General features: G+C 51.6%; 104 protein-coding genes, 2 rRNA genes, 1 pseudogene and 1 riboswitch (1 of these 108 only partly in view). Of the genes and pseudogenes, 54 read left to right on the plus strand and 53 right to left on the minus strand.

Annotated features, from left to right (window positions below; genetic code table 11):
* Nucleotides 1-206: ribosomal RNA gene (locus E2L00_RS19650) — 23S ribosomal RNA — on the plus strand; the annotation flags it as partial.
* A 106-nt stretch (nucleotides 207-312) separates the two neighbouring features.
* Nucleotides 313-428 (plus strand): 5S ribosomal RNA (gene rrf, locus E2L00_RS19655).
* Between the two features lie 89 nt (nucleotides 429-517).
* Here rrf and mobB read toward each other — a convergent pair.
* Together mobB and mobA are read right to left on the minus strand one after the other, a co-directional pair.
* Complete coding sequence (gene mobB, locus E2L00_RS19660) at nucleotides 518-1,024, minus strand: molybdopterin-guanine dinucleotide biosynthesis protein MobB (RefSeq protein ID WP_167614631.1); 507 nt, start codon at nucleotides 1,022-1,024, stop codon at nucleotides 518-520.
* Complete coding sequence (gene mobA, locus E2L00_RS19665) at nucleotides 1,024-1,605, minus strand: molybdenum cofactor guanylyltransferase MobA (RefSeq protein ID WP_167614632.1); 582 nt, start codon at nucleotides 1,603-1,605, stop codon at nucleotides 1,024-1,026. The genes mobB and mobA overlap by 1 nt, the downstream gene beginning before the upstream one ends.
* Nucleotides 1,606-1,677: 72 nt before the next feature.
* Here mobA and E2L00_RS19670 point away from each other — a divergent pair, with 72 nt between their 5' ends.
* The 5 genes from E2L00_RS19670 to spfP all read left to right on the plus strand — a co-directional run bounded on the left by E2L00_RS19670 (nucleotide 1,678) and on the right by spfP (nucleotide 7,408).
* Nucleotides 1,678-1,947, plus strand: a complete 270-nt coding sequence (locus tag E2L00_RS19670) for a YihD family protein (RefSeq protein ID WP_167614633.1) — start codon at nucleotides 1,678-1,680, stop codon at nucleotides 1,945-1,947.
* A 76-nt stretch (nucleotides 1,948-2,023) separates the two neighbouring features.
* A complete protein-coding gene (locus tag E2L00_RS19675) occupies nucleotides 2,024-3,010 on the plus strand; it encodes a serine/threonine protein kinase (RefSeq protein WP_167614634.1) in 987 nt (328 codons plus the stop codon).
* A gap of 27 nt (nucleotides 3,011-3,037) precedes the next feature.
* Entirely contained in the window at nucleotides 3,038-3,661 is a 624-nt protein-coding gene (dsbA, locus tag E2L00_RS19680; protein ID WP_167614635.1) for a thiol:disulfide interchange protein DsbA, read from the plus strand.
* 747 nt (nucleotides 3,662-4,408) lie between these two features.
* Nucleotides 4,409-7,195: a DNA polymerase I gene (gene polA / locus E2L00_RS19685; protein ID WP_167614636.1), complete on the plus strand. Its 2,787-nt coding sequence runs from the start codon at nucleotides 4,409-4,411 to the stop codon at nucleotides 7,193-7,195.
* 165 nt (nucleotides 7,196-7,360) lie between these two features.
* On the plus strand, nucleotides 7,361-7,408 hold the full coding sequence (gene spfP / locus E2L00_RS22075; RefSeq protein WP_071892919.1) for a small protein SpfP: 48 nt from the start codon (nucleotides 7,361-7,363) through the stop codon (nucleotides 7,406-7,408).
* An 86-nt stretch (nucleotides 7,409-7,494) separates the two neighbouring features.
* Here spfP and yihA read toward each other — a convergent pair whose 3' ends face one another.
* Entirely contained in the window at nucleotides 7,495-8,127 is a 633-nt protein-coding gene (gene yihA, locus E2L00_RS19690; protein ID WP_167614637.1) for a ribosome biogenesis GTP-binding protein YihA/YsxC, read from the minus strand.
* A gap of 570 nt (nucleotides 8,128-8,697) precedes the next feature.
* On the opposite strand from yihA, the gene yihI reads away from it, so the two are divergent.
* On the plus strand, nucleotides 8,698-9,213 hold the full coding sequence (gene yihI, locus E2L00_RS19695) for a Der GTPase-activating protein YihI (RefSeq protein WP_167614638.1): 516 nt from the start codon (nucleotides 8,698-8,700) through the stop codon (nucleotides 9,211-9,213).
* 190 nt (nucleotides 9,214-9,403) lie between these two features.
* Nucleotides 9,404-10,777, plus strand: a complete 1,374-nt coding sequence (gene hemN / locus E2L00_RS19700) for an oxygen-independent coproporphyrinogen III oxidase (RefSeq protein WP_167614639.1) — start codon at nucleotides 9,404-9,406, stop codon at nucleotides 10,775-10,777.
* 193 nt (nucleotides 10,778-10,970) lie between these two features.
* Here the strand turns inward: hemN and glnG are convergent, their stop codons facing one another.
* The 3 genes from glnG to glnA all read right to left on the minus strand — a co-directional run bounded on the left by glnG (nucleotide 10,971) and on the right by glnA (nucleotide 15,116).
* The gene (gene glnG, locus E2L00_RS19705; protein ID WP_167614640.1) at nucleotides 10,971-12,383 is read right to left on the minus strand and encodes a nitrogen regulation protein NR(I); all 1,413 of its coding nucleotides are present in this window, start codon (nucleotides 12,381-12,383) and stop codon (nucleotides 10,971-10,973) included.
* Nucleotides 12,384-12,390: 7 nt separating this feature from the next.
* Complete coding sequence (glnL, locus tag E2L00_RS19710; RefSeq protein WP_167614641.1) at nucleotides 12,391-13,440, minus strand: nitrogen regulation protein NR(II); 1,050 nt, start codon at nucleotides 13,438-13,440, stop codon at nucleotides 12,391-12,393.
* 266 nt (nucleotides 13,441-13,706) lie between these two features.
* Nucleotides 13,707-15,116, minus strand: coding sequence for a glutamate--ammonia ligase (glnA, locus tag E2L00_RS19715; RefSeq protein ID WP_167614642.1), 1,410 nt, complete (start codon nucleotides 15,114-15,116; stop codon nucleotides 13,707-13,709).
* Nucleotides 15,117-15,559: 443 nt separating this feature from the next.
* On the opposite strand from glnA, the gene typA reads away from it, so the two are divergent.
* From typA to fabY, 5 genes are all read left to right on the plus strand, one after another.
* Nucleotides 15,560-17,383, plus strand: coding sequence for a ribosome-dependent GTPase TypA (gene typA / locus E2L00_RS19720; protein WP_167614643.1), 1,824 nt, complete (start codon nucleotides 15,560-15,562; stop codon nucleotides 17,381-17,383).
* Between the two features lie 151 nt (nucleotides 17,384-17,534).
* Entirely contained in the window at nucleotides 17,535-18,134 is a 600-nt protein-coding gene (yihX, locus tag E2L00_RS19725) for a glucose-1-phosphatase (protein WP_167614644.1), read from the plus strand.
* Entirely contained in the window at nucleotides 18,128-19,000 is an 873-nt protein-coding gene (locus tag E2L00_RS19730; RefSeq protein ID WP_167614645.1) for a virulence factor BrkB family protein, read from the plus strand. Before yihX ends, E2L00_RS19730 begins: the two co-directional genes overlap by 7 nt.
* Nucleotides 18,997-19,434, plus strand: a complete 438-nt coding sequence (gene dtd, locus E2L00_RS19735) for a D-aminoacyl-tRNA deacylase (RefSeq protein WP_167614646.1) — start codon at nucleotides 18,997-18,999, stop codon at nucleotides 19,432-19,434. The genes E2L00_RS19730 and dtd overlap by 4 nt, the downstream gene beginning before the upstream one ends.
* 47 nt (nucleotides 19,435-19,481) lie before the next feature.
* On the plus strand, nucleotides 19,482-20,423 hold the full coding sequence (fabY, locus tag E2L00_RS19740; protein ID WP_167614647.1) for a fatty acid biosynthesis protein FabY: 942 nt from the start codon (nucleotides 19,482-19,484) through the stop codon (nucleotides 20,421-20,423).
* A 26-nt stretch (nucleotides 20,424-20,449) separates the two neighbouring features.
* On the opposite strand, the gene E2L00_RS19745 is transcribed toward fabY, so the two are convergent.
* The 7 genes from E2L00_RS19745 to gmk form a co-directional block, all read right to left on the minus strand.
* Nucleotides 20,450-22,132 (minus strand): AsmA family protein, encoded by a 1,683-nt coding sequence (locus tag E2L00_RS19745; RefSeq protein WP_167614648.1) that lies wholly within the window; start codon nucleotides 22,130-22,132, stop codon nucleotides 20,450-20,452.
* A gap of 125 nt (nucleotides 22,133-22,257) precedes the next feature.
* Entirely contained in the window at nucleotides 22,258-23,649 is a 1,392-nt protein-coding gene (locus E2L00_RS19750; protein ID WP_167614649.1) for a nucleobase:cation symporter-2 family protein, read from the minus strand.
* Nucleotides 23,650-23,787: 138 nt separating this feature from the next.
* Nucleotides 23,788-25,869: an ATP-dependent DNA helicase RecG gene (recG, locus tag E2L00_RS19755; protein ID WP_167614650.1), complete on the minus strand. Its 2,082-nt coding sequence runs from the start codon at nucleotides 25,867-25,869 to the stop codon at nucleotides 23,788-23,790.
* A 3-nt stretch (nucleotides 25,870-25,872) separates the two neighbouring features.
* Complete coding sequence (gene trmH, locus E2L00_RS19760) at nucleotides 25,873-26,562, minus strand: tRNA (guanosine(18)-2'-O)-methyltransferase TrmH (RefSeq protein WP_167614651.1); 690 nt, start codon at nucleotides 26,560-26,562, stop codon at nucleotides 25,873-25,875.
* A gap of 4 nt (nucleotides 26,563-26,566) precedes the next feature.
* Nucleotides 26,567-28,678 carry a bifunctional GTP diphosphokinase/guanosine-3',5'-bis pyrophosphate 3'-pyrophosphohydrolase gene (gene spoT / locus E2L00_RS19765; RefSeq protein ID WP_167614652.1) on the minus strand — a complete coding sequence of 704 codons (2,112 nt, stop codon included), beginning with the start codon at nucleotides 28,676-28,678 and terminating at the stop codon, nucleotides 26,567-26,569.
* 19 nt (nucleotides 28,679-28,697) lie between these two features.
* Nucleotides 28,698-28,973, minus strand: coding sequence for a DNA-directed RNA polymerase subunit omega (rpoZ, locus tag E2L00_RS19770; RefSeq protein WP_034461476.1), 276 nt, complete (start codon nucleotides 28,971-28,973; stop codon nucleotides 28,698-28,700).
* 53 nt (nucleotides 28,974-29,026) lie between these two features.
* Complete coding sequence (gene gmk / locus E2L00_RS19775) at nucleotides 29,027-29,650, minus strand: guanylate kinase (RefSeq protein WP_167614653.1); 624 nt, start codon at nucleotides 29,648-29,650, stop codon at nucleotides 29,027-29,029.
* Nucleotides 29,651-29,905: 255 nt separating this feature from the next.
* Here gmk and ligB point away from each other — a divergent pair, with 255 nt between their 5' ends.
* A complete protein-coding gene (gene ligB, locus E2L00_RS19780; protein WP_167614654.1) occupies nucleotides 29,906-31,594 on the plus strand; it encodes an NAD-dependent DNA ligase LigB in 1,689 nt (562 codons plus the stop codon).
* Here ligB and E2L00_RS19785 read toward each other — a convergent pair.
* Nucleotides 31,591-32,208: a trimeric intracellular cation channel family protein gene (locus E2L00_RS19785; protein WP_167614655.1), complete on the minus strand. Its 618-nt coding sequence runs from the start codon at nucleotides 32,206-32,208 to the stop codon at nucleotides 31,591-31,593. The genes ligB and E2L00_RS19785 overlap by 4 nt on opposite strands.
* A 195-nt stretch (nucleotides 32,209-32,403) precedes the next feature.
* Between E2L00_RS19785 and E2L00_RS19790 the strand changes: the two genes are divergently transcribed.
* Nucleotides 32,404-32,793, plus strand: a complete 390-nt coding sequence (locus E2L00_RS19790; RefSeq protein WP_167614656.1) for a hypothetical protein — start codon at nucleotides 32,404-32,406, stop codon at nucleotides 32,791-32,793.
* A 36-nt stretch (nucleotides 32,794-32,829) separates the two neighbouring features.
* Here E2L00_RS19790 and E2L00_RS19795 read toward each other — a convergent pair whose 3' ends face one another.
* Entirely contained in the window at nucleotides 32,830-33,693 is an 864-nt protein-coding gene (locus E2L00_RS19795; protein WP_167614657.1) for a YicC/YloC family endoribonuclease, read from the minus strand.
* A 123-nt stretch (nucleotides 33,694-33,816) separates the two neighbouring features.
* Here E2L00_RS19795 and rph point away from each other — a divergent pair, with 123 nt between their 5' ends.
* Nucleotides 33,817-34,533, plus strand: a complete 717-nt coding sequence (gene rph, locus E2L00_RS19800) for a ribonuclease PH (RefSeq protein ID WP_167614658.1) — start codon at nucleotides 33,817-33,819, stop codon at nucleotides 34,531-34,533.
* A 62-nt stretch (nucleotides 34,534-34,595) separates the two neighbouring features.
* A complete protein-coding gene (pyrE, locus tag E2L00_RS19805) occupies nucleotides 34,596-35,237 on the plus strand; it encodes an orotate phosphoribosyltransferase (protein WP_167614659.1) in 642 nt (213 codons plus the stop codon).
* Between the two features lie 30 nt (nucleotides 35,238-35,267).
* On the opposite strand, the gene slmA is transcribed toward pyrE, so the two are convergent.
* The 3 genes from slmA to coaBC form a co-directional block, all read right to left on the minus strand.
* Nucleotides 35,268-35,864, minus strand: a complete 597-nt coding sequence (gene slmA / locus E2L00_RS19810; protein ID WP_167614660.1) for a nucleoid occlusion factor SlmA — start codon at nucleotides 35,862-35,864, stop codon at nucleotides 35,268-35,270.
* A gap of 121 nt (nucleotides 35,865-35,985) precedes the next feature.
* Nucleotides 35,986-36,444: a dUTP diphosphatase gene (dut, locus tag E2L00_RS19815; protein WP_167614661.1), complete on the minus strand. Its 459-nt coding sequence runs from the start codon at nucleotides 36,442-36,444 to the stop codon at nucleotides 35,986-35,988.
* Nucleotides 36,422-37,633 (minus strand): bifunctional phosphopantothenoylcysteine decarboxylase/phosphopantothenate--cysteine ligase CoaBC, encoded by a 1,212-nt coding sequence (gene coaBC / locus E2L00_RS19820; protein ID WP_167614728.1) that lies wholly within the window; start codon nucleotides 37,631-37,633, stop codon nucleotides 36,422-36,424. Before coaBC ends, dut begins: the two co-directional genes overlap by 23 nt.
* Nucleotides 37,634-37,810: 177 nt before the next feature.
* Between coaBC and radC the strand changes: the two genes are divergently transcribed.
* From radC to mutM, 4 genes are all read left to right on the plus strand, one after another.
* Entirely contained in the window at nucleotides 37,811-38,476 is a 666-nt protein-coding gene (gene radC / locus E2L00_RS19825; protein ID WP_167614662.1) for a RadC family protein, read from the plus strand.
* Nucleotides 38,477-38,691: 215 nt separating this feature from the next.
* Nucleotides 38,692-38,928: a 50S ribosomal protein L28 gene (rpmB, locus tag E2L00_RS19830; RefSeq protein WP_034918399.1), complete on the plus strand. Its 237-nt coding sequence runs from the start codon at nucleotides 38,692-38,694 to the stop codon at nucleotides 38,926-38,928.
* A 13-nt stretch (nucleotides 38,929-38,941) separates the two neighbouring features.
* Nucleotides 38,942-39,109 carry a 50S ribosomal protein L33 gene (gene rpmG / locus E2L00_RS19835; protein ID WP_167614663.1) on the plus strand — a complete coding sequence of 56 codons (168 nt, stop codon included), beginning with the start codon at nucleotides 38,942-38,944 and terminating at the stop codon, nucleotides 39,107-39,109.
* 72 nt (nucleotides 39,110-39,181) lie between these two features.
* On the plus strand, nucleotides 39,182-39,991 hold the full coding sequence (mutM, locus tag E2L00_RS19840) for a bifunctional DNA-formamidopyrimidine glycosylase/DNA-(apurinic or apyrimidinic site) lyase (protein WP_167614664.1): 810 nt from the start codon (nucleotides 39,182-39,184) through the stop codon (nucleotides 39,989-39,991).
* Here the strand turns inward: mutM and coaD are convergent.
* Complete coding sequence (gene coaD, locus E2L00_RS19845) at nucleotides 39,988-40,473, minus strand: pantetheine-phosphate adenylyltransferase (protein ID WP_167614665.1); 486 nt, start codon at nucleotides 40,471-40,473, stop codon at nucleotides 39,988-39,990. The two genes, mutM and coaD, sit on opposite strands and share 4 nt — an antisense overlap.
* 8 nt (nucleotides 40,474-40,481) lie before the next feature.
* Entirely contained in the window at nucleotides 40,482-41,759 is a 1,278-nt protein-coding gene (gene waaA, locus E2L00_RS19850; protein ID WP_167614666.1) for a lipid IV(A) 3-deoxy-D-manno-octulosonic acid transferase, read from the minus strand.
* A gap of 453 nt (nucleotides 41,760-42,212) precedes the next feature.
* On the opposite strand from waaA, the gene E2L00_RS19855 reads away from it, so the two are divergent.
* Genes E2L00_RS19855 through E2L00_RS19870 form a run of 4 tightly spaced genes read left to right on the plus strand, consistent with a single transcriptional unit; the run spans nucleotide 42,213 to nucleotide 46,247 of the window.
* A complete protein-coding gene (locus E2L00_RS19855; RefSeq protein ID WP_167614667.1) occupies nucleotides 42,213-43,337 on the plus strand; it encodes a glycosyltransferase family 4 protein in 1,125 nt (374 codons plus the stop codon).
* Nucleotides 43,330-44,127 (plus strand): lipopolysaccharide core heptose(I) kinase RfaP, encoded by a 798-nt coding sequence (gene rfaP, locus E2L00_RS19860; protein ID WP_167614668.1) that lies wholly within the window; start codon nucleotides 43,330-43,332, stop codon nucleotides 44,125-44,127. Before E2L00_RS19855 ends, rfaP begins: the two co-directional genes overlap by 8 nt.
* A 35-nt stretch (nucleotides 44,128-44,162) precedes the next feature.
* Nucleotides 44,163-45,179, plus strand: a complete 1,017-nt coding sequence (locus E2L00_RS19865) for a glycosyltransferase family 8 protein (RefSeq protein WP_167614669.1) — start codon at nucleotides 44,163-44,165, stop codon at nucleotides 45,177-45,179.
* 54 nt (nucleotides 45,180-45,233) lie between these two features.
* Nucleotides 45,234-46,247, plus strand: coding sequence for a glycosyltransferase family 8 protein (locus E2L00_RS19870; protein WP_167614670.1), 1,014 nt, complete (start codon nucleotides 45,234-45,236; stop codon nucleotides 46,245-46,247).
* A 56-nt stretch (nucleotides 46,248-46,303) separates the two neighbouring features.
* Here the strand turns inward: E2L00_RS19870 and E2L00_RS19875 are convergent, their stop codons facing one another.
* Genes E2L00_RS19875 through rfaD form a run of 7 tightly spaced genes read right to left on the minus strand, consistent with a single transcriptional unit; the run spans nucleotide 46,304 to nucleotide 53,596 of the window.
* Entirely contained in the window at nucleotides 46,304-47,254 is a 951-nt protein-coding gene (locus E2L00_RS19875; protein WP_167614671.1) for a glycosyltransferase family 8 protein, read from the minus strand.
* Nucleotides 47,244-48,311 carry a lipopolysaccharide core heptosyltransferase RfaQ gene (gene rfaQ / locus E2L00_RS19880; RefSeq protein WP_167614672.1) on the minus strand — a complete coding sequence of 356 codons (1,068 nt, stop codon included), beginning with the start codon at nucleotides 48,309-48,311 and terminating at the stop codon, nucleotides 47,244-47,246. Before rfaQ ends, E2L00_RS19875 begins: the two co-directional genes overlap by 11 nt.
* A complete protein-coding gene (locus E2L00_RS19885; protein ID WP_167614673.1) occupies nucleotides 48,312-49,325 on the minus strand; it encodes a glycosyltransferase family 2 protein in 1,014 nt (337 codons plus the stop codon).
* Nucleotides 49,318-50,610 carry an O-antigen ligase family protein gene (locus E2L00_RS19890; protein ID WP_201279501.1) on the minus strand — a complete coding sequence of 431 codons (1,293 nt, stop codon included), beginning with the start codon at nucleotides 50,608-50,610 and terminating at the stop codon, nucleotides 49,318-49,320. The genes E2L00_RS19885 and E2L00_RS19890 overlap by 8 nt, the downstream gene beginning before the upstream one ends.
* A 19-nt stretch (nucleotides 50,611-50,629) precedes the next feature.
* Nucleotides 50,630-51,598, minus strand: a complete 969-nt coding sequence (gene rfaC / locus E2L00_RS19895) for a lipopolysaccharide heptosyltransferase RfaC (protein ID WP_167614674.1) — start codon at nucleotides 51,596-51,598, stop codon at nucleotides 50,630-50,632.
* Nucleotides 51,598-52,647: an ADP-heptose--LPS heptosyltransferase RfaF gene (gene rfaF / locus E2L00_RS19900; RefSeq protein WP_167614675.1), complete on the minus strand. Its 1,050-nt coding sequence runs from the start codon at nucleotides 52,645-52,647 to the stop codon at nucleotides 51,598-51,600. Before rfaF ends, rfaC begins: the two co-directional genes overlap by 1 nt.
* Nucleotides 52,648-52,663: 16 nt before the next feature.
* Complete coding sequence (gene rfaD / locus E2L00_RS19905) at nucleotides 52,664-53,596, minus strand: ADP-glyceromanno-heptose 6-epimerase (RefSeq protein ID WP_167614676.1); 933 nt, start codon at nucleotides 53,594-53,596, stop codon at nucleotides 52,664-52,666.
* Nucleotides 53,597-53,813: 217 nt separating this feature from the next.
* On the opposite strand from rfaD, the gene kbl reads away from it, so the two are divergent.
* Nucleotides 53,814-55,010, plus strand: coding sequence for a glycine C-acetyltransferase (gene kbl / locus E2L00_RS19910; RefSeq protein ID WP_167614677.1), 1,197 nt, complete (start codon nucleotides 53,814-53,816; stop codon nucleotides 55,008-55,010).
* A 10-nt stretch (nucleotides 55,011-55,020) separates the two neighbouring features.
* Nucleotides 55,021-56,046 (plus strand): L-threonine 3-dehydrogenase, encoded by a 1,026-nt coding sequence (tdh, locus tag E2L00_RS19915; RefSeq protein ID WP_167614678.1) that lies wholly within the window; start codon nucleotides 55,021-55,023, stop codon nucleotides 56,044-56,046.
* A 70-nt stretch (nucleotides 56,047-56,116) separates the two neighbouring features.
* Here the strand turns inward: tdh and rfaY are convergent, their stop codons facing one another.
* A complete protein-coding gene (rfaY, locus tag E2L00_RS19920; protein ID WP_167614679.1) occupies nucleotides 56,117-56,803 on the minus strand; it encodes a lipopolysaccharide core heptose(II) kinase RfaY in 687 nt (228 codons plus the stop codon).
* A 374-nt stretch (nucleotides 56,804-57,177) separates the two neighbouring features.
* On the opposite strand from rfaY, the gene E2L00_RS19925 reads away from it, so the two are divergent.
* Nucleotides 57,178-58,212 (plus strand): glycosyltransferase, encoded by a 1,035-nt coding sequence (locus E2L00_RS19925; protein WP_167614680.1) that lies wholly within the window; start codon nucleotides 57,178-57,180, stop codon nucleotides 58,210-58,212.
* Here the strand turns inward: E2L00_RS19925 and E2L00_RS19930 are convergent.
* From E2L00_RS19930 to gpmM, 3 genes are read right to left on the minus strand one after another with little or no spacing between them, the layout of a single operon-like run.
* A complete protein-coding gene (locus E2L00_RS19930) occupies nucleotides 58,199-59,176 on the minus strand; it encodes a divergent polysaccharide deacetylase family protein (RefSeq protein WP_167614681.1) in 978 nt (325 codons plus the stop codon). The genes E2L00_RS19925 and E2L00_RS19930 overlap by 14 nt on opposite strands.
* 3 nt (nucleotides 59,177-59,179) lie before the next feature.
* The gene (envC, locus tag E2L00_RS19935) at nucleotides 59,180-60,439 is read right to left on the minus strand and encodes a murein hydrolase activator EnvC (protein WP_338031950.1); all 1,260 of its coding nucleotides are present in this window, start codon (nucleotides 60,437-60,439) and stop codon (nucleotides 59,180-59,182) included.
* A 33-nt stretch (nucleotides 60,440-60,472) separates the two neighbouring features.
* Nucleotides 60,473-62,020, minus strand: coding sequence for a 2,3-bisphosphoglycerate-independent phosphoglycerate mutase (gpmM, locus tag E2L00_RS19940; protein WP_167614683.1), 1,548 nt, complete (start codon nucleotides 62,018-62,020; stop codon nucleotides 60,473-60,475).
* Between the two features lie 249 nt (nucleotides 62,021-62,269).
* Between gpmM and E2L00_RS19945 the strand changes: the two genes are divergently transcribed.
* The 5 genes from E2L00_RS19945 (at nucleotide 62,270) to cysE (ending at nucleotide 65,439) form a co-directional block, all read left to right on the plus strand.
* The gene (locus E2L00_RS19945; protein ID WP_167614684.1) at nucleotides 62,270-62,701 is read left to right on the plus strand and encodes a rhodanese-like domain-containing protein; all 432 of its coding nucleotides are present in this window, start codon (nucleotides 62,270-62,272) and stop codon (nucleotides 62,699-62,701) included.
* A 24-nt stretch (nucleotides 62,702-62,725) separates the two neighbouring features.
* Nucleotides 62,726-62,977 (plus strand): glutaredoxin 3, encoded by a 252-nt coding sequence (grxC, locus tag E2L00_RS19950; RefSeq protein ID WP_167614685.1) that lies wholly within the window; start codon nucleotides 62,726-62,728, stop codon nucleotides 62,975-62,977.
* A 64-nt stretch (nucleotides 62,978-63,041) separates the two neighbouring features.
* Nucleotides 63,042-63,509, plus strand: a complete 468-nt coding sequence (gene secB, locus E2L00_RS19955) for a protein-export chaperone SecB (protein ID WP_167614686.1) — start codon at nucleotides 63,042-63,044, stop codon at nucleotides 63,507-63,509.
* Nucleotides 63,509-64,528, plus strand: coding sequence for an NAD(P)H-dependent glycerol-3-phosphate dehydrogenase (gpsA, locus tag E2L00_RS19960; protein WP_167614687.1), 1,020 nt, complete (start codon nucleotides 63,509-63,511; stop codon nucleotides 64,526-64,528). Before secB ends, gpsA begins: the two co-directional genes overlap by 1 nt.
* 89 nt (nucleotides 64,529-64,617) lie before the next feature.
* Nucleotides 64,618-65,439, plus strand: a complete 822-nt coding sequence (cysE, locus tag E2L00_RS19965; RefSeq protein WP_167614688.1) for a serine O-acetyltransferase — start codon at nucleotides 64,618-64,620, stop codon at nucleotides 65,437-65,439.
* On the opposite strand, the gene trmL is transcribed toward cysE, so the two are convergent.
* From trmL to cpxR, 3 genes are all read right to left on the minus strand, one after another.
* Nucleotides 65,436-65,909 carry a tRNA (uridine(34)/cytosine(34)/5-carboxymethylaminomethyluridine(34)-2'-O)-methyltransferase TrmL gene (gene trmL, locus E2L00_RS19970; RefSeq protein WP_167614689.1) on the minus strand — a complete coding sequence of 158 codons (474 nt, stop codon included), beginning with the start codon at nucleotides 65,907-65,909 and terminating at the stop codon, nucleotides 65,436-65,438. The genes cysE and trmL overlap by 4 nt on opposite strands.
* Nucleotides 65,910-66,000: 91 nt before the next feature.
* Nucleotides 66,001-67,374: an envelope stress sensor histidine kinase CpxA gene (cpxA, locus tag E2L00_RS19975; protein ID WP_167614690.1), complete on the minus strand. Its 1,374-nt coding sequence runs from the start codon at nucleotides 67,372-67,374 to the stop codon at nucleotides 66,001-66,003.
* Complete coding sequence (gene cpxR / locus E2L00_RS19980; protein ID WP_167614691.1) at nucleotides 67,371-68,069, minus strand: envelope stress response regulator transcription factor CpxR; 699 nt, start codon at nucleotides 68,067-68,069, stop codon at nucleotides 67,371-67,373. Before cpxR ends, cpxA begins: the two co-directional genes overlap by 4 nt.
* A gap of 147 nt (nucleotides 68,070-68,216) precedes the next feature.
* On the opposite strand from cpxR, the gene cpxP reads away from it, so the two are divergent.
* The 5 genes from cpxP (at nucleotide 68,217) to E2L00_RS20005 (ending at nucleotide 73,453) form a co-directional block, all read left to right on the plus strand.
* On the plus strand, nucleotides 68,217-68,729 hold the full coding sequence (gene cpxP, locus E2L00_RS19985; RefSeq protein WP_167614692.1) for a cell-envelope stress modulator CpxP: 513 nt from the start codon (nucleotides 68,217-68,219) through the stop codon (nucleotides 68,727-68,729).
* A gap of 123 nt (nucleotides 68,730-68,852) precedes the next feature.
* Nucleotides 68,853-69,755 carry a CDF family cation-efflux transporter FieF gene (gene fieF / locus E2L00_RS19990; RefSeq protein WP_167614693.1) on the plus strand — a complete coding sequence of 301 codons (903 nt, stop codon included), beginning with the start codon at nucleotides 68,853-68,855 and terminating at the stop codon, nucleotides 69,753-69,755.
* Between the two features lie 185 nt (nucleotides 69,756-69,940).
* On the plus strand, nucleotides 69,941-70,903 hold the full coding sequence (gene pfkA, locus E2L00_RS19995; RefSeq protein ID WP_167614694.1) for a 6-phosphofructokinase: 963 nt from the start codon (nucleotides 69,941-69,943) through the stop codon (nucleotides 70,901-70,903).
* A 148-nt stretch (nucleotides 70,904-71,051) separates the two neighbouring features.
* The gene (locus E2L00_RS20000) at nucleotides 71,052-72,041 is read left to right on the plus strand and encodes a sulfate ABC transporter substrate-binding protein (protein ID WP_167614695.1); all 990 of its coding nucleotides are present in this window, start codon (nucleotides 71,052-71,054) and stop codon (nucleotides 72,039-72,041) included.
* Nucleotides 72,042-72,148: 107 nt separating this feature from the next.
* Nucleotides 72,149-73,453: an SLC13 family permease gene (locus tag E2L00_RS20005; RefSeq protein WP_167614696.1), complete on the plus strand. Its 1,305-nt coding sequence runs from the start codon at nucleotides 72,149-72,151 to the stop codon at nucleotides 73,451-73,453.
* Between the two features lie 206 nt (nucleotides 73,454-73,659).
* On the opposite strand, the gene tpiA is transcribed toward E2L00_RS20005, so the two are convergent.
* Together tpiA and E2L00_RS20015 are read right to left on the minus strand one after the other, a co-directional pair.
* On the minus strand, nucleotides 73,660-74,427 hold the full coding sequence (tpiA, locus tag E2L00_RS20010; RefSeq protein WP_167614697.1) for a triose-phosphate isomerase: 768 nt from the start codon (nucleotides 74,425-74,427) through the stop codon (nucleotides 73,660-73,662).
* Between the two features lie 108 nt (nucleotides 74,428-74,535).
* Entirely contained in the window at nucleotides 74,536-75,135 is a 600-nt protein-coding gene (locus tag E2L00_RS20015) for a YiiQ family protein (RefSeq protein ID WP_167614698.1), read from the minus strand.
* Nucleotides 75,136-75,246: 111 nt separating this feature from the next.
* Between E2L00_RS20015 and E2L00_RS20020 the strand changes: the two genes are divergently transcribed.
* Nucleotides 75,247-75,666, plus strand: a complete 420-nt coding sequence (locus E2L00_RS20020) for a DUF805 domain-containing protein (protein WP_167614699.1) — start codon at nucleotides 75,247-75,249, stop codon at nucleotides 75,664-75,666.
* A gap of 2 nt (nucleotides 75,667-75,668) precedes the next feature.
* Here E2L00_RS20020 and fpr read toward each other — a convergent pair whose 3' ends face one another.
* The 4 genes from fpr to E2L00_RS20040 all read right to left on the minus strand — a co-directional run bounded on the left by fpr (nucleotide 75,669) and on the right by E2L00_RS20040 (nucleotide 80,035).
* Complete coding sequence (gene fpr, locus E2L00_RS20025; protein WP_167614700.1) at nucleotides 75,669-76,415, minus strand: ferredoxin--NADP(+) reductase; 747 nt, start codon at nucleotides 76,413-76,415, stop codon at nucleotides 75,669-75,671.
* Nucleotides 76,416-76,513: 98 nt separating this feature from the next.
* Complete coding sequence (gene glpX / locus E2L00_RS20030) at nucleotides 76,514-77,524, minus strand: class II fructose-bisphosphatase (RefSeq protein WP_167614701.1); 1,011 nt, start codon at nucleotides 77,522-77,524, stop codon at nucleotides 76,514-76,516.
* 119 nt (nucleotides 77,525-77,643) lie between these two features.
* Nucleotides 77,644-79,158: a glycerol kinase GlpK gene (glpK, locus tag E2L00_RS20035; RefSeq protein ID WP_167614702.1), complete on the minus strand. Its 1,515-nt coding sequence runs from the start codon at nucleotides 79,156-79,158 to the stop codon at nucleotides 77,644-77,646.
* A 25-nt stretch (nucleotides 79,159-79,183) separates the two neighbouring features.
* On the minus strand, nucleotides 79,184-80,035 hold the full coding sequence (locus E2L00_RS20040) for an MIP/aquaporin family protein (RefSeq protein WP_167614703.1): 852 nt from the start codon (nucleotides 80,033-80,035) through the stop codon (nucleotides 79,184-79,186).
* 441 nt (nucleotides 80,036-80,476) lie between these two features.
* Between E2L00_RS20040 and zapB the strand changes: the two genes are divergently transcribed.
* The gene (zapB, locus tag E2L00_RS20045) at nucleotides 80,477-80,716 is read left to right on the plus strand and encodes a septal ring assembly protein ZapB (protein ID WP_167614704.1); all 240 of its coding nucleotides are present in this window, start codon (nucleotides 80,477-80,479) and stop codon (nucleotides 80,714-80,716) included.
* A 59-nt stretch (nucleotides 80,717-80,775) separates the two neighbouring features.
* On the opposite strand, the gene rraA is transcribed toward zapB, so the two are convergent.
* The 7 genes from rraA to priA form a co-directional block, all read right to left on the minus strand.
* Nucleotides 80,776-81,261, minus strand: coding sequence for a ribonuclease E activity regulator RraA (rraA, locus tag E2L00_RS20050; RefSeq protein ID WP_167614705.1), 486 nt, complete (start codon nucleotides 81,259-81,261; stop codon nucleotides 80,776-80,778).
* A gap of 92 nt (nucleotides 81,262-81,353) precedes the next feature.
* Entirely contained in the window at nucleotides 81,354-82,283 is a 930-nt protein-coding gene (gene menA, locus E2L00_RS20055; RefSeq protein WP_167614706.1) for a 1,4-dihydroxy-2-naphthoate polyprenyltransferase, read from the minus strand.
* Nucleotides 82,284-82,359: 76 nt separating this feature from the next.
* Nucleotides 82,360-83,694: an HslU--HslV peptidase ATPase subunit gene (hslU, locus tag E2L00_RS20060; protein ID WP_167614707.1), complete on the minus strand. Its 1,335-nt coding sequence runs from the start codon at nucleotides 83,692-83,694 to the stop codon at nucleotides 82,360-82,362.
* Nucleotides 83,695-83,703: 9 nt separating this feature from the next.
* Nucleotides 83,704-84,234 (minus strand): ATP-dependent protease subunit HslV, encoded by a 531-nt coding sequence (hslV, locus tag E2L00_RS20065; protein WP_167614708.1) that lies wholly within the window; start codon nucleotides 84,232-84,234, stop codon nucleotides 83,704-83,706.
* Nucleotides 84,235-84,324: 90 nt separating this feature from the next.
* Nucleotides 84,325-85,371, minus strand: a complete 1,047-nt coding sequence (gene ftsN, locus E2L00_RS20070) for a cell division protein FtsN (protein ID WP_167614709.1) — start codon at nucleotides 85,369-85,371, stop codon at nucleotides 84,325-84,327.
* Nucleotides 85,372-85,459: 88 nt separating this feature from the next.
* Entirely contained in the window at nucleotides 85,460-86,494 is a 1,035-nt protein-coding gene (gene cytR, locus E2L00_RS20075; protein ID WP_167614710.1) for a DNA-binding transcriptional regulator CytR, read from the minus strand.
* A 164-nt stretch (nucleotides 86,495-86,658) separates the two neighbouring features.
* Nucleotides 86,659-88,854 (minus strand): primosomal protein N', encoded by a 2,196-nt coding sequence (gene priA, locus E2L00_RS20080; protein ID WP_167614711.1) that lies wholly within the window; start codon nucleotides 88,852-88,854, stop codon nucleotides 86,659-86,661.
* Nucleotides 88,855-89,063: 209 nt separating this feature from the next.
* Between priA and rpmE the strand changes: the two genes are divergently transcribed.
* Nucleotides 89,064-89,279, plus strand: a complete 216-nt coding sequence (rpmE, locus tag E2L00_RS20085) for a 50S ribosomal protein L31 (RefSeq protein ID WP_167614712.1) — start codon at nucleotides 89,064-89,066, stop codon at nucleotides 89,277-89,279.
* Between the two features lie 178 nt (nucleotides 89,280-89,457).
* Here rpmE and metJ read toward each other — a convergent pair whose 3' ends face one another.
* On the minus strand, nucleotides 89,458-89,775 hold the full coding sequence (gene metJ / locus E2L00_RS20090; RefSeq protein WP_008457553.1) for a met regulon transcriptional regulator MetJ: 318 nt from the start codon (nucleotides 89,773-89,775) through the stop codon (nucleotides 89,458-89,460).
* A gap of 263 nt (nucleotides 89,776-90,038) precedes the next feature.
* On the opposite strand from metJ, the gene metB reads away from it, so the two are divergent.
* From metB to metF, 3 genes are all read left to right on the plus strand, one after another.
* Nucleotides 90,039-91,199 carry a cystathionine gamma-synthase gene (gene metB, locus E2L00_RS20095; RefSeq protein ID WP_167614713.1) on the plus strand — a complete coding sequence of 387 codons (1,161 nt, stop codon included), beginning with the start codon at nucleotides 90,039-90,041 and terminating at the stop codon, nucleotides 91,197-91,199.
* A 2-nt stretch (nucleotides 91,200-91,201) separates the two neighbouring features.
* Nucleotides 91,202-93,634: a bifunctional aspartate kinase/homoserine dehydrogenase II gene (locus E2L00_RS20100; protein ID WP_167614714.1), complete on the plus strand. Its 2,433-nt coding sequence runs from the start codon at nucleotides 91,202-91,204 to the stop codon at nucleotides 93,632-93,634.
* Nucleotides 93,635-93,912: 278 nt separating this feature from the next.
* Nucleotides 93,913-94,803, plus strand: coding sequence for a methylenetetrahydrofolate reductase (gene metF / locus E2L00_RS20105; protein WP_167614715.1), 891 nt, complete (start codon nucleotides 93,913-93,915; stop codon nucleotides 94,801-94,803).
* Nucleotides 94,804-95,089: 286 nt separating this feature from the next.
* Here metF and E2L00_RS21825 read toward each other — a convergent pair.
* The 3 genes and pseudogenes from E2L00_RS21825 to argE all read right to left on the minus strand — a co-directional run.
* Nucleotides 95,090-95,221 (minus strand): annotated as a pseudogene (locus E2L00_RS21825) (IS110 family RNA-guided transposase); the annotation flags it as partial.
* Between the two features lie 100 nt (nucleotides 95,222-95,321).
* Nucleotides 95,322-97,973, minus strand: a complete 2,652-nt coding sequence (ppc, locus tag E2L00_RS20110; RefSeq protein ID WP_167614716.1) for a phosphoenolpyruvate carboxylase — start codon at nucleotides 97,971-97,973, stop codon at nucleotides 95,322-95,324.
* Nucleotides 97,974-98,389: 416 nt separating this feature from the next.
* The gene (gene argE / locus E2L00_RS20115) at nucleotides 98,390-99,541 is read right to left on the minus strand and encodes an acetylornithine deacetylase (protein WP_167614717.1); all 1,152 of its coding nucleotides are present in this window, start codon (nucleotides 99,539-99,541) and stop codon (nucleotides 98,390-98,392) included.
* 186 nt (nucleotides 99,542-99,727) lie between these two features.
* Between argE and argC the strand changes: the two genes are divergently transcribed.
* From argC to oxyR, 5 genes are all read left to right on the plus strand, one after another.
* Nucleotides 99,728-100,732, plus strand: a complete 1,005-nt coding sequence (gene argC, locus E2L00_RS20120) for an N-acetyl-gamma-glutamyl-phosphate reductase (RefSeq protein WP_167614718.1) — start codon at nucleotides 99,728-99,730, stop codon at nucleotides 100,730-100,732.
* Nucleotides 100,733-100,748: 16 nt separating this feature from the next.
* Nucleotides 100,749-101,525, plus strand: coding sequence for an acetylglutamate kinase (gene argB, locus E2L00_RS20125; protein WP_167614719.1), 777 nt, complete (start codon nucleotides 100,749-100,751; stop codon nucleotides 101,523-101,525).
* 29 nt (nucleotides 101,526-101,554) lie between these two features.
* The gene (locus E2L00_RS20130) at nucleotides 101,555-102,772 is read left to right on the plus strand and encodes an argininosuccinate synthase (protein WP_167614720.1); all 1,218 of its coding nucleotides are present in this window, start codon (nucleotides 101,555-101,557) and stop codon (nucleotides 102,770-102,772) included.
* Nucleotides 102,773-103,020: 248 nt separating this feature from the next.
* On the plus strand, nucleotides 103,021-104,394 hold the full coding sequence (argH, locus tag E2L00_RS20135) for an argininosuccinate lyase (protein ID WP_167614721.1): 1,374 nt from the start codon (nucleotides 103,021-103,023) through the stop codon (nucleotides 104,392-104,394).
* 273 nt (nucleotides 104,395-104,667) lie between these two features.
* The gene (gene oxyR, locus E2L00_RS20140; RefSeq protein WP_167614722.1) at nucleotides 104,668-105,585 is read left to right on the plus strand and encodes a DNA-binding transcriptional regulator OxyR; all 918 of its coding nucleotides are present in this window, start codon (nucleotides 104,668-104,670) and stop codon (nucleotides 105,583-105,585) included.
* Here the strand turns inward: oxyR and sthA are convergent.
* The gene (sthA, locus tag E2L00_RS20145; protein ID WP_167614723.1) at nucleotides 105,568-106,968 is read right to left on the minus strand and encodes a Si-specific NAD(P)(+) transhydrogenase; all 1,401 of its coding nucleotides are present in this window, start codon (nucleotides 106,966-106,968) and stop codon (nucleotides 105,568-105,570) included. The two genes, oxyR and sthA, sit on opposite strands and share 18 nt — an antisense overlap.
* A gap of 197 nt (nucleotides 106,969-107,165) precedes the next feature.
* On the opposite strand from sthA, the gene fabR reads away from it, so the two are divergent.
* Together fabR and E2L00_RS20155 are read left to right on the plus strand one after the other, a co-directional pair.
* On the plus strand, nucleotides 107,166-107,807 hold the full coding sequence (gene fabR, locus E2L00_RS20150) for an HTH-type transcriptional repressor FabR (RefSeq protein ID WP_167614724.1): 642 nt from the start codon (nucleotides 107,166-107,168) through the stop codon (nucleotides 107,805-107,807).
* A 10-nt stretch (nucleotides 107,808-107,817) separates the two neighbouring features.
* A complete protein-coding gene (locus E2L00_RS20155; RefSeq protein WP_167614725.1) occupies nucleotides 107,818-108,162 on the plus strand; it encodes a YijD family membrane protein in 345 nt (114 codons plus the stop codon).
* Between the two features lie 205 nt (nucleotides 108,163-108,367).
* On the opposite strand, the gene trmA is transcribed toward E2L00_RS20155, so the two are convergent.
* Nucleotides 108,368-109,468: a tRNA (uridine(54)-C5)-methyltransferase TrmA gene (gene trmA / locus E2L00_RS20160; RefSeq protein ID WP_167614726.1), complete on the minus strand. Its 1,101-nt coding sequence runs from the start codon at nucleotides 109,466-109,468 to the stop codon at nucleotides 108,368-108,370.
* Between the two features lie 119 nt (nucleotides 109,469-109,587).
* Nucleotides 109,588-109,770: riboswitch (cobalamin riboswitch) on the plus strand.
* A gap of 70 nt (nucleotides 109,771-109,840) precedes the next feature.
* Here trmA and btuB point away from each other — a divergent pair.
* Together btuB and murI are read left to right on the plus strand one after the other, a co-directional pair.
* On the plus strand, nucleotides 109,841-111,712 hold the full coding sequence (gene btuB / locus E2L00_RS20165; protein WP_167614730.1) for a TonB-dependent vitamin B12 receptor BtuB: 1,872 nt from the start codon (nucleotides 109,841-109,843) through the stop codon (nucleotides 111,710-111,712).
* On the plus strand, nucleotides 111,657-112,500 hold the 5' portion of the coding sequence (gene murI / locus E2L00_RS20170; protein ID WP_167614727.1) for a glutamate racemase. The gene runs 38 nt beyond the window's last position; 844 of the gene's 882 nt are visible here — the first part of the coding sequence; the start codon lies at nucleotides 111,657-111,659; its stop codon lies off the right edge, out of view. The genes btuB and murI overlap by 56 nt, the downstream gene beginning before the upstream one ends.

Raw genomic sequence — 112,500 nt, forward strand, 5'->3', positions numbered from 1 at the left:
CATGCCAATGGCACTGCCCGGTAGCTAAATGCGGAAAAGATAAGCGCTGAAAGCATCTAAGCGCGAAACTTGCCCCGAGATGAGTTCTCCCTGAGCCTTTAAGGCTCCTGAAGGAACGTTGAAGACGACGACGTTGATAGGCTGGGTGTGTAAGTGCAGCGATGCATTGAGCTAACCAGTACTAATGATCCGTGAGGCTTAACCTTACAACACCGAAGGTGTTTTGGTGAGAGACGATAATTTGATTTTCAGCTGAATTCCGAGATTAAACATTGATGGTCATGAGAATGACGGTTAATAAAACAGAATATGCCTGGCGGCAACAGCGCGGTGGTCCCACCTGACCCCATGCCGAACTCAGAAGTGAAACGCCGTAGCGCCGATGGTAGTGTGGGGTCTCCCCATGCGAGAGTAGGGAACTGCCAGGCTCCAAATCAGTGACAGGCCCTGCACGCAAGTGCAGGGCCTTTTGCTGTCTGCGTTTTAACAAAAAACCTGCTATCAAAGCAGGTCATATCTATTTTTGTAGCCATTCACTAATAAAATCAGCGATCTCGTTGGGTGAATTAATATCCAGAACGGGTACTTTCTGCGCTTTTATGCTTATATCACAAGCAACGGCGATAACGTGCGTGTCGATTTCTAACTCTTCAACGCTGTGCGAAACACCTTCTCTATAGAGCAGGATTTTAGGGACTTCTTCATGCTTAAAACCCTCCACCAGTATCAGGTCCAGTGAAGAAGCGTCCATTCGGCTTGCGAGCCTGTGTAGATCTAATTCGGGTTCTTCCGGGGTTTCGGTCATCAATGCCCAACGTTTTTGGCTGACTACCATAGTCTGCGCCGCGCCCGCTTTACGCAGTTCGTAGCTGTCTTTCCCTGGTTTATCAACATCCATATCGTGGTGGGTATGTTTTATCAGACCAGGGCGAATCCCCCTTTCAATAAGCAAGGGGATAAGCTGTTTTAAAAGCGTTGTTTTTCCCGTGCCGCTCCACGCAGCGAAGGCCAGCAGAGGGACCATTATTGCTTCTCCCACTGGGTGAGATCTTCAGGTGAGTTTACGTTGATGAAGTTTTGCTGCTGATAGGGAAAAATAACAGCATGACCGCCTGCCCCACGCAGAAAAACCATTACGCGCCGTTCGCCTGCCGCCAGGTAACTTTCAAGTGGCAACGCCAGACTCCGGTGAATAAGCACAATGGTGGGATGATCTCGCTCGCCATCATTTACCCAAACGGCAGGATATTGCCCCCGTGCTTTCCAAAGCCGGGCCGCAAGATCCTCCGGAATCATTGGCGTATCACAGGGGCAGAACAGAAACCATTCATTATCCAGCTCCTGCATCGCCGACAACATCCCTGCCAGGGGACCGGGATAATCTGGCAGAACGTCTTTCAGGATCTTTAGCCCGGAAAGCTGATATTTTTCAAGATTCCGGTTTGCGCTAATCGCCAGGTTAGCGACCTGCGGTGCGAGCCTGTTTATAACATGCTCGAACAGCGGTAGCCCATTTAACATTACCAGCCCCTTGTCCTGCCCGCCCATTCTTGTCGCTCGCCCACCGGCCAGAATAACCCCTGCTACTTCTGTTAAATATCTCACTAATATCGCCTCTTTTATTGTGGGTTTGAGCCTGCTAACGTGTGATATCTCGCAATTGAAAGGAGCACTACCATGAAATATAAGCGTCTTAACGAACTGCTCGAGCTGCTTCAGCCAGCATGGCAAAAAGAACCGGATCTCAATCTGCTTCAATTTTTGCAGAAACTCGCTCAAGAGTCAGGCTATACCGGCGAATTGGCCGATCTCACTGACGATGTGCTGATCTATCACCTGAAAATGCGAGATTCAGAAAAAGATGCCGTTATTCCGGGCATTAAGAAAGATTACGAAGAAGATTTTAAAACCGCTCTGTTGCGCGCGCGTGGAGTAATTAAAGAGTAAAAGGTTGTAAGCCTGACCACTTAAGCGGCTACGAAATGTTATCCTGAATTATTCGTATCTACTGCCGGTTGCCTGGATGACAGACAGCGCTTTTAATTTTCAAACTCTACATCCGGATACCATCATGGATGCCCTTTTTGAACAGGGTATACGGGTGGATTCCGGGCTGACTCCTTTAAATAGCTTTGAGAACCGCGTCTACCAGTTTCAGGATGAGGATCGCAAACGTTATGTGGTGAAGTTTTATCGTCCTCACCGTTGGTCCGCTGAGCAGATTGAAGAAGAACATCAGTACGCTATCGAGCTACTGGCTGATGAGGTTCCGGTCGCCGCTCCCCTTTCTTATTCCGGTAAGACCTTACTGCGACAGCAGGGGTTTATGTTTGCGGTTTTCCCAAGCCTGGGCGGGCGACAGTACGAAACCGATAATATCGATCAGATGGAGTGGGTTGGCCGTTATCTTGGTCGCATCCATCAGACCGGACGCCGTAAGCGCTTTGAGAAGCGGCCGGCTATCGGACTTGCTGAATATCTGCATGAACCGCGCGTCTTGTTTGAGCAAACGTCCCTGGTCCCGGCCGCATTAAAGCCCGCTTTCCTTAAAGCGACGGACGCTTTAATTGCGGAGGTAGAACTTCGCTGGCACGATAGATTCGATTCTTTGCGCTTACACGGTGACTGCCATCCCGGCAATATACTCTGGCGAGACGGGCCCCTGTTCGTCGATCTTGATGATGCCCGTAATGGCCCAGCTATTCAGGATATCTGGATGCTGCTTAATGGTGATAAAGCCGAACAGCGTATGCAGCTTGAAACAGTAATCGAAGCTTATGAAGAGTTCACTCCTTTCGAATCAGACGAAATTGCCCTCATCGAACCTTTACGGGCAATGCGTATGGTTTATTATCTCGCGTGGATTATGAGACGCTGGGATGATCCCGCTTTTCCCAGAAATTTTCCCTGGATTCATGAGGAAGATTACTGGCGGAGACAGACTGCAACTTTCACAGAGCAGGTCCGGGTTCTACGCGAACCCCCATTAAAATTAACGCCAATGTATTAGTCAGTATTATTCAGGAGAAAGTGGATTATGAAAAAGATTTGGCTGGCACTAGCGGGTATGATTCTGGCATTCAGTGCCTCGGCAGCCCAGTTCACCGATGGTAAAGAGTACGTTACCCTCGATAAACCCGTCGCAGGCGAACCACAAGTGCTGGAGTTTTTCTCTTTCTATTGCCCGCACTGCTACCAGTTCGAAGAAGTGCTTCATGTCTCTGATACCGTAAAGAAAAAGCTGCCGGAAGGCACAAAAATGACTAAGTATCATGTTGAGTTCCTGGGCCCGCTGGGCAAGGATCTGACTCAGGCATGGGCCGTTGCAATGGCGCTTGGCGTGGAAGATAAAATTACCGCTCCTATGTTTGAAGCCGTGCAAAAAACGCAAACTGTACAGAATGTTGCGGATATCCGTAAAGTGTTCGTCGATGCGGGAGTAAAAGCGGAAGAGTACGACGCAGCCTGGAACAGCTTTGTAGTGAAATCTATGGTTGCCCAGCAAGAGAAAGCTGCCGCCGATCTGCAGCTGCAGGGTGTACCGGCCATCTTTGTTAATGGCAAGTACCAGCTGAATCCGCAGGGTATGGATACCAGCAGTATGGATGCAATGGTTAAGCAATATGCTGATGTAACCAAATTCCTGCTAGAGAAAAAATAAAGAAAAAGCCGGTCACTGACCGGCTTTCTTTTTTGTAGCATGCTGCTCAGTAGAACATTTTTCTTATGCCAGAGCGCATCGATTCATGTCTGAAAGCGATGTTCGAAGCTTTCGTTATCGATCTACTCGTCGAGTAAATCTTTCTCAATCTTTACCAGCGATACGCGCGCCGCAATCCTCGTCATTTTCCCGGCTAACAGGCCATAAAACGGAGAAGCTATGTTTCCCGGATAGCAAAGCGTAACATTCAAGGGCTTATCAATAGGTTTGCGAAACAGCACGCATATAATCAAGATATAAGAATAACTTTCAGGCGGTTATGCAAACGAAATGAGGAATCAAGGTAATGAGCGGAGAATTTTATCAGCGTTTAACGCCAGAGCTTACGCAAAAAGCCGCAGCCTTCTCTAACCTCGATATATTTTTCCAGCAAATATCCGCAGCTTATAGCATAAATCGTTTTTATATCCACATTACACGATAACGGAATCCTTTATGCTACTGCGGATAAATATTTAGGTAACTTGTTGATGTAAAAAAGAATATATCGTGGTGATTAAAGTAATTACTTCTGGATATTAGTTAGTTATAAAAATATACACAAAGTTATCCACAATCTCCGTCTTGCGTAAGATCTCGCGATTCCATAAAACTTTTTGCCTAATCTGTCCCAAAAGCTCATGTTTTTGGCCAGGCTATGGCATCCTTTAGCTATAAATTTAAATCCCAGGTATGGAACGGAACACTATGGTTCAGATTGCGCAAAATCCGCTTATTCTTGTCGATGGCTCATCTTATCTTTATCGGGCCTGGCACGCCTTTCCTCCTCTGACTAACAGTCGGGGCGAACCAACAGGTGCGATGTACGGCGTGCTCAATATGTTGCGCAGTCTGTTGATGCAGTATCAGCCGACGCATGCCGCCGTGGTTTTTGATGCGAAGGGTAAAACTTTTCGTGATGAATTATTTGAACACTATAAATCCCATCGCCCACCGATGCCGGACGATCTACGTGCTCAAATCGAGCCTCTTCATGCCATGGTTAAAGCTATGGGTCTGCCGTTACTGGCAGTTTCAGGCGTAGAGGCAGACGACGTGATAGGCACTCTGGCTCTGGAAGCCGGAAAAGCAGGGCGGCCAGTGCTTATTAGCACCGGCGATAAAGACATGGCTCAGCTAGTGACGCCGGGCGTTACCCTCATTAACACCATGACTAACACTATCCTGGGTCCTGAGGAAGTTTGTACCAAATACGGCGTGCCGCCAGAGCTTATTATCGACTTCCTTGCCCTGATGGGTGATTCTTCAGATAACATTCCCGGCGTTCCTGGCGTCGGTGAGAAAACGGCCCAGGCTCTTTTGCAGGGGCTGGGCGGGCTGGATGCTCTCTATGCCAACCCGGAAAAAATCGCCGATCTCAGCTTCCGCGGTGCAAAAACCATGGCAGCGAAGCTTGAGCAAAACAAAGAGGTGGCGTACCTCTCGTATCAACTTGCGACGATCAAAACGGATGTTGAACTGGAACTGTCCAGTGAACAACTCGAAGTCCAGCAGCCCGCGGCAGAAGAGTTAATCGACCTGTTTAAGCACTACGAGTTCAAACGCTGGACAACAGACGTCGAAGCCGGTACATGGCTACAGGCGAAGGGTGCTAAAGCCGCCGCGAAGCCGCAAAAAACGATTGAGATTGCAGTCGAACCTGAAGAAGAAGCCAGCGCGCTTTCTTATGAAAACTACGTCACTATTCTTGATGAGAAAGTTCTCCAGGAGTGGATCGCCCGCCTGAAGAAAGCGCCATATTTTGCATTCGATACTGAAACAGACAGCCTGGACAATGTCAGCGCCAATCTGGTTGGCCTCTCTTTTGCCACAGAGCCGGGCGTTGCTTGCTATATCCCGGTTGCGCATGACTATATCGACGCGCCGGACCAGCTTTCTCTTGAGCGCGTGCTTGAGCTACTCAGGCCGCTGCTGGAAGACGAAAAGGCCCTGAAAGTTGGCCAGAACCTGAAGTTTGACCGCGGGATCGTCGGCAACTATGGCATTGAGCTGCGCGGTATCGCGTTTGATACCATGCTGGAATCTTACATTCTGGACAGCGTGGCGGGTCGTCATGATATGGACAGTCTTTCCAGCCGCTGGCTTAAGCACAAGACCATTACTTTTGAAGAAATCGCCGGAAAAGGTAAAAAACAGCTGACCTTCAACCAGATCGATCTGGAGCAGGCCGGGCGCTATGCTGCGGAAGACGCGGACGTCACGCTGCAATTGCACCTGAAAATGTGGCCGGAACTCGAAAAAAGCGAAGGCCCGCTTAATATCTTTAAGAATGTTGAAATGCCGCTGGTGCCGGTGCTGTCGCGTATCGAACGTAACGGCGTGAAGATCGATCCGGCTGTTTTACATACGCATTCTGAACAGCTTACCAAACGCCTTGCCGAGTTGGAGATTAAAGCGCATGAGATTGCTGGCGAGGCGTTTAATCTTTCTTCTCCGAAACAGCTACAAACTATTCTTTTTGAAAAACAGGGCATTAAGCCGCTGAAGAAAACACCAGGCGGGGCGCCATCCACCTCTGAGGAAGTGCTTGGGGAACTGGCGCTTGATTATCCGCTGCCGAAAGTAATCCTCGAGCACCGGGGGCTTGCGAAGCTGAAATCGACCTATACCGATAAACTGCCGCTGATGATTAACCCGAAAACCGGACGTGTGCATACTTCTTATCATCAGGCCGTCGCGGCGACGGGGCGTTTGTCATCAACCGATCCGAACCTGCAAAACATTCCGGTGCGTAACGAAGAAGGGCGCCGTATTCGCCAGGCGTTTATTGCACCAGAAGATTGTGTGATTGTTTCCGCTGACTACTCGCAGATTGAACTGCGTATTATGGCGCACCTTTCCCGCGATAAAGGCCTGTTGACCGCTTTTGCCCAAGGCAAAGATATTCACCGCGCAACGGCGGCAGAGGTCTTCGGTCTGCCGTTAGAAAGCGTTTCAGGTGAACAGCGTCGCAGCGCGAAAGCGATTAACTTCGGCCTGATTTATGGCATGAGCGCTTTCGGTCTGTCGCGCCAGCTCAATATTCCGCGTAAAGAGTCCCAGAAGTATATGGATCTCTACTTTGAGCGTTACCCGGGCGTGCTGGGTTACATGGAGCGCACGCGAGCTCAGGCCAAAGAGAAAGGCTACGTTGAAACCCTTGATGGCCGTCGTTTGTACCTGCCGGATATCAATTCCAGCAATGCTGCACGCCGTGCAGGCGCCGAACGCGCAGCGATTAACGCCCCGATGCAGGGAACTGCGGCAGACATCATCAAACGGGCTATGATCGCCGTGGATGCATGGCTGGAAAAAGATAAGCCGCGCGTGAAAATGATCATGCAGGTTCACGATGAACTGGTGTTTGAGGTGCATAAAGATGACGTTGAAGCCGTGTCCGGAAAGATTCGCGAACTCATGGAAGGCAGCATGAAGCTGGACGTTCCGTTGCTGGTTGAGGTGGGCTGCGGTGCAAACTGGGATGAAGCGCATTAATACATCAGGATCGGCATCATTTTTTTGTAACTAAGCAACATAAGACATAGCTTTTTGTGATGATGGTTCAAGAACGGTATGCAAATAGTGAAAAAAAACTACAAAAAATGCTTTTTCACGCGGATAAAAAGGAGTAGAGTTATTTGCGTAGGGTACAGAGGTAAGATGTTCTATCTTTCAGACCTTTTACTTCACGTAATCGGATTTGGCTGAATATTTTAGCCGCCCCAGTCAGTAATGACTGGGGCGTTTTTTATTGGGCGCGATCCAATAAAAAAGACGGGCTAACCCGTCTTTTTTTACTCTTCGGCGGCCTCTTCAACCGCAGGTACAATATCGTTAAACCAGCTATCCAGCTTCTGACGCAGTTTATCGACGCCAGTTTTCTTCAGTGACGAAAAAGCTTCAACTTCGATATCCCCACCGAAAGACACAGCGGCTGTACGTACCATGTTGAGCTGTGCTTTACGCGCGCCCGTTGCCAGCTTATCTGCTTTAGTTAACAGCAGCATCACCTGAATATTGCTCGCCACGGCCCACTGAATCATCTGCTGATCGAGATCCTTAAGCGGATGGCGAATATCCATCAGCACCACAAGGCCCTTCAGGCTATTGCGCTTTTGCAGGTATTCGCCCAGCGCGCGCTGCCATTTAATTTTTACTTCTTCCGGCACTTCTGCATAGCCATAGCCTGGTAAATCCACCAGACGTTTACCCTCAGCAACCTCAAACAGGTTGATAAGCTGCGTACGTCCAGGCGTTTTACTGGTACGTGCCAGGGCTTTCTGGTTCGTCAGCGTATTTAATGCGCTCGATTTCCCCGCGTTAGAGCGGCCTGCGAAAGCAACCTCAACGCCGGTATCAGAAGGTAAATGGCGAATATCCGGTGCGCTAAGCACGAAGTGAGTCAGTTGATAGTTCCAGTTTGTCAAAAGGTTGTCTCCGTCAGGATGAGCATTAAGGGGATTATACCTGAACGTGCAGAAAAGACCGTGTTTCTCCACGGGTGCAGATATTCCCCAACCAAACGTAGGACATCAGCCATCGCTGGTGGCAGATATTGCAGTGTCTTTCAAAAGCATCTTTTACAAATGCCATTAAATAACAAGAGATTGAATATCAGCTCCTGGTAAATAAAGAACTTAAGTAAAACTATAGCCTTGTTGTTTTTGTGGTTAAGCGTAAAGTGGCTAATACAGGAAAGGGAGCCAGAAAGGACAACAACTCAGAATGAGGATTCAGGAACGTCAGGATGACGAAGAACCAGGAAAAGCCAGGAGGCGACGTCTGGAGAGGCGGTAAAAGGATAAAGGACACGACATGGAAAGTTGCTTGCGAAGGAGAGACAGGGCGTCGAGCGCAGACAAGGATTGTGTGACCCGGAAGGGTTGTGAAACAAGAAAAAAGGCGACAGGTTAATCTGCCGCCTTTTTTCTTTGCTTGCTTTCTGCTAGATTCCGCCGCAATTCTATACTGAATAAAATGGCTTAAGACAACTCACCATGAAGCAACAGAACTCAGCATCACAAGGCAGCAAACCGGCGAAAGTTCGTCGTAAATCGCGCGAAGAGATAGATCAGGAAGCCCGCGACCGTAAACGCCAGAAAAAACACCGGGGCCATTCTGCCGGTAGCCGTGCTAACGGCGCCAGTCAGGCGCAGAGCGGCAAAGGCGCCGGGCAGCCGAAGGATCCGCGTATTGGCAGCAAAAAACCTGTCGCTCTGGGCGTTACTGAAGCCCCAGCCGCGAAGCCAAAACAGCACAAACCGAAGAGCGAGAAACCTATGCTAACACCACAGGACGAGCTGGATATGCTGGAGAACGATGAGCGCCTGGACGCGCTGCTGGAACGCCTTGAAGAAGGTGAGACGTTAACCGCCGAGGAGCAATCCTGGGTTAACGAAAAGCTCGACCGTATTGATGCGCTGATGGAACAACTCGGCATTGCTTATGATGACGATGAAGAAGAAGAAGATAAAGGCGACGACTTAATGCGCCTGTTGAAAGGTGGCAACTAGCGATTACTCCCATGGGATTACCTGTTTTGATTATGGTTATTCCGCTGGTGTGTTATCTGCTGTGGTTATTCGTTAAACTACGGCAGTTGTCGCGATTGCAGAATTCGTTGCGCCGCAGGCTCTTCGCCCAAAGGAAGGGCGTGCCGCACCGGCTTCGTCAACGCAGGCGGCATCACCGGAAGGAGTGAGTATGTCTGAGCAGTTAATCGACTGGGATCTGGCCCTGATCCAGAAATATAATTATTCAGGGCCGCGTTATACCTCTTACCCCACCGCGCTGGAGTTCTCTGAAGGCTTTGGTGAAGCGGCTTTTTTACAGGCGGTTGCTCGCTACTCTGAGCGCCCGCTTTCGCTGTACGTGCACATCCCGTTCTGCCACAAACTGTGCTACTTCTGCGGCTGCAATAAAATTGTTACCCGTCAGACGCATAAAGCGGATCGGTATCTGGACGCGCTCGAGCAGGAAATTGCGCACCGCGCCCCGTTATTTAAAGGCCGTCACGTCAGCCACATGCACTGGGGCGGCGGTACGCCTACTTATCTCAGCAAAGCGCAAATCAGCCGTCTGGTTGGCCTGTTACGCACGCATTTCGACTTTAACGGCAACGCCGAGCTGTCTATTGAAGTCGACCCGCGAGAAATCGAGCTCGACGTGCTGGACCACCTGCGCCAGGAAGGCTTTACCCGTCTGAGCATGGGCGTGCAGGACTTCAATAAAGAAGTGCAGCGTCTGGTTAATCGCGAGCAGGACGAAGCGTTTATTTTTGCCCTGATTAAGCGCGCCCGCGAGCTGGGATTCACCTCGACCAATATCGATTTGATCTACGGGCTGCCGAAGCAAACGCCGGAGAGCTTCGCTTTCACCTTAAAGCGTGTTACTGAGCTTAGCCCGGACCGCCTGAGCGTCTTCAACTACGCGCATCTGCCGACGCTGTTTGCGGCGCAGCGCAAGATTAAAGATGCCGATTTACCGAGCGCGCAGCAGAAGCTCGATATCCTGCAGGAAACCATCGATTCACTGACCGAAGCGGGTTATCAGTTCATCGGCATGGACCACTTTGCGCGGCCTGACGACGAGCTGGCTATCGCCCAGCGCGAAGGCAAGCTTCATCGCAACTTTCAGGGTTATACCACGCAGGGTGATACCGATCTGCTTGGCATGGGCGTTTCTGCCATCAGCATGATTGGCGACTGTTATGCGCAGAACCAGAAAGAGCTCAAAGCCTACTATCAGCAAATTGATGACCGGGGAGATGCACTGTGGCGCGGCCTTGCGTTAACGCGCGATGACTGTATCCGTCGCGATGTTATCAAATGGCTGATTTGCAATTTCCAGTTGAAGTTTGCTGAGATCGAACGCCTGTGGGATATAGATTTCGCGCAGTATTTCGCAGAAGATCTTAACCTTCTGGCGCCGCTGGCAAAAGATGGGCTGGTGGAAGTCGACGAACACCGCATTCAGGTAACCCCGAAAGGTCGCTTGCTTATCCGCAATATCTGCATGTGTTTCGATGTCTATCTGCGACAGAAAGCGCGTCTGCAGCAGTTTTCGCGCGTGATATAAAGCAAAGGCGGGATTTCTCCCGCCTTTCAGTCTGATAACAATCTCTCAACCAGCACAGATTGAACGTATATCACCAAGTAAAAATAACGAAAATCAACGACTTGATTTTCGGCTGATAGCCACAAAAAAGGAAAAACCACGTTTTTTCCTTCTTTGTCAGCAATCTAACGGCGGGATTTCTCCCGCCTTTTTACTACTCCATACCCAGCTCTTTCAGCTTGCGGGTCAAAGTGTTTCGCCCCCATCCCAATAGCCGGGCTGCTTCCTGTTTATGACCCTGTGTATGGCGCAAGGCGGTTGTCAGCAGCGTGCGCTCCATTTCAGGCTGCGCTTCTGAGAGCAGGTTTTGATGACCGGAACGCAGCGCGCGATCGGCCCACTGCGCCAGCAGTGTCGCCCAGTTGTCGGGCAGCGTCTGCGAAGTACCGGTTTCCGGCATCGTTGTTTCAAACAGCTCGCCCGGCAGATCCTGAATCAGCACTTCCTGCCCTGCGGCCATTACGGTCAGCCAGCGGCAGGTATTCTCTAACTGGCGCACGTTACCCGGCCAGGCAAGACGGGTTAAGGCATTTTCGGTTTCAGGATGAAGCAGCTTCGCTTCCACGCCCAGCTCACGGGCCGCAACCTGTAAGAAGTGACGAGCCAGACGAGGAATATCCTCGCGGCGTTCGCGCAGCGGGGGTAGCGGCACGCGGATAACGTTCAGGCGGTGGAATAAATCCTCACGGAATTTGCCTTCCTGCACGCGCAGCTCAAGATTCTGGTGAGTTGCGGCGATGATCCGCACGTCTACTTTCACCGGAGCATAACCGCCGACGCGGTAAAACTGTCCATCCGCCAGCACGCGCAGCAGGCGCGTTTGTACATCCAGCGGCATATCACCGATTTCATCCAGGAATAGCGTGCCGCCGTCGGCCTGCTCAAAACGTCCCTGACGAATCTGGTTAGCGCCGGTAAACGCGCCTTTTTCATGACCAAACAGTTCAGACTCGATCAAATCCTTCGGAATCGCCGCCATATTTAACGCAATAAATGGTGATTTGACGCGAGGGCTGTGGCGATGCAGCGCGTGAGCTACAAGCTCTTTACCCGTACCGGATTCGCCATTGATCAGCACGCTGATAGAGGAACGAGACAAACGACCAATAATGCGGAAGACGTCCTGCATTGCAGGCGCTTCGCCGATGATATCGGTGGTTGGGCCGAAGACCGGCGTATGGCGCGGCTGCTGTTGCTCCTGATAATGACTGATCGCGCGTTCAACCAGCGCAACAGCTTCGTCAATATCAAAAGGTTTAGGGAGATAATCAAAGGCGCCTTGCTGGTAAGCGCTGACGGCCGCGTCCAGATCCGAATGCGCGGTCATTATGATGACCGGGAGCATCGGGTGCCGCTGTTTTATCTGTTTTAACAGCGCCAGCCCGTCCATACCCGGCATACGAATGTCGGATAGCAGAACGTCCGGCGTTTTGGTTGTCAGGGCGTCCAGCACCTCATTGCCGCTTTCAAACGCGGTGCAGCTTAAACTAGCCCCGGTCAGCGCGCGCTCCAGCACCCAACGGATGGAACTATCGTCATCAACGATCCAAACTATCCCTCGTTGCATACAAACCTCACTGGCGAATAGGCAGGTAAACGGAAAACTCGGTATGACCCGGCCAACTGTTGAATTCGATTTTTCCCGAATGCTGATCGATAAGATTGCGCGCAATAGACAGGCCCAGGCCAGTGCCTCCTTCGCGCCCGCTTACCATCGGGTAGAACAGCGTGTCCTGAAGCGTTGATGGAATACCCGGACCGTTATCTTCAACGTCAATTCGGGCAGCCAGACGGTAGCGCATACCGTGCAGCGTTAGCTGAAAAGCGGTGCGGGTGCGCAGGACAATTTCGCCGCCATCGCTTCCCAGCGCCTGTAACGCATTACGCACGATATTTAATAAAACCTGCTCAATTTGATCGGGATCGTGAGCAAACTCCGGCAGGCTTGGATCGTAATCCCGCACCAGCGTGACGTTTTCTGGCAGCTCCATCGACACCAGCTGCATTACGCGCTCGGTAACTTTGTGAATGCTTTCTGTCACGTGCATACCCGGCTGCTGCGGTCCTAACAGCCTGTCAACCAGGTTACGCAGACGGTCAGCCTGCTCAATAATCACTTTGGTATATTCGGTCAGCGAAGGGTCCGGCAACGCTTTCGCCAGCAGCTGCGCCGCTCCCCGTAATCCACCAAGAGGATTTTTGATCTCATGTGCCAGGCCGCGAACTAAATCTCGTGCGGCGAGCTGCTGGGCGTGCTGTAGCTGTTCCTGACTCAAACGACGCTGATTATCCATTGGCGCCATTTCCATCAGGATTAACCCATCCGGCAAACGCTGCGCCGTAAGAGAAAGAATATGGGAGCGGCCATCTATCACCAGCGTTACCTCGTTATCGGTAAACCCCTGGCCTGCGATCAGGCTTTCCTGCATTAAGCCGGTATTAAGTGAGAAGTAACTCAACAGCTCCGGCAACGGTGTACCGTAAAGTTTTCGTGAACTCTGCGCCAGCAGTTGCTGAGCTGCCGGGTTCGCGTAATGGACCGCCAGCTCGTCATCCACGAGCAGGATGCTGTTGATTAAAGAATTCAGAATCTGTCCAGCATCGGGCAGCATGCCAGTTGCCATACAGCAGTCTCCGGTTTATGCACTATATTGGTGCATTATAGGCGTCAGCTAATAAAAAGCCCTGTGATAACAGGTTATTTGCGGAGAAAAAAGCCCATCCGAAGATGGGCTGAAAGTTTCCACGGCAACAAAAACTCCTGAAGCCCTTCGCGCCGCCTCTGCGTTGGCTGCCTTCACTCACCCCGGTTACATAGTTACCTATGCTGCCGGGGATTTATTCAGTTGCCGCCTTGCTGCAACGCGAAATTCGTTGGATTTTTAAATAATTAAACGCTGTAGTACAGTTCAAACTCTACCGGGTGTGGCGTCATGCGCACACGGTCGTTTTCTTCGATACGCAGAGCGATGTAGGCATCGATCGCGTCATCGGTGAACACGCCGCCTGCGGTCAGGAACTCACGGTCCTGATCCAGCGCGTCGAGTGCTTCTTCCAGAGAGCCTGCAACCTGTGGGATTTCCTTCGCTTCTTCTGGCGGCAGGTCGTACAGGTTTTTGTCCATCGCTTCGCCCGGATGGATTTTGTTCTTAATGCCGTCAAGACCAGCCATCAGCAGCGCTGCGAAGCACAGGTACGGGTTAGCCGCTGGATCCGGGAAGCGCACTTCGATACGACGCGCTTTCGGAGAAGCAACAACCGGGATACGGATAGAAGCAGAACGGTTACGGGCAGAGTAAGCCAGCATAACTGGCGCTTCGTAACCCGGGACCAGACGCTTATAGGAGTTAGTGGTCGGGTTAGACAGGGCGTTGATTGCTTTAGCATGTTTGATAACGCCGCCAATGTAGTACAGCGCTTGCTCGGACAGGCCTGCGTATTTGTCGCCCGCGAACAGGTTAACGCCGTTCTTGGACAGGGACATATGGCAGTGCATGCCGGAACCGTTATCGCCAAACATTGGTTTTGGCATAAAGGTCGCAGTTTTGCCGTAAGCGTGAGCTACGTTGTGTACGACATATTTGTAGATCTGAATTTCGTCCGCTTTTTTGGTCATGGTGTTGAAGCGGGTGGCCACTTCGTTCTGACCAGCAGTAGCCACTTCGTGGTGGTGCGCTTCAACAACCAGGCCCATTTGTTCCATGGTCAGACACATGGCAGAACGCAGGTCCTGGGCAGAGTCAACCGGGGGAACCGGGAAGTAGCCGCCTTTTACAGCAGGACGGTGGCCTTTGTTGCCTTCTTCATATTTGGTGCCGGTGTTCCATGCGCCTTCGATATCATCGATAGCGACGTGGGAGCCGGAAATGGAGCTGCCGAAACGGATGTCATCGAACAGGAAGAACTCTGGCTCTGGCCCGAACAGGACGGTATCAGCGAAACCGGTAGAACGCAGGTAGTCTTCTGCACGTTTGGCGATGGAGCGTGGGTCACGGTCATAACCCTGCATAGTGCCGGGCTCAAGAATGTCGCAACGAATGATAAGAGTAGAATCCGCGAAGAACGGGTCGATGACGGCGGTAGATGCGTCTGGCATCAGCACCATGTCGGATTCGTTGATGCCTTTCCAGCCGCCAATTGAGGAGCCATCAAACATTTTGCCTTCTTCGAAGAAGTCAGCATTTACCTGATGAGCAGGGATCGTGATGTGCTGTTCTTTACCTTTGGTGTCAGTGAAGCGCAAATCAACAAATTTCACTTCATGCTCATTCAGCATCGTCAAAACGTGTTCAGCGGACATACTTAACTCTCCGGATTATCATTGTCGTCGTGGTAACGAGGTCTTACCCGTCATCCTTCAGGTTGCAGGGGACTCGCTCTCTTGCCGCCTGGCTGCAACCCGAATTATTCAGGGTTTAAAATTATTAAATGCGGCTTTTGCCCTGAAATGTTTAAAGCGAAATCTGTGCCAACTTTTAAATCACCCTAAAAAGGCGTTATCATGCGCGCTGTAGTGCAAAAGGGCTGCACCACGACGGATAATTTGCACCAATATAGTGCTCCAGTGTGAAAAATGGGCACCATATTGGTGCAATTTACGTTATGGCTTCCTTTTTAGCTCCGTGAAAGCGATCACAAACCCTTACTTTTAATATTGTTTGTAAAGGTTCTTTGTGATCCTGTTCTGTCCTTCGATTAATACGTGTACAATAACGCGCTATTTCTAATGCCTGAGGCAAAGTTGTGATCGAAAATCTGCGTAACATCGCCATCATCGCGCACGTTGACCATGGTAAAACTACCCTGGTCGATAAGCTGCTGCAGCAATCCGGTACTTTTAGTGAGCGTGCTGAAACTACCGAACGCGTGATGGACTCCAACGATTTGGAGAAAGAGCGTGGGATTACCATCCTCGCTAAAAACACCGCTATCAAATGGAATGACTACCGTATCAACATCGTTGATACCCCTGGGCACGCCGACTTCGGTGGTGAAGTTGAACGTGTAATGTCCATGGTAGACTCCGTGCTGCTGGTCGTTGACGCAATGGATGGCCCAATGCCGCAGACGCGCTTCGTAACCAAAAAGGCGTTTGCCCATGGTTTGAAGCCGATCGTGGTTATCAACAAAGTTGACCGCCCTGGCGCGCGTCCTGACTGGGTTGTGGATCAGGTCTTCGATCTGTTCGTTAACCTTGACGCAAGCGACGAGCAGCTCGACTTCCCAATCATCTATGCATCCGCACTGATGGGCATCGCGGGTAACGATCATGCGGATATGGCGGAAGACATGACCCCGCTGTATCAGGCGATCGTTGACCACGTTAAAGCGCCAAGCGTCGATCTTGATGGTCCGTTCCAGATGCAAATCTCCCAGCTTGATTACAACAACTACGTTGGCGTAATCGGCATTGGGCGCATCAAGCGCGGTAAAGTGAAGCCTAACCAGCAGATCACTATCATCGACAGCGAAGGTAAAACGCGTAACGGTAAAGTCGGTAAAGTTCTGACCCACCTTGGTCTGGAGCGTATTGAATCCACCGAAGCCGAAGCGGGCGACATCATCGCGATCACCGGTCTGGGCGAGCTGAACATCTCCGACACCCTTTGCGATACGCAAAATGTTGAAGCGCTGCCGGCCCTGTCCGTCGACGAACCAACCGTTTCCATGTTCTTCAACGTCAACACCTCTCCGTTCTGTGGCAAAGAAGGTAAATTCGTTACCTCCCGTCAGATCCTTGACCGCCTGAACAAAGAGCTGGTGCACAACGTTGCGCTGCGCGTTGAAGAAACCGAAGATGCGGATGCGTTCCGTGTATCCGGTCGTGGTGAGCTGCACCTGTCCGTACTTATCGAAAACATGCGTCGTGAAGGTTTCGAGCTGGCGGTTTCCCGTCCGAAAGTCATCTTCCGCGAAATCGACGGCCGTAAGCAGGAGCCGTTCGAGAACGTAACGCTGGATATCGAAGAGCAGCATCAGGGCTCCGTGATGCAGGCGCTGGGCGAGCGTAAAGGCGACCTGAAAAACATGAATCCAGACGGTAAAGGCCGCGTACGTCTTGACTACGTGATCCCAAGCCGCGGTCTTATCGGTTTCCGTAACGAATTCATGACCATGACTTCTGGTACCGGTCTGCTGTACTCCACCTTCAGCCATTACGACGATATTCGTCAGGGCGATGTGGGCCAGCGTCAGAACGGCGTGCTGATCTCTAACGGCCAGGGTAAAGCAGTTGCGTTTGCCCTGTACGGTCTGCAGGATCGCGGTAAGCTGTTCCTGGGTCACGGTGCCGAAGTTTATGAAGGCCAGATCATCGGTATTCACAGCCGTTCTAACGACCTGACCGTTAACTGCCTGACCGGTAAGAAACTGACCAACATGCGTGCGTCCGGTACTGACGAAGCGACTACGCTGGTTCCCGCTCAGAAGATGTCTCTGGAGCAGGCGCTGGAGTTTATCGATGATGACGAACTGGTAGAAGTGACTCCGCTTTCCGTTCGTATTCGTAAACGTCACCTGACTGAAAACGACCGCAAACGCGCGGGTCGTGGCAGCAAAGAAGCTTAAGTTTCTTTTCCGCTGTAAACCGAAGCCCTGTCTGCAAAGACGGGCTTTTTTTGCATTATTGCTCGCAGAATTGAAGCGCGTATAAACCCGCGATAGTCAAAGTATCCCTTTACCGCTACAGTTATTTGTCCACGGCGCAAAGGAGAGGCTTATGCTGTATATCTTTGATTTAGGTAACGTCATTGTCGATATCGACTTTAATCGCGTGCTGGGTGTCTGGAGCGATTACAGCCGGATACCGCTGGCCAATCTGCAAAAAAGCTTTGTGATGGGCGATACTTTCCACCGCCATGAGCGTGGGCAGATTTCCGATGAAGAATTTGCCGCGGCCGTATGCGAGGAAATGGATATGGCGCTGAGTTTCGAACAGTTCGCTACGGGCTGGCAGGCCGTGTTCGTTGCCCTGCGTTCTGAAGTCATCGCCCTGATGAGTAAGCTACGTGAACGAGGGCATCGTGTAGTTGTGCTCTCTAATACCAATCGCTTACACACTAATTTCTGGCCCGGCGAGTACCCACAAATCGCGGAAGCAGCGGATAAAATCTATCTGTCCCAGGATATGGGGATGCGTAAGCCCGACGCCGAAATTTATCAGAAGCTCTTAGAGGCAGAAGGTTTTTCTGCGGATCGGGCCATCTTTTTTGACGACAATGTCGATAATATTAAAGGGGCCCAGCAGGCGGGCATCACCAGCATTCTGGTGACCGGGAAAGAAACGCTGCCTGACTACTTCGCAAAAAATCCATGCTAAAAAACGTAAAGATTACCGTTCGTGAACGCCTCAGACCCTGTATCGCCTGGGGTAAGTTGCTCTGGCAGCGCATTGACCAGGACAATATGACGACGCTCGCAGGAAACCTTGCGTACGTCTCGCTGCTGTCGCTGGTGCCTTTTATCGCCGTAGTGTTTGCACTGTTTGCTGCTTTTCCCATGTTTTCTGACGTCAGCGTTCAGCTACGCCACTTTATCTTCTCGAATTTTATGCCCGCTACCGGCGATATCATTCAGCGTTATATCGAGCAGTTTGTTGCGAACTCCAGCAAAATGACGGTAGTTGGCGCGTGCGGGCTTATCGTCACCGCTCTTTTGCTCATGTATGCCGTGGACAGCGCGCTAAACGCTATCTGGCGTAGCACACGCACCCGGCCAAAAATTTACTCTTTTGCGGTGTACTGGATGATTCTTACGCTCGGGCCGTTACTGGCCGGGGCAAGCCTGGTTATCAGCTCCTATTTGCTGTCGTTACGCTGGGCAACGGGCTTTAACAGCATGATTGATGAGGTGCTGCGCATTTTCCCGCTGCTGCTCTCCTGGCTCTCATTCTGGCTGCTTTACAGTATTGTCCCCACCACGCGCGTACCGGTACGTGACGCTTTGATTGGCTCGCTGGTCGCAGCGCTTCTCTTTGAGTTGGGTAAGAAAGGTTTCGCGCTCTATATCACCATGTTCCCCTCTTATCAGCTTATTTATGGCGTGCTGGCGGTGATCCCCATTTTATTTGTCTGGGTCTACTGGACATGGTGTATCGTGTTGCTCGGGGCAGAAATTACTGTCACCCTCGGCGATTACCGTAAGCTTCGCTCAGAGCTACAGCAGGAAGAATTGGACAAACCATGATTGCATTGATTCAGCGCGTCACCCAGGCTCGCGTCACCGTGGAGGGTGAAGTGACGGGTGAAATTGGCCCAGGACTTTTAGTGTTATTGGGTGTCGAAAAAGAAGACAACGAGCAGAAGGCGAACCGCCTGTGCGAACGGGTATTAGGCTACCGTATCTTCGGTGATGAAGATGACAAAATGAATCTGAACGTTCAGCAAGCCGGTGGCAGCGTGCTGGTGGTGTCGCAGTTTACCCTTGCGGCAGATACGGAGCGCGGCATGCGCCCGGGCTTCTCAGGCGGCGCGGCACCCGCGCTCGCGGAAGAGCTGTACGAATACTTCGTCAAACGCTGCCGACAACAGGGCATCATTGCCCAAACGGGGCGCTTCGCTGCCAATATGCAGGTATCGCTTATCAACGACGGCCCGGTAACATTCTGGTTGCAGGTCTGAATCCCGCACGGTTCATCGGCCTTGCGAAATCTTAAGAGAGTACAGCTATGTATCACCTTCGCGTACCGCAAACCGAAGAAGAACTTGAAAGCTATTATCAGTTCCGCTGGGAGATGTTGCGTAAACCGCTGCATCAACCCAAAGGCTCCGAACGCGACGCATGGGACGCCATGGCTCATCACCAGATGGTAGTGGATGAAGAGGGCAACCCGGTCGCTATAGGCCGTTTATACATTAACGCCGATAACGAGGCGGCAATCCGCTTTATGGCCGTGCATCCTTCCGTACAGGACAAAGGCCTGGGCACGCTGATGGCAATGACGCTGGAATCCGTCGCCCGTCAGGAAGGAGTGAAACGCGTAGTTTGCAGCGCGCGTGAAGACGCGGTGGAGTTTTTCGCCAAGCTAGGATTTATCAATCAGGGCGAGATCACCACTCCGCAGACGACACCCGTGCGGCATTTTCTGATGATTAAACCCGTAGCTTCGCTGGACGATATCCTGCATCGTGCCGACTGGTGTGGGCAGCTCCAACAGGCCTGGTACGAGCATATTCCCCTTAGCGAGAAAATGGGCGTGCGCATTTTGCAGTACACCGGGCAAAAATTCATTACCACCATGCCGGAAACGGGCAATCAAAATCCGCACCAGACGCTGTTTGCGGGTAGCCTGTTTTCTCTTGCAACGCTGACGGGCTGGGGGCTTATCTGGCTGATGCTGCGAGAGCGTCATCTGGGCGGTACGATTATTCTGGCTGATGCCCACATTCGTTACAGCAACCCCATCACCGGGCGTCCGGGGGCGATAGCGGATTTAGGTTCGCTTAGCGGCGATCTCGATCGTCTGGCCCGGGGCCGTAAAGCACGTGTTGCGCTGCAGGTTGAACTCTTTGGCGACGAAAAACAGGGCGCGGTGTTTGAAGGCGTGTACCTGGTGCTGCCGGCTAAACCCTTCGGGCCGCTGGAAGAGGGCGGTAACGAAGAGGAGTAGCCGCGCAGGGTGCTATTTTTGGGAAGTCATGCGCCGGGTATTTCACCTTTTTGCATGGTTTGCTGTAGCTGTTTTCCGTCCGTACTGGTGGCCTGAAGCGTGCCGTTTACCGTGGGTTTCAGCGGCGTCTGCGCAGCAAGACTACCGGTAACGGAAAGCTGCAGGTTACCTTCCCCCTCCAGCGGTAAATTTGGCCATCCCCATTGATGCAAAGTGTTAATCGGTACTGAGCGACCACGAAGTTTTATCGCCGTATTACGCTGCGGGGATTGTGAGACAGCGCCTGTCGCTTCAAGCATCCCTTTTCCGGCGAAGGCGCTTAGCTCCGTGACGGAAATCTGATTCGCGTTCGCCGTCAGGGCAATAGAAGGACGTCGAATGTCCACGCGGTTAAAGGTTGCAGCCGCAGCATTCAGGCTGATATTGCCATCCCACAGACCCCACTGTCGGTCCCGCACCACCTCAAGATTATTTCCCACGCCGTCCAGCGCGGTGAGCTGGAACGGGAAAGTTGGATCGATATCGATAATCAGGTTCCGGTTAGCCGAAAGCTTTTTGATGGTCACTTTGTTTAGCCATTCCGGAACGGGCGCCAGCCAGCGTTTTTTCCAGTCTGCCGGCAGCGTATATTCCAGCCCGGCCAGCACGACTTCATCAAGCGTCAGTTGGTTATCATTGCGCAGCCACTGACCCGAGGCGCGAACCATGCCTCTTTCCCAGCGGGAGGTAAACTGACGCAGCACGGCGGCTTGCTGAGTAAAATCTATGTTTACGATTGGATCGTTAAGATGCAACGTACCGTTGATGAACTCGCTGGCGTTTAGCGACAACCTGCCGTCATCGCTTTGCCATCCGCCGTTGGCGAGCGTCAGATTGCGCAGGCTCAGATCTAAATCCGTTACCGCCCAGCCCTTGCCCTCCAGGCGCGCGTCGGTGATCTCCAGGCTATCCACTTCCAGCGACGGGACGGTAGTGAGAGGAGAAAGGAAATCGCTTATGGATTTATCCGTTTGCAAACGAATATCGTTGAGGCGCAGGCTGCCAATATGCCACGAGCCATCCGCATTCCGATTTGCAGTACCGGTGAGCGAGCCGCGAGCTATATCCGCGCCGATGGTGGAGAGCGTTACCTGCCCCTGATTAATGGCGCCCTGTAACAGCACGTTGCTTGCGGGCACACCGTTAAGCGACATTGAACCCGCGCTGAATTGAATATCTGCCGTGCTGCCCAGTACCTTTCCTCTTTCAGGTTGCCATGGCGTGACGCCTCCGTTCACGCGCTGAGCACGCAAATTCCATCCGGCGTCAGGGCTATTAAGCGCCATATCGCTAAGTTGCAGCATGTCGGCCTGGAAGGGAAGCGGGGCGGAGTCCGGGCTGAGATTCAGGGTGCCTTTTTTCAGCAAAATGGTATCAACGTGCAGCGGCTCTGAAAACTGGCGGGAGCTCAGACCTATATCGACGCCCTGGGCAACCAGAGTAGCTGGCTGACCTTTTCGCCCAAACGTCACGTTGCTGAAGGTAAGGTGCATGGGAGAAGCCCAGCGGTGTTCCATCACATCAAACGAAAAATCGTAGTCGCTTTGCTCGTTAATCCAGCCGCTGACCTGGCCTGCTCCCCAGCGGGTCTGCAGCAAAATATAAGCAGCAATCAGTACGACCAGAACGATCGCTACGAGTGTCGCAATAAGCTTTCCGAGAAATTTCATTGCCTTCCATCCCATGAAGTTTCGGTAAGGGTGTTATGCCCCATTTACCGTTATAGCTCAAGGATGAGTTTGTCAGAGAGGGTTTCACGCGCCGCTGGCAACAAATCACCGGCGCGTGAGGAACATCAATCTTTTTCAGGCGGGAAAATCAGGTTCAGGACAATCGCCGTGATACCACCGGCAGCAATACCGGAGGAGAGCAGCGTTTTCAGCCAGTCAGGAGCAAACTGCAGAATCAGCGGCTGCTGAGACACGCCCATACCCACCGCCAGCGACAGGGCAATAATCATAATCGCACGACGATTCAACGGTTCGCGTGAAACGATGCGCACGCCGGATGCGGCGATAGTACCGAACATCACAATCGTTGCGCCACCGAGTACCGGCTCAGGAATGTGCTGAACAAAACCGCTCACCGCAGGGAACAGGCCAAGCACAATCAGCATCAGCGCCACCACAAAACCAACGTAACGGCTGGCGACGCCGGTGAGCTGAATCACCCCGTTGTTTTGTCCAAAGCAGGAGTTCGGGAAAGTGTTGAAGATAGCGGATACGCAGGAGTTCAGGCCGTTAGCCAGCACGCCGCCTTTCAGGCGTTTCATATACAGAGGACCCGAAACGGGCTGCTCGGAAACGTCAGAGGTAGCGGTAATATCCCCGATGGTTTCCAGCGAGGTTACCATAAACACCAGCATCAACGGGATCAGCAGGTTCCAGTCAATGCCCAGCCCGTAATAAAGCGGTGTCGGGACCATGATTAAATCGGTATTCGTAGACGCGGTGGTTTCCGGCAGCATATCCAGAGCCCATGCCAGTGCATAACCCACAGCCATAGCGATGACCAGAGACGCGACGCGCAGATACGGGTTGCGCTGGCGGTTCAGCAGAATAATTACCAGCAGTACGGCGCCGGCCAGCAGCAGATTTTTCGGCGCGCCAAAGGTGTGATCGTTCATCGCGGCGTATCCGCCACCGATAGAGTTAAGGCCTACCTGAATCAGCGACAGGCCGATAATCATCACCACGACGCCGGAAACCAGCGGAGTAATAATACGGCGCGCCAGGTGCAATACGCGGGAAAGTGCCATCTCCGTGCAGCTTGCGAGCATCAACGTACCGAAGAGCGCCGCCATCATTGTCGGCACGTCCGCACCGCCGTTTTTTAGCGCCATACCGCCCATAATCAGCGGCGAGACGAAGTTAAAGCTGGTGCCCTGAATCGACAGCAGTCCCGAACCCACGGGGCCCCAGGCTTTAATTTGAATAATAGAGGCTACGCCGGAGGCGAACAGCGACATGCTGATAATGTGCTGCGTGTCCGATGCCGGTAATCCCAGAGCCTGGCAAATCAGTAATGCCGGCGTGATAACCGCGACAAACATCGCCAGCAGGTGCTGACAGGCGGCGAAAAGCGTTTGTGGAAGAGGAGGTCTGTCTTCAAGGCGATATATCAATTCACTGGAGCGAGTCGATGCAACCGGTTGCGCATTTTCTGATTCAACGGCATTTACAGACATCAGAGGAGGTCCCGTGGTGGAAAAGCGAAGATTTTAACGGACTGAATGGTAAAAGCAAACGATTGCATGGCGACATTATTAATATTTAAAACTTATACGGCGTTTAAGCTGTATCTGGCGCTGTCGACGTTTGCGTCATCAGGCATTCGAGTAGCGTTCCGTTTCCGGCATCCAGCGTTCAATCAGCGCGGCTGCCTGCTCCGGGAAACGTTCATGAATATGACGAGCAAGCCGCTGCACTTCCGGGATCATCGCCTGGTCGCGCAGTAAGTCCGCTACTTTAAACTCGGCGCTTCCCGTCTGGCGAGCACCGAGTAGCTCTCCCGGCCCACGAATTTCCAGGTCTTTTTGCGCAATCACAAAGCCATCGTTGCTGTCCCGTAAAACCTGCAAACGCAGCTGAGCCGTTTTGGACAGCGGCGTTTTATAAAGCAGCACGCAATGGGAGGCGACGGCGCCACGGCCAACGCGGCCACGCAGCTGGTGGAGTTGCGCAAGCCCCAGACGTTCCGGGTTTTCAATAATCATCAGGCTGGCGTTTGGTACATCCACGCCGACCTCAATAACCGTCGTGGCGATCAGCAGATGGATATCGCCCTCTTTAAACGCCTGCATCACCGCCTGTTTCTCCTGCGGCTTCATGCGCCCGTGTACTAACCCGACGTTGAGATCGGGCAGAGCGGTTTTAAGCTCCTCCCAGGTGACTTCCGCCGCCTGCGCCTCCAGCAGCTCCGACTCTTCAATCAGCGTGCAAACCCAGTAAGCCTGACGTTTTTCCGTAGCGCAGGCGCTGCGGACCCGTTCGATAATATCGTTACGGCGGGTATCCGCGATGGCAACGGTAGTAACGGGCGTACGGCCCGGCGGCAGTTCATCGATAACTGACGTATCCAGATCGGCATAAGCTGTCATGGCGAGCGTGCGGGGGATTGGCGTGGCCGTCATGATTAGCTGATGCGGATGGAAGCCCTGAATCTGTCCCTTTTCCCACAGCGCCAGCCGCTGATGAACGCCAAAGCGATGCTGTTCATCGATAATTACCAGCGCCAGTTCGGCAAACTGCACCTGTTCCTGGAAGATAGCGTGAGTGCCGACAACCATCGATACCTGGCCGCTGGCAATGGCTTCCTGCTGTGCAATGCGTGCTTTGCCTTTTTGCTTTCCGGCAAGCCAGCCAACCTCAATTCCCAGAGGCGCATACCACTGGCGGAAGTTACTGGCGTGCTGTTCGGCGAGCAGTTCCGTAGGAGCCATCAGGCCAACCTGTTTGCCGTGCGCAATAGCCCGCAGGGCTGCAAGAGCGGCAACCAGCGTTTTTCCTGAACCTACATCGCCCTGTACCAGGCGCATCATCGGCACGTCCAGCGCCATATCATGTTCGATTTCCGCAACGACCCGCTCTTGTGCGCCGGTTGGTTTAAACGGCAGAGCGGCCAGAAGACGGTTTTTCAGTTCGTCGTGATTAACTAGCGGCAAAGCGTGATAGCGCTGAGCACCCGCGCGCAGCGCCAGCATGCTCAGGTTATGCGCCAGTAATTCCTCAAGGATTAAGCGCTGCTGGGCCGGGTGCTTACCTGTCTCCAGATCCGCAAGTTGCGTATCCGGCGGCGGACGATGCAGCGTGTGTAAGGCTTTCGGCAGGCTCATCATTCCCTGACTCAGTTCCGGCGGGAGCAATTCTGCAATGGCGCAGGTATCCAGCAGTTCGAGTGCCTGGTCGGTCAGCTTGCGCAGCGTTGCCTGGCGAATGCCTTCGGTTGTGGGATAAACCGGCGTTAGCGTCTCCTGCAGCTCCTGCGTGCTGAGCTCGCCCTGTACACGGTATTCCGGATGGATCATCTCCGCGCCGTGTGTACCGCGCTTTGTCTCGCCATAGGCAAGTACACGCTTGCCCGGCGCCAGGCTGTTTTTCATCGCCGCGTTGAAATTGAAAAAGCGCATTGTCAGGATGCCGGTGCCGTCAGTAATTTGACAGGTCATCATCCGGCGGCGGCCAAAGCTGATATTGCTGTTCAGCACTTCCCCTTCCACCGTGGCGTAAACGCCAGGCAAAAGTTCATTAATGGGATAAAGATGGGTGCGGTCTTCGTAGCGCAACGGAAGGTGCAGCAATAAATCCTGGATGGTATGCAGGCCAATTTTGGCCAGCTTGCCGCTCTGGCTGGCACCTACTCCGGCAAGCGTGCTTAACGGTATGGCATCCAGCAAACGGCCTTTCATGATTTACTCCGCAGACTGCATTGTGGCCCACCAGGCGGCATCAGCTTCGATCTCGCCTTGCTGATTCACATGGGGATAAGGCAGGCCTTTACGGCGGGAGACGCGTGCCAGCACCGGATAGCCGCCTTCAAACAGCAGGCGCTGTTGTTCAGCGTCCGGCAGAGTGCTGTTTTCGCGCTGGTACATACCGGCATTCTGACGCTGGCGCTGTGCCTCATAAAGGATAAGCGCGGAGGCGACAGAAACGTTGAGCGACTGCACCATGCCGATCATCGGAATGATAATGTCCTGGTCTGCCAGCGCCAGCGCTTCCTGAGTAATGCCGGTTTTCTCCTGGCCCATCAGAATGCAGGTCGGACGCGTGTAATCAATTTCACGAAAATCGACGGCTTTATCAGAAAGGTTAGTGGCAAGTATTTGCATGCCGCTGCTTTTTAGTTGAGAAACGGCATCGCTAATGGTGCGATGGGTTTTAACTTCGACCCAGGAATTACTGCCCGCAGCGGATGAGGCCATGGTGCGCATACGATTTCCCGGCCAGACGGCGTGAACCTCGTGCACGCCCACCGCGTCTGCGGTGCGGATAATCGCCGAGACGTTATGAGGTTTATGGACCTGCTCCATGCAGACCGTCAGATCGGGCTGACGGCGGGCTAACATTTCGCAGATGCGGGCATAACGTTGTGGATTCATAACGTTAGTTTCTGTTACGGGTGACTTTAATCACGTCCGGCATCACGCGGATTTTACGCATGATATTCGCCAGATGGATACGATCGCGGGCCGTCAGGCGAATGAAGGCGCTATAAACGCGGCCGTCTTTCTCTTCGGTATTCAGGCTTTGAATATTCGAACCCGCGTTGTTCAGCGCCGCGGTGAGGTTTGCCAGCGCACCCTGGTGGTTAAACATATCCACCTTGATCTCGGTGATAAACTCCTGCTCCGCCTCTTTGTCCCATTCCACAGCCATAAACTTCTCCGGCTCTTTCTGGTAGCCGCGGATGTTTCGACAGGATTCATGGTGGATAACCAGGCCCTTACCGGGGCTGACATGGGCAACAATCGGGTCACCAGGAATTGGGCGACAGCATTTTGCAAAGGTAATCAGCACGCCGTCTGCGCCTTTGATTGGCAGATGGCTATGCGGCAAGGCATTTGCCTGTAGTGAGGCTTGCGATTCGCCCTGCAGGTTTTTCGCAACTACCACGCTCATGGCGTTGCCAAGGCCGATTTCCGCCAGCAGATCATCAAGCGAGGCGAGCTTCATGCGCTCAAGCTCACGTTGGATATTTTCTGGTGGGACTTCGGCCAGCTTGCGGCTACCGCCTAAAGCATGATTTAACAGGCGGCGTCCCAGGTTGACTGAATCGTCTCGCTTGAGGTTTTTCAGCATCTGGCGAATTTTGGCGCGTGCTTTGGAACTGACCACAAAGTTCAGCCAGGCGGCATTTGGTCTTGCACCTGGCGCGGTGATAATTTCGATAGTCTGGCCGCTGGTAAGCGACTGCGAGAGCGGATAGGGCTGGCGGTCGACCCTGGCGCCGACGCAGGCGTGACCGATGTCGGTATGTACCGCATAGGCGAAGTCCACGGGCGTTGCTCCTGCCGGGAGTTCGACAATTCGCCCTTCCGGGGTGAAAACGTAAATCTCATCCGGGAAGAGATCGGATTTAACGCTCTCGATAAATTCAAAGGAGCTACCGGCGCTCTGCTGCAGTTCCAGCAGGCTTTGCATCCAGCGCTGGGCGCGGATTTGCGCGGTAGTGCTGCTCTCACCCTGCTCTTTATAAGCCCAGTGGGCGGCAACCCCCATCTCAGCCATCTGGTCCATATCTTCGGTACGGATTTGCACTTCTACCGGTACGCCGTGCGGACCAATCATCGAAGTATGCAGGGACTGATAGCCGTTCGCTTTTGGAATGGCGATATAGTCCTTCACCCGCCCCGGACGTGGCTTGTAGAGGCTATGCATTTGCCCAAGGACGCGGTAGCAGGTATCCATATCATGAACGATTACGCGGAAGGCATAGATATCCATGATTGAGTGGAAACGCTGCTCTTTGAGCGTCATTTTGCAGTAGATGGAGTAAAGGTGTTTTTCGCGGCCGCTGACGCGACACGGAATACCCGCCTCCTGTAAGCGCCCGTCGATCTCAGAGAGGATTTTTTGAATCATCTCTTTGCGGTTACCACGCGCCGCTTTAACCACTTCTTTAATGACGCGGTAGCGGTTCGGGTAGAGCGCTTCAAAGCCCAGCTCTTCCAGCTCGGTTTTCAGGTGGTGAATACCAAGACGGTGGGCCAGCGGACTGTAGATTTCGAGGGTTTCGCGGGCGATGCGGCGGCGCTTGTCCGGACGCAGCGACCCCAGAGTACGCATATTGTGCGTTCGGTCGGCGAGTTTGATCAGAATGACGCGGATATCCTGCACCATCGCCATGATCATTTTGCGGAAGTTTTCGGCCTGGGCCTCTTTCTTGTCGCGGAACTTCAGTTTGTCCAGCTTAGAAACCCCTTCCACCAGCTCGGCAACGCTTTTGCCAAACAGTTGTTCCATATCCTGATAGGTGGCGGGGGTGTCTTCAATCACGTCATGCAGCAGCGCGGCCATTAGCGTTTCATAGTCGAGTTTCATCTCGGCCAGAATGCAGGCAACGGCTACAGGATGGGTGATATAGGGTTCACCGCTTGAACGTGCTTGTCCCTCGTGAGCATCACGCGCGACAAGATAGGCTTGCCGGAGGCGCTTTATCTGCTCCTCAGGCAAGTATTGTTGAATCAGCTGATTCAGGCTTTCAAACAGATACAAGGGCTACCCGCAGGGCTAATTAACGACGACCTTCAGCAATAGCGGTAACGGCCTGCAGTTCTGCGGCTTCCTGCTCTTGCTGCTCCTGGCGATCACGAACATCGAGAATCTGGTTGGTGATCAACCCTTCTTCGATTTCGCGCAGTGCGATAACGGTCGTTTTATCGTTTTCTTCAGGTACCAGAGGATCTTTACCACCGGTTTGCATCTGACGAGCGCGACGTGCGGCGACCAGTACCAGGTCAAAACGGTTACCAATTTTCTCTACAGCGTCCTGAACGGTTACGCGTGCCATATTTTAAAGCTCCACAGATGAAGAAATGACTGGGCATGATACTGAAACTGGGCTCAGTCTGCCAATAGTTTGCTGATTAAAGCGTCATGTCGCGCTTTTTGGCGACCCATTCGCAGACGCTCGGCACGAATAATAATCTTTAAATCTGACAGCGCGGTGTCGAAATCATCATTAACGATAAGGTAATCATATTCCGCGTAATGGCTCATTTCTGCAACAGCCTGTTCCATACGCTTCGCGATGACTTCTTCGCTGTCCTGGCCACGGCCACGCAGGCGGCGGTCTAATTCGTCTTTCGACGGCGGCAGGATAAAGATGCTGCGCGCATGCGGCATTTTATTGCGGATTTGCTGCGCGCCCTGCCAGTCGATATCAAGAAATACATCCACACCGGTTGCCAGTATTTGCTCAATCGCATGGCGCGAGGTGCCGTAATAATTACCAAAGACTTCCGCGTGTTCGAGGAAAGCGTCTTCGGCAATCATCTGCCTGAATTCGTCCTTACTGACGAAGAAATAGTGTTCACCATGGTTCTCACCGGGACGAACGCCACGAGTGGTATGGGAAACAGAAACCTGTGTGTCATACAGCGGTTGTGTTTTTAACAGAGCCTGAATGAGGCTGGATTTCCCCGCGCCACTTGGGGCGGAAACAATATAAAGCGTGCCTTGAGCCATGGGTTCTAACTTATTCGGTAAGGATAAAAGAAGAGCGTCTACTGGCCTATTATACACGTCGACACGGTAGCACGGAGAATTTGTCGTGTTCCCGGCACGCTTTTCGATGATTTTGCGTAATGCTTTCCCGTATTCAGCGTCCGTTGCTGCAACGTCAGCGCTTTATCTGAAAATGCCTCGCATCGCTTTAAATTCATTCTCGCAGCTGACGCCTGCCCGCGCTATACCTCATGGCGAACTGACAGGGAGAGCGTTATGGAAGGGTTAATCAAGCTGATTGTGATTTTGAGCGTCCTGACACGAGTCGCTTTGGCTTCGTGCCCGGTTTGGTCACCGTTGCAGGCAAGTCAGGAAATGGAGAAATTACAAACCCAGCTTAATCAGTGGGACGAGGTCTATTACCGTGACGGGGAGAGTCGTATCAGCGATGCGGTATACGATCGGCTCCGTTCACGTTTAAACATGTGGCAGCGTTGTTACCAGCCTGCGGCAGCACCTCTGCAACCCACGCTTTCGACTAACGGCAAGACACAGCATCCCATCGCCCATACAGGGGTTAAAAAACTGGCGGATAGCCCGGCAGTGGCGCGATGGCTTGAGGGTAAAACCGATTTATGGGTACAGCCGAAAATTGATGGCGTGGCGATCACGCTTGTGTACCGGCACGGCAAGCTCGCGCAGCTTCTCAGCCGTGGAAACGGGCTGAAAGGCGAGGACTGGACCGCTAAAGCGGCCATGATAGATGCGATACCTAAAAAGCTCACCGGCGCGCTGGCCGATAGTATTTTGCAGGGAGAGTTGTTCTTAAAACGTGCCCAGCACGTGCAGAAGATAGTGGGAGGAATGAATGCAAGGAGTAAAGTTGCAGGCGCTATGATGCGGCAGGCAAATGCCGCCTTTCTTAACGATTTTGACGTGTTTATCTGGGCGTGGCCAGACGGCCCGGCAGACTTCAGGCATAAACTGGAAGTGCTGGACAGCGCAGGATTTTCGCTCGTAAAGGCATGGTCAAAACCAGTTTCCTCTCTGCATGAAATCTCCTCTTTGCGCAATCTGTGGTTCGCCTCCCCTTTACCTTTTGTGACCGACGGCGTTGTAATTCGTCAGGGCACAGAGCCTGCCGGGAAATTTTGGCAGCCAGGACAGGCATCGTGGCTTGCGGCCTGGAAGTATCCACCGGTCCAGCAAATCGCCGACGTAAAGGACATTCGCTTTACCGTTGGGCGTACCGGGAAAGTTGCCGTGGTATTGGATCTGGAACCATTACAACTCGACGATAAACAAATTAAACGCGTTAACGTTGGTTCGGTTAAACGCTGGCAAGATCTGGATATTGCGCCGGGCGATCAGGTAATGGTGAGCCTTGCGGGCCAGGGCATTCCGAGAATCGACAAGGTCGTCTGGCGTGTAAACCTGCGAGACAAGCCACAGCCGCCGGCCAAATTAAACAACACGCCTTTAAGCTGCCTTTCTGTAACTGTGGCATGTCGTGAACAGTTTTTTGCCCGTCTCGCCTGGGCAAGCTCGCTGGCTGTACTGGATATTAAGGGCGTGAGCAAAAGTACCTGGCAACAGCTACATCAGGCTTTTCATTTCGAAAATATTTTTTCCTGGCTGCTGTTGGGCGCTGAGGATTTACTCCGGGTTAAAGGAATATCACCCGCCCGTGGTACGCAGCTCTGGCATCAGTTCTCAATGGCTCGTCAGCGGCCTTTTCATCGCTGGCTAATGGCCTTTGGCCTTCCCCTGCCGAAACCTGCAATAAATGTACTTTCAGATACTCACTGGCGACAGTTGATCTCTCGCGATGAGTTGAGCTGGCAAGAACTACCGGGCGTGGGGGCGGAGCGGGCGAAAAAACTGGTGGAGTTTATGAATTATCCGCAGATCAACGCCCTGGCTGTTTTTCTGGCGCAGCAGGGCATAAAAGGATTTGTTGATTAATGGTCGGCATGTTTGTAGTGGAAAACGGGTAAACCCAGGCGCAGGCGCAGCGCTAATAAACGCGTTGAGAAACCGAAAATAAGTGTCGCAATCACTACCACATCGTGACTGGATACATAGTGCTGTAACACGATATACAGCACTGCGGAGGCAAAGGAGATGCCAGCGTATAGCTCTTTCTGGAAAACTAACGGAATGCGTTTGCAGAACATATCGCGCAATACGCCGCCGAATACGCCCGTCACTACTGCTGCGATAATTGCGATGACCGGACCTTCGCCCATATCCAGCGCAATCTGTGCGCCAATGATGGAAAACACCACCAGGCCAAGGGCGTCCAGAACGAGAAAAAGTCGTCGCAGGTGGGGCATGACCGGGGCAACGATGGTGGTCACTACCGCCGCTACGGCGACAATTACTACATATTCAGGGTGCTTTACCCAGCCTAACGGGTAGTGCCCGAGCAGGATGTCACGCACCGAGCCTCCGCCGAGTGCGGTAGCCGTAGCAATAATAATGACACCGAAAGTGTCCATGCGGCGCCGACCAGCCGCCAGCGCGCCGGTCATTGCTTCGGCGGTAATACCAATAAGGTAAAGAATATGTAGCAGCATAAACACTCCCGGAGAAATTGTGCAAATGGTAGCGTTTTGTGGGAGGTATCACGATTGAGATTTTCTAAACTTATTTTTTATCGATTAGATTTATTTATGTGAAATTGTTGGCTTCTTTAGCCCACGGTTATCAGGTTAAAATATGCGACCGTAAAAAGGATTAGTATAACTATTGAACCGGAGGGGACGGTAACGATGAATATCACAGCGATGCTAAGGGCATTAGCAAATGGAATCAATCCTGAAACGGGAGAAATATTGTCCTCCGGTTCGGTAGCCAATAAACCTGAAGCCATACGGATGTTGTTTACACTGGCCGAAGAGCTAGCCGCAGAGCCGGAAAAACAGAAAAAATCGAAGCTGACTCCGGAGGAGCGGCAGCAAAAGAATATTGCCGAAGGACGACCAGCGAAATCGCATTTTCCCTGGACTGAAGAAGAGAGGCATCTGCTTGAGGAAAGCTATAACCAGAATAATGCTATCGAAGCGCTGAGCGCGCAGTTTGAACGTTCCGCACGTGCAGTAGCCATTCAGTTAGAAAAGATGGGATTGATAACGGCAGAAGAACTTATGGTGTATACATAAAAATAGAAAAAGCCCGATGAAACGGGCTTCTTTAGTCTACTCAATGTTCTGAATCTGCTCGCGCATCTGCTCAATCAGCACTTTAAGCTCAATGGCTGAGTTGGTAACATCAGAATTGATGGATTTAGAGGCCAGCGTGTTCGACTCGCGGTTGAACTCCTGCATCATAAAGTCGAGGCGACGACCAACGGCTTCTTTTTTCTTCAGGATGTTGTACGTTTCTTTAACGTGCGCTTCCAGGCGATCCAGTTCTTCGGCAACGTCAATACGCTGCACCATAAGAACCAGCTCTTGCTCAAGCCGGGTGTTTTCAAGCTGAACCTGGGCTTCTTCGAGTTTGCTGACTAAACGTTCACGCTGCCATTTAACGACTTCAGGCATCTGCGCGCGCACTTTAGCAACTTCAGCGCTGACGCCTTCAAGGCGCTGTTCGATAAGAGCTTTCAGCGCCTTGCCTTCGGTTTCGCGAGCAAGGATGAAATCATCCAGGGCACCGTCCAGCGCGGCAAGAATTTCAGCGGCGATGGCATCCAGATCCTGTTCCTGGGCGGACATCACGCCCGGCCAGCGTAAAATATCAACCGGATTGATTTCGCCTTCATCACTTTGCATCTTTACCCAGTTCGCTGCTTCAACGAGCTGTTTAGCCAGCTTTTCGTTAAGCAGGAGCGAGCTTTGCGCACGTGCGTCAGGTTCAAAGCGAAGATTACATTCGATTTTTCCGCGGGTTAAGCGAGTACGAATGCGTTCGCGGGCCACGGGTTCGAGGCTACGGAACTGTTCCGGCATGCGGATATAAGTTTCAAGGTAACGTTGGTTTACCGAACGTAACTCCCAGGAGGCGCTGCCCCATTCGCCTTTTACTTCACGTCGGGCATAGGCGGTCATACTGCGGATCATAAATCGTTACCGTATTGAGCAATGGATGGAGGGATTATAACCATGCCTGGCCGGGCAGGATAGGAATAAGCGTCCGAAGCCCGTATAATGCGCGCCACATTCGTTTTAGCCGGAGATAAGCCCATGCGTCCATCAGGTCGTAGCGCCGAACAAGTGCGCCCAGTCACACTGACCCGTAATTACACCAAACACGCTGAAGGTTCTGTGCTGGTCGAATTTGGCGATACCAAAGTCTTGTGCACCGCCACCGTTGAAGAAGGCGTACCACGCTTTCTGAAAGGACAGGGGCAAGGTTGGATCACCGCAGAATACGGTATGCTGCCGCGTTCTACCCATAGCCGTAATGCTCGCGAAGCGGCGAAGGGTAAACAGGGTGGCCGCACCCTGGAAATCCAGCGTCTGATTGCCCGTTCTTTGCGTGCAGCGGTGGATTTGAAAATCCTCGGTGAATATACCATTACCCTGGATTGCGATGTGTTGCAGGCCGACGGCGGTACCCGTACCGCATCGATCACCGGCGCCTGTGTTGCGCTGGCTGACGCGCTGAACAAACTGGTTGCTATCGGCAAGCTAAAAACCAACCCGATGAAGGGGATGATTGCTGCGGTTTCCGTTGGCATCGTTAATGGCGAAGCGGTTTGCGATCTGGAATATATCGAAGATTCCGCAGCAGAAACCGACATGAATGTCGTGATGATGGAAGATGGTCGTATGATTGAGATTCAGGGCACCGCCGAAGGCGAGCCGTTCTCCCATGAAGAGTTGCTGACGCTGCTGGCGCTGGCGCGAGGGGGAATTGAATCAATCGTCACTTCGCAGAAGGCGGCGTTAGAAAATTGATTTTTAAGGCGACTGAAGCAGTCGCCTTTTTTATATCTGAAGAAACCCAGAGGAGCGAATCCATGAAACCGTATCAGCGCCAGTTTATTGAATTTGCGCTTAACAAGCAGGTACTGAAGTTTGGCGAGTTCACGCTGAAATCCGGGCGTACCAGCCCTTATTTCTTCAACGCCGGGCTGTTTAATACCGGGCGAGATCTGGCACTGCTGGGTCGTTTTTACGCTGCCGCGCTAATGGATTCCGGTATTGATTTTGATTTGCTGTTTGGGCCTGCCTACAAAGGCATCCCTATCGCAACGACTACCGCAGTTGCGCTGGCAGAACACCATGAACGCGATGTGCCTTATTGCTTCAACCGGAAAGAAACCAAAGATCATGGTGAAGGCGGTAACCTGGTGGGTAGCGCGCTCCAGGGCCGCGTAATGCTGGTGGACGACGTTATTACCGCCGGTACCGCGATTCGTGAATCTATGGAAATCATCGCCGCTAACTCCGCAACGCTTGCGGGCGTACTGATTTCTCTGGACCGTCAGGAGCGTGGGCGCGGTGAAATCTCTGCCATTCAGGAAGTCGAGCGTGATTATCACTGTAAGGTGATTTCTATTATTACGCTGAGGGATTTGATTGCGTATCTGGAAGAGAAACCGGAAATGGCCGCAAGTCTGGCTGCGGTGCAGGAATACCGGGATCGGTACGGCGTGTAAGAAAAAGGGCCGCTAAAGGCCCTTTTCAGTTTAACGAAGCTGCACGGCAACTAATGGCCAGCGGGTATCGAAATCATCTGTCGGCAAATAGCGAAAATCGCTGCGTACGAAACGAGAAAGCATCCCTTCGCAGAAGGCCAGCAGTTGGCCTGCCAGCAGCGCTTCATCGGTAAAATAACCTTCTCCTTCACGCATTTTTTTCTCGCGCATAACCTGCCGTAGCTGCACTTCGATGCGCTCAAAAAGCTGGTTGATGCGGCCCTGTAAGCGATCCTGTTCGAACATCAGCGCGTGGCCGGTCAGAATACGGGTCAGACCAGGATTTTTTTCACCGAAACCAAGCACCAGCAGGACGATAAGACGCAGGCGGGTCAGCGTATCTTTTTCATCTTTCAGGATGAGATTGATGCGGGTGATAAGGCTGTCTTCAATAAACTCGATAAGGCTGTCGAACATTTTCGTTTTGCTGGGAAAATGACGATACAGCGCCGCTTCAGAAACGCCCACCGTGGCTGCAAGTTTAGCGGTGGTGATGCGTTGGCTACCGTCGCTGGATTCAAGCATCCGGGCCAGAGACTGAAGTATTTCCTCGCGACGATTCCTTTTCGCAGTCTGTTTTTCTGCCATGTTTTAAAATACCCCTGAAATAAAGCATCTGCCAGGCAAGCAGCCACACAGCGCCCGCAAGCATGCCGCTTGCGGTTTGTTTTAACGTTATGAATGTGTGTGGTTACGTTTATAAAACGAGTTACTGACGGCCGGAATGGCCAAAACCGCCTTCGCCACGGTCGCTGGTATCAAAATCTTCGACCAGGTTGAATTCGGCTTGTACAACGGGCACGAACACCATCTGCGCAATGCGTTCGCCCGGCTCAATGGTGAAGCTATCTTGCCCGCGATTCCAGACAGATACCATTAACTGTCCCTGATAATCGGAATCTATCAGCCCTACCAGGTTGCCAAGGACTATGCCGTGTTTATGGCCAAGCCCGGAGCGTGGCAGGATAACGGCCGCCAGAGACGGATCGCCAATATGGATTGCAAGTCCAGTTGGCACCAGCGTGGTTACGCCTGGCGCCAGTTCTACTGCCTCGTCCAGGCATGCACGCAGATCGAGTCCGGCAGAGCCGGAAGTAGCATAAGTCGGCAGCGGGAACTGCTGTCCCACACGCGGGTCCAGAATCTTAACGTCGATTTTTTTCATCATAACGGGTAACAATCTCGTTCAATAAAAGATGGCCAAGGAGTGACTTATCGCTTAGCGGTAAGACTTTATCTCCCTCCTGCCAGAAAAGGTGTAACGCGTTGCTGTCGCTATTAAAGCCCTGACCTGTTTGTGAAACATCATTGGCACAAATCAGGTCGAGATTTTTTTGGATACGCTTTTGCCGGGCATATTCTTCCACATTAGTTGTTTCGGCGGCAAACCCAACAACATACGGACGGCTGACAGAAAGCGCAGCAACGCCTGCAACAATATCCGGATTTTTAACCATTTTTAGCGTGATTTCAGCGCCTTGCTTTTTGATTTTTTCATTCGCAACGCTCGCCGCGCGATAATCTGCTACGGCTGCACAGCCGATAAAAATATGCTGGCCCGAGACATTTTGTTGAACGGCAGCTTCCATTTCCAGAGCGGAATTGACGTCAATGCGTTTCACCCATGCCGGAGTAGATAAGGCAACCGGGCCGGAAACCAGCGTCACATTCGCACCCCGCGTCGCCGCCGCTGCCGCAATTGCGTATCCCATTTTGCCCGAGCTGTCGTTGGTGATATAGCGTACCGGGTCAAGACGCTCACGCGTCGGGCCGGCGGTAATCATGACGTTAAGATGTTGCAGATCTTTGACGACGCTAAAATGACCAATGGCCAGTTCTACTATGTCTAACGGGTCGAGCATGCGGCCGGGACCCACGTCGCCACACGCCTGGCTGCCGCTGTCTGGCCCCCACAGCAGTAAATCACGGGAAGCCAGGACCTCAAGGTTGTGCTGGGTTGCTGCTGCACGATACATTTGTTGGTTCATGGCGGGAACAACCGCGACAGGCGCGGGGGTTGTAAGGCAAATGGTGCTAACCAAATCGTTCGCCATACCTGCCGCTACGCGGGCAATCAGATCGGCTGTGGCAGGGGCGAGAATAACCAAATCTGCCCATTTTCCCAGTTCAATATGACCCATTGCTGCTTCCGCTGCTGGGTCAAGCAAACTGTCTGATACCGGATATCCGGATACGGCCTGCAGGCTCAATGGCGTAATAAAGGCTTTGGCCGCCTCGGTCATTGCCACACGTACATCTGCTCCGCGATCGCGCAGACGGCGCACCAGCTCAGGCGTTTTATAGGCTGCGATACCGCCGCTGACACACAGAACAATTTTTTTGCCGGAAAGCCCCATCATGATTTTTCCCACCGCAAGTCTTAATCGTGGACCTATTTTATCACACTCCTCAGGCCACAACTTTTTGCAGTTTGCGAGGTATCCCGCACGCTGAAACTCTCTATATCGCGAGTAGCCGGACAGTCGTGCACAATGGCTATACAAAGGGATACGGAGGTTCTGATGGAGATAAAAATGGGCTGGGATAAAAGTGGCTTACCGCGCGAGAAGCTTCTCAAGTTTGGCGTCGGCTCATTAACCGACGTAGAACTATTGGCGCTCTTTTTACGCACGGGTTTAAGGGATATGAACGTACTGGCCCTGGCAAATGTTCTGCTGGAAAAATTTGGTTCCCTGAGTCGCTTGCTGTCGGCAGATTATTCGCAGTTTAAGGACATTAAAGGGATTGGCGAGGCCAAATACACCCAGTTAAATGCGATTGCGGAACTGGCGAGGCGCTATTACGTCTCGCGTGGGGTTGAAGAACTCACGTTGAAGAGCCCTGATACCGTTCGGGAGTTTATCCAGAGCCAGCTGACCACGGAAGAGCGTGAGATCTTCATGGTGATATTTCTCGATAACCAGCATCGAATTATTAAACACGCGGCAATGTTTTCTGGAACGCTGAATCATGTCGAAGTGCATCCCCGAGAAATTGTACGCGAAGCGATGAAATCTAATGCAGCGGCGGTCATTCTTGCGCATAATCACCCGTCGGGTAGGGCCGAACCGAGCAAAGCTGACCGTGCCATTACTGAACGTATCGTGAAAGCCTGCCTTTTTATGGAAATTCGCGTGCTTGACCATCTGGTTATTGGTCGCGGAGAGTACGTTTCTTTTGCTGAACGTGGGTGGATTTAAGCTGATTTGCGCGATCCATGGGGATCTTTGTCTGTTCGGGACTTGAGCACATGCGTCAGGCAGCGTATACTACGCCACCTTTGAGAATCTCGGGTTTGGCATTATGCGCCTGGCACTGTGGTTCACATTGAACCGCCAGGGACCAGGCTTGCAGCCTGACGAGGCGCCATAACCCTATACGAAGCTCGAGCTAATTTGATTTTTGGAGAATAGACATGTCCCGAGTCTGCCAAGTTACTGGCAAGCGTCCGGTGACCGGTAATAACCGTTCCCACGCAATGAACGCGACCAAACGCCGTTTCCTGCCGAACCTGCACTCTCACCGTTTCTGGGTTGAGAGCGAGAAGCGTTTTGTCACACTGCGTGTATCTGCTAAAGGTATGCGTGTAATTGATAAGAAGGGTATCGATACGGTTCTGGCCGATCTTCGTACCCGTGGCGAGAAGTACTAAGAGGAACTAAGTCATGGCTAAAGGTGTTCGCGAGAAGATCAAGCTGGTTTCTTCTGCTGGTACTGGTCACTTCTATACCACCACGAAGAACAAACGTACTAAGCCGGAAAAACTGGAACTGAAAAAGTTCGATCCAGTTATCCGTCAACACGTACTGTACAAAGAAGCTAAAATTAAATAATTTTAGTGACTTTGATGAAAAACCTCGCTTCGGCGGGGTTTTTTTGTTTTGTGCTTTATGCCCGGAGGAGAAATGCCAGAGTTACCTGAAGTCGAAACCAGCCGCCGCGGCATTGAACCGCACCTGGTAGGTGAAACTATCCTGCATGCCATCGTGCGCAACGGCCGCCTGCGCTGGCCTGTTTCTGATGAGATTCATGCCCTGAGCGATAAGCCTGTATTAAGCGTTCAGCGCCGGGCTAAATACCTGCTGCTTGAACTGCCGGACGGCTGGATTATCATCCACCTTGGTATGTCCGGCAGCTTGCGCATCCTGCCGCAAGAGCGGCCCGCTGAAAAACACGATCACGTCGACCTGGTGATGAGCAACGGTAAAGTGCTGCGCTACACCGACCCGCGTCGCTTCGGTGCCTGGCTGTGGGTTAAAGAGCTGGAAGGCAGTAATGTGCTGGCACACCTTGGGCCAGAGCCGCTCCACGAAGAATTTAATGCCGAATACCTGCGTGAAAAATCTACGAAGAAAAAAACTGCCATTAAGCCCTGGCTGATGGATAACAAGCTGGTGGTCGGCGTGGGGAATATTTACGCCAGCGAATCGTTGTTTGCCGCCGGGATCCATCCCGATCGCGCCGCGCAGTCGTTATCAAAAACCGAATGCGAATTGCTGGTGAAAGTGATCAAAGCGGTGTTGTTAAGATCGATTGAACAGGGCGGTACAACGTTAAAAGACTTTTTACAGTCTGACGGCAAACCCGGTTATTTCGCCCAGGAGCTTCAGGTTTACGGGCGGGAGGGGAAACCATGCAGAGTTTGCGGTACGCCGATTATTGCCGGTAAGCACGCTCAGCGCAGCACGTTCTATTGCCGAAACTGCCAGCATTAAAGCTGCCTGAGTTTCTCCAGCAAGGCCTGGCAGACAGGCTCCGGCAGAAAATGCGCGACATCGCCGTGGTGGCGCGCAACTTCTTTCACCAGAGAAGAAGAAACAAAAGACCACTCCTTTGAGGGCATCAGGAAGACGCTTTCCAGCTCTGGCATCAGATGACGGTTCATGTGGGCGAGCTGCATTTCGTATTCAAAATCTGCCGCCGTGCGTAAACCACGAACCAGAACGTTGGCCTGTTGCTGCTGCGCAAAATTCGCCATGAGATCGCTAAACCCCACAACCTCGACATTGGGCAGATGCGCTGTCACCTGTCTGGCCAGCGCCACGCGCTCATCGAGAGAGAACATCGTTTTCTTATGCGGGCTATTGGCAATAGCCAGGATAATGGAGTCAAACATCATGGCTCCGCGCGTCACAATATCCAGATGACCATTCGTGATGGGATCGAAAGTACCGGGGTAAATCGCTCGGGTACTCATAGCGGCCCTCAATGCGTTTTGGGTGGCAGATAAGGTTCCAGTAGTTGTAGCAGGCGTTGTAACGCTCCCTGATTCTGATACAACACTTCAACGGCGTGGCGACCATAAAAGTTACGATAATCTTCGTCCGTTAGTAAAGAGGATATCTCTTTTGAGAGCGATCCTGCATCGGTAACGATAATAAGTCCGCTAGCCTGCTCCAGTCGGGAACAAATATCTTTAAAGTTAAAGATATGCGGCCCCATCAATACCGGAATAGCGTGGGCTGCGGGTTCCAGAGGGTTATGGCCGCCACGTTCCACCAGGGAACCGCCAACGAAAGCGAGATCCGCAATACCGTACAGCAGCATCAATTCGCCCATCGAATCACCGACAACGACTTGTGTACTGGCGGAAGGGACTTCACCTGATGAGCGTGTGATATAGCTCAAACCAGCCTGACGCACCAGATTAATCGCGTCCGGAAAACGTTCAGGATGCCGTGGAACCAGAATAAGTAATAAGTCAGGAAACTGCTTCAGAAGAGCCTGATGAGCTTCCAGTACAATGCTCTCTTCACCTTCGTGTGTGCTGGTAGCAATCCAGACCGGACGATGAGGGGCCCATTGACGACGCAGCGTAATGGCTTTGGCGGCGAGTTGTGGGGTGACTGAAATATCGAATTTAAGGCTACCTGTAACGGTAAGCTGGTTACGCTTAGCGCCGAGTGCGATAAATCGTTCGCCGTCTTCTTCATTTTGCGCGGCAATTAATGTAATACGGCGCAATAGCGTATGTATAAATTTCCCCAGTTTTGCGTAGCCTACAGCGGATCTTGCGGAGAGACGGGCATTGGCAATGACCAGAGGAATGTGGCGTCTATGCAGTGCGGTAATCAGATTGGGCCACAGCTCAGTTTCCATGATCAACACAAGCTTGGGGTCGAAAGTATTGAGAAAACGATTCAGTGCGCCGGGCAAATCATAGGGCAGATAGACATGTTGCACGTCGCCACCAAAAGCAGACATAACGCGCTCTGAGCCTGTCGGGGTCATCGTAGTGACGGTAATAGGTAAATCAGGATAGCGATGGCGCAATGCACGAACTAACGGGATTGCCGCCAGCGTTTCACCGACCGAGACGGAATGCATCAGAATGCCGCCGGGTTTTAACGATTTTTTATAGTAACCATAGCGCTCACCCCAGCGTTTCCGGTAAGCCGGTGCTTTACGTCCGCGTACCCACAGTCGCACCCAAATAAGCGGCTGAATAAAATAAAAAAGAAGGGTGTAAAGCAACTGAAGCATAGCCCACAACTGGATAATGAATGTGCTAGGGATTCTATGTATTTAACCAGAGTTTTACCATTACTTTTGCCCTTTTAGGCTAAATTGCTAATGCCTGGCCAGCGCTTAGCCCTGAAGGCAATTTTTTTGTATTTCTATTCGATTTATTGCGTTTAAGGCCCGCAGCTCTTAGCAACAAGTGCGACTACTGAACAGAAATATGAAGTCTTATACTTTATTCCTTTGATTAAAAAGCTATTTTTTTACTTCTGCTCAAAATTTATTCATATCGGATCGTTCTACGAGAAGTGATACACTACTTATCTTAAAATTCATTCCAGAACAGCAAGCGGTTGATCCCGAAGCATGAGGTAATCGATCTTACCTTTAGCGGATGTGCTCAAATAGCGATTATTTGCTGGAGTTTGAGTTATTACTCATTGATTTTTATCTTAGTGACGCGGATATAAGCGCATGATTATTGCTTTTTGCTTGTACAAATATTTTCCTTATGGCGGTCTTCAGCGTGATTTCATGCGAATTGCTCAGACGGTGGCTGCGCGAGGACACCGCGTGTTGGTGCTGACGCAGCAGTGGCAAGGGGAGCGTCCTGAGGATTTCGAAATTATCATCGTTCCCGTCAAAGACAGAACTAATCATGGTAAAAATGCTAGTTATTACCAATGGGTTAATAGATACCTGGAGCAGAATCCTGTTGACAGAGTTGTGGGCTTCAACAAAATGCCTGGGTTGGACGTCTACTACGCGGCTGATGTGTGTTACGCAGAAAAAGTTGACCGGGAAAAAGGATTTTTTTATAAGCTCACCAGTCGCTATCGACACTACGCTACATTTGAAAGAGCCACTTTCCTGAAAGGTTCGGGAACAGAGTTGCTTATGCTCACTGCTAATCAAGTCGCTGATTTTAAGAAACATTATAATACAGAAGATTCGCGGTTTCACATTCTACCCCCTGGCATTTACCCAGACCGAAAGTATAGTTATCAAATTGCTGACAGTAGGCGAGTGTATCGGGAAAGAAACAATATTAGCGAACAACAATTATTACTCCTTCAGGTCGGCTCAGATTTTAAGCGTAAAGGTGTTGAGCGCTCTCTGCGTGCCTTAAGTACTTTACCTGAAGTACTACGCCAGCGAGTATTGTTTTTGGTTGTTGGACAGGACAAGCCAGCTCGCTATGAGAAACTGGCTTGTCAGCTTGGCATCGCAGATCGAGTTCGTTTTTTCTCAGGACGTGACGATATTGCGCAACTTATGGCTGCCGCGGATTTGCTTCTACATCCTGCATATCAGGAAGCGGCAGGAATTGTTTTGTTAGAAGCTATTGTCGCGGGGTTACCCGTCCTGGTCACAGAAGTCTGTGGCTATGCGCACTATGTGAACTCTGCCCGCTGTGGCGAAGTACTTCCCGAGCCCTTCCAGCAGGAAAGTTTGAACAAAATGCTGCGTAAGGCTCTGGAAAGTGAAGCATTGCGAAAAGAATGGGCCAGCAATGCGCGATATTATGCCGATACGGAAGATTTATATAGCCTGGCTGAGAAAGCCGCCGATATTATTTTGGATTGTAAGCATGGTTGAACTTAAAGAACCCATCGCCACTGTATGGCGTAGCAAAGATCCCTTTGTTGAAGTGGAAAAGCTTAATGGTGAAGTTTTTCGTGCATTGGAAACACGCAGAACATTACGCTTTGAAATATCAGGCAAGGGATATTTCCTTAAGCTCCATCATGGAACTACGCTTAAAGAGGTTATAAAAAATCTAATTGCCCTTCGTTTACCTGTTTTAGGCGCTGACCGTGAGTGGATAGCTATTCACCGTCTGGAAGCCCTTGGTATAGACACTATGAAGGGAATAGGATTTGGTCAGAAGGGATTGAATCCATTGCGGCGCACTTCGTTTATTATTACGGAAGATCTCACACCGACTGTCAGCCTGGAAGATTATTGTGCTACTTGGGTTGTCAACCCGCCAGCTGTAGCAGTAAAGAGGCTTATTATTCAGCGTGTCGCAGATATGGTTGGTAAAATGCATCGAGGTGGTGTAAATCATCGTGATTGCTACATTTGCCATTTTTTGCTGCACCAGCCCTTTAACGATGCGGCGGACCCTTTAAAAATATCTGTGATTGATCTCCACCGTGCGCAAATTCGACGACGTGTTCCTCGCCGCTGGCGCGATAAAGACCTAATCGGACTCTATTTTTCCTCGCTAGATATTGGGTTAACAACGCGTGACATCTATCGATTCATGAAAGAATACTTTGCTTTACCGCTGCGCGATATACTCAATCAGGAGTCAGGATTACTAACGCTAGCCGTAGAAAAGGCAGCGAAAATACAAAAAAGAACCGTAAAAAAGTCGTTATAGCGCTTTGATTTTATTATGAGGCTTGAGGTTTTAAAATGAAAATTGATTTCCATAAATTAATAACTAAAAAATATAGCTTTGATCATTCTATAAAAAGCTCAAGGAAGAAACTGAGCATTGCGTATGGTATTGACCGCAATTTTTTGTTTGGTTCAGGAATATCCATGACGTCCGTATTAGTGAATAATCCTGATATTGCATTTACTTTTTATATCGTCACTGATTATGTCGATGACGATTATATTAATTGTGTTGCACGACTTGCCGAGGCTTACAGCACCACGATTGCTGTTTTAGTTTTTAATAATGAATTATTTCGACAATTACCGAGCACAAAATCGTGGACCTATGCGATGTACTATCGTTATTTTGCCTTTGAATATCTCAGCGGGGAACTTAACTCGGTGTTGTATCTTGATGCTGATATTATTTGTAAAGGGTCATTGCGTGATTTCACTGATATAAAGTTTAAGGGTGAATATGCTGCTGTCGTAAATGACATTGACGATGTGCGTTTAAAGTCTGGCGAGAGGCTCGGGATCCCTGCCTTATCAAAAGGCTATTTTAATTCAGGTGTGGTTTTTGCTAATCTTATTGTCTGGAAAGAACAGAATTTATTGGAAAAAGCTTTTTCAATTCTGCTGGATAATAAAAAAAACTTGCTTTATTTCGATCAGGATGTTTTAAATATTTTATTCGTGGATAACGTGATTTTCCTAAGCCGTGACTTTAACTGTATCTATGGTGTTGATCAGGAGTTAGTCAATAAAAGGAAAGACATTTATCAGGATTATATTACTGATAATACAGCCTTGATTCATTATGTTGGTGTGACAAAACCATGGCATAGTTGGGCAAAATATCCGGTGTCAAAATTTTTCCTTGCGGCGTATGAGAAATCATCTTGGGCTGAAAAATCATTGTTAAATGCAAATACTGCAAAATTATTTAAGCGTAAATCCAGGCATGAACGTATACAGAGAAAATATATTAGATCTGTATTTAGCCATATAATGTATATAAAGACAAAATTGAGCAGTAAAATAGTATGAATATTTAGCACAGTATGAGGTAGGCATATAGTGAATTCGAACAATGGGATGCTAATGAAATTCGAAGTTATTAAGGCTATAGATACTGTTTATAGTTATGGCCGCTTAGACAAAGATAACAATGATGAGCTACATATTGCCTATGGTGTTGATAAAAATTTCCAATTTGGTACTGGTGTTTCGATAACTTCGATAATAATAAATAATAGAGAGATTAACTTAACATTTCATATATTTACTGATTACTATGACAAAGAGTTCCTGCACTCCTTAGAGTTTTTAGCATTAAAGGAAAAAGTAACGATAAAGGTTTACATGCTTGATAAATTGTTTTTTAAAGAATTGCCGAGTACACAAGCATGGTCAATTGCAATGTATTATAGGTTCATCGCTTTTGAATATTTATCTTCATCTTTAACGACTTTATTGTATCTGGATGCAGATGTAATGTGCAAAGGTTCGCTGCTAGGACTGAGTCATTTGGAGCTTTCTGAAGAAAGCTATGCTGCTGTAGTCAGAGATGTACCTGAAGTGCGAGAAATAGCAGGCAAGAGATTGGGTATTCCTTGTCTTGATAAGCATTACTTCAATTCTGGTGTCATGTATACATCCTTAAAAAAATGGCGAGAAGATAATATTTTTGAGAAAGCTTTGGAATTGCTATTATCAGATGAAAGAAAACTTCAGTTCTACGATCAGGATGCTTTAAATATATTGTTTGTAAATCATACGACATTTCTTAGTGAAAATTATAATTGTATTTATGGCATAAAGAGAGAGCTGAAATTCAGAAACCAGCAAAGTTATAAGGGAATAATAAAAGAATCAACCGTCCTGATACATTATATTGGTGTAACTAAGCCTTGGAATTCGTGGGCTGATTATCCCTCGGCGCAATTTTTTAAAGTTGCTTATTTATATTCACCTTGGGCTGGTGCTGCGTTAATCGGCCCACGTACACCGAAACAATATAAGAAAAAATCGCGTCATGAAAGATTACAGGGCAAATACTTTGCTTCAGTAAAAAGTTATATTGGATATCTAGTGGCTAAATTGAAAAAGAAATAATGATAATGCATGTGCCCCTTTTAAGGGGCATAAAAATTATCAATTCTTGCGGAATGTTATAAACTAAATTTTTTTGATAGGTATTTCACATACCATTTCAACGCGGTGAGGTATCGGCCTTCCTTGAAATTATTACGCGAATAAACGCGATAGTCTGTAGGTCTCATTCTCGAAGCGTAAGATCGTAAAGGCACATCTTTCCATGGAGTAAAGTGATGATAAAACAGGAAAAGCTGTTGTGAAAGTCCCGAGTGTTCTGAAAACCAAGGCTTCCTTCCACCGGTAAAATGTATTATTTTAGGTAATCTTTTCTTATCATAAAAAAAGCTTTCTTTTTCTTTATCAGTATACCAATTGTAGATAAAGTTCCAGCAGTTATCGATAAACAGTACATTGCCATCCATAACAATATTGAGTGCATCTTGGTCTAGATATGGTAGTAATTTAGTATTCTCAAACAAAATAGTATTAGCTTTGTTTTCGATATCATATTTAATCCAGTTGTTAATATTAATATATAAAAATCCGGCGTTAAAATAGTTATTGCCATTTAAATTTAAACGCTTTGCTTGCTTATCATCGTGAATGTTTAGAGCGTCATGGCTGGCCGCACAGATGACGTTGTCAATTTTTATGTCGGCGATGGCACTAATATCATCAAAACAAAGTGTATCGGCATCTAAATAGATGAATGATTCAAGTTTATCAGCTAGAAGACGGGGGACGGCAAGACGCATATAAGTGGATCGGTTCAGGTGTTTAATCGAAAAATCGTCCTGATATTTATCAATATCTGCCTTATCAATTTCCAGAACTTGGATCAGGTTGCTGGTTGCCTTTAGTTTTTCGATATCGTGATAAGCAACATCATAAACGAAGACATAAAAAGCCAGATGATTATGTGTGTTGTTCATAATAACAGAGGTGATGGAAGTAGCAACGTACTCCAAATAATTAGCATCTGTACAGTAAGCAATATTAATTACTGCGTTTTTTTTACTCTCCATCAATTTCTTTCCCATCGTTATTATGCATACATTCTTGATTAATTAATGACTCAGCAGCCTCTATAACTGCTTGAACAGGGATCCACGATAGATATTTTTTTGTCCTGTCGAGATCCTGCCGTTCAGGCATCGTATGATAATCTCCAGCCCAAATTAGTGAAGCTTTATCTGACCATGGACGCCACTGACGGTAGCTTGTTGCTCCAAAAAGGCATACCTGAGGCGTATCCAAAGCGGCAGCCATATGCATGGGTGCTGAGTCAACGCCAATATATAATATGGCGTGATCGATAAGAGCTGCCAATTGCAAGAAAGATGTTTTACCGGCAAACAGCACATTCGGATTTTCCTGGCAAAGTCGGGCGATATTATTTATTTTCTGAAGTTCGCTTTCTGCTGGGCCGCAGGTCAGAATGACCTGAAGACCACGTTGCATAAGATAATCGATAACTTGTGAAAATTTATCGTCGTCCCAGCATTTAAAAGGCTGTCGTGCAGTGGGTTGTATGACAATATAATTTCCATTATTAAAATTTGGATCGATTACAAACAATGATTGATAATCAGTTTCACGGTAAAAAAGAGATATTTTTTTCAACATTCCATTTCCGCTGATGCCCACGCCTTGCAATATTGAGAGGTTTTGCTCGACAATATGTGTTCCTTCCAGGGGCGTAACTACGGAAAAAAGCCTGTTCCATACTGATTTCTCTCGTTTAAAGGCGATAGACGGACGCCCCAAAGAAAAAATAAGGAAGCCGATTGGCCATTGCTCCGTCAAATTAATTATTAAATCGTATTTGTTTTTTTTCAGAGCGGACCGAACAGAAAGGAAGTTCCTTATTTTTTTAAAGGTATTAACTTTCTTTTCAATAAGATAAAATTTATTTATACGGGGATCGGCAGCTAATATTGCTTTGGTATCCTTATAAAGAAGGATATCAATTTTTGCCTGCGGATACCGTTGTTGCAGACTAGCTATAACGGGAGTCATTAACAGCATGTCGCCATAGAATTTAAGCTTGCAAATTAAAATAGTTTGAATTTTTTCCACCATTTAATTCCCTTTGGCTAATAACAAATTTCTGTAAATTTTTAACAGACGGTAGCGTACAGAGGAAATAAAAGTATCAATAGTTGTGTATTTCATTTTATAAATTATCTTTTTGTCGACGACACTGGTGTCGCAGCAATGAAGCGCATTTTGGATATCGTTAAGCATATCTTTTTCATAAAGATAATATCCTTTCTTTTTACGCAGTATTTTACGCCCTTCAAGGAAACAATTAATAATCATTAAAGTGGCAATGGTGCGTTTTTCATTATTATCTTCAATATAATGACACATTTTACTCATGGCAAAAAATATGTGTCTAACATCACTCTCTTTTAAGTTTTCCGTAATACTGGTGCTGTTTATACGGTAAAAATAAAGAGCATGTCCAATATTTAGAATATTAGTGCATTTAAAATATTGAAATGGGCAGAAGATCATATCTTCGTAACGGCGGTGCTCCTCGAAACGATCCTGGCCTATGATATTACGGTGGAAAATTTTTGTCATTAAATGCCACTGTGCAGCGCGGAAAGTGGGTGCCAATATTGTTAGTTGTTTATCCGATAGAAAAATTTCATTTAATAAGATGGGGGTGTTATTAGCCTTAGCTTTATCGAAAAGCTTGTTGATATCCCGGGTAAGGTTGAATTCTATGATATCGTACTTTTCTTCTCTAAGAACAGGCAGCAGAATATCAAAATAATCAGGGCTTACGATATCGTCACTATCGACAAAGCCAATATATTTACCTGTTGCATTTTCCAGCCCTACGTTACGAGTAATCGCAACTCCACTGTTAGTTTGATAAATATATTTTACGTGGATATCTGGGTTATCCTGATAAAAGGCCTTAATACGCTCTCCTGTACCATCCGTGGAGCCATCATTGACAATAATGAGTTCTACCTCTTCAGTAATGCCTGCCTGCAATGAGGATAAAGTATCAACAATAAACTCAGCATTATTATATGAAGGTATTATAATACTGAGTAAGTAGCCCGACTGTTTAATCATTGGCCGGTTCCCTCATTGAATCAGGCACTAACATTAATGCAACGCATAACGACAGCATGCTGCTTAAGGCTTCACCCTTGGCATACAATACTAAATCACTCAAACCATAAATAATTATAGCGCCTGAGATAACCAAAAATAGCGGGCTTCTGAATATGTAGGCCGTATAAAGCATCGCAGCATAGAACGCTATCAATAGCGCTACGCCAATTACCCCTTTAAGTGAGAATGTGTCCATCACTTCGTTGTGTAGATGAACATTGGCATACAGTAGAGCACCTCTTATCGATGAGTCAGTGTTCGCTAACCTGGTCAGTGAAAGGCTACGTTGTTCAAGGGATTGTCCCCATATAGCCATCTCACCGGTGTAAAGGCCAGCCCGCTGCATCGCAAATCTGGCACCGATAGAGGTATTGCTGTTGTCATTACTGTAAGCATATATATCGCGCTCAAAATCAGCGTAGCGTTTCTCGAGTATAGGTTTTAGTGCGATAAGGGCCATCGTTCCCAAAACAAGGAAAGCAATAAATGAGCTTAAAAGTACCTTGCGGTCATGACGATAATGCAGAAAGAATAATCCAATACACAGCACGGGGTAGACCAGAATCGCTGCTCGGGTCTGTGTTATTACAATAGCCGCGCATGACAATAAAAAGTGTAAAAAATAGAGCAGAATCCGAACCTTACTATGCAGGTTGAGCAGTGCTTGCGATGCCAGCAATGCAATAAAGGTTAACGCATATGCGGTACCTGTAGCATGTTCGAAACCTAATGGTACACGGTATGAGATAAAGTGCATTTCAGCAATGGCGTAGAGTTGATACCCGGCGTAGCCGTATAGACCCAGCCCCGTTGCGATAACCATATAATTAACAGGAATGGAAGCGCGTAAGGTTCGCGTTTGTTGACAGTTCAGCGCAACCATAACAATCGCAGCGAAGATCAGCACTTTCCCGCCATTTTGATATGATCGATACGCGCCGGAAAAGGCGCTACCCGACTCCTTGAACATCTCTACCCAGATGATTTGCAGAAGACCAAAAGCCAACATTAATGCCGGTAATATTAACAGCCGTTTGTTCGCTAAAAGGAAGCGGAAATCCTTATATACAACGGTAACAGCAAGAACTGTACTGACAATGAAAACTTTTAGCGCCTCGTCAGGATTTACCAGCACCATCGCTAACGTAAGAAGACATCCCGCATAAAGTAATATGCTCACTAACTTATAAGGATCTTTTTTTGTGTAGTAAATAAAATGAGAAAAAACATGGCCACAATGCATAAATATACTCTTGGAATAGTTATAAGGTACTAAAATGTGATAGTAAATTGTATACGGCGTTCGCATGCGTCGAAGGCATTTTCCCGTCTTTACTTTCTAATGCCACCTGATTCTTCCCATATCCCCCAATCAACCCCGGATCCGTCGGGCCATACAATGTCACATTGGGACGGTCCAACGCCGCTGTAAGATGGCTTAAACCCGTATCAACAGACACCACAAATTTTGCCCCGGCCAGGGTTCGAGCTACTTCTTCCAGACTCATACGCGGCATGACATCCACATAATCAAATCCTTCGGCCAGTCTTTTTGCTCGCGCTTCCTCGTGAGGTGCGCCCCACGGAAGTTTAATCCGCAACCCGGTATCTTTTAACAGTCTTATCAGTTCACGCCAGTGCGTTTCCGGCCAGTGCTTATTTTCACGCGTTGTTGCATGTAAAAATACGACATATCTGCCGGCATTGTCATTCAGATTGCTCAGGAAATGTTGTGCAATCGCGTAATCACCCTGGGATTGCGGTTTGGTGTATCCCAGGGCTTTGGCAAATAGCTCACGGATGCGTTCAACAGCATGTTGTGCTTTAGCAATATGATGCTTGCGGCTATAAAACAGGCTTGCCAGCGGCTCACGGGCGCTATTCCAGTCCATGCCGTGTTTCACACCATAAGCTTTACGTGTAATCAGCGCGGCGCTTTTGATCAAACCTTGTGCGTCAATAACGGCGTCGTATTGCCGGGCATGCAGAGCCTGATAGAATGCTTTGCGCTCTGCTTTAACCGGCGCGGAAAACCAATTTTTACGCCAGCGGCGAATCGCGACAGGAATGACTTTATCCACACTCGGGTGCCACGTCGGGATCTGTGCAAAGCCTTCCTCAACTACCCAGTCAAATCTTATGCCTGGTATGGCCTTTGCGGCATCGGTCAGCGCGGGCAACGTGTGCAGGACATCGCCCATAGATGATGTTTTGACGATCAGTACCCGCATTAAACTTCCTTCCCGGCTGTTAGCAGAGCGGCCAGCTCATCCATTACGCGCTCGGGTGTAATATCAATCAAGCTCTGGTGATAACCCTCAGCGGCATCGCCTTTACGCACTTTGTGGTAGCCGCTGATGAGGCGAATTACGCGCGCCTGATGGGATAGCGGCGGCGTAAAGTCCGGGCTGCTTGGCCCATACAGGGCAATCAAAGGGCGATTAAGCGCAGCGGCCACATGCATCAGGCCAGAGTCGTTCGTTACCACGGCCTTGCAGGCGGCCAGTAAAATGACGGCTTGTTCCAGCGCGGTATCTCCGGCCAGATTACGACAATGCGCCTGCTGCAGGGTTGTCAACGCGGCGAGGATATCGTTTCCGGTCTCTTTGTCTTTCGCGGAACCCAAAAGCACCACCTGATAGCCTTCGTTGATGAGCCTGCCGGCAAGCGTTGCGTAGTGATAGTGCGGCCAGCGTTTAGCTGGACCAAATTCAGCACCAGGACAAAAACCGATGATTGGGCGTGAGGCGTCAAGGTTAAAAGCCGCACAGGTCTGGGCCTTTTCGCCTTCGTTGACCTGTAACTCCGGCCACAGCAGCGGCTGGGGAAGATCCTTCGCCGACTGCATCACGCCTTTGTCATAGGCCAGCGCAACGTAGCGCTCAACCATCAATGGCCAGGCTTGTTTATCCAGCACGCGTGCGTCGTTGAGTAAACCGTAACGCATCTCGCCACGCCAGCCCGTGCGCTGCGGCACGTTGGCAAAGAAGGGAATTAATGCTGATTTAAAAGAGTTCGGCAGGACGTATGCCCGATCGTAGCGCTTTTCTCGCAGGCTATGCCCCAGACGACGGCGCTCGCCGATTTCCAGCGCGCCGTGGCCAAGCGGCATCGCCAGCGCTTCATTGACCTCAGGCATGCGCGAAAGCAATGGACGGCACCATGCCGGCGCCATCACGTCGATTATTGCCTGGGGATAGCGCGCCTTGAGCGTGCGATAGAGACTTTGCGACATCATCATGTCGCCCACCCATGACGGGCCAATCACCAGAATTTTCATGCTTCAGGCTACCTGCTTATGCGTCACGGTTCAGCCAGGCCATGTATTCTGTTACGCCTTCGGCAACAGTTTTAAATGGCTTGTCGTAACCTGCGGCGCGCAGATTAGTCAGATCGGCCTGAGTAAACGCCTGATAGCGGCCTTTGAGTTTTTCCGGGAACGGAATGTACTCAATGCTGCCTTTTTTGTGGAATGCTAAAGCCGCATCGGCAACGGCCTGGAAGGATTCAGGGCGGCCGGTACCGCAGTTGAAGATGCCGGATACGCCGTTCTGCCAGAACCACAGATTAACCGCAGCAACATCGCCGACGTAGATAAAATCGCGTTTAAAGCTGTCGCTGCCTTCAAACAGTTTTGGATTTTCACCGTTGTTCAGCTGGGTGTTCAGATGAAACGCAACGCTTGCCATGCTGCCTTTATGACCTTCGCGCGGTCCATAAACGTTGAAGTAACGGAAGCCGGTAATTTGAGAGTTAGCTTCAGGCAGGATCTGGCGTACATATTCGTCGAACAGGAATTTAGAGTAACCGTAAACGTTCAGAGGCTGTTCGTATTCACGAGACTCGATAAAATCGCTGTTGCGGCCGCCGTAGGTAGCTGCGGAAGAGGCGTACAGGAACGGGATTTCACGCTCCAGGCAGTAATGCAGCACTTCTTTGGAGTACTGATAGTTATTATCCATCATATACTTGCCGTCCCACTCGGTGGTGGAAGAGCAGGCACCTTCATGGAAAATCGCTTCGACTTCGCCGAACTCTTCACCTGCCATTAACTGGATTAAGAAATCTTCTTTATCCATGTAGTCAGCAATATTCAGATCGACCAGGTTTACGAACTTGGTGCCGTCTTTCAGATTGTCTACTACCAGAATATCAGTATAACCAATATCATTCAGTGACTTAACAATGTTGCTGCCGATAAAACCAGCACCGCCGGTGACAATAATCATAAGCGTGACCTTAACAATATAGGGGGCCGTGAGACACCATACCTCACGCGCTAATGGCTCTTATCATACCATTACAATTAAAGACCCGCCTAATCAGGCGAAGTTTCTGTCCCTCGTGATTTATCCTGCAAAAATCAATTTCTCTGAAGCGTAATCTCGTCTCCTGGTATAGGTTTGGGTAATATGTGCCGAAATTTGCCCTGCCTGGAGAATCGCGATGCGCGAAGATTTTTACCAACAGTTAACGTCTCAGCTTGATACCGCACGTGCGGAAGGCCTTTTCAAAGAAGAACGTATTATCACCTCAGCGCAACAGGCGGATATCACCGTCGCTGACGGTAGTCACGTTATTAACTTCTGTGCCAACAATTACCTGGGGCTTGCGAATCACCCGCAGCTCATCGAAGCGGCAAAGCAGGGAATGGATAAACACGGTTTCGGCATGGCTTCAGTTCGCTTTATTTGTGGCACGCAGGACAGCCATAAAGAGCTGGAGAGCAAGCTGGCAGGCTTCCTGGGAACGGATGATGCCATCCTTTATTCCTCCTGTTTTGATGCCAACGGCGGGCTGTTTGAAACGCTGCTTGGGCCGGAAGACGCCATCATTTCTGATGCTTTAAACCACGCCTCTATTATTGATGGTGTGCGTTTGTGTAAAGCGCAGCGCTATCGCTACGCTAACAATGATATGCAGGAGCTGGAGGCCCGTCTGGAAGAGGCGCGTGCGGCAGGCGCTCGCCACATCATGATTGCTACCGACGGCGTCTTCTCTATGGATGGCGTGATTGCTAACCTGAAAGGCGTGTGCGATCTGGCAGACAAATACAGTGCGTTGGTAATGGTTGATGACTCGCATGCGGTAGGTTTTGTTGGCGAAAATGGCCGCGGAACTCATGAATACTGCGACGTTATGGATCGCGTGGACATTATTACCGGCACTTTGGGCAAAGCGCTCGGCGGTGCTTCTGGCGGCTATACCGCGGGCCGTAAAGAAGTCATCGAATGGCTGCGTCAGCGTTCCCGTCCTTACCTTTTCTCCAACTCTTTGGCTCCGGCGATTGTTTCCGCCTCGATCAAAGTTCTGGAAATGCTGGAGACAGGCGCTGAGCTGCGCGAGCGTCTGTGGGCCAATGCGAGCCTGTTCCGCGAAAAAATGACGGCCGCTGGATTCATCCTGGCAGGAGCCGATCACGCCATCATTCCTGTCATGCTGGGTGAAGCAGTCGTGGCGCAAAACTTTGCCCGCGAGCTGCAAAAGGAAGGCATTTATGTCACCGGATTCTTCTATCCGGTGGTACCAAAAGGTCAGGCGCGCATCCGTACTCAGATGTCTGCGGCCCATACCACAGAACAGATTGAACGCGCGGTTGAGGCGTTTACGCGTATCGGTAAACAGTTGGGCGTTATCGCCTGAGGGAACGGTCATGAAAGCATTAGCGAAATTAAAAGCAGAAGAAGGCATCTGGATGACGGATGCGCCCAAACCGGAAATGGGCCATAACGATCTGCTGATCAAAATCCGTAAAACCGCGATTTGCGGCACCGATGTGCATATCTATAACTGGGATGAATGGTCACAGAAGACCATCCCGGTGCCGATGGTTGTCGGCCATGAATACGTGGGCGAAGTGGTCGGTGTCGGCCAGGAAGTAAAAGGGTTTAAAATTGGCGATCGCGTTTCCGGCGAAGGGCACATTACCTGTGGTCATTGCCGTAACTGTCGCGCCGGTCGGACTCACCTTTGCCGCAATACTACCGGCGTAGGCGTTAACCGCCCAGGTTGTTTTGCTGAATATCTGGTGCTGCCTGCCTTTAACGCCTTCAAAATCCCGGACAATATTTCCGACGATTTGGCTTCCATCTTTGACCCGTTTGGTAACGCGGTTCACACGGCGCTTTCGTTTGACCTGGTCGGCGAGGACGTACTGGTTTCAGGTGCTGGCCCGATTGGCATTATGGCTGCGGCCGTCGCTAAACATGTGGGCGCGCGCAATGTCGTGATCACAGATGTTAACGAATATCGCCTTGAGCTGGCGCGTGAAATGGGTGTGACCCGCGCGGTGAACGTCAGTAAAGAAAACCTGCATGACGTGATGGCAGAGCTGGGCATGACCGAAGGGTTTGACGTAGGCCTGGAAATGTCCGGCGCGCCACCGGCGTTTCGCACCATGCTCGATACGATGAACCACGGTGGCCGTATCGCGATGTTGGGTATTCCTCCATCAGATATGTCTATCGACTGGACAAAAGTTATCTTCAAAGGACTTTTCATCAAGGGCATTTACGGACGCGAAATGTTCGAAACCTGGTACAAAATGGCCGCGTTAATCCAGTCCGGGCTGGATCTCTCGCCAATCATCACGCACCGCTTTGGTATTGATGATTTCCAGAAAGGCTTTGATGCGATGCGTTCCGGGCAGTCCGGGAAGGTTATTCTTAGCTGGGATTGATTAAACGTGTAGTTTACGTTTAGTACTAATGACGGCCAGGTTTTCCAGACCCGGCCGTATAAAGGTAATTTTACTTCCCACGGAGCTTTCTGGATAAACGTCTGAACTTCTCTTTAAGCTGAACCAGTTTATAGACCAGCCCATGACCTTCAATATTAATATGATATTTGTTGCGTAAAACTAAAATATCATTTGCCTGGCAAACCTTTAGGCTACCCTTACAAGATAAATCGATAACCCTTAACTCACCGGAGGATGTCCGAATAAAATTACCAGAATGGATATCATTTGATGCCAGGCCCGCACGATGCAGACGCTGAATACATTCCTTAAGATCGTCTTCATTGCTTTTATTAATACTATCTAAAGGTTCCCCTTCGATATATTCATGAAGGGTATATACGTCATAGCATTGGCGGAAGCGTGTTTTCTCTGCCACATAGTAGAGGTCGGCTGTACAGGAGCGTACTTCCGGCGTTAGGCTATCCAGTTTCTTAATGAGCCTGGAATAGAAGGGACCAGAGATAAGATTTTGAAGTTTTTTCTCGAATCGATAGTCGATTTCACGATCGTTTTTGATGATAAACTTTCGCGACTGGTATTCAACAAGCTCCACGCTGCGGAATTCGTTACCGCTACTCAGCGGTTTGCCGCCGATTTCGCTATTCATATACTTATCCATCAGAGACTTAAGATCGTCACGTCCTTCTTTGTAATAGACCGTGTAGCCCTTTTCTTGTGTCTTGTTGATGGTCATCACGTCCCTCAAGATAAGCATTTTAAATAAGAATAATCATGTAGATATAGTATACATGGTGCTGATTCTAATAAGTAGGCTGTTTTGCCTCTCAGCGGCGGCTTCCGGGCTGTGCCTGTCCATCGTCCATAAACGGAAACCAGAGGGTTCGCTTGTGTCGGCTGGTAGACATGAAATTTCTTTTAGGCCTTTGATATATAGTAAATATTACTCTTAAATTAGCTGTACCTGGCTTATGTCTGCTACAGAAAAACCGCTGTTTTACCCTTCTTTCCCCCTTCGTCCTTTAATCAATCACTTCTGCTGGTCTTAATTATTTCTTAATAAATGAATGGTAAAAAAAGACGATGTGTTAATAAGTAACGAGCCATTCTATGGGAAGTAGTAAAAGTACACTGAGCATTATTATTCCGTTATACAACGCAGGTAATTGCTTCCGGGCATGCATGGAATCTTTGATTGCTCAAACATGGAGTGCTCTGGAAATCATCATTGTTAACGATGGCTCAACGGACAACTCTGTTGATATTGCAAGACAATATGTCGAAAAGTATCCTCACGTGCAGTTATTGCATCAGAATAATGCGGGGGCTTCTGTCGCCCGCAACCGGGGCCTTGCCGCTGCGACCGGTGAATACGTCGCCTTTGTTGATGCCGACGATCTGGTTTATCCGAAGATGTATGAAACGCTGATGACCATGGCGTTACAGGACGATCTGGATATAGCACAGTGCAATGCGGACTGGTGTATTCGCGAAACGGGGCATACCTGGCTATCCATACCTACGGATCGCATTCAGTCGACAGGCGTATTAACCGGCCCCGACTGGTTGCGTATGGCGCTCGCTTCACGCCGCTGGACGCATGTTGTCTGGATGGGGGTTTATCGACGCGATATTATTGAGAAAAATAAGATTGCCTTTATTCCGGGGTTGCATCATCAGGATATTGTGTGGACCACGGAATTTATGTTCAATGCCAAACGCGCACGCTATACCGAACAGCCGCTGTATAAATATTTCGTTCACGATCTCTCGGTTAGCCGACTGAAAAGGCAAGGGCAGAATAATCTACATTATCAACGACACTATATTAAGATCACGCGTTTATTAGAAAAACTGAATCGTGAATATGCGGACCGCATTCCGATCTATCCGGAATTTCAGCAGCAAATTACCTGGGAAGCGCTGCGGGTGTGCCATGCGGTGCGTAAAGAGCCGGATATGCTTACTCGCCAACAAATGATTAGCGAAATATTTACCTCCGGTATGTATAAACGCATGATGACCAATGTACGAAGCGCTAAGGCGGCTTATCAGGCACTGTTATGGTCTGCAAGACTATATCGGTGGCGCGATAAAACAATGTCGCACCGTCGTATTTCCCATAAAGCGATTAATCGGCGTTAGCGTTTACGTTTTTGGGCAAGGCTATTTCTTCCCAGCCCTGCCACTGATGCTGCATATATTTCACCAGCGTACTCTGGCTGATACTGTCCCTGAGCACTGCGAAATAGGTCGTCGCGTAGACAGGGTCCAGCGGTTTTTTAGCTTTGCAAAGCTTCACGCCGCTAAAGGGATTACGCGGTTGTTCTGCCGGCTTGCCTGCTTTGCCCGGGGTCACATTGTTCGGCGTGGATGTATCCACCTGCGGTTCATTTAACAGGCTACTCGGTCGTACCAGAGTGATATCCGGCGGCAGGTTATAAATCATCTGCTGTAACACGCGCACCGTTGCTGGATGCGGATGGCCGATGGCAATGGCCGAGCCATTACGGCGCGCGAGCGCAACGGCGCGGTTAAACTGGAAACGGATATCGGCTTCGTTCTGCGTATCGTCGAGGAAAACCTTACGCTTAATGACTTTGACTTTGGTTCCCGCCGCGGCACGCATCGACTGGCTGTTGCCGATGGTCATGCTATCGAGAAAATAGAAATTGTATTGATCCAGCGCCTGCATCACTTTTTGCATACCGAACAGGCTGGAGGTCATGGCGCTGCCCATATGGTTATTCAAACCCACGGCGTAGGGCACTTTGTTGACGGCCTCGCGGATAATGCGCTCGATCTCACTGCTGCTCATTTCCGGACGCAGGGTATCTTTTTCCAGCGGCTGTTTGCTAAGCGGTGCCATCGGTAAGTGAATAAGGACTTCGTGCCCCGAATTATGGGCTTTAGTTGCCATTTCATGGGCATGCGGAGCATTAGGCAGAACGGCAACGGAAATATCAGAAGGCAGCGCGAGCACCTGATTTTCTTGATGAGGACGATAACCAAAGTCATCGATCACAATCGCCAGTTTGCCGGCATAAACGGAAGGTACCAGCGCCAGCGCGCAGGCGAGAGAAAAAACAACGTGACGAAATTGAAGCAAAACTTATCTTCCCAACCACGGCTGTGGATTGACTGCCCGGCCCTGGCGACGAATTTCGAAATAGAGTGACGGGCGGCCCTGACCACCACTGTTACCCACCAGCGCGATGGGTTGGCCGGCGCGCACTTGCGTGCCAACGCTGACCAGCGCGCTCTGGTTATAGCCATACAAACTCATATCGCCTTTGCCGTGTTCGACCACCACAACCAGCCCATAACCCTGAAGCCAGTCGGCGAGGATCACGCGCCCGTCGGCAATGGCTTTGACTTCTGTTCCTTCACCCGCTGCGATAACGATACCTTTCCAACGTAGTTCACCCTGGAGCTGTTCGCCATAACGGTGCAGCAGGGAACCGCGCACCGGCCAGAACGCCTGGCCCCCTGGCGAACCCAAACCGCCGGTGCGTGACATAAGCGAGCGTTCATCCTGCGTAGGCTTGTAGGTACTACCTTTGCTTGCGGCTTCTTTTTGACGGTTGCGGACCTGTTCCGCTTCCCGCGCTTCTTTTTCGGCACGAGCTTTAGCAGCGGCAGCGGCACGGGCAATTTGATTCTGCAGGCGGGATTCGTTCTGACGCATCTCGCTCAGTTTTTGCTGATCCTGCTGGATTGAGGATTCCAGGCTGGCGAGGGTTTTCTTACGTTCGTTGCGGGCATCTTCCAGCCTGGCCTGCTGGGCTTGCTGGTCGTAAAGCAGCGTTTGCTGTTCCGTCTGCTTAGCTTCCAGGGTCGCTTTTTGCTCGTCGACTTCCGCTTTGGTTTGCTTAAGCTCTTCTATCGTCTGCTGGCGGGCCGCGTTCAGGTAACCAAAATAGGCTTGCAGGCGCTGTCCGCGCTGGCTCTCTTCACCACTCAGAATTAACTGAATACCCGTATGCTGACCCTGACGGAATGCCGCATCAAGCTGCGCTGCCAGGTTACGCTCCTGGGTAGCCTGCTGTTTTTGCAGCTTTACGAGGGAAGCATTCATGGTTTCAATCTGGCTGTTAAGCGTGGCGAGGGTATTTTGCGTATCGCGTAATTTACGGCTTGCCGCAGCGATTGCCTGTTCCTGCTCTTTTAACTGTGCGAGAAGAGCCGAACGCTGCTGCTGTTGCTGGCGCACCGCACGCTCTTTGGCGGCGATATCCTGCTGGATGGATTTCAGCTGAGCGCTGTCATCTGCATGGCTGGAAAAAGGACATAGCAATACGCCAGCGCTAAGTACGCTGGCGTAGATAGCGGGCCTGACTGAAAACCGCTTCGGCTTCACGACCCATGTTATTGAAAAAATCGCCTTTCCCCTCATGGGGAGGGATTATTCCACGATGAACAGCGGCTTGCCAGTCATCTCTTGCGGGATTTCCATGCCCATCAGGCTCAGCATGGTCGGTGCGATATCAGAAAGCTTGCCGCCTTCCACCGCTTTTACGCGGCGATCGCCGATATAAATCAGCGGTACCGGCAGGCTGGTATGCGCGGTATGCGCCTGGCCTGTTGCCGGGTCGCGCATCTGCTCCGCGTTGCCGTGGTCCGCGGTAATCAGCAGCTGGCCGTCTGCGTTTTTTACAGCGGAAACCACTTGGGCAATACAGTTATCCAGCGCTTCAACAGCAGAAATCGCTGCTTCGTAAACGCCGGTATGGCCGACCATATCGCCGTTAGGATAGTTACAAATAATGGTATCGTACTTACCGCTGTTGATGGCGGTCAGTAATTTTTCAGTCAATTCTGCAGAGCTCATTTCCGGCTGCAGGTCGTAAGTCGCCACTTTTGGCGAATTAATCAGCACGCGATCTTCGCCAGCAAACGGCTCTTCAACGCCACCGTTATAGAAGAAGGTAACGTGAGCGTATTTTTCAGTTTCAGAAATGCGTAGCTGGGTTTTGTTATGCTTCGCCATCCATTCACCAAAAGTATTGGTCAGGGATGCTGGCGGATAAGCACAGGCGGTTTTGATGTCGGCTGCGTATTCAGTCAGCATTACGAAATCACCGAAGTTAACTACTTTTTTACGTGCGAAGCCGGAAAAATCGGCGTTTACAAACGCGCGAGCGATCTGGCGGGCGCGGTCAGCACGGAAGTTCATAAAGATCAGCGCGTCGCCGTCATTCATTACAGCTTCTGCTTCGCCTGCGGCACGAATTACCGTTGGCTTTACAAATTCATCGTTTTCATCGCGAGCGTAAGCGGCTTCAAGGCCTGCCACGGCGGTAGCCGCCTGATATTCGCCTTTGGCCTGGGTCATCAGGTCATAAGCCAGCTCTACGCGGTCCCAACGATTATCGCGGTCCATGGCAAAGTAGCGGCCAATAATTGAAGCAACGCGGCCTTTACCAACGGCGGCAAACTTATCGGCAAACTTTTTCAGCGAGGATTCTGCGCTGCGTGGCGGGGTATCGCGACCGTCCAGGAAAGCGTGCAGATAGATGGCCTGCGCGCCGCGCTCTGCGGCCATTTCGATCATCGCCAGGATGTGCTGTTCATGGCTGTGAACGCCGCCGGCAGAAGCGAGCCCCATAATATGCACAGCTTTACCCGCCGCGACGGCTTTATCTACTGCCGCAGCCAGCACCGGGTTTGCGAAGAAATTACGTTCTTTAATTTCAACATCCAGACGGGTCAGATCCTGATAAACGATTCGGCCAGCGCCGAGGTTTACGTGGCCCACTTCAGAGTTTCCCATTTGCCCGTCAGGCAGCCCCACTTCCAGGCCTGACGCATTGATCAGGGTATGCGGACGCTGGGCCCACAGATTATCCATAACCGGGGTTTTAGCATTCAGGATGGCGTTATCCTGCTGCTCTTCACGGTGACCGTAACCATCCAGAATCACCAGAACCATAGGTTTTTTAGTAGCCGACATTGCAAAAGCCTCTAAGTCAAAGACGAAAAATTTGCGTAATTTTACTACAGGCAATCGGGGGAAATAGCCGCAGAAGATCAAAGAAAGAGGCTGGACCGGCAACGGTTTATCCCGGACAACGTCATTTTTTTCGTAACAGCACGCAGAATCCACAATACATCATGCTGACTGGCTGTAATTGCCACAATGCGAAGGTATACTCCTTGCCTGGTTTTTTTCACATTACTTAGTCGGGAGTTATCACCCCCCATGCAAGAAATTATGCAATTCGTTGGTCGTCATCCCATACTTAGTCTGGCGTGGGTTGGTTTACTGGCCGCCGTACTTTTCATGACCTTTAAGGGATTAACCTCAAAGGTGAAGGTGATTACCCGTGGTGAAGCCACGCGTTTAATCAACAAAGAAGATGCTGTTGTGGTTGATGTGCGCCAGCGTGATGACTACCGCAAAGGCCATATCGCGAACTCGCTCAACGTGCTGGCAAATGATATCAAAAACGGCAACTTTGGTGAGTTAGAAAAATACAAAGCTAAACCGGTTATCGTGGTTTGTGGCAACGGTATTTCCTCTCAGGAGTCAGCAGCGCTGCTGACGAAAGCCGGTTTCGAGCACGTAACCTTGCTTAAAGAAGGTGTTGCTGGCTGGAGCGGGGATAACCTGCCGCTGGTCCGCGGTAAATAATCTGAACGTATTCTGAGGTAAGCCATGGCGAACATTGAAATCTACACCAAAGCGACCTGTCCTTTTTGCCACCGCGCAAAAGATTTGCTCAACAGCAAAGGGGTAACTTTCCAGGAATTACCTATTGATGGTGATGCCGTGAAACGGGAAGAGATGATCAAACGCAGTGGCCGTACAACGGTGCCGCAGATTTTTATTGATGCACAGCACATTGGCGGCTGTGATGACTTGTATGCGCTTGACGCACGTGGTGGACTCGATCCCCTGCTGCGATAGCGCGGTTTGTCTGCCGTCGGTTGCGGATGAATAAAGGACGTATTAATTTTTTAAGGGTTTAAAAATGTCAGAACAAAACAATACAGAAATGGCTTTCCAGATTCAGCGCGTTTATACCAAGGACATCTCTTTTGAAGCGCCAAATGCGCCTCATGTTTTTCAGAAAGACTGGCAGCCAGAAGTTAAGCTGGACCTGGATACCGCTTCCAGCCAGCTGGCAGACGATGTGTATGAAGTTGTGCTGCGCGTAACCGTGACCGCAACGCTGGGTGAAGATACCGCGTTCCTGTGTGAAGTACAGCAGGCTGGCATCTTCTCCATCGGCGGTATCGAAGGCACGCAAATGGCACACTGCCTGGGTGCGTACTGCCCGAACATTCTGTTCCCGTATGCGCGCGAAGCAATCACTAGCCTAGTTTCTCGTGGTACCTTCCCGCAGTTGAACCTTGCGCCGGTTAACTTCGATGCGCTGTTCATGAGCTATCTGCAACAGCAATCTGGCGAAGGTACTGAAAACCATCAGGATGCCTGATGAATAGCCTTAATGCTTCAATGACTGTGATCGGTGCCGGCTCTTACGGCACCGCTCTTGCCATTACGTTGGCAAGAAACGGCCACCACGTTGTCCTGTGGGGCCACGATCCAAAACATATTGCTAAATTACAGGCCGACCGCTGTAACGTCGCATTCCTCCCTGATGTTTCCTTCCCGGACACGCTTCATCTCGAAAGCGATTTAGCCACTGCGCTTTTGGCAAGCCGCAATATTCTGGTAGTTGTGCCTAGTCACGTCTTCGGTCAGGTGTTACGCCAAATCAAACCGTTGATGCGCCCGGATGCGCGAGTGGTTTGGGCAACCAAAGGCCTGGAAGCAGAAACAGGACGTCTGTTGCAGGATGTTGCTCGTGATGCGCTGGGAGAAAGCGTACCGCTTGCGGTTATTTCAGGGCCAACTTTTGCCAAAGAGCTCGCCGCTGGTTTACCTACGGCAATTTCCCTGGCGGCAACCGACGAAACTTTCGCGCAGGATCTTCAGCAGTTGCTGCACTGCGGCAAAAGCTTCCGCGTCTACAGCAATCCGGATTTCATCGGCGTGCAGCTAGGTGGCGCGGTGAAAAACGTCATTGCGATTGGCGCAGGGATATCCGACGGCATCGGTTTTGGTGCTAATGCACGTACCGCGCTTATCACACGCGGTCTGGCTGAAATGACTCGCCTTGGCAGCGCGCTGGGCGCCGATCCTGAAACCTTTATGGGGATGGCAGGACTTGGCGATCTGGTGCTGACCTGTACCGATAATCAATCCCGTAACCGCCGCTTTGGCATGATGCTGGGGCAGGGGATGGACGTGGATTCGGCGCAGCAGAACATCGGCCAGGTGGTTGAAGGCTACCGCAATACGAAAGAAGTGCGGGAGCTGGCGGCTCGCTTTGGCGTCGAAATGCCAATAACAGAGGAAATTTATCAGGTATTATATTGCGGAAAAAACGCTCGCGAGGCAGCATTAACGCTGCTTGGTCGAACACGCAAGGATGAACGGAGCGGCAACTGACACAGTTGCGACTGATGGAACAATATAACCGTAATAACTGAAGCGCTCCGGTTTTCATGCCGGACGCTGTTTTCTGTCTGGAGAGAGCAATGTCGTCTGAAGAACTGGATCTGGTGTGGAACAATATTAAAGCCGAAGCGCGAGCGCTTGCCGATTGTGAACCAATGTTGGCCAGTTTTTACCACGCAACTCTCCTCAAGCATGAAAACCTCGGTAGCGCTTTAAGCTATATGCTGGCTAACAAGCTGGCCTCGCCGATTATGCCCGCTATCGCCATCCGTGAAGTTGTGGAGGAAGCCTATGCGGCAGAGCCGCAAATGATCGCTTCCGCCGCCTGTGATATTCAGGCCGTGCGTAGCCGCGACCCGGCGGTAGACAAATATTCAACGCCGTTACTTTATTTGAAAGGTTTCCATGCGCTTCAGGCCTATCGTATTGGCCACTGGTTATGGAAAGAAGGGCGTCAGGCGCTGGCAATTTTCTTGCAAAACCAGGTTTCCGTCTCCTTTCAGGTCGACATTCACCCGGCGGCCAACATTGGCTGTGGGATCATGCTTGACCATGCGACGGGCATCGTAATTGGTGAAACGGCTATTGTGGAAAACGACGTGTCGATTTTGCAGTCCGTCACGCTCGGCGGGACCGGTAAAACGAGCGGCGATCGCCATCCGAAAATCCGTGAAGGCGTAATGATTGGTGCCGGGGCGAAAATCCTCGGCAACATTGAAGTCGGGCGCGGCGCCAAAATTGGGGCGGGTTCCGTCGTACTACAGCCGGTGCCGCCACATACTACCGCGGCGGGTGTACCTGCGCGTATCGTTGGCAAACCGGAAAGCGATAAACCCGCCATTGATATGGATCAACACTTCAACGGCGCTAATAACGGCTTCGAATACGGCGACGGAATTTAACTTCTCAGCACGGCGCCAGGGTAACCAAGCTGACGCCACGCTTCATATACCACTACAGATACCGCGTTAGACAGATTCATGCTGCGGCTGTCCGGCATCATCGGAATACGAATTTTTTGTTCGGCAGGTAATGCGTCAAGGATGGCTGCCGGCAGGCCGCGTGTTTCCGGACCAAACACCAGATAATCCCCATCCTGATAGCTCACCGCGCTGTGCGCAGGCGTACCTTTTGTGGTTAAGGCAAACAGGCGCTGCGGATTCTCTGCTGCAAGAAATGCAGCGTAATTGGCGTGGCGGATCACGGCGGTGAATTCGTGATAGTCCAGGCCCGCGCGGCGCAGGCGCTTATCATCCCAACCAAAGCCCGTTGGCTCGATAATATGCAGGCGAAAGCCGGTATTAGCGCAAAGGCGAATAATATTTCCGGTGTTCGGTGGGATTTCCGGTTCAAACAACACGATATTCAGCATACGACCCCCATAAGACAAGGCGCGCAGAATAGCAAAATTTGGGGCAGGGAGGAAAAACCTCGCTTTCCTTTCTTGTCAGCAGAAATAGCTGTTAGTTACGACGATAGAGCGGTAGCCAGATAACCAGCCGCAGTCCGCCAAGCGGACTATCTTCGGCTTTTACCCAGCCACGATGCTGCTGAACCGCCGTTTCAACGATGGCAAGCCCTAAACCAGTACCGCCTGATTCACGATCTCTTGCTTCGTCTGTACGGTAGAACGGACGGAAAATTTGCTCACGATCGGACGGGCTGACGCCTGGGCCGTCATCGTCCACGGTAACGGTGATCCCTTGATTATCAACTGAGAAATTTACGGCGATCTTGGTGTGTGAATAACGCAGCGCATTGCGGACAATATTTTCCAGCGCGCTTTCCAGCGAGTTCGGGTTACCGTACATCAGCCATGGGCCCGGCGGGTAGGTAACCTCCAGCGATTTACCCATCTGTTCGGCTTCAAAGGCTGCGTTATCCAGCACTTCGGACCAGATCTGGTTCGCCTTCATGGTTTCGCTGGCCAGCGCGTTTTTCTGCTGATTGCGGGACATCACCAGCAGATCGTTAATCATGCCATCCAGACGTTGAGCCTCGGTTTCGATACGCTCAAGCTCTTTGCTCTCGCCGCTTTTACGCCGTAGAAGGGCGGTGCCAAGTTGCAGACGAGTCAGCGGGGTGCGTAATTCGTGCGAGATATCCGACAGCAGACGTTGCTGCGTTGTCATCATGCTTTCCAGCGCGGTCACCATCTGGTTGAAGCTGGTACCGGCAGCAAGAAACTCTTGCGGGCCCGCCTCCAGTTCAGGATGCTGGCGTAAATTCCCCTGCGCTACCTCATCAGCCGCATTTTTCAACTTACGTGCGGGTTTTGCGAGGCTCCACGCCAGCCATAAAAGCAGCGGGGAGCTGACCAGCATAGTGACAATCAGCAGCAGCAGCGGCCGGTCAAATAGCAGGTTGATAAAGTCGGACTGGGAGTTGCTGGCCGGGCGAATGAGATAGAGCTGATAGTTATCTTCCCCATCACGAACGGAAAAGGGACCTACTAATTCAACGCGACCATATTTTTTCTTCTGCGGATGATCGGCGTTGTCAGACTGGCCGATAAAGTTACGGATAATCTGCATTTCGTTGCGCTGGGCGCCGATAACCCGCCCTTCGCTGGTAACGAGCAGGAGGCGTTGCCCGGGCGGAGCCCATTTATCAATGGCTCTAAACAGGCGGCGCCACCACATCAGGTCGTTAGGCGGATCGTTTTCCAGCTCCGCTTCGACATGCTGTTCAATCATAATGCCTTGACGTTGCTCATTTTCCATCAGTTCGGTCATCTGACGCGAATCCAGTTTTGGCAGCATTAGTACCAGCATCAACACTAATGCTAACGTCAACCAGAAGATGGCAAAAATACGCGCGGTAAGGCTACTTATCATGAAGCGGACACCATCAGATATCCACGACCACGCAGCGTTTTAAACCACGGATGCCCGTCTTTGCGATCGGGTAATTTACGGCGCAAATTGGAGATGTGCATGTCGATGGCGCGATCGAATGGCGTCAAACGTTTACCTAAAACTTCCTGGCTTAAATGTTCACGCGAAACGACCTGGCCTAAATGCTGCGCTAACAGATACAGCAGGGTAAATTCTGTGCCGGTTAAATCAAGCGCCTGGCCGTCAAAGCTGGCTTCCTGTCGACCGGGATTGAGGTTTAATCCATCCACTTCCACCGTGGGCGAACCGCTGTCGCTATTTTGCTGCTGCTCGCTCCAGTGCGAACGGCGCAAAATAGCGCGTATACGGGCCACCAGTTCACGATCGTTGAATGGTTTAGGAAGATAGTCATCTGCGCCTAATTCAAGGCCAAGGACGCGGTCCAGCTCGCTTCCGCGCGCGGTAAGCATAATAACAGGAGTCTGGTGTGACTGGCGTAGCTCTTTCAGGGTATCGATGCCGTTTTTCTTTGGCATCATTACGTCGAGCAATAACAGGTCGATGCTGTCGTCTAAAAGCTCTAACGCTTGTTCACCGTCGTGCGCGACAAGTACGTTAAAGCCTTCCATGTCGAGCAGTTCCTTTAGCAGGGAAGTAAGCTCTCGGTCATCATCAACTAGCAGAATTTTATTCATTGTTAAATTACCTCCGAGGCAGAAATTACGTCATCAAGGCGCGCTAATCCATGACTTTACGTTGTTTTACACCCCCTGACGCTAGTTTGCAGCGGGAATCGTAGACTGGCTCTCGTTGAATCGCAGCACATAAGAGTTCGGGAGCAAGTGATGCGCAATGTTACCGCTGCCGTCATGGCCTCAACACTGGCGCTCGTAACGCTAACCAGCCAGGCCGCAGACTTATCGACTAGCGATAACTGGCACTCCGGTGAGGAGCTTGCGAAACGTAACAGTGTTCAAAGCCACATGTTTGACGGCATTAATTTAACTGAACAGCAACGCCAGCAGATGCGCGATCTCATGCAGCGTGCAAGGCATGATAGCCCACCTGTGAACGTTCGCGAAATGGAGGCCATGCATAATCTGGTCACCGCAGAAAATTTTGACGAAACGGCTGTTCGTGCCCAGGCAGAAAAAATGGCCCAGGAACAGGTTGCTCGCCAGGTTGAGATGGCAAAAGTACGCAACCAAATGTACCGTCTGTTAACGCCTGAGCAGCAAGCCGTTTTGCATGACAAACATCAACAGCGCATGAGTCAGTTTCGTGAACTGTTGGATCTGCAGCGCACATCTTCGTTGCAGGCTCTGAGTAGCAGCAGTACCCGCAGTAACCAGTAACAAACCTGTTTTCCTTGCCATAGACACCATCCCTGTCTTCCCCGCCTGACCAGGCGGGTTTTTTTTGCCTGAGGGATCGGCCTCATCCGCTATACTAGCCAGCATTAATTTGTTGGAGCTTCTATGAATCAACAGTATGGGAAATTGGTCAGCCGCGCGGCGATTGCTGCAACGGTGATGGCCTCGTTGTTACTTTTGATTAAAATTTTCGCCTGGTGGTATACCGGTTCGGTCAGTATTCTGGCGGCGCTGGTTGATTCGCTGGTGGATATTGCCGCGTCGCTAACGAATCTTCTTGTTGTGCGCTATTCGCTGCAGCCTGCGGACGAAGAGCACACTTTCGGGCACGGTAAAGCAGAATCACTGGCGGCGCTGGCGCAAAGTATGTTTATTTCAGGTTCGGCGCTGTTCCTGCTCTTAACCGGCATCCAGCACCTGGCCGACCCTACGCCGATGAAACAGCCGCTTGTGGGAGTCGTGGTTACCGTCATCGCGCTAATCAGCACGCTAATTCTTGTGACTTTTCAACGCTGGGTGGTGCGAAAAACGCATAGCCAGGCCGTTCGGGCGGATATGCTTCATTATCAGTCTGATGTTATGATGAACGGCGCGATTCTTATTGCGCTTGCGTTATCCTGGTATGGCTGGCATCGCGCTGATGCGCTATTTGCACTAGGGATCGGCGTCTATATTTTGTATAACGCGATTCGCATGGGCCATGAGGCCGTGCAGTCCCTTTTAGATCGTGCATTACCGGATACTGAGCATCAGGCCATTATCGATATCGTCACCTCATGGCCGGGCGTCAGGGGAGCGCATGATTTACGTACGCGACAGTCAGGGCCGACCCGCTTTATTCAGCTTCATATCGAAATGGAAGACAATTTACCGCTGGTTCAGGCACATGTTATTGCGGAACAAGTGGAACAGGCGATCCTGCATCATTTCCCTGGATCGGATGTGATTATTCACCAGGATCCCTGCTCGGTCGTTCCGTCGGAACGGCAAGGGCATTTTGAGCTTTAATTTTTCGTTTAGTAAAGCAGACATGGGCGGTATTTTATGGGTAAATTACCGCCGCTTGGCCTGACCTGAATCAATTCAGCTGGAAGCGGTTGTTATACTATTTGCAGCAGAGTCGAAGCCTCGGTTTGCCCGCAGGCTGTTTCCGGCAACAGGATTAATTTTGCATTCAAAGTTCAGAGGTAGTCATGATCAAAAAAATTGGTGTGTTGACGAGTGGCGGTGATGCGCCGGGCATGAACGCCGCGATTCGCGGTGTGGTGCGTGCAGCATTGTCAGAAGGTCTGGAAGTTGCAGGTGTTTATGATGGCTATCTCGGTTTGTATGAAGATCGCATGATCAACCTGGACCGTTACAGCGTGTCCGACATGATTAACCGTGGCGGTACCTTCCTGGGTTCAGCTCGTTTCCCGGAATTTCGTGATGAAAAAATCCGTGCGGTGGCCATCGAGAACTTAAAAAAACGCGGCATTGATGCGCTGGTTGTTATCGGCGGTGATGGTTCCTACATGGGAGCTAAGCGTCTGACCGAAATGGGCTTCCCATGTATCGGCTTGCCGGGCACGATTGATAACGACATCAAAGGCACCGACTATACCATCGGCTTTTTCACCGCGCTGGAAACCGTTGTGGAAGCTATCGACCGCCTGCGTGACACTTCTTCCTCCCACCAGCGTATTTCCATTGTGGAAGTCATGGGTCGTTACTGCGGCGATTTGACCTTAGCTGCATCAATTGCCGGTGGCTGTGAGTTTGTGGTATTGCCAGAAGTTGAGTTCAACCGCGAAGACCTGGTTGCGGAAATCAAAGCGGGTATCGCTAAAGGTAAGAAACACGCAATCGTGGCGATTACCGAGCACATCTGCGACATCGACGAGCTGGCCAAATACATCGAAACAGAAACCAAGCGCGAAACTCGCGCAACCGTCCTGGGTCATATCCAGCGCGGCGGTTCTCCGGTTGCTTACGACCGTATTCTGGCTTCCCGCATGGGCGCTTACTCCATCGAATTACTGCTACAGGGCCACGGTGGTCGTTGCGTAGGTATTCAGAACGAGAAGCTTGTTCACCATGATATCGTCGACGCTATCGAAAATATGAAGCGTCCGTTCAAAGGCGACTGGCTGGACTGCGCCAAAAAGCTTTACTGATTTTGACTGCAAAACGAGCCGGGGAAACCCGGCTTTTTTATCTGCCTGTTTATTTCCAATTATTATAACCAATCTTTTTTTATTCTTTAATCAGCGAACAAGTTTCTGGCAGGCTGAGTTCATCAGACTACATATAAGAGAGTATGCGATGAACAAGTGGGGAGTGGGATTAACTTTACTTTTGGCCTCGGGCAGCGTCCTGGCTAAAGACGTTCAATTACTTAACGTGTCTTACGATCCGACGCGTGAACTGTACGAAGAGTACAACAAGGCTTTCAGCGCGCACTGGAAACAGGAAACCGGCGACAACGTGGTGGTGCGTCAGTCTCACGGCGGCTCAGGTAAACAAGCGACTTCGGTGATTAATGGCATTGAAGCAGATGTCGTTACCCTCGCGCTGGCTTACGATGTCGATGCCATTGCTGAGCGCGGCCGTATTGATAAAAACTGGATCAAACGCCTGCCGGATAACTCTGCGCCTTACACCTCCACCATCGTATTCCTGGTGCGCAAAGGCAATCCGAAACAAATTCATGACTGGAACGACCTGATTAAACCGGGCGTTTCCGTTATCACTCCAAATCCAAAAAGCTCTGGCGGCGCACGCTGGAACTACCTGGCTGCGTGGGGCTATGCCCTGCACCACAACAACAATAACCAGGCGAAAGCCCAGGACTTTGTCAAAGCGCTGTTTAAAAACGTAGAGGTACTGGACTCCGGCGCGCGTGGCTCAACCAATACCTTCGTGGAGCGCGGTATTGGCGACGTGCTGATCGCCTGGGAAAACGAAGCGCTACTGGCAACCAACGAGCTGGGTAAAGACAAGTTCGAGATCGTGACCCCAAGCGAGTCTATCCTGGCTGAACCTACCGTTTCCGTTGTTGATAAAGTGGTTGAGAAGAAAGGTACTCAGAAAGTGACCGAAGCATATCTGAAATATCTTTATTCCCCCGAAGGGCAGGAAATCGCCGCGAAGAATTATTACCGCCCACGTAATGCGGACGTAGCGAAGAAATACGAAAACACCTTTCCGAAGCTGAAGCTATATACCATTGACGAAGAGTTCGGTGGCTGGACGAAAGCTCAGAAAGAGCATTTCTCGAACGGCGGCACCTTCGATCAAATCAGCAAGCGTTAATGTAAACGGCCCCTTCCAGGGGCCTTTTACATGCGAGTTATTATCAGCAAAATTTACATTACTACCGCTCCGCCGTAGACTGCTGAAAAAATCTACCGGAGACAGGTATGTCGCACTGGTTTAGCCATCCTTTGTTTCTCCCCACGCTGATTATTCTTATTACCATCACGCTCTGGGCTACGTCCGCGCTTCCTGAATACCTCACGGCGCTGCTGTTTTTTGCCATCGCAACGGTGGCAAAAATCGCCCCGGCCGCAGTTATCTTCAGCGGTTTTGCCTCCTCAGCTTTCTGGCTGGTATTTAGCGGTTTCGTTCTGGGAATTGCTATCCGCAAAACCGGTCTTGCGGATAGAGCTGCGAGGATGATTTCTGCAAATCTGACGGATTCCTGGGTGCGGATGGTCGGGAGCGTCGTGTTACTCAGCTATGCGCTCGCTTTTGTGATGCCTTCAAATATGGGACGCATCGCTCTGCTGATGCCGATTGTGGCAGCGATGGCGAAACGCTCCGGTATTGTGGATGGTTCGCGGGCCTGGTTTGGCCTGGCGCTGGCCGTCGGCTTCGGTACCTTTCAGCTCTCCGCCACGATCCTGCCGGCCAACGTGCCTAATCTGGTGATGAGCGGGGCGGCTGAAGGTTCTTACAGTATTCATCTCAACTATCTGCCTTATCTCTGGCTGCACACGCCAGTGTTGGGGATTTTGAAAGGGCTGATCCTCATCGGCCTGATTTGCTGGCTCTTTCCCGGTAAGCCTCATGCTGCGGAGAAAATTGACCAGCCTGGCCCCATGAGCCGCGATGAAAAACGTCTGGCCTGGCTGCTTGCGGCGGTATTGATGCTTTGGATGAGTGAAAGCCTGCACGGTATTGGTCCGGCCTGGGTGGGGCTTGTTGCCGCCTGTATTACGCTGCTGCCGCGCGTTGGGTTCATCACCAGCGAAGAATTTGCAAGCGGGGTAAACGTCCGTACCTGCTTCTATGTGGCGGGGATTCTGGCTTTGGCTTCTACGGTGACGGAAACCGGATTGGGCAGCGTGGTGGGCGAAAAGCTACTCGCTGTGATGCCGCTTGATGCCGGGCGTCCATTTACCAGCTTTGTCGCGCTGACGGGCATTACCAGCCTGCTAAATTTTATCGTTACGGCAAACGGCGTTCCGGCGTTGTATACCTCTCTTGCAGCGAGTTTTTCGCAGGCAACGGGATTTCCGCTGTTATCGGTGATTATGGTGCAGGTTCTGGGATATTCAACGCCGCTGCTGCCGTATATGGCTTCGCCCATCGTGGTGGCGATGGCATTAGGAAAAGTGCCTGCAAAAGCCGGGCTTAAGCTCTGCCTGGCGCTGGCGCTAGTAACGTTTGCGGTGTTAATGCCGCTGGATTACGGCTGGTTCAGGCTGACAGGTAAGCTATAAAAAAGGCTCCGCAAGCGGAGCCTTGAGATTGCTGATAAAGAAGGAAAAAGCGTGGTTTTCCCTTCTTTGTGGTTATCAGCCGAAAATCAATACGTTGATTTTCCTGTTAATTTTATTAAAGACATATTTCAAAGCGCTGTACGCCATGAGGTTTGTCATCAGTAAAAAGGCTCCGCAAGCGGAGCCTTTTTACATGCCGGCATTAATTACGCTTTTTTCGCTTCAGCCGCAGCTTTAACGATAACCGCGAAAGCGTCTGCTTTCAGAGAGGCACCGCCAACCAGCGCACCGTCGATGTCCAGCTGAGCAAACAGCTCGGCTGCGTTTTTATCGTTTACGGAACCGCCGTATTGAATGATGACCTGTTCAGCCACTTTCGCATCGGCTTTAGCGATGTGATCGCGAATGAATTTGTGCACTGCCTGAGCCTGCGCAGGAGTGGCTGATTTGCCAGTACCGATGGCCCAAACTGGTTCGTAAGCAATAACCACGCCTTCGAAAGCCGCTGCGCCCTGGGTTTTCAGCACCGCATCGATCTGGCGTGCGCAAACTTCTTCCGTTTTGCCGGCTTCGTTTTCTGCTTCGGTTTCGCCGATGCACAGCACTGGCGTCAGGCCGACTTGTTTAAGCACAGCGAATTTCTTCGCAATCAGTTCGTCAGATTCAGCGTGATAAGTGCGACGCTCAGAGTGACCGATGATGATGTATTTAGCGCCGATATCTTTGAGCATTTCAGCGGAAACTTCACCGGTAAACGCGCCGGACAGATTTACGTCAACGTTCTGAGCACCAAGAATAATGTGGCTACCGGAAGCGGCGTGTTTTGCCAGGTCCAGGTACATAGCAGGAGGGGCAATCGCTACGCCGCAACCATCAACGCCAGCCAGTTCTTTGCGCAGGCCAGCAATCAACTCGTTAACCATCTGCTTGCTGCCGTTGAGTTTCCAGTTACCCATCACCAAAGGATGTCGCATTTTAATTCTCCACGCGGTCAATCAAATAAAAGAATTGCTGCCTTCAGGCAGCGTGGTCTGTGAAACAGTATAGAGACTCAGGGGGCTAAAGGCTTTGCTTTTTATCATTTAATCGCCGTTGTTTAGCCCTTCAGAAAGCGTAAGCTTAATCGGTTCAACGGCGAAAGTTAGCCCTTTTTCGCCGTTGTCCGCTACAACATAGCGAAGCGCGCCTTCGGTCTGGGCGAAGTAGCGTTTATTTTTTCCGGCGCTGAGTAAGTTGCTTAGCCTTTCCTGGCTTTGCTGCTGAGAAAATATTGGCGTGAAGCTACGCAGAAGAGCCGCCATATATTCCATCGCCTTTGCGCGCGCGGCTTTCTGCTCCGGCCCCTGAATGGGTAGCCAGGTTATCTGGATAGATTTGATTTTCAGCGTGCCGCGTTCCAGCGCCGTGGAGGCATAAAGATTTTCGTTGATCTTGCTGGCCGCCCGCGTCAGGTTCGCCTTATCCCGACTGGAGTCGATGGCGCGGAATTCATTGATTGGCAGCTTCGGGTTATCGATATTAAATTTTTCGCGAAACTGCGTAATCGTCAGATCAAACGTAGGCGAGCCCGGCAGTAAATAAGGCGCCGCGGGTAAGCCAGGCGGCGTCTCAGAAGGTGGATCTGCCCGGCTCACCGCAACAGGCAGCGCAATCAGCACAAGGGTGCAGAGCAGATATTTCATCAACAACTTCTCCTGTCATTCATGGCACTGATTAAATCGGCAATCCGTTGGCTTGTCAAAACCTGGCACAGCCAGGGTACACTACGCCACAAAACTTATAAGGACCTTATCATGACCATCCAGCTTTGGCTGTTCTCTTTTAAAGGACGTATCGGGCGTCGCGATTTCTGGATTTGGATTGGCGTCTGGATTGCCGGTCTGGCGATTTTATTTACCCTGGCCGGGGCTAAAATTATGCCTTACTCAACCGCCGGATTCTTTTTATCGGGATCGCTGATTCCCACGGCTGCGGTTATCGTTAAACGCCTGCACGATCGTAATAAGAAAGGCTGGTGGGCGCTGCTGTTTATTCCGGCGTGGCTGCTTCTGGCGGGAAACTGGGACGTTTTCGGCAGCGTGGCGCAGTGGGGCCTGGGACGCTTCATCCCGACGCTGATTCTGGTAATGATGATCATGGACCTGGGCGCGTTTGTTGGCACCCAGGGTGAAAACCGGTTCGGCAAAGATACAAGCGAGGTAAAATACCGCTGAGTTTACCAGTAATGCTCGGCAGTCATATGGCCCGGTCGACGACGCAAATGTTTGGTCATTTGTCGGGTATCTTTCAGTAACTGCTGGGTATCGCGCACCATTTGTGGGTTGCCGCACAGCATCACATGGCTGGTTTCAATATCCATTGGCAGCCCAACCGCCGCTTCCAGCTCGCCACTTTCAATCAGTGCTGGCACTCGCCCGGTTAGCGTACCGGCAATAGTTTCACGGCTGACAACGGTCTGAATACGTAATTTGCCGTCGTAGCGCTGCTGTAGCTCCTGCATTAACGGCAGATAACTGAGATCGCTGGCATAGCGCACGGCGTGCAGCAAAACGATATTCTCAAAACGTTCCAGGTCTTTACCTTCCTGCAGAATGGAAAGGTAAGGGCCAAGCGCGGTGCCGGTAGCCAGCATCCACAACGTTTTGCAATCCGGGATTTCTTGCAGAATAAAGAACCCGGCGGGCTCACTTACTATCATTATTTCGTCACCCGGTTGCATAACATGCAGGCGCGGGCTGAGTTTACCTTCCGGCACGTTAACCAGATAAAATTCGAGATTGGAATTGCCCGGCGCGTTGACATAAGAATAGGCGCGCTGCACGCGTTCGCCGTCAATTTCCAGGCCAAGCTTGGTAAACTGCCCGGCGGTAAACGGGGCGACAGGAGCCTGAACCGTGAGGCTGAAGAGAGAATCGGTCCAGTGCTGAACCTGAGTAACTTTACCTTTAACCCAATCCGCCATGTTGCGCTCCTGTTGTTGCTCTTGCCTTATCTTCACCAGAATAGTGAAAGATTTCCAGCCTGTGCGGGCCGGAAAGCTCAATCAGACAAACGGCGGCCTTACAGAATATGGGCCTGCACGTTCGGGTCTTTACGGTCGAGATAATGGATGGATTTAATGCGGCGAATGGTGCGCGATTTGCCGCGAATCAGCAGCGTTTCTGTTGTTGCTATATTGCCTTTACGGGTGATACCGTCGAGCAGATCGCCTTTGGTGATGCCGGTGGCTGAAAAAACTACGTTATCGTTGCGCGCCATGTCGTCCAGCTTCAGAAACTTTCCGGCTTCAATGCCCATCGCTTTGCAGCGTTCCAGTTCTTGCTCGCCGATGCGACGGTTTTCTTCGTTGTCGCCTTTAACATGATGACGAGCCAGCAGGCGCCCTTGCATATCGCCATCCAGCGCACGGATAACCGCTGCGGAAATCACGCCTTCAGGCGCGCCGCCGATGCCGTACATTACGTCCACTTCGCTGTCCGGCATGCAGGTCAGGATCGATGCCGCAACGTCGCCATCAGGAATAGCGAAAACGCGTACGCCAAGTTTTTGCATTTCGGCAATGGTTGCATCGTGGCGTGGCTTAGCAAGGATGGTGACGGTGAGTTCGCTGAGCGGCTTGTTGAGCGCAATGGCAACGTTGTGCAGGTTTTGCGCCAAAGACAGGTTGAGATCGATAACGCCTCGCGCGCCGGGGCCGACAATCAGTTTTTCCATATACATATCGGGCGCATTCAGGAAGCTGCCTTTATCGCCAACCGCCAGCACCGCCAGCGCGTTGGCCTGGCCCATCGCTGTCATGCGGGTGCCTTCTATGGGATCAACTGCTATGTCCACCGCATCGCCTTGTCCGGTCCCGACTTTCTCACCGATATAGAGCATCGGCGCTTCGTCGATTTCCCCTTCGCCAATTACAATCTGGCCGTCGATATTGACCTGATTAAGCATGATGCGCATGGCATGAACGGCCGCTCCGTCGGCGGTATTCTTGTCGCCACGGCCCAGCCATTTATAACCGGCAAGTGCTGCTGCTTCCGTTACGCGGGAAAATTCGATCGCAAGTTCTCGTTTCATTACATACTCATTTAGCAAGCTCAATTGCGACGGAGTGTAGCACAGGCGGGAGATAGCCGGGAAAACCCTGGACCGGGAAGGGGCATAAAAGAGGCCCCGTCCGGGGCCGTAGAAAGGGGTTAATCTTCGTCGTGCTCTTCCCATGCTAGCGCGCGTTTAACAGCTTTTTTCCAGCCTGCGTAACGGAAATTGCGCTCGGTGGTTTCGATACCCGGGCGGAACTCTTTTTCGATAACGGCCTTCTCGCTCACTTCGTCTAAATTCTGCCAGAAGCCAACCGCCAGACCTGCCAGATAAGCGGCACCCAGAGCCGTTACTTCACGTACTTCAGGGCGCTCTACGCGAGTGCCAAGGATGTCGGACTGGAACTGCATCAGGAAGTTGTTGGCAACCGCGCCGCCGTCCACGCGTAATGCGTGCAGGCGAATACCTGAGTCCGCCTGCATTGCTTCGAGCACATCGCGGGTTTGATAAGCGATGGATTCCAGCGTAGCGCGGATGATGTGGTTTGAATTCACACCACGCGTCAGGCCGAAAATTGCGCCGCGCGCATACGGATCCCAGTAAGGTGCGCCAAGCCCGGTAAATGCAGGCACCACGTACACGCCGTTGGTATCTTTCACTTTGGTAGCGAAATATTCGGAGTCGAAGGCGTCGCTTATCAGCTTCATCTCGTCACGCAGCCACTGAATGGATGCGCCGGCCATAAACACCGCGCCTTCCAGGGCGTAGTTCACTTCACCGCGTGGGCCGCAGGCGATAGTTGTCAGTAAACCATGGCTTGAAGTTACGGCTTTCTCACCGGTATTCATCAACATAAAGCAGCCGGTGCCGTAAGTGTTTTTCGCCATGCCTTCTTTCACGCAAAGCTGGCCAAACAGCGCTGCCTGCTGGTCGCCCGCGATACCGGCGATCGGAATACGCGTGCCGCCTTTACCACCGATGTTGGTCTGGCCGTAAATTTCGGAAGACTTGCGGACCTGTGGCAGCATGGCGCGTGGGATATCCAGCGCGTCCAGCATTTTGTCGTCCCAGTCCAGATCGTGAATGTTGAATAACATGGTACGCGAGGCGTTGGTATAATCGGTGACGTGCACGCGACCCTGAGTCATCTTCCAGATAAGCCAGGTGTCTACCGTACCGAACAACAGTTCGCCACGACGAGCGCGCTCGCGTGAACCTTCCACGTGGTCGAGGATCCACTTCACTTTAGTGCCGGCAAAGTATGGGTCAACCACCAGACCAGTGGTGCTACGCACGTACTCTTCCATGCCGTCACGCTTAAGCTGTTCGCAGATTTCTGCCGTGCGGCGGCACTGCCAGACGATAGCGTTGTAGATAGGCTTGCCGGTTTCGCGTTCCCAGACAATCGCGGTTTCACGCTGGTTGGTGATGCCAATTGCGGCAATCTGATCGGAACTGATATCGGCTTTCGCCAGCACTTCTACCAGCGTGGAGCTCTGGGAGGCCCAGATTTCCATCGGATCGTGCTCGACCCAGCCAGGCTTAGGATAGATTTGCTCAAATTCACGCTGTGACACGCTGACGATATTGGCGTCATGATCCAGGACGACGGCACGGGAGCTGGTGGTGCCCTGGTCGAGCGCGACGATGTACTTTTTTTCAGTGGTCATAAAGTTGTCCCGAAGTCAGAGTTGCTTAAGAAGCATTTTGTTGTGTAGATGCGCCCGACGTTTTCGCTTCAATATCTTCGCAAACATCACACGGCAGATGGCGGCCAATCAGTTTACGATACCCAAATGCGCCTAACATGGCACCCGTCAAGGGGCCAAAAATGGGTATCAGGAAGTAAGGGATATCTTTGCCGCCGGTAAAGGCAATATCGCCCCAGCCTGCCAGCCAGGCGAAAATTTTTGGACCAAAATCACGCGCCGGGTTCATGGCGAAGCCGGTCAGCGGACCCATTGAGGCGCCGATCACAGCAATCAGTAAGCCTATCAGCAAAGGTGCCAGCGGCCCGCGCGGGACGCCGTTGCCATCGTCGGTCAGCGCCAGAATCACACCCATCAGGATGGCGGTAATTACCATTTCTACGGCAAATGCCTGTCCCAGATTAATATGCGGGTTTGGATAGGTAGAGAAGATACCGGCTAAGTCCAGGCTTTCCACGCTGCCGCGTACCATGTGATGAGCCTGTTCGTAATCAAGGAACAGATTGTAATATAAGCCGTATACCAGCGCTGCGGCGCAGAATGCACCTGCGACCTGCGACACAATAAACGGCACAACTTTCCGTTTGTCAAAGCAGGCGAACAACCACAGTGCGACCGTGACGGCAGGATTGAGATGTGCACCAGAAACGCCGGCGGTTAAGTAGATGGCCATCGCTACTCCTAAGCCCCAGATAAAGCTAATTTCCCACTGTCCGAAGACGGCGCCTGCGACTTTGAGTGCGGCCACGCATCCCACACCGAAGAAAATCAACAGCGCGGTACCTATGAACTCTGCGATGCACTGGCCTTTTAAAGTAGGTGAAGCTGTCTGATTCATAGTAGGGTCCTGAAGGCAAAATTAATGGCTATTGTGATTTGAGCGTCCTTGCCACCCTTATGCCATGTAGGCATGGTGTTAATTTATCGTTAACGAACATAAACGAGAAATATCGAACTTAAAAACTGTGGCTTTCGTCATAGAAATGCGCGGTTTCGCGCTAAAAAATGAGCATTATCAGCCAGTAAGAGCAGGGGAATGGCTGCGTTTTTATAAGCGGTTTTTTAACAATTAACGCTTAAGACGCCCGTAGTCTCTCGGTATATGCTGAAAAACGTCATGTTACGCAAAGAGCGCGGGAAGCCGCTGGACACGCGATGCGGCGCTACTTACAATCGGGGAAACGCTGCGTGGTGCGCATATGTTCACAAAGGCGTCGCCGGTAACGCCGGGACGAGGATAGCCATCCATCAACGCCTTGCAATTCAGGAGAGATTTGACATGTCATTTGAAGTTTTTGAGAAACTGGAATCGAAAGTACAGCAGGCGATTGACACTATCACGTTGTTGCAGATGGAAATCGAAGAGCTGAAAGAGAAGAACAACAGCCTGGTGCAGGAAATTCAGCAGGCGCAGGGCAATCACGAAGAGCTGATCCGTGAGAACAATTCGCTGAAAGAACAACAGCATGTCTGGCAGGAGCGTTTGCATGCGCTGTTGGGCAAAATGGAAGAAGTGTAAGTTACAGACTGAAATAAAACGGGCGCCCCAGGGCGCCCGTTTTGCATAGCAAGATCGGCTTATTCAATATCAAGCGGATCTTCGGAAAGGATAATGCCGGTGTTGTCCGCGTAAAGATGATCGCCGGAGAAAAACGTTACGCCGCCAAAATTGACGCGTATATCACTTTCACCGATGCCTTCACCCGCAGCGCCAACGGGGATTGCGGCGATAGCCTGAATGCCGATATCCAGCTCTTCCAGATCGTCCACCTGGCGCACCGCGCCGTAGACCACAATCCCTTCCCACTCGTTTTGTGCCGCAAGACGCGCCAGTTCAGCGTCAACAAGGGCGCGGCGTACAGAGCCGCCGCCGTCGACCAACAGGACACGGCCACGGCCTTGCTGTTCGAGCAGATCGTACAGCAACCCGTTGTCCTCGAAACATTTCACCGTAATGATTTGCCCGCCAAAGGACGACCGCCCGCCAAAATTGGAAAACAGCGGTTCAACGACGTTAACATCTTCCTGGTAGATGTCGCAAAGCTCGGAAGTATCATATTTCATAGGATTTAAGTTCTGTTGCTGCAGGAGTTGTCAGTATATCGCTTAATGTTAACTGTTGGCAAAATCATCAATTGTTAATTGATATTTGTCAGCTAAAAATGCGCCTTGCTGAGCACAACTCCCATCGCAAACAACAGGTTAATCAGCAGGGCTGCTTTTACCGTACGCTCAAGCATCGGGCGGATGGCGGCAGGCTCCATTTCACGCGTGACGTAAATGGCCTGTTTGATGAGTAGCGGCGCCGCCAGCACAAACAGCCATCCCCACAGGCTTTTCAGCCAAATCAGATTAAAGGCGGCCAGACACAGCAGCGCACCCATCAGCAGACAAACGTGGTAGCGACGAGCCACAACCGGCCCCAGACGAACCGCTAGCGTGTTTTTACCGTTCTCGCGATCGCTGTCGATATCGCGCAGGTTGTTGATGTTTAAAACCGCCGTTGCCAGTAAACCGCATGCGGTAGCAGGCAGGAAAACCAACGGCGCGAGCATATGAGCCTGTAAATACCAGCTTCCCACCACGCTCAGCCAGCCGAAAAAGACCAGCACGGAAATATCACCCAGTCCCATATAGCCATACGGGCGAGTACCGACCGTATAGGTAATTGCCGCCACAATAGACGCCAGACCGAGCACCAGAAACCCGAAGAAGTCGGCCGCGGTATGACAGGCAACGGCAACCAGAGCCAGGCCGGAAAGGCAGATAAGCACGACGGTGATAATCAACGCGCGCTTCATTTGCGCTTGAGTAATTACGCCTTTTTGCATACCGCGCAACGGCCCAATGCGGTCTTCCTTATCGCTGCCTTTTACCGCATCGCCATAGTCATTCGCGAGGTTGGAAAGGATTTGCAGCAGCCCCGCCGTCAGCAGCGCAAGCCCGGCCACTGCGGGAGCAAATACCCCTTGCCAGTACGCCAGCGCGGAGCCGCAAACGATAGAGGCAAAAGCCAACGGCAGGGTGCGGGGACGCAGGCTTTCCAGCCAGGCTCTCGTTATGCTTACAGAATGCGAATCGTTCATAGTTATGGATGCCAGTGATAAAAAAATGGAGGGCATAAGCCCTCCATTTGCAATGAAGAAAATACGTTGGCCGCGATTATAGGATAAAACGGCTCAGATCTTCATCTGCTACCAGCTCATCCAGATGCTTACTCACATATTCAGCATCAATAATAATGGACTGGCCGCTCAGATCGCTGGCTTCGTAAGAGATATCCTCTACCAGGCGCTCAAGCACGGTATGCAGACGACGCGCGCCGATGTTCTCGGTCGATTCGTTCACCTGCCATGCGGCCTGAGCGATACGACGGATACCGTCTTCGGTGAAGTCGATGTTCACGCCTTCCGTGCCCATCAACGCCTTGTACTGCACGGTAACAGAAGCGTTTGGCTCAGTCAGAATGCGTTCGAAATCTTCCACGGTCAGCGCCTGCAATTCAACGCGAATCGGCAGGCGGCCCTGCAATTCCGGGATCAGATCGGACGGGCTTGCCACCTGGAATGCGCCAGAGGCGATAAACAGGATATGGTCAGTTTTCACCATGCCGTGCTTGGTGGAAACGGTGCAGCCTTCAACCAGCGGCAGCAGGTCGCGCTGAACGCCTTCGCGGGAAACATCGGGGCCGGAGCTGTTGCCGCCGCGCTTACAGATTTTATCGATCTCATCGATAAACACGATGCCGTGCTGCTCAACCGCGTCAATCGCGTCCTGCTTCAGCTCTTCCGGATTCACAAGCTTGGCAGCTTCTTCTTCAATCAGAAGCTTCATCGCGTCTTTGATTTTCAGCTTGCGCGGTTTCTGCTTCTGGCCGCCCAGGTTCTGGAACATTGACTGAAGCTGGTTGGTCATCTCTTCCATGCCTGGAGGCGCCATGATCTCAACGCCCATCGGCGCTGCAGCCAGATCGATTTCGATTTCTTTGTCGTCCAGCTGGCCTTCGCGCAGTTTTTTGCGGAATGCCTGGCGTGCGGCGGAAGGCTCCTGCGCCTGCTCAGACTGACCCCAGTTGTTTTTGGCTGGCGGAATAAGCGCATCAAGAATGCGTTCTTCGGCCATTTCTTCAGCGCGATAACGATTTTTCTCAATGGACTGCAGACGCACCATTTTCATCGCAGAATCGGTCAGATCGCGGATGATAGAATCAACTTCTTTACCGACGTAGCCCACTTCGGTGAACTTGGTGGCTTCGACTTTAATAAACGGCGCATTGGCGAGTTTTGCCAGACGGCGTGCGATTTCAGTTTTACCGACGCCGGTTGGGCCGATCATCAGAATGTTTTTTGGCGTCACTTCATGGCGCAACTCTTCATCCAGTTGCATACGGCGCCAGCGGTTACGCAGCGCAATTGCCACGGAACGCTTGGCGTTGTCCTGGCCGATGATGTGTTTGTTCAGCTCGCTGACAATTTCGCGTGGAGTCATTTCAGACATGGGGGATCCTTACGCCTTAGACGCTAATTCTTCAATAGTATGGAAATGGTTGGTGTAAATGCAGATATCACCGGCGATCCCCAGCGATTTCTCAACGATGTCACGCGCGTCCAGAGCGGTGTTTTCCAGCAGGGCGCGGGCGGCGGCCTGGGCATACGGGCCACCGGAACCGATAGCTATCAGGTCATCTTCTGGCTGAATAACGTCACCGTTACCGGTAATGATAAGCGACGCGTTTTCATCGGCTACGGCCAGCAGCGCTTCGAGCTTGCGCAGCATACGGTCGGTACGCCAGTCTTTAGCCAGCTCGACGGCGGCTTTCACCAGGTGGCCCTGATGCATTTCGAGTTTGCGTTCAAAGAGCTCGAACAGAGTGAAGGCATCGGCTGTGCCACCCGCAAAGCCAGCGATGACTTTGTCGTTATAAAGGCGGCGAACTTTTTTCACGTTGCCTTTCATTACGGTGTTGCCGAGCGTGGCCTGTCCATCACCACCGATTACGACATGGCCGTTGCGGCGCACACTTACTATTGTTGTCACGAGCAGACCCCTTATTGCATCAGCTAAATACGTGCCCCGGACCGAGTCCGGGGCTGAATGCAATTATAGATGGGGGGGATTTTGGGGGTTTCAACCCCCGCCGAGACGAATGCAGCTGGAGTGACCAGCCATCTTCAGACGGTTAAGCGTGCCATCGGCATTATCTTTGCCTTTGATTGGGCCAATCACCACGCGATTCCAGCCGTTGTTGGTGGTAATGCGTGAATCAAAACCTTCAAAAGCAAGCTGCGCACGAACCGTTTCCGCCTGAGCGCTGCCTTTGAATGAACCGCACTGAACCATCCAGCGTTTTTCATCCTTTTTCTCGTGAACGGCCGGGGCAGATTTTGCTGCTTCAGGCTCACGGCTAACCGGTGCCGCTTTTGGTTGCGTCTGCACCTGCTCACGAGGCTGAGCAGTTTGCGCAGGCGCACGCTGCTGAGCGTTATGCGGCGGCGTTTGCAGCAAATCCTGATACGGCTGAGACGCGGTCGTCGTGCGCGGTTGCTGTTGTTGAACAGGACGTGGCTGCTGCTGCGTTTGTTGCGCGGTACGCGGTTGCTGATAAGGTTGTTCGGTCACGCGCTGCTGCACACGAGGCTGTTGCTGTTGCTGCGTGTTCCATTGTTGTTGCTGAGTCCGCTGCTGCACCTGCTGCTGTAGCTGCCTCTGGCGCTGCAGCGTTTGTTGGCGCTGGGCCGGAGTTTGTTCGTTCCACGGCACTTCGTTCAACTGTGTCGGTTGCTGGCGCATATCCGCCTGCATCTGCTCCAGCAGTTGACGCTGCTCGTTGGTGAGCTGGTCTTTATTCTGCACTTCGCCACCGGCCGTAGGCTCGGTTGGCGTGCGTACGCCCGGCTGACGATTTTCCAGTTCTTTGATGTAGCGCCAGCGTTCTTCGGGCTTCGGCGGAAGGCCGTTCCCGGTCACCTTATGGCCCGGCAGGACTTCACTTTCCTCTTTTTTATGATGGGTAATGAAGTACAGGGCACCAATAAAGGTCACCAGAACGGCGGCCGCAATGGCGACCATTGTCGGCGAGACGGATGGCAGGTTACGTTGCTTTTTGCGGGAGGTGCTCTTTTTGCGCCGTGTCCCTGCCGATTGCCCGCGGCGTACATAATCTTTTTGTGCCACTATCGATTCGCTGTATTTATTCGTTTGTCAGCCCGCCATGTTACTTAAGGGGCGTCCCTTTGACCAGATTATGGAGTCCTAAAGCGGTTCATTTTCTTAAGCCTGGCGCGCTGGTGCTTCCTCGCTCAATGAGGTCGCAGTCCAGCAGGCGCGATCCGCTGCTAACGATTTCACCGTGTAGCTGATCTAATAGCAACAACATCGCCTCCCTTCCGATATCGAAACGCGGCTGTTGGACCGTAGTGAGCGGTGGATCACAAAATTGCGATAACGCAATATCATCGAAGCCCATGATCGATAAATCCTCCGGGATACGCAGCCCGCTACGTTTGGCCTGTGAAAGCGCACCCAGCGCCATAACATCGCTGTGGCAAAAGATTGCAGTTGGCGGAACGGGAAGCGATAAAAGCTGCGCAACGGCTACCGCGCCGGCCTCAAAAGTAAAATCACCGCGGGCGATATAATGCGGATCGATGACCATGCCCGTACGGCGTAACGCCTGAATATATCCCTGCAGGCGGTAATGACAAAGAGGCATCTCTTCCGGCCCGGCAATACAGGCAATCCTTTCGTGGCCCAACTGCTGCAAATAATAAACGGCGTTAAACGCAGCGGTGAGATTGTCGATATGCACCGTTGGCAGCTCCAGCTCTGGCGCAAACTCGTTAGCCATCACCATCGGCGGCAAATTTCTTTGTTCTTCAAGGCTTGCATCAAACGGCAGGCGCGAGCCAAGCAGCAACATGCCGTCAATTTGCTTGGTGATTATCAGATCGATGAACGTTTTTTCCTGCTGATTTTGATGGGCGCAATCGCCAATCAGCACCAGATAACCCTGCTCAGCGGCGGTGATTTCAATGCCGCGAATAATCTCGCTGAAGAACGGATCGCAGATATCCGGAACGATTACCAGAATCGTACGCGATTCGTTACGCTTTGTATTACGGCCTAACGAATGGGGCAAGTAACCCACTTCTATTGCAGCCTTTTCTACCCGGCTACGCGTGCTTTGCGAGACCTTATCCGGGTTCATTAACGCCCGGGATACCGTTGCTGTTGATACTTTCGCCTGTACGGCAACATCCTTCATGGTTGCATTGGCAACCTGACTCTTCGGCTTCAACTTCTTCTCCTCGCTTGCACTCCGCAGGCCATGACACATCCTTTATGCCCGATCGTGCTGTCATTCTTAGCAGAATATTGCTGTCGCCTGTTACAGAAATTTCATCAAAAATGTGACGGGTGCAGAATTTTTCGATCCGCTTCGCATAACCAGTTGGCCAGGCGCTAGCTCTCAATCGGATCGACATCCAACGCCCATTTCACTTTTCGCAATTCAGGAAGGGTGTTCACCAGCGTCAGGGAGTGGCTTATCAGGCGCTGCAATCGGGCGCGTGACGGGTGTTGAAGAAGGATTTGCCAGCGGAAACGCCCCCCGCGTTTTGGCTGGAGCGAAGGCACTGGTCCCATAATCCACAGCTGTTCATCACGTAGCGGACTGGACTCCAGCAAATTGCGTAGCTGTTGCAGAAACAGCGGCGCCTGCTGGTTGTTTTGATCTTCAGCCCGGAAGATAACGTGACTGGTAAACGGCGGTAAAAATACCGTCTGACGCTCAACCAGCGCCTGATTTGCAAAGGCATCGTAACCCTGAGTCAGCAAGGTTTGCAGCAACGGATGTTCAGGGTGATGGGTTTGCAGCACCACTTCACCCTGTTTACCCGCGCGGCCTGCGCGCCCGGAAACCTGAACGTAAAGCTGCGCGAAGCGTTCGGCAGCGCGGAAATCCGCTGAGAACAGCGCCCCGTCAACGTCCAGTAGCGCGACTAACGTAACGTCAGGGAAATGGTGGCCTTTCGCCAGCATTTGCGTGCCGATAAGAATACGTGCGCCACCGCGATGGACCTCGGCCAGATGCTGTTCAAGCGCGCCTTTGCGGCTGGTAGTATCGCGGTCGATACGTGAAAGCGGAACGCCTGGAAATAGCGGAGCCAGGCTTTGCTCAAGCTGCTCTGTTCCTATACCCACCGGCACCAGATTGGTTGAACCGCATCCCGGACACTGGTTGGGAATGGCTCGCTGGCTGTCGCAGTGGTGACAGCGCAACTGGCGCTGCCCCTGATGCAGCGTATAGTAGCGGTCGCAGCGGGGGCATTCCGCAATCCATCCACACTCGTGGCATAAAAGGGCAGGGGCGAATCCCCGGCGATTCAAAAACAGAATGACCTGATTATCAGCCTTTAAGTGCTGCCCAATTTTCTGAATTAGCGCCGGAGCAAGGCCTGATTTAAGCGGCTGGCCTTTTAAATCCATCACTTGCTGCGAAGCCGGGCTTGCGTTTCCGGCGCGTTTAGTCAGGCGTAGCTGGCGATATTTGCCGAGCCGTACGTTATGCAACGTTTCCAGCGCAGGCGTCGCTGAGCCGAGAATAATCGGGATAGCTTCCGCATGAGCGCGATACACCGCCAAATCGCGGGCGTGATAGCGCCAGCCTTCCTGCTGCTTGTAGGAGCTGTCGTGCTCTTCGTCGATGACAATGACGCCAAGGCGGCAAAACGGCGTAAAGAGAGAGGAGCGGGTGCCGATGACGATCGCCGCCTCGCCGCTGCGCGCTTTCAGCCAGACGGCAAGACGCTCGCTGTCGTTCAATCCCGAGTGCAGAACTTCTACTGGAGCATTAAAACGCTCGCGGAAACGGGCGATAGTCTGTGGCGTCAGGCCGATTTCCGGCACCAGAACCAGCGCCTGCTTACCCTGCGCAAGGACATTTTCCAGCACGCTCAGATAGACTTCGGTTTTGCCCGAACCGGTAATACCAGCCAGCAGCCAGGCGGAAAAATGATCCGTGGCGCTGTGAATAGCACCCACCGCCGTGGCCTGTTCGGTATTCAGACGTAAGCGCTCGCCTGCGACAGAATAAGTGTCGCGCCAGTCAGCTGCGGCGGGTGCCGCGCTTTTCAGATCGCATAGTCCTTTGGTTCGCAACGCCTGCAAGCCTTGCTCGCTGATATCCATTTCGCTCACCTGATGACGCCAGATGTTTTTTTGCCGCACCGCTGCCAGCGCCTGCTGCTGCTTGGGGGCGCGCTTCAGGCTGTTAAGATCGACGGCTTTACCTTCATCCGTGGCGAACCAGTACCATAGCGGCGCGTGATGTGCGGGTTTCCCCTGACGCAGCAAAATCGGCAGCGCATGAAACAGCACATCGCCAATGGGATGGTGATAATAATCTTTTGCCCACAGTAAAACGCGCCATAAAGAAGGAGGAAATAAGGAAGCGCCATCCAGCAGGTCAACGACGGGTTTAAGATCGCTAAGCGGGAGCTCGCTTTTTTCGCTCACGGCAACCACAATGCCCACGGCTTCGCGTTTACCAAAAGGCACCATGACGCGACAGCCCGCTACAACCTGCATTCCAGCAGGGATCAGATAGTCAAAGGTACGGGCAAGTGGAACCGGCAGGGCGACGTGAGCGACAGGCATGAAAGCATCCGGGCTGATAAAAAAGACGAGATAGTGTACACTGTGTGTTCGCAAAATTGCGGATCAGTTTGCATGCATCGGTTGTTTTCTGTATGATTCGCCGCCTTTGATGCGCAGTTTTGGCTTCGAATAAACCTACTTTATTAACATCGCGTGGTGTCTGGCGTTAGGGCTGGAAGAGCGACGCGGCCTTAGACCTGAGGTTTTCCATGAAAAAAGATATCCACCCTAAATATGACGTAATTACTGCAAACTGTTCTTGCGGTAATTCTATCAAAATCCGCTCTACTGCGGGTCACGATCTGAACCTGGACGTTTGTGGTGAATGCCACCCGTTCTACACTGGTAAACAGCGTGATGTTGCTACCGGTGGCCGTGTTGACCGCTTCAACAAGCGTTTCAGCGTACCAGGCGCGAAAAAATAAGTTTCGCAGCATGGAAAGAGAAAGGCGCCCTGGGGCGCCTTTTTTGTTTCTCCGTCAGCCTTCAGACCGCAGGAGCGTTAGCTGCCCTCACTAACCCAGTCACTTATTTTAGTAAGTTTCTGGGATTAGCTCCCTTGCTGCAGCTCGAACGCTACAGGAGAAATTTCCAGCTGGGTGTTTAGTATTCCCACGTATCCGGGTCAATCCCCAACTCGCGCATAATTACCTTCGCATCTTCCGGAATTTCATCACTACGTTCTTTACGCAGATCCGCATCGTTCGGCAGAGGTTGGCCAGTAAACGCGTGCAGAAATGCTTCACACAGCAGTTCACTGTTTGTTGCGTGACGCAGGTTGTTCACCTGGCGACGGGTGCGCTCATCGGTGAGGATTTTTAACACCTTCAGAGGAATGGAAACCGTAATTTTTTTTACTTGTTCACTCTTCTTCCCGTGCTCAGCGTAAGGGCTGATATATTCGCCGCTCCATTCAGCCATGAGATACCTTTAATCCTCTTATCAATTAAACATGCTTAAACCGGGCGAGGCACGATTTCAGCGATTATCTGTCTTAGTGTACAGCCCAGGCACCTGCGCAGTCTGCGACTCTGGCAAGCTAAAGCATATAATTTTAACGGCTATTTCGCGTTTGCTCAATCTATACGCAAAGAAGTTTAGATGTCCAGATGTATTGACGTCCATCTTTGCAATGTTTACTCTGATGCCTGACCTTTATTCGACCAGCAAGGATCAGGGAAACAATGACGCGCAAACAGGCAACCATCGCAGTACGCAGCGGTTTGAACGATGATGAACAATACGGCTGTGTTGTTCCGCCAATCCATCTTTCCAGCACCTATAACTTCACAGGTTTTAATGAACCGCGCGAGCATGATTATTCGCGTCGTGGCAACCCTACGCGCGACGTCGTACAGCGTGCGCTGGCGGAACTGGAAGGCGGTGCGGGCGCTGTGATGACCAATACCGGCATGTCGGCTATTCACCTGGTGACTACGGTATTCCTGAAGCCTGGCGACCTGCTTGTTGCCCCACACGATTGCTATGGCGGCAGCTATCGCCTCTTTGATAGCCTGGCAAAACGCGGCGCGTACCGCGTTTTATTTGTCGATCAGGGAGATGAGGCGGCTTTAAACGCGGCGCTGGCCGAAAAACCCAAGTTAGTGCTGGTAGAAACGCCAAGCAACCCATTGTTGCGCGTGGTGGATATTGCGAAAATATGCACCGCGGCGCGTGCTGTCGGCGCAATCAGCGTGGTGGATAACACTTTCCTGAGCCCGGCGCTGCAAAATCCGCTGGCGCTGGGAGCCGATCTGGTTCTGCACTCCTGCACCAAATATTTGAATGGCCACTCTGACGTGGTGGCGGGTGTAGTGATTGCCAAAGATGCCGATACTGTCACCGAGCTTGCCTGGTGGGCGAATAATATCGGCGTGACCGGCAGTGCGTTTGACAGCTATCTGCTGCTGCGAGGGTTACGCACATTGTCGCCGCGTATGGAAGTTGCTCAACGTAACGCGCAGTTGATTGTCGATTTCCTGAAAACACAACCGCTGGTGAAAAAGCTGTATCATCCATCGCTGCCGGAAAACCAGGGGCATGAGATCGCTGCCCGCCAGCAGAAAGGCTTTGGCGCGATGTTAAGTTTTGAACTGGACGGAGACGAGCAGACTCTGCGTCGTTTCCTGAGCGGGCTGTCGCTCTTCACGCTGGCGGAATCGCTGGGTGGCGTCGAAAGCCTGATTTCTCACGCGGCAACCATGACCCACGCGGGCATGGCGCCGGAAGCGCGAGCTGCGGCTGGCATTTCTGAGACATTGCTGCGTGTGTCTACCGGTATTGAAGATGGCGAAGATTTAATTGCTGACCTGGAAAATGCTTTCCGGGTGGCAAGAGAGGGGTAAGCATGAGTGTTTCAGTACCAGCAGGGACGCCGGTTCGTCAACTGCACAAGTTTGGCGGCAGTAGTCTTGCAGATGTAAAATGTTACCTGCGTGTGGTGGGTATCATGACCGAGTATTCCAGGCCGGGCGATCTGATGGTGGTTTCTGCCGCTGGCAGCACCACTAACCAGCTTATCAACTGGCTCCAGCTGAGCCAGAGCGACAGGCTTTCTGCGCATCAGGTCCAGCAGGCGCTGCGTCGTTATCAAAGCGAGTTAATTAGCGGCCTGCTCCCGCCTGAGGTCGCAGATGGCCTGATCGGTGAATTTATTCACGATCTGGAGCGCCTCGCCGCTTTGCTGGATGGCAAAATCACCGACGCGATATATGCCGAAGTGGTCGGTCACGGTGAAGTCTGGTCTGCTCGTCTGATGTCGGCGGTGCTGAATCAGCAGGGTATTGAAGCCGCCTGGCTTGATGCGCGTGAATTTATGCGTGCCGAGCGGGCGGCGCAGCCACAGGTTAATGAAGGCCTTTCCTGGCCGCTGCTGCAAGAGCTGATGGCGCAGCATCCGCATAAACGCCTCGTGGTTACCGGCTTTATCTGCCGTAACGATGCGGGTGAGACTGTGCTGCTGGGTCGTAACGGCTCTGACTATTCCGCAACGCAAATCGGTGCGCTGGCAGGCGTATCCCGCGTAACCATCTGGAGCGACGTGGCCGGGGTCTACAGCGCCGACCCACGTAAAGTAAAAGATGCCTGTCTGCTGCCTCTGCTGCGTCTGGATGAAGCCAGCGAACTGGCGCGCCTTGCGGCCCCTGTTCTGCATGCCCGTACGCTACAGCCGGTCTCTGGCAGCGATATCGATCTGCAACTGCGTTGCAGCTACTCCCCGGAGCAGGGCTCAACCCGAATTGAACGCGTTCTGGCTTCCGGTACCGGAGCGCGCATTGTCACCAGTCATGATGACATCTGCCTGATTGAGTTTCAGGTTGCTCCACAGCAGGATTTCAAACTGGCGCAGAAGGAGCTGGATACGCTGCTCAAGCGCGCGCAGGTTCGTCCTTTGTCCGTCGGCGTGCACCCCGATCGTAACCTGCTGCAACTTTGCTACACCTCCGAAGTGGTGAACAGCGTGCTGCAAATTTTGCAGGATGCGGGTCTGCCGGGTGAATTACGTCTGCGTGAAGGCCTGGCGCTGGTGGCGATAGTAGGCGCGGGCGTCTGCCGTAACCCGCTGCACAGCCACCGTTTCTGGCAGCAGTTAAAAGACCATCCTGTTGAATTTATCTGGCAGTCCGAAGACAGTATCAGCCTGGTCGCCGTGCTGCGAGCTGGCCCTACGGAAAACCTCATTCAGGGTCTGCATAAGTCTCTGTTCCGCGCTGAAAAGCGCATTGGCCTGATGCTGTTTGGTAAAGGGAATATTGGTTCTCGCTGGCTGGAGCTGTTTGCCCGCGAGCAGGAGACGATTTCCGCCCGTACCGGTTTTGAATTTATTCTCGCAGGTGTGGTGGATAGTCGCCGCAGCCTGCTGAACTACGAAGGGCTTGACGCCAGCCGCTCGCTAGCATTCTTTAATGATGAAGCGGTAGAACAAGATGAAGAATCCCTGTTCCTGTGGATGCGCGCGCACCCGTACGACGATTTAGTGGTGCTGGATGTTACCGCAAGCGAGCAGCTTGCCGGCCAGTATCTCGACTTTGCAAGCCATGGTTTCCATGTTATCAGCGCCAATAAGCTGGCGGGTGCGGGCAACGGACAGAAGTACCGCCAAATCCGCGACGCGTTTGAAAAAACGGGCCGCCACTGGCTGTACAACGCCACCGTAGGCGCCGGTTTACCGGTCAACCATACCGTGCGCGATCTGCGCGACAGCGGCGATACCATTCTGGCGATTAGCGGGATATTTTCCGGCACGCTTTCATGGCTGTTCCTGCAGTTCGATGGCACCGTGCCGTTTACCGATCTGGTCGATCAGGCCTGGCAGCAGGGTCTGACCGAGCCCGACCCTCGTGTCGACCTCTCCGGTAAAGATGTTATGCGTAAGCTGGTTATTGTGGCTCGCGAAGCGGGTTACGACATCGAGCCCGATCAGGTTCGCGTAGAGTCGCTGGTGCCAAGCGGTTGTGAAGAAGGTTCGGTGGATCATTTCTTCGAAAATGGCGACGTACTTAACGAGCAGATGGTGCAGCGTTTTGAAGCCGCGCAGGAGATGGGGCTGGTGCTGCGTTACGTGGCCCGCTTTGACGCGAACGGCAAGGCGCGCGTTGGCGTGGAGGCGGTTCGCCCTGAACATCCTCTGGCGTCGCTGTTGCCGTGCGACAACGTATTCGCCATTGAAAGCCGCTGGTATCGCGATAATCCGCTGGTTATCCGCGGTCCCGGTGCTGGCCGTGATGTCACTGCCGGCGCCATTCAGTCGGACCTCAACCGCCTGGCGCAGCTGCTGTAGTTAACTGGCGACTGCTCGTTGCTTATCCGCCCTGTAAACTTTACTCGTTTGCCGGGCGGATAAGCGCAGAGGCATCCACCGTTTTTCCTGTCCGTTTTGTCCGCTTCCCCGCATCCTGAAAAAAATTCAATTTGATTGAGAATTCCTCAGTTCCAGCAGTGATTTTTCAGTTGACGGCCTGCCTCTTTTCCTTCATCTTGCTATCTGGACGTCTAAACGTCTGGACACCAGCCAAACACAACAACACATTATTAAAAAGCGATTGATGAGGTAAGGGTATGAGCTTTTTTCACGCCAACCAGCGGGAAGCACTGAATCAGAGTCTGGCCGAAGTGGCCGGGCAAATTAACGTTTCCTTTGAGTTTTTCCCGCCGCGTACCAGTGAGATGGAACAGACCCTGTGGAGCTCAATCGACAGGCTCAGCAGCCTGAAGCCTAAATTCGTCTCCGTGACCTACGGGGCAAACTCCGGGGAACGCGATCGCACCCATAGCATTATCAAAGGGATCAAAGACCGCACGGGTCTTGAAGCGGCACCGCACCTGACCTGTATCGACGCCACCCGCGACGAACTGCGCACCATCGCTCAGGACTACTGGAACAACGGCATCCGTCATATCGTTGCTCTGCGTGGCGATTTACCGCCGGGCGGCGGTAGGCCGGATATGTATGCCTCCGATCTGGTTACCTTACTTAAAGACGTGGGGGACTTTGATATTTCGGTCGCTGCCTACCCTGAGGTTCATCCGGAAGCAAAAAGCGCGCAGGCCGACCTTATCAACCTGAAGCGCAAAATTGATGCGGGCGCTAATCGCGCTATCACACAATTTTTCTTCGATGTCGAAAGCTATCTGCGCTTCCGCGATCGCTGTGCGGCCGCAGGCATTGATGTGGAAATTGTGCCGGGTATTTTGCCGGTCAGTAATTATAAACAGGCGCATAAATTCGCCACCATGACCAACGTGCGCGTTCCGCACTGGATGGCGAAGATGTTTGAAGGGCTGGATGATGATGCGGAAACCCGCAAAATGGTCGGCGCAAATATCGCCATGGACATGGTGAAAATCCTTAGCCGTGAAGGCGTGAAAGATTTCCACTTCTACACGCTTAACCGCGCAGAGATGAGTTACGCGATTTGCCATACTCTGGGCGTTCGCCCTGGATTGTGATTAAGAAGGTGGATGTTGCCATCCACACTGATTGTCGGGTGGCGCTAACGTTTACCCGACCTGCAAAAGCGCGGAATCATTGGGTCTGTAGCTACCGTCTTGAACGGCAAGCGGTAGCGCCATAATTTTCATCCCAGGCCTGGCGTGTTTTCAACATCCTGAACACATATATGCCAGTTTGCGTATTACCGCACCCAGCGCCGCTTTCTTTGCCTTACCTTTTGCTGTCAGCCTTTCATGTAATGCTTTCGCTGGCTTATTCCACCGGCTTGCGTTCAGCGCCGCCACGTACGGCTTTGCCTTCACCTCCGAAGGCGTCCGGCGGCTTCAGCTCGCCGTAACGGGCCAGCACAAAAGCGTCCACAATGTCGTTTTTGGTGAGTATGTCCATTCCGCGTGCAAATTCGCGTACGTGATGGAGTTGGCCATACAGCAGGATTCCTCCGTTTCATGTAACCGGTAGCTAATCAGCTACCGGTCCTGGGAGACAAGGGTGGATAAGCGAACGCTTACCAGGCTTAGCCAGTGTTACGCATCCCGGCGGCAACGCCGGCGATAGTCACCATCAGCGCCTGCTCAACGCGGGCGTCTGGTGCTTCATCTTTCTCTTCCGACTGGCGAGAGCGGTGCAGTAATTCAGCTTGCAGAACGTTCAGTGGGTCGGTGTAAATATTACGCAGAGTGATGGACTCGGCTATCCAGGGTAAATCTTCCATCAGATGCGAATCATTAGCGATATCCAGTACCACTTTGATATCGGCTGCCAGCTGGTCGCGAAGCTGTTTGCCCAGCTTCCACAGTTCTGGTTTCACCAGACGCTGATCGTAGTATTCCGCCAGCCACAGGTCAGCTTTCGCAAAGACCATTTCGAGCATGCCAAGCCGCGTGGAGAAGAACGGCCAGTCGCGACACATACTTTCCAGTTCGCCCTGTTTGCCTTCTTCTACCACTTTTTGCAGCGCGGCGCCGGCGCCCAGCCAGGCAGGCAGCATCAGGCGGTTTTGCGTCCAGGCGAAAATCCACGGAATGGCACGCAGGGATTCAACGCCACCGTTGGGTTTACGTTTTGCCGGACGCGAACCAAGCGGTAATTTACCCAGCTCAAGCTCAGGCGTTGCAGAGCGGAAGTAAGGAACGAAGTCTTTGTTTTCGCGGATATAACCGCGATACATATCGCAGGAGGTAACGGACAGCTCCTCCATAATATGTTTCCACTCTTTTTTCGGTTCTGGCGGCGGCAGCAGGTTCGCTTCAAGGATCGCGCTGGTGTAGAGCGACAGGCTGCTGATGGTGATTTCCGGCAGGCCGTATTTGAAGCGGATCATTTCGCCCTGTTCGGTTACACGCAGGCCGCCCTTCAGGCTTCCGGGTGGTTGAGACAGGAGCGCTGCGTGAGCTGGAGCACCGCCACGGCCGATAGAACCGCCGCGTCCGTGGAACAGCGTCAGGGTGATGCCGGCTTTTTCACAGGTTTTGATCAGCGCGTCCTGCGCCTGGTACTGTGCCCAGGAAGCGGCCATCACGCCTGCGTCTTTTGCCGAGTCAGAATAGCCAATCATGACCATCTGCTTGCCCTGTATAAAGCCGCGGTACCAGTCGATATTCAGTAACTGAGTCATGACGTCGTCGGCGTTGTTCAGGTCATCAAGGGTTTCAAACAGCGGTGCCACCGGCAGCGCGAACGTGCATCCGGATTCTTTTAGCAGCAGATGTACTGCCAGTACGTCAGACGGCGTTTTCGCCATGGAAATGACGTAGGCGGCGATAGATCCGCGAGGCGCTTCGGCAACCACTTTACAGGTTTCCAGCACTTCGCGAGTATCTTCACTCGGTTCCCACTGGCGCGGCAGCAACGGTCGTTTGGAGTTCAGTTCGCGGATCAGGAAGGCCTGTTTGTCGGTTTCTGACCAGCTTTCGTAGTCGCCAATGCCCAGATAGCGGGTCATTTCGCCCAGGGCTTCGGTGTGACGGGTGCTTTCCTGACGAACGTCAATACGCACCAGAGGCACGCCAAAGCTTTTCACACGGCGCAGCGTATCAAGCAGCTGACCGTTGGCGATAATGCCCATACCGCAGGCCTGGAGTGATTCATAGCAGGCGTACAGCGGGTCCCAAAGCTGTTCGTTTTGGGTCAACAAGCCTTCTGGTTTTGGCAGGCGTTGGCCTTTCAGACGCGCCTCCAGCCAAGCCTGGGTCGACAGAAGCTGCTGGCGCAGCCCTTTCATAATGCAGCGATACGGTTCTTGCGCGGCGTCAGGACCTGCCAGCTCGCTCAGCTCCGGCGTGCATTCCACCATTGAAAGCTCGGAAATCAGGACCTGAATATCGCGCAGGAACAGGTCGGTGGCTTTCCAGCGGCCAAGCAGCAGAACGTGACGAGTGATGTCGGCCGTTACGTTCGGGTTGCCGTCGCGGTCACCGCCCATCCAGGAAGTGAAGCGTACGGGCACGAAATCTACCGGTAGTTTGTAATTCAGGTTTGCTTCAAGCTGTTCATTAAGCTCGCGCAGGTAGTTCGGTACGCCTTCCCACAGGCTGTTTTCAACAACCGCAAAGCCCCATTTGGCTTCATCGACCGGTGAGGGGCGATGCTTACGGATTTCGTCAGTATGCCATGCCTGAGCCACCAACTGGCGTAGACGGCGCATAATCTGATTACGTTCGTAATCGGCAAGGTCGCTGTGGTCGAGCTGTTTCAGGCAGCCATTTACTTCAACCAGCTTATGAATCAGGGTGCGACGGGTGATCTCGGTCGGGTGTGCTGTCAGCACGAGCTCCAGGGAGAGGGATTCTACCGCGTCCCGAATGGCGGCTTCGCTAATATCCGGCTGTTCTTTTAATTTTTGAAGCGTCTTAGCGATAACTTCGGGATTGCTGGCGGCCTCGCCGTTGGCGGAAATACTGTGATATTGCTCGGCGGTGTTGGCCAGGTTCAGAAACTGGCTGAACGCACGGGCTACCGGCAGTAGTTCGTCGTTAGACAGGTTCTGTAAGGTGGTTAACAACTCCTGACGATTTGCTTCATTGCCCGCCCTTGAAGACTTTGACAATTTGCGGATTGTTTCGACCCGATCAAGAATGTTTTCACCTAATGCATCCTTGATGGTATCCCCAAGCAATTTGCCGAGCATACTGACATTACTTCGCAACGCGGAATACTGTTCGTTCATATGACCCCAGACACCCAATCTTAATATACCCGTCATACTTCAAGTTGCAGGATATTAGCTGCACTCTTACACTCCAGTCACTTACCCAGGTAAGCTCCTGGGAGTCCTTCCCCGGCAGGGCCGCGGCGAGCAGCGTTCAAACTGCTTATGCAGATTTTTTCACTCTCTTGCCGCCTGGCTGCAACTTGAATTATTTAGGCTATGTGTAATTTAATTTCACCTGTGAAGGTTCAACACCGCCTTTTATAAAGCCACGTCTCACCGCATTCGTCAATTGCTACGAAATCGTTTCAGCAAACGAGTAAATGATGCAAATTTACGAAATTTAATTACCGGGTTTGTGCATAAGTAATTCTTATAAGAATTCACAAAAAAGCAGCGGAAAAAGGGGAAAAAGCCCCGTTCTCCGCTATTTTTCAATGCCAGCAAAAATGGTTTATCACCTGCATAATAAGCTTACGAGTCGGCTCAATAAAACGGGTTTCAATATATTCATCCGGCTGGTGCGCCTGATTAATTGAACCCGGCCCCAGCACCAGCGTCGGGCAGATGGTCTGAATAAACGGCGCTTCGGTGCAGTAGTTCACCACTTCAGTTTGTGCCCCCAGCAGCTTCTCAACAACCTGCACCAGCTGATGATCTTTGGCGCATTCGTAGCCCGGAATCGGCGGATGAAGTTCAGAAACCGTCAGGCGACCCGGCCAGCGCTGGCTAACCGGCTCCAGCGCTTCATTCAGTAACCCATTAAGATCGTTTAACGTCAGGCCTGGCAGCGGGCGGATATCCATATGCAGTTCGCAGCAGGCGCAAATACGGTTTGCCGCGTCGCCGCCGCTGATGTGCCCCAGGTTTAACGTTGGATAAGGTACGGTGAAGGCATCGTGGTGGTAGCGATCTTTCAGGGTATTTTTCAGCGACATGATGTGGCCGATCGCATCGTGCATTAGCTCAATTGCATTCACACCGCGCGCCGGATCGCTTGAGTGGCCAGACTGGCCAAGGATGCGAATCGCGTTAGATATATGGCCTTTATGCGCACGCACCGGCTGCAGGGAGGTCGGTTCGCCGATGATCGCGCAGTCCGGGCGTAGATTCGTGGTTTCCGAGAAATAACGCGCGCCCGCCATGGTGGTTTCTTCATCGGCGGTCGCCAGAATGTAAAGAGGCTTTTTCAGCGTCGTCACATCAACGTCACGCAGCGCATCAAGAATAAAGGCAAAGAAGCCTTTCATGTCAGCGGTGCCAAGACCATACAGTTTATTTTCGTGTTCTGTCAGGGTGAAGGGATCGCGTGTCCAGCGTCCATCATCAAAGGGTACGGTATCGGTATGGCCCGCCAGCAGCAGGCCGCCCGCGCCAGAACCGATGCTTGCCAGCATATTAAATTTGCTGCGGGTGCCGGGCACAGGCTGCACTTCGACGCTAAAACCCAGGTCGCGGAACCATCCTGCCAGTAAATTGATTAAAGACTCATTGCTTTGATCCAACGCGCTGTCGGTGGCACTGATGGAGGGAGTCGCGATCAACGCGCGGTAAATCTCGATAAAAGGAGGTAATTTCATCTTCACTGTTGACAGGCCTTAGGTTAGGATAGTATCAATATTCATGCATTAATTATGAATAAAAATACAATAACGTTGAGCGTAAAGGAACCCTTAAGCGTTCCGGTGAATAAAACCACGCTCGCAGACGTGGGTGATAGCCGCAAGGCTTTTTCCCTGAGCAGACACGACGTAAGAAGGTGAACAGCCCAGATGTTGAATACGCTGATTGTTGGTGCCAGCGGTTATGCAGGCGCAGAGCTTGTAACCTATTTGAATCGCCATCCTCATATGAACATAACCGCATTGACGGTTTCAGCGCAAAGTAATGACGCAGGAAAATTGATATCCGATCTGCATCCGCAATTAAAAGGCATTGTCGACATGCCGTTACAGGCGATGTCTGACATCAGCGAATTTACCGACGGCGTCGATGTGGTGTTCCTGGCGACCGCTCATGAAGTGAGCCACGACCTTGCGCCACAGTTTCTGGACGCGGGCTGCGTAGTCATTGATTTATCCGGTGCGTTTCGGGTTAATGATGCTGAATTTTATCAGCGCTATTACGATTTTACTCACCAGCATCCGGCGCTGCTTGAAAAAGCGGTTTACGGCCTGGCCGAATGGCAAGCCGACAAATTAAAAGAAACGAACCTTATTTCCGTGCCCGGCTGTTACCCAACAGCATCGCAGCTGGCGCTTAAGCCGCTGATTGATGCGGGCCTGCTGGATTTAAACCAGTGGCCGGTGATTAACGCCACCAGCGGCGTGAGTGGAGCAGGGCGCAAAGCGGCTATCTCCAACAGCTTCTGCGAAGTGAGCCTGCAGCCGTATGGCATTTTTAACCATCGCCATCAGCCAGAAATTGCAACGCATCTTGATGCGCAGGTTATTTTTACGCCTCATCTGGGCAATTTCCCGCGCGGGATCCTGGCAACGATTACCTGCCGCCTGAACGAAGGCGTGTCGCAGCAGCAGGTTGCCGATGTCTTTAATCAGGCCTATCAGGACAAACCGCTGGTGCGCCTGTATGACAAAGGCGTTCCGGCGCTGAAAAACGTGGTGGGCCTGCCGTTCTGTGATATCGGCTTTGTCGTGCAGGAGAGGCATCTGATTGTCGTTGCAACCGAAGACAATCTGCTTAAAGGTGCATCGGCGCAGGCCGTACAGTGTCTGAACATTCGTTTTGGCTTCGCCGAAACGCAGTCTCTTATTTAACCGACAGCCGGGTGAAATGATGAATCCGTTAATTATCAAATTAGGTGGCGTACTGCTTGATAGCGAAGAGGCGCTGGAGCGTCTGTTTACCGCGCTTGCGAGCTATCGTCAGTCCCACCAACGTCCGCTGGTGATCGTGCACGGCGGCGGCTGCCTGGTGGATGAGCTAATGAAAAAACTCTCCCTGCCGGTGAAAAAGAAAAATGGCCTGCGTGTTACGCCAGCCGATCAGATAGACATTATTACCGGCGCGCTGGCGGGTACAGCGAACAAAACGCTGCTGGCCTGGGCGAAAAAGCATGATATCAACGGTGTCGGCCTGTGCCTGGGCGACGGCGATAGCGTGACCGTGACCAGGCTTGACGAAGAGCTGGGCCATGTTGGACTGGCGAAACCAGGTTCAGCTAAGCTGATTACCACATTGCTTGAGTCGGGCTTTATGCCGATTGTCAGTTCAATTGGCGTGACGGCGGAAGGCGAATTAATGAATGTAAACGCTGACCAGGCGGCAACCGCGCTGGCAGCAACGCTGAGTGCGGATTTGATTTTGCTCTCAGACGTAAGCGGTATCCTGGACGGTAAAGGACAGCGCATCGCCGAAATGACGGCGGCAAAAGCTGAACAGCTTATCGATCAGGGCATTATTACCGATGGGATGATTGTAAAAGTAAACGCGGCGCTGGATGCTGCCCGTACGCTGGGTCGTCCGGTGGATATCGCCTCCTGGCGCCATGCGGATCAGCTCCCCTCTTTATTCAACGGTGTGGCAATTGGCACCCGGATTCTGGCTTAGTTTAGAAAAAGTATTTGAAGGAAAAGACAATGGAAAACCACGGCATCAAAAAAATCGTTCTCGCCTACTCCGGCGGCCTTGATACATCTGCCATCATCCCATGGCTACAGGAAAACTATGGCGGCTGCGAAGTCGTCGCCTGCGTGGTGGATATCGGTCAGGATCGTGACGATCTGAAAGGCGTGGAGCAAAAAGCCCTGCGCTCCGGTGCGACTGAATGCTATGTAGTGGATGCGCGTGAAGAGTTTATCAGCGACTACGTTTACCCGGTTCTGCAAACTGGCGCACTGTATGAAGGCAGCTATCTGCTGGGTACTTCTATGGCTCGTCCGCTGATTGCAAAAGCGCTGGTAGATGTGGCGAATAAAGTTGGCGCGGATGCGCTGTGCCACGGTGCAACCGGTAAAGGTAACGACCAGGTGCGTTTCGAATCCACATGGGCCGCGCTGGCACCGCATCTGAAAGTTGTTGCACCATGGCGTGAGTGGGATCTGCGTTCCCGTGAAGCGTTGCTCGACTATCTGAAAGAGCGTGATATCCCGACTACCGCCTCGCTGGAAAAAATCTACAGCCGTGACGAGAACGCCTGGCACATTTCCACCGAAGGCGGCGTACTGGAAAGCCCGTGGAATGCGCCAAATAAAGATTGTTGGGTGTGGACCGTTGATCCACAGGAAGCGCCAGACCAGGCTGAGCAGGTTACCGTCACCGTTAAGCAGGGCAAAGTTGTTGCCGTTAATGGCGAAGCAATGAGCCCGTTCAAATGCCTGGAAACCCTGAACGTGATTGGCTCTAAGCACGGCATCGGTCGTATCGATATCGTCGAGAACCGTCTGGTAGGAATCAAATCCCGCGGCTGCTACGAAACCCCGGGAGGCACCATCATGATGGCTGCGCTGCGTGGCGTTGAGCAGCTGGTGCTGGATCGCGATAGCTTCAAATGGCGTGAGCAGCTAGGCCTGGAAATGTCATACGTGGTTTACGATGGTCGCTGGTTCGCGCCGCTGCGTAAATCCCTGCAGGCTTCCGCCGAGTCGCTGGCTGAAGAAGTGAACGGCGAAGTGGTGCTGCAACTTTATAAAGGCCAGGTCACGGCGATTCAGAAAAAATCTCCGAACAGCCTGTATAGCGAAGAGTTCGCAACCTTCGGCGAAGATGAAGTGTATGACCACAGCCACGCGGGCGGCTTCATCCGTCTGTTCTCGCTGTCATCACGCATTCGTGCTTTGAACGAGTTGAAGAAATAAGTAGCGCAAAAATTGTATAGAGAGCAGAACACGTAATCAGGGCGCAGCTTGCTGCGCCTTAGATTGCTGATAAAGAAGGAATAAGCGTGGTTTTTCCTTCTTTGTAGTTATCAGCCGAAAATCAACGCGTTGATTTTCCTTATTTTTTATTCAGCGCTATACGTTCAACCTGTGTTGGTTGAGAGTTTGTCATCAGTCTGGGGCGCAGCTTGCTGCGCCTTTTGCTTAAAAAATTCAGGAGCGGGAAAATGGCACTTTGGGGCGGACGTTTTACTCAGGCAGCGGATCGGCGGTTTAAAGAGCTGAATGATTCCCTGCGTTTTGATTATCGGCTGGCGGAGCAGGATATTGTCGGTTCGGTTGCCTGGTCTAAAGCGCTGGTGACGGTGAACGTACTGACGGCTGACGAGCAACGCCAACTCGAAGAGGCGCTGTCTACTCTGCTGGAGGAGGTTCGTGTCAATCCTCGCGCTATTTTAGCCAGTGATGCAGAAGATATTCATAGCTGGGTCGAGAGCAAGCTTATCGACAAAGTGGGCGATCTCGGTAAGAAGCTGCATACCGGCCGCAGCCGTAACGATCAGGTAGCAACCGATATCAAATTATGGTGCAAGGCGCAGGTGGCCGAACTGGGTGAAGCGCTGCATCATTTACAACTGGCTTTAGTGGCAACAGCCGAAGCTAATCAGGATGCGGTAATGCCTGGCTATACTCACCTGCAACGCGCACAGCCGGTGACTTTTGCCCACTGGTGCATGGCGTATGTAGAAATGCTGTCGCGTGACGAAAGCCGCCTGAAAGATACCCTGGCTCGCCTCGACGTCAGCCCGCTGGGTTGTGGCGCGCTGGCGGGAACGGCCTATCCGATGGATCGTGAGCAACTTGCCGGCTGGTTAGGATTTTCCTCTGCTACGCGCAATAGCCTCGACAGCGTTTCCGATCGCGACCATGTGCTGGAACTGCTGTCCAACGCCGCTATTAGCATGGTTCACCTTTCGCGCTTTGCCGAAGACCTGATTTTCTTCAATACCGGTGAAGCCAGTTTTGTTGAGCTGTCTGACCGCGTGACCTCCGGATCTTCACTGATGCCGCAGAAGAAAAACCCAGATGCGCTGGAGCTGATTCGCGGTAAATGTGGCCGTGTGCAGGGCGCGCTGACGGGCATGATGATGACCATGAAAGGCCTGCCGCTGGCTTACAACAAAGACATGCAGGAAGACAAAGAAGGGTTATTCGACGCGCTGGATACCTGGCTGGATTGTCTGAACATGGCCTCGCTGGTGCTGGACGGCATTCAGGTAAAACGCCCGCGTGCGAAGGAAGCGGCCCAGCAAGGCTATGCTAATTCAACCGAACTGGCGGATTATCTCGTCGCCAAAGGCGTACCTTTCCGTGAAGCGCACCATATTGTGGGTGAAGCCGTAGTGGAAGCGATTCGACAGGGGAAAGCGCTGGAAGCGTTGTCGCTGGCTGATTTGCAAAAATTCAGCGGCGTAATCGGTGAGGATGTTTATCCGATCCTTGAGCTGCAATCCTGCCTTGATAAACGTGCTGCAAAAGGCGGCGTTTCACCGCAGCAGGTGGCTTTGGCGATCGAAGATGCCAAACAGCGTCTGATGTAACTTCCTGGGAGGCCTGTTTTGCAGAGGGCTGCCCTGAATCCAGCGCAAAAAAAAAGCGGACATCAAGTCCGCTAAAAATTCACGTTGGCATTTTCATAGTTAGTCAGGTCAGAGAACAGAGATTTTCTCCTCAGCACCACAATCCATTGAGGGTTGAAGTATGGATTGTTCGTGCTGTTGCCGGCTATTATTCATAATCTCGCTTGATAGGGATAATCGTTCATTGCTATGCTATCTATCGCCATGGGCTATCATGGTGCTGGAGGATAGATAATGAATATTCGTGATCTTGAATACCTTGTGGCGTTAGCTGAACATCGCCATTTTCGTCGGGCAGCGGATGCCTGTCATGTTAGCCAGCCAACGCTGAGCGGCCAAATCCGTAAGCTGGAAGATGAGCTGGGCGTCATGCTGCTGGAGCGCACCAGCCGCAAAGTTTTATTCACGCAGGCAGGTTTGCTGCTGGTCGATCAGGCCCGCACCGTACTGCGAGAAGTCAAAGTGCTGAAAGAGATGGCCAGCCAGCAAGGCGAGGCGATGTCCGGACCGTTGCATATCGGCCTGATCCCAACCGTGGGGCCTTATCTGCTGCCGCAGATTATCCCGATGCTGCACAAAACTTTCCCGAAGCTGGAAATGTATCTGCATGAAGCGCAGACCCATCAACTATTAGCTCAGCTTGATAGCGGTAAGCTCGACTGCGCAATTGTGGCGCTGGTGAAAGAGAGCGAAGCCTTTATTGAGGTGCCGCTGTTCGATGAGCCAATGGTGCTGGCGGTATATCAGGACCATGCGTGGGCAAACCGCGACAGAGTGCCGCTCTCAGACCTGGCCGGTGAAAAACTGCTGATGCTGGAAGACGGACACTGTCTGCGCGATCAGGCGCTGGGTTTCTGTTTTGAAGCGGGTGCCGATGAAGACACGCACTTCCGGGCAACCAGCCTTGAAACGCTGCGTAATATGGTCGCTGCGGGCAGCGGAATTACGCTGTTGCCGGCGCTGGCCGTGCCAAATGAACGCGAGCGGGACGGGGTCGTTTATCTGCCGTGTTATAAACCAGAGCCGCGACGTACGATTGGTCTGGTTTATCGTCCGGGTTCTCCGCTGCGTAGCCGCTATGAGCAGCTTGCAGAAGCCGTCCGCACACAGATGGACGGCCATTTTGACTCAGTGTTAAAACAGGCGGTTTAAGCCGTTTAACGCCGCTACCCGATAGGCTTCCGCCATCGTTGGGTAGTTAAAGGTGGTGTTGACGAAGTACTCAATGGTGTTGCCACCACCTTTCTGCTCCATTATCGCCTGGCCGATGTGAATAATTTCTGCCGCGCGTTCGCCAAAGCAGTGAATGCCTAATATCTCTTTCGTCTCGCGATGGAAGAGAATTTTTAGCGTACCCACGTTCATGCCGACGATCTGCGCGCGAGCCAGATGCTTAAACTGAGCGCGGCCCACTTCATAAGGCACTTTCATGGACGTTAGCTGCTGTTCGGTTTTCCCGACGGAGCTGATTTCCGGAATGGTGTAAATCCCGGTTGGAATATCTTCAATCAGGTGCGCATTGGCTTCACCTTTAACCAGCGCCTGTGCTGCGATACGGCCCTGATCGTAAGCCGCAGAAGCAAGGCTTGGATAACCAATCACGTCGCCAACGGCATAGATATGCGGCTGCGCTGTCTGATACATGCTGTTGACCTTCAGCAAGCCACGGCTATCGGTTTCCAGCCCGACGTTTTCCAGCGACAGAGAATCTGTATTCCCCGTGCGGCCGTTGGCGTACAGCAGGCAGTCGGCTTTAACTTTCTTGCCGGATTTCAACGAGACAATCACGCCGTCTTCCATACCTTCAATCTTCTCAAACTCTTCGTTATGGCGGATAACGACGCCGCTGTTCCAGAAGTGATAAGAGAGCGAGTCTGACATTTCCTGATCGAGGAACGCCAGCAGGCGGTCGCGCGTGTTAATCAAATCCACTTTAACGTTCATGCCGCGAAAAATAGACGCGTATTCACAGCCGATAACCCCGGCGCCGTAAATAATTACGTGGCGCGGTTCGTGGTGCAGGCTGAGGATGGAGTCGCTGTCGTAAATACGCGGATGGGTGAAGTCTACTTCTGGTGGACGGTATGGACGTGAGCCGCAGGCAATAACGAACTTCTCGGCGGTGATCGTTTCGACCGCGCCGTCCGGGCATTCCAGTGCGATAGTGTGCTCATCCACAAACCTTGCGTCGCCCTGCAACATCTCGCAGCGGTTGCGCTCATAGAAGCTTTGGCGCATGCGGGTTTGCTGGTTAATCACGCTATCGGCGTGGTTAAGGATATCGGCAAAGGAAGAACGGAGGAGGTGGGTATGGTCGCTGTATAACGGGTTTTGATTGAATTCTATAATACGGCTAACGGCATGGCGGAGGGCTTTTGAAGGAATGGTGCCCCAATGGGTACAGCCGCCGCCAACGTTATGGTAGCGCTCAATCACCGCGACCCTGGCGCCAAGTTTTACCAGCCCCATTGCAGCGCCTTCGCCGCCCGGGCCGGAACCAATTACTACTGCATCATAATCGTAGGTGTGTGACATGGTAAGGCTTACCTGTTCTTATACATAAAAGCAACATGATGGTAACATCATCGGCGGTATAACCCAATTATCCTTGTGCTTTTTCCTTTCGTTAAGCGAGCAACGTCCCGTAAACAATCATTCACAATCCTGTATAAAAGCGGTAGCGTTAAGTTCTGATATAGTGCCAGTTCGGTTTGAGGGATTCAGGCGACGTGATGGGTGTAAGAGCGCAACAAAAAGAACGAACCAGACGTTCTCTGATAGAAGCCGCGTTTAGCCAGCTAAGCGCTGAGCGGAGCTTTGCAAGTCTCAGCTTACGCGAGGTGGCACGTGAGGCAGGGATTGCGCCAACGTCGTTTTATCGTCATTTTCGCGATGTTGATGAGCTGGGCCTGACCATGGTAGATGAAAGTGGCTTAATGCTGCGTCAGCTAATGCGTCAGGCGCGCCAGCGTATTGCCAAAGGCGGAAGCGTTATCCGTACTTCCGTTTCCACATTTATGGAGTTTATCGGTAATAACCCTAACGCCTTCCGTTTACTGTTACGCGAGCGTTCAGGAACTTCCGCCGCTTTCCGTGCCGCGGTGGCGCGCGAGATACAGCATTTTATTGCGGAACTTGCCGACTATTTAGAACTCGAAAATCGCATGCCGCGCAGCTTTACTGAAGCGCAGGCAGAAGCGATGGTAACTATTGTTTTTAGTGCCGGTGCCGAAGCGCTGGACGTTGATATCGATCAGCGTCGTCAGCTCGAAGAGCGCCTGGTGTTGCAGTTGCGCATGATCTCAAAAGGTGCGTATTACTGGTATCGCCGGGAGCAAGAAAAGATGTCGCTGGCTCAATTATCCGAAGAGTGAAGGACGAGCAATGAAACAGTTACAAGAGAGAGGTACGCTGGTGCAGGCGTTTATCGCCGGTCTTTCAATTAACGGAACCTTTGCCGCGCTGTTCAGTTCGGTGGTGCCGTTTTCCATTTTCCCGATTATTGCTCTGGTGCTGACGGTGTACTGTCTGCACCAGCGTTACCAGAATCGGACCATGCCGGTAGGGTTGCCGGGTCTCGCCGCAGCCTGTTTCGTGCTTGGCGTGTTGCTGTACAGCGCCGTCGTGCGTGCTGAATATCCTGTTATCGGTTCGAACTTCCTGCCGTCTGTGCTTTCGGTGGCATTGCTGTTCTGGATTGGCGTCAAAATCCGCGCGCGCAAAGCATAAGCCAGCCGGCATATAAAAACGGACGCCCCGGCGCCCGTTTTTACTGCTGACAAAGAAGGAAAAAGCGTGGTTTTCCCTTCTTTGTGTTTATCAGCCTAAAAGCAATCCGTTGATTTTCCTTATTTTTTATTCGGTGATATAGATTTAACCTGTGCTGGTTAGAGTTTGTCATCAGTCTGAACGGACGCCCCGGCGCCCGTTTTTACTATTTACGTGTCAACCACACGCCGCATTCCATATGATGCGTATAGGGGAACTGATCGAACAGCGCCAGACGCGAAACGTTATGCGTTTCAGTCAGCGTTTCCAGATTTTCACACAGCGTTTGCGGGTTGCAGGAAATGTAGAGAATCTGCGGGTAAGCCTGCACCATCTTCACCGTATCGGCATCCAGACCGCTACGCGGCGGATCGACAAAAATTGTCTCGCACCGGTAGCTTTTCAGATCGATACCTTTCAGGCGGTTAAACTCGCGTACGCCGTTCATGGCCTGAGTAAACTCTTCAGCCGCCATACGGATAATCTGCACATTTTCAATATGGTTGGCGGCGATATTGTATTGCGCAGCGGCAACGGACGGCTTGGCGATTTCGGTTGCCAGTACGCGGTTGAAATTACGCGCCAGCGCCAGCGAAAAGTTACCGTTGCCGCAGTACAGCTCCAGCAGATCGCCGCCTGAATTTTTAGTGGCATCCAGCGCCCACTCCAGCATGTGAATATTCATTGCCGCGTTTGGCTGCGTGAAGCTATTTTCTACCTGGCGATAAATCATCTCTTTGCCCGCCACCGGCAGACGTTCGTCGATGTAATCCTGGTCCAGCTCGATTTTAGTTTTTGTGGCGCGGCCAATCAGATGAACATTCAGGCCTGCGGCACGAAGATTGTCGCGCAGCGCTTCCGCATGCTGCCGCCACGCTTCATCCAGTTTGCGATGATAAAGCAGTGAAACGACGGCCTGATTACTCAGCGTGGTCAGATAATCTATCTGGAAAAGTTTATGGCGCAATGCAGGAATATTCCGCACGCCATCCAGCATCGCTGGCATCAGCGCATTAATCAGCGAGCTTGCAGCCGGGAAACTGTCCACTCTAATCCGCTGCTTAGTCTGCTGGTCAAACATGATGTGATAGAGATCGTCTTCATCATGCCAGATGCGGAATTCAGCACGCATACGGTAATGGCTGACTGGCGAACGGAACATCTCCGGCGCAGGCGCGGCAAACGGGGACATCATGCTTTGCAAGCGGGCGACTTTTTCTGCCAGTTGCGCGTCGTATTGGTCAATCGGGAGATGTTCAGGGGTCATAGGCCATTACCTGTTAATGAAGTCAAACTACGCGGCGATTTTAGGGAATACCCTCGTGATGTCCAGTCTCTTCGTTAGCAGAAGTTCAACTGGAAGTCTGGACTTCTATATGGCGATAACGGTAGCATGCGCTCTCCGGCCTCCTGAGAGTTAAAAGGGAACCCAGTGTAATTCTGGGGCTGACGCGCAGCGGTAAGGAAGAGTGGGATGAAAGCGATTCGCAGACACTGCTTATATAAGTGGGAAGTCCTCATCCATAAACGCCTCCAAGCCCGAAGACCTGCCGGTTTACGTCGCAATTGATATAACTATCGCGTGCTATCGGTTATGTCTGCGGCATCCTTGATTTAAAAGCGGATGCTTATATAAATGATGATAAAAAAAGTTTCGCTGTTTACGGCGTTGTCCGTAACGGCGTTTTCTGGCTGGGCGCAGGACAGCAATTCTGACGATGCTCTGGTGGTGACGGCTAACCGTTTCCAGCAACCGGTCAATACGGTTCTGGCCCCGTCTGACGTTATTACCCGTGAAGATATTAATAAATGGCAGGCCAAAACCATCAACGATGTGATGCGCCGTTTGCCGGGCGTAGATATCGCTCAAAACGGCGGTATGGGGCAATATTCCTCGATGTTTATCCGCGGGACGAACGCAAGTCAGGTGCTGGTCCTGGTGGACGGGGTGCCGATTGCGCGTCCTGGCATTTCTAATGTGGCTGATATCAATGCCATTCCGCTCTCTCTTGTACAGCGTATCGAGTATATTCGCGGCCCGCGCTCGGCTGTTTATGGTTCCGGCGCGATTGGTGGCGTGATCAACGTGATTACCCATTCCGATGAAGAGAAATCTCAGATCAACGCCGGAATGGGTTCAAAAGGCTATCAGCAATATGACGGCACGTTGCGACATCGCTTTGGCGATACCGTGGCGACCGTTGCCGGATCATACGAGTCAACCAAAGGCTTTAACGTCCAGCCGTATTCCACCTACAGCAGTGACAACGATCGCGATGGTTTCCGTAATAAAACATTCTGGGCTGGAGTTGAGCATAAATTTAACGACGAGTTCGACGGCTTCTTCCGTGCCCATAGTTACACCAATAATAACGACTATGACTTGGGTAGTCCGCCGTACATGCCTGCCTACAGCGCCAACGAAGAGCAGCTTTATAATCAAAGCTATGACGGCGGGATGCGTTTTCACTCCGGGATTTACTCTTCGCAGCTCATCGCCAGCTACCAGAAAGTGAAGGACTATAACTACAGCAGCGAGTATGGCCGCTATAACGACGGGACGACGCTCGATCGTATGGCCCAGCGAAATATCCTGTGGGGCAACAACTTTGCCGTTGGCCAGGGTTCCATTAGCGCGGGCGTGGACTGGCAGCAACAGCGTCTGACTTCTTCTGATACCGCCATTACCGACACCTACAAGCGCGATAACACAGGCTTGTATCTCAGCGGACAGCAGCAGCTTGGCGATGTCACGCTGGAAGCTTCCGGCCGTGAAGATCACGACGGGCAGTTCGGCTGGCACGGTACCTGGCAGACAGCGGCGGGCTGGGAGTTTGTTGAAGGCTATCGCGCAACGCTTTCCTATGGCACCGGCTTCCTTGCGCCATCGCTTGGGCAGCAGTTTGGCTCCACTCGTTTTGGTATCGACGCTAACCCTAATCTGAAACCAGAAGAATCCAGACAATGGGAAGCAGGTATTGAAGGCCTGAGTGGACCGCTCGACTGGCGTCTGTCGGCATACCGCTACAAAATCGAAAACCTGATCACTTACTACTCCGATCCGGTAACCTTTAACGGTGCTTACGACAATATCGACTCTGCAACCATCAAGGGGCTGGAGTGGACGGGCAGCATTGATACCGGCATCTTCACGCACAAAGTCACGTTGCAATATATGGACCCGCGTAACGACCAGAATGATGAGGTGCTGGCTCGCCGTGCGAAACGGCAGGCTAAATATCAGCTCGACTGGAGCATGTTCAATGTCGATATGGATGTGGCGTGGCAGTATTATGGTAAACGTTATGACAACAACACTTCTGCTTATAATAATAATCAGCAAATTTTGCCGAGCTACAGCACGGTTGATGTCTCTGCCTCATATCCAGTCACCTCTCATCTAACCGTTCGTGGTAGAATTGCCAACCTGTTTGATAAAGATTATGAGACGGTTTATGGCTATCAAACCCCAGGACGGGAATACTACCTCTCTGGCAGCTATACCTTCTGATGCACGTCCCACGGTACTGGTTTTTGATTCCGGTGTCGGGGGGCTTTCAGTATATAATGAGGTCCGGCAACTTCTGCCGGGCCTGCATTACATCTATGTGTTCGATAACGTAGCTTTTCCCTACGGTGAAAAAAGCGAAGAGTTTATCGTTGCGCGAGTGGTGGAGATTGTCACTGCCGTTCAGGAACGCTATCCGCTGGCGCTTGCCATTATTGCGTGCAATACCGCAAGCACGGTTTCCCTTCCCGCATTACGCGAAAAATTTGCTTTCCCTGTCGTTGGCGTAGTGCCAGCTATTAAGCCTGCAGCACGCATGACGGCAAATGGTATTGTCGGTCTGCTTGCCACTCGCGGTACGGTTCGTCGGCCTTATACCCACGAACTGGTGGCGCGCTTTGCCACAGAATGCAAAATCGAGATGCTGGGTTCCGCAGAGCTGGTAGAGCTGGCGGAAGCGAAGCTGCACGGCGAACCAGTCTCTCTGGATGAGCTTCGCAAAATACTGCGTCCGTGGCTGCGAATGAAAGAACCACCGGATACAGTAGTGCTGGGTTGTACCCACTTCCCTCTATTACAGGAAGAGCTCTTGCAGGTACTGCCAGAAGGTACACGTCTGGTAGATTCCGGCGCTGCGATTGCACGACGTACGGCGTGGCTTTTAGAGCATGAAGCACCAGAAGCTTTATCTGCTGATGAGAATATTGCTTTCTGTATGGCCCTTGCCCCAGAAACCGTACAGTTAATGCCTGTTTTGCAGCGTTATGGCTTCGCAAAGCTTGAAAAACTGC

Source organism: Cedecea colo (assembly GCF_011808225.1).
GTDB lineage: Bacteria > Pseudomonadota > Gammaproteobacteria > Enterobacterales > Enterobacteriaceae > Dryocola > Dryocola colo.

Excerpts from the sequence above, each read along its gene's own strand:
- mobB (WP_167614631.1), bottom strand. The coding sequence starts at position 1,024 with ATGGTCCCTCTGCTGGCCTTCGCTGCGTGGAGCGGCACGGGAAAAACA.
- E2L00_RS19670 (WP_167614633.1), top strand. The coding sequence starts at position 1,678 with ATGAAATATAAGCGTCTTAACGAACTGCTCGAGCTGCTTCAGCCAGCA.
- E2L00_RS19675 (WP_167614634.1), top strand. The coding sequence starts at position 2,024 with ATGACAGACAGCGCTTTTAATTTTCAAACTCTACATCCGGATACCATC.
- dsbA (WP_167614635.1), top strand. The coding sequence starts at position 3,038 with ATGAAAAAGATTTGGCTGGCACTAGCGGGTATGATTCTGGCATTCAGT.
- polA (WP_167614636.1), top strand. The coding sequence starts at position 4,409 with ATGGTTCAGATTGCGCAAAATCCGCTTATTCTTGTCGATGGCTCATCT.
- yihI (WP_167614638.1), top strand. The coding sequence starts at position 8,698 with ATGAAGCAACAGAACTCAGCATCACAAGGCAGCAAACCGGCGAAAGTT.
- hemN (WP_167614639.1), top strand. The coding sequence starts at position 9,404 with ATGTCTGAGCAGTTAATCGACTGGGATCTGGCCCTGATCCAGAAATAT.
- glnG (WP_167614640.1), bottom strand. The coding sequence starts at position 12,383 with ATGCAACGAGGGATAGTTTGGATCGTTGATGACGATAGTTCCATCCGT.
- glnL (WP_167614641.1), bottom strand. The coding sequence starts at position 13,440 with ATGGCAACTGGCATGCTGCCCGATGCTGGACAGATTCTGAATTCTTTA.
- glnA (WP_167614642.1), bottom strand. The coding sequence starts at position 15,116 with ATGTCCGCTGAACACGTTTTGACGATGCTGAATGAGCATGAAGTGAAA.
- yihX (WP_167614644.1), top strand. The coding sequence starts at position 17,535 with ATGCTGTATATCTTTGATTTAGGTAACGTCATTGTCGATATCGACTTT.
- E2L00_RS19730 (WP_167614645.1), top strand. The coding sequence starts at position 18,128 with ATGCTAAAAAACGTAAAGATTACCGTTCGTGAACGCCTCAGACCCTGT.
- dtd (WP_167614646.1), top strand. The coding sequence starts at position 18,997 with ATGATTGCATTGATTCAGCGCGTCACCCAGGCTCGCGTCACCGTGGAG.
- fabY (WP_167614647.1), top strand. The coding sequence starts at position 19,482 with ATGTATCACCTTCGCGTACCGCAAACCGAAGAAGAACTTGAAAGCTAT.
- E2L00_RS19745 (WP_167614648.1), bottom strand. The coding sequence starts at position 22,132 with ATGAAATTTCTCGGAAAGCTTATTGCGACACTCGTAGCGATCGTTCTG.
- E2L00_RS19750 (WP_167614649.1), bottom strand. The coding sequence starts at position 23,649 with ATGTCTGTAAATGCCGTTGAATCAGAAAATGCGCAACCGGTTGCATCG.
- recG (WP_167614650.1), bottom strand. The coding sequence starts at position 25,869 with ATGAAAGGCCGTTTGCTGGATGCCATACCGTTAAGCACGCTTGCCGGA.
- trmH (WP_167614651.1), bottom strand. The coding sequence starts at position 26,562 with ATGAATCCACAACGTTATGCCCGCATCTGCGAAATGTTAGCCCGCCGT.
- rpoZ (WP_034461476.1), bottom strand. The coding sequence starts at position 28,973 with ATGGCACGCGTAACCGTTCAGGACGCTGTAGAGAAAATTGGTAACCGT.
- gmk (WP_167614653.1), bottom strand. The coding sequence starts at position 29,650 with ATGGCTCAAGGCACGCTTTATATTGTTTCCGCCCCAAGTGGCGCGGGG.
- ligB (WP_167614654.1), top strand. The coding sequence starts at position 29,906 with ATGGAAGGGTTAATCAAGCTGATTGTGATTTTGAGCGTCCTGACACGA.
- E2L00_RS19785 (WP_167614655.1), bottom strand. The coding sequence starts at position 32,208 with ATGCTGCTACATATTCTTTACCTTATTGGTATTACCGCCGAAGCAATG.
- E2L00_RS19790 (WP_167614656.1), top strand. The coding sequence starts at position 32,404 with ATGAATATCACAGCGATGCTAAGGGCATTAGCAAATGGAATCAATCCT.
- E2L00_RS19795 (WP_167614657.1), bottom strand. The coding sequence starts at position 33,693 with ATGATCCGCAGTATGACCGCCTATGCCCGACGTGAAGTAAAAGGCGAA.
- rph (WP_167614658.1), top strand. The coding sequence starts at position 33,817 with ATGCGTCCATCAGGTCGTAGCGCCGAACAAGTGCGCCCAGTCACACTG.
- pyrE (WP_167614659.1), top strand. The coding sequence starts at position 34,596 with ATGAAACCGTATCAGCGCCAGTTTATTGAATTTGCGCTTAACAAGCAG.
- slmA (WP_167614660.1), bottom strand. The coding sequence starts at position 35,864 with ATGGCAGAAAAACAGACTGCGAAAAGGAATCGTCGCGAGGAAATACTT.
- dut (WP_167614661.1), bottom strand. The coding sequence starts at position 36,444 with ATGATGAAAAAAATCGACGTTAAGATTCTGGACCCGCGTGTGGGACAG.
- coaBC (WP_167614728.1), bottom strand. The coding sequence starts at position 37,633 with ATGGGGCTTTCCGGCAAAAAAATTGTTCTGTGTGTCAGCGGCGGTATC.
- radC (WP_167614662.1), top strand. The coding sequence starts at position 37,811 with ATGGGCTGGGATAAAAGTGGCTTACCGCGCGAGAAGCTTCTCAAGTTT.
- rpmB (WP_034918399.1), top strand. The coding sequence starts at position 38,692 with ATGTCCCGAGTCTGCCAAGTTACTGGCAAGCGTCCGGTGACCGGTAAT.
- rpmG (WP_167614663.1), top strand. The coding sequence starts at position 38,942 with ATGGCTAAAGGTGTTCGCGAGAAGATCAAGCTGGTTTCTTCTGCTGGT.
- mutM (WP_167614664.1), top strand. The coding sequence starts at position 39,182 with ATGCCAGAGTTACCTGAAGTCGAAACCAGCCGCCGCGGCATTGAACCG.
- coaD (WP_167614665.1), bottom strand. The coding sequence starts at position 40,473 with ATGAGTACCCGAGCGATTTACCCCGGTACTTTCGATCCCATCACGAAT.
- waaA (WP_167614666.1), bottom strand. The coding sequence starts at position 41,759 with ATGCTTCAGTTGCTTTACACCCTTCTTTTTTATTTTATTCAGCCGCTT.
- E2L00_RS19855 (WP_167614667.1), top strand. The coding sequence starts at position 42,213 with ATGATTATTGCTTTTTGCTTGTACAAATATTTTCCTTATGGCGGTCTT.
- rfaP (WP_167614668.1), top strand. The coding sequence starts at position 43,330 with ATGGTTGAACTTAAAGAACCCATCGCCACTGTATGGCGTAGCAAAGAT.
- E2L00_RS19865 (WP_167614669.1), top strand. The coding sequence starts at position 44,163 with ATGAAAATTGATTTCCATAAATTAATAACTAAAAAATATAGCTTTGAT.
- E2L00_RS19870 (WP_167614670.1), top strand. The coding sequence starts at position 45,234 with ATGAAATTCGAAGTTATTAAGGCTATAGATACTGTTTATAGTTATGGC.
- E2L00_RS19875 (WP_167614671.1), bottom strand. The coding sequence starts at position 47,254 with ATGGAGAGTAAAAAAAACGCAGTAATTAATATTGCTTACTGTACAGAT.
- rfaQ (WP_167614672.1), bottom strand. The coding sequence starts at position 48,311 with ATGGTGGAAAAAATTCAAACTATTTTAATTTGCAAGCTTAAATTCTAT.
- E2L00_RS19885 (WP_167614673.1), bottom strand. The coding sequence starts at position 49,325 with ATGATTAAACAGTCGGGCTACTTACTCAGTATTATAATACCTTCATAT.
- E2L00_RS19890 (WP_201279501.1), bottom strand. The coding sequence starts at position 50,610 with ATGCATTGTGGCCATGTTTTTTCTCATTTTATTTACTACACAAAAAAA.
- rfaC (WP_167614674.1), bottom strand. The coding sequence starts at position 51,598 with ATGCGGGTACTGATCGTCAAAACATCATCTATGGGCGATGTCCTGCAC.
- rfaF (WP_167614675.1), bottom strand. The coding sequence starts at position 52,647 with ATGAAAATTCTGGTGATTGGCCCGTCATGGGTGGGCGACATGATGATG.
- rfaD (WP_167614676.1), bottom strand. The coding sequence starts at position 53,596 with ATGATTATTGTCACCGGCGGTGCTGGTTTTATCGGCAGCAACATTGTT.
- kbl (WP_167614677.1), top strand. The coding sequence starts at position 53,814 with ATGCGCGAAGATTTTTACCAACAGTTAACGTCTCAGCTTGATACCGCA.
- tdh (WP_167614678.1), top strand. The coding sequence starts at position 55,021 with ATGAAAGCATTAGCGAAATTAAAAGCAGAAGAAGGCATCTGGATGACG.
- rfaY (WP_167614679.1), bottom strand. The coding sequence starts at position 56,803 with ATGACCATCAACAAGACACAAGAAAAGGGCTACACGGTCTATTACAAA.
- E2L00_RS19925 (WP_167614680.1), top strand. The coding sequence starts at position 57,178 with ATGGGAAGTAGTAAAAGTACACTGAGCATTATTATTCCGTTATACAAC.
- gpmM (WP_167614683.1), bottom strand. The coding sequence starts at position 62,020 with ATGTCGGCTACTAAAAAACCTATGGTTCTGGTGATTCTGGATGGTTAC.
- E2L00_RS19945 (WP_167614684.1), top strand. The coding sequence starts at position 62,270 with ATGCAAGAAATTATGCAATTCGTTGGTCGTCATCCCATACTTAGTCTG.
- grxC (WP_167614685.1), top strand. The coding sequence starts at position 62,726 with ATGGCGAACATTGAAATCTACACCAAAGCGACCTGTCCTTTTTGCCAC.
- secB (WP_167614686.1), top strand. The coding sequence starts at position 63,042 with ATGTCAGAACAAAACAATACAGAAATGGCTTTCCAGATTCAGCGCGTT.
- gpsA (WP_167614687.1), top strand. The coding sequence starts at position 63,509 with ATGAATAGCCTTAATGCTTCAATGACTGTGATCGGTGCCGGCTCTTAC.
- cysE (WP_167614688.1), top strand. The coding sequence starts at position 64,618 with ATGTCGTCTGAAGAACTGGATCTGGTGTGGAACAATATTAAAGCCGAA.
- trmL (WP_167614689.1), bottom strand. The coding sequence starts at position 65,909 with ATGCTGAATATCGTGTTGTTTGAACCGGAAATCCCACCGAACACCGGA.
- cpxA (WP_167614690.1), bottom strand. The coding sequence starts at position 67,374 with ATGATAAGTAGCCTTACCGCGCGTATTTTTGCCATCTTCTGGTTGACG.
- cpxR (WP_167614691.1), bottom strand. The coding sequence starts at position 68,069 with ATGAATAAAATTCTGCTAGTTGATGATGACCGAGAGCTTACTTCCCTG.
- fieF (WP_167614693.1), top strand. The coding sequence starts at position 68,853 with ATGAATCAACAGTATGGGAAATTGGTCAGCCGCGCGGCGATTGCTGCA.
- pfkA (WP_167614694.1), top strand. The coding sequence starts at position 69,941 with ATGATCAAAAAAATTGGTGTGTTGACGAGTGGCGGTGATGCGCCGGGC.
- E2L00_RS20000 (WP_167614695.1), top strand. The coding sequence starts at position 71,052 with ATGAACAAGTGGGGAGTGGGATTAACTTTACTTTTGGCCTCGGGCAGC.
- E2L00_RS20005 (WP_167614696.1), top strand. The coding sequence starts at position 72,149 with ATGTCGCACTGGTTTAGCCATCCTTTGTTTCTCCCCACGCTGATTATT.
- tpiA (WP_167614697.1), bottom strand. The coding sequence starts at position 74,427 with ATGCGACATCCTTTGGTGATGGGTAACTGGAAACTCAACGGCAGCAAG.
- E2L00_RS20015 (WP_167614698.1), bottom strand. The coding sequence starts at position 75,135 with ATGAAATATCTGCTCTGCACCCTTGTGCTGATTGCGCTGCCTGTTGCG.
- E2L00_RS20020 (WP_167614699.1), top strand. The coding sequence starts at position 75,247 with ATGACCATCCAGCTTTGGCTGTTCTCTTTTAAAGGACGTATCGGGCGT.
- fpr (WP_167614700.1), bottom strand. The coding sequence starts at position 76,415 with ATGGCGGATTGGGTTAAAGGTAAAGTTACTCAGGTTCAGCACTGGACC.
- glpX (WP_167614701.1), bottom strand. The coding sequence starts at position 77,524 with ATGAAACGAGAACTTGCGATCGAATTTTCCCGCGTAACGGAAGCAGCA.
- glpK (WP_167614702.1), bottom strand. The coding sequence starts at position 79,158 with ATGACCACTGAAAAAAAGTACATCGTCGCGCTCGACCAGGGCACCACC.
- E2L00_RS20040 (WP_167614703.1), bottom strand. The coding sequence starts at position 80,035 with ATGAATCAGACAGCTTCACCTACTTTAAAAGGCCAGTGCATCGCAGAG.
- zapB (WP_167614704.1), top strand. The coding sequence starts at position 80,477 with ATGTCATTTGAAGTTTTTGAGAAACTGGAATCGAAAGTACAGCAGGCG.
- rraA (WP_167614705.1), bottom strand. The coding sequence starts at position 81,261 with ATGAAATATGATACTTCCGAGCTTTGCGACATCTACCAGGAAGATGTT.
- menA (WP_167614706.1), bottom strand. The coding sequence starts at position 82,283 with ATGAACGATTCGCATTCTGTAAGCATAACGAGAGCCTGGCTGGAAAGC.
- hslU (WP_167614707.1), bottom strand. The coding sequence starts at position 83,694 with ATGTCTGAAATGACTCCACGCGAAATTGTCAGCGAGCTGAACAAACAC.
- priA (WP_167614711.1), bottom strand. The coding sequence starts at position 88,854 with ATGCCTGTCGCTCACGTCGCCCTGCCGGTTCCACTTGCCCGTACCTTT.
- rpmE (WP_167614712.1), top strand. The coding sequence starts at position 89,064 with ATGAAAAAAGATATCCACCCTAAATATGACGTAATTACTGCAAACTGT.
- metJ (WP_008457553.1), bottom strand. The coding sequence starts at position 89,775 with ATGGCTGAATGGAGCGGCGAATATATCAGCCCTTACGCTGAGCACGGG.
- metB (WP_167614713.1), top strand. The coding sequence starts at position 90,039 with ATGACGCGCAAACAGGCAACCATCGCAGTACGCAGCGGTTTGAACGAT.
- E2L00_RS20100 (WP_167614714.1), top strand. The coding sequence starts at position 91,202 with ATGAGTGTTTCAGTACCAGCAGGGACGCCGGTTCGTCAACTGCACAAG.
- metF (WP_167614715.1), top strand. The coding sequence starts at position 93,913 with ATGAGCTTTTTTCACGCCAACCAGCGGGAAGCACTGAATCAGAGTCTG.
- ppc (WP_167614716.1), bottom strand. The coding sequence starts at position 97,973 with ATGAACGAACAGTATTCCGCGTTGCGAAGTAATGTCAGTATGCTCGGC.
- argC (WP_167614718.1), top strand. The coding sequence starts at position 99,728 with ATGTTGAATACGCTGATTGTTGGTGCCAGCGGTTATGCAGGCGCAGAG.
- argB (WP_167614719.1), top strand. The coding sequence starts at position 100,749 with ATGATGAATCCGTTAATTATCAAATTAGGTGGCGTACTGCTTGATAGC.
- E2L00_RS20130 (WP_167614720.1), top strand. The coding sequence starts at position 101,555 with ATGGAAAACCACGGCATCAAAAAAATCGTTCTCGCCTACTCCGGCGGC.
- argH (WP_167614721.1), top strand. The coding sequence starts at position 103,021 with ATGGCACTTTGGGGCGGACGTTTTACTCAGGCAGCGGATCGGCGGTTT.
- oxyR (WP_167614722.1), top strand. The coding sequence starts at position 104,668 with ATGAATATTCGTGATCTTGAATACCTTGTGGCGTTAGCTGAACATCGC.
- sthA (WP_167614723.1), bottom strand. The coding sequence starts at position 106,968 with ATGTCACACACCTACGATTATGATGCAGTAGTAATTGGTTCCGGCCCG.
- fabR (WP_167614724.1), top strand. The coding sequence starts at position 107,166 with ATGGGTGTAAGAGCGCAACAAAAAGAACGAACCAGACGTTCTCTGATA.
- E2L00_RS20155 (WP_167614725.1), top strand. The coding sequence starts at position 107,818 with ATGAAACAGTTACAAGAGAGAGGTACGCTGGTGCAGGCGTTTATCGCC.
- trmA (WP_167614726.1), bottom strand. The coding sequence starts at position 109,468 with ATGACCCCTGAACATCTCCCGATTGACCAATACGACGCGCAACTGGCA.
- btuB (WP_167614730.1), top strand. The coding sequence starts at position 109,841 with ATGATAAAAAAAGTTTCGCTGTTTACGGCGTTGTCCGTAACGGCGTTT.